Source organism: Paenibacillus sp. MMS20-IR301 (assembly GCF_032302195.1).
Taxonomy (GTDB): domain Bacteria; phylum Bacillota; class Bacilli; order Paenibacillales; family Paenibacillaceae; genus Paenibacillus_AQ.
The window spans coordinates 5732501-5847843 of sequence record NZ_CP135275.1; the positions used below are offsets into that span (position 1 = coordinate 5732501).

General features: G+C 51.6%; 107 protein-coding genes, 3 tRNA genes, 6 rRNA genes, 1 other RNA gene and 3 riboswitches (2 of these 120 running past the window's edge). Of the genes, 16 read left to right on the top strand and 101 right to left on the bottom strand.

Features of this window, described 5'->3' with window-relative positions; all coding sequences use genetic code 11:
- The 19 genes from LOS79_RS24425 to rpoE all read right to left on the bottom strand — a co-directional run.
- Nucleotides 1–317, bottom strand: a 23S ribosomal RNA gene (locus LOS79_RS24425); it reaches 2609 nt to the left of the window's first position.
- Nucleotides 318–558: 241 nt separating this feature from the next.
- A tRNA-Ala gene (locus LOS79_RS24430) sits at nt 559–634 on the bottom strand.
- A gap of 40 nt (nt 635–674) precedes the next feature.
- Nucleotides 675–751 (bottom strand) — tRNA-Ile (locus LOS79_RS24435).
- Between the two features lie 45 nt (nt 752–796).
- Nucleotides 797–913: ribosomal RNA gene (rrf, locus tag LOS79_RS24440) — 5S ribosomal RNA — on the bottom strand.
- A 122-nt stretch (nt 914–1035) separates the two neighbouring features.
- Nucleotides 1036–2583, bottom strand: a 16S ribosomal RNA gene (locus tag LOS79_RS24445).
- Together the 16S, 23S and 5S rRNA genes with 2 tRNA genes alongside form the textbook arrangement of a ribosomal RNA operon.
- A gap of 300 nt (nt 2584–2883) precedes the next feature.
- Entirely contained in the window at nt 2884–3132 is a 249-nt protein-coding gene (locus tag LOS79_RS24450; protein ID WP_315413028.1) for a pro-sigmaK processing inhibitor BofA family protein, read from the bottom strand.
- 47 nt (nt 3133–3179) lie between these two features.
- Nucleotides 3180–3446, bottom strand: coding sequence for a DUF2508 family protein (locus LOS79_RS24455; RefSeq protein ID WP_315413030.1), 267 nt, complete (start codon nt 3444–3446; stop codon nt 3180–3182).
- Between the two features lie 238 nt (nt 3447–3684).
- The gene (gene recR, locus LOS79_RS24460; RefSeq protein WP_315413032.1) at nt 3685–4284 is read right to left on the bottom strand and encodes a recombination mediator RecR; all 600 of its coding nucleotides are present in this window, start codon (nt 4282–4284) and stop codon (nt 3685–3687) included.
- A 36-nt stretch (nt 4285–4320) separates the two neighbouring features.
- Nucleotides 4321–4632, bottom strand: coding sequence for a YbaB/EbfC family nucleoid-associated protein (locus LOS79_RS24465; protein WP_036698884.1), 312 nt, complete (start codon nt 4630–4632; stop codon nt 4321–4323).
- 51 nt (nt 4633–4683) lie between these two features.
- Entirely contained in the window at nt 4684–6453 is a 1770-nt protein-coding gene (dnaX, locus tag LOS79_RS24470) for a DNA polymerase III subunit gamma/tau (RefSeq protein WP_315413034.1), read from the bottom strand.
- Nucleotides 6454–6638: 185 nt separating this feature from the next.
- An RNA gene (gene ffs / locus LOS79_RS24475) (signal recognition particle sRNA large type) lies at nt 6639–6907 on the bottom strand.
- Between the two features lie 162 nt (nt 6908–7069).
- A complete protein-coding gene (gene rpmE, locus LOS79_RS24480) occupies nt 7070–7267 on the bottom strand; it encodes a 50S ribosomal protein L31 (protein WP_315413035.1) in 198 nt (65 codons plus the stop codon).
- Between the two features lie 121 nt (nt 7268–7388).
- On the bottom strand, nt 7389–8666 hold the full coding sequence (locus LOS79_RS24485) for a radical SAM family protein (protein ID WP_315413036.1): 1278 nt from the start codon (nt 8664–8666) through the stop codon (nt 7389–7391).
- A gap of 111 nt (nt 8667–8777) precedes the next feature.
- Nucleotides 8778–10136, bottom strand: a complete 1359-nt coding sequence (gene rho, locus LOS79_RS24490) for a transcription termination factor Rho (protein ID WP_315413037.1) — start codon at nt 10134–10136, stop codon at nt 8778–8780.
- A 164-nt stretch (nt 10137–10300) separates the two neighbouring features.
- On the bottom strand, nt 10301–11554 hold the full coding sequence (locus LOS79_RS24495; RefSeq protein WP_315413039.1) for a UDP-N-acetylglucosamine 1-carboxyvinyltransferase: 1254 nt from the start codon (nt 11552–11554) through the stop codon (nt 10301–10303).
- A gap of 392 nt (nt 11555–11946) precedes the next feature.
- Nucleotides 11947–12801, bottom strand: a complete 855-nt coding sequence (fba, locus tag LOS79_RS24500) for a class II fructose-1,6-bisphosphate aldolase (protein ID WP_315413040.1) — start codon at nt 12799–12801, stop codon at nt 11947–11949.
- 206 nt (nt 12802–13007) lie between these two features.
- Nucleotides 13008–13394: a response regulator gene (locus LOS79_RS24505; RefSeq protein WP_315413041.1), complete on the bottom strand. Its 387-nt coding sequence runs from the start codon at nt 13392–13394 to the stop codon at nt 13008–13010.
- Nucleotides 13395–13682: 288 nt separating this feature from the next.
- Entirely contained in the window at nt 13683–15290 is a 1608-nt protein-coding gene (locus LOS79_RS24510; RefSeq protein ID WP_315413042.1) for a CTP synthase, read from the bottom strand.
- 310 nt (nt 15291–15600) lie between these two features.
- On the bottom strand, nt 15601–16164 hold the full coding sequence (gene rpoE, locus LOS79_RS24515) for a DNA-directed RNA polymerase subunit delta (RefSeq protein ID WP_315413043.1): 564 nt from the start codon (nt 16162–16164) through the stop codon (nt 15601–15603).
- 514 nt (nt 16165–16678) lie between these two features.
- Between rpoE and LOS79_RS24520 the strand changes: the two genes are divergently transcribed.
- Nucleotides 16679–17887: a S8 family peptidase gene (locus tag LOS79_RS24520; protein WP_315413046.1), complete on the top strand. Its 1209-nt coding sequence runs from the start codon at nt 16679–16681 to the stop codon at nt 17885–17887.
- 95 nt (nt 17888–17982) lie between these two features.
- Here LOS79_RS24520 and argS read toward each other — a convergent pair whose 3' ends face one another.
- The 8 genes from argS to LOS79_RS24560 all read right to left on the bottom strand — a co-directional run bounded on the left by argS (nt 17983) and on the right by LOS79_RS24560 (nt 26131).
- A complete protein-coding gene (gene argS / locus LOS79_RS24525; protein WP_315413047.1) occupies nt 17983–19668 on the bottom strand; it encodes an arginine--tRNA ligase in 1686 nt (561 codons plus the stop codon).
- Nucleotides 19665–20108 carry a YwiB family protein gene (locus LOS79_RS24530; RefSeq protein WP_315413049.1) on the bottom strand — a complete coding sequence of 148 codons (444 nt, stop codon included), beginning with the start codon at nt 20106–20108 and terminating at the stop codon, nt 19665–19667. Before LOS79_RS24530 ends, argS begins: the two co-directional genes overlap by 4 nt.
- A 116-nt stretch (nt 20109–20224) precedes the next feature.
- Nucleotides 20225–20893 carry a GNAT family N-acetyltransferase gene (locus LOS79_RS24535; RefSeq protein ID WP_315422430.1) on the bottom strand — a complete coding sequence of 223 codons (669 nt, stop codon included), beginning with the start codon at nt 20891–20893 and terminating at the stop codon, nt 20225–20227.
- A gap of 33 nt (nt 20894–20926) precedes the next feature.
- Nucleotides 20927–21598, bottom strand: a complete 672-nt coding sequence (locus tag LOS79_RS24540; RefSeq protein WP_315413050.1) for a GNAT family N-acetyltransferase — start codon at nt 21596–21598, stop codon at nt 20927–20929.
- 15 nt (nt 21599–21613) lie between these two features.
- A complete protein-coding gene (locus LOS79_RS24545; protein WP_315413051.1) occupies nt 21614–22471 on the bottom strand; it encodes a carbon-nitrogen hydrolase family protein in 858 nt (285 codons plus the stop codon).
- 123 nt (nt 22472–22594) lie between these two features.
- A complete protein-coding gene (locus LOS79_RS24550) occupies nt 22595–24169 on the bottom strand; it encodes a hypothetical protein (protein WP_315413052.1) in 1575 nt (524 codons plus the stop codon).
- A 50-nt stretch (nt 24170–24219) separates the two neighbouring features.
- Nucleotides 24220–24753: an RNA polymerase sigma factor gene (locus tag LOS79_RS24555; protein WP_315413054.1), complete on the bottom strand. Its 534-nt coding sequence runs from the start codon at nt 24751–24753 to the stop codon at nt 24220–24222.
- 205 nt (nt 24754–24958) lie between these two features.
- Nucleotides 24959–26131, bottom strand: coding sequence for a beta propeller repeat protein (locus tag LOS79_RS24560; protein WP_315413055.1), 1173 nt, complete (start codon nt 26129–26131; stop codon nt 24959–24961).
- A 260-nt stretch (nt 26132–26391) separates the two neighbouring features.
- Between LOS79_RS24560 and LOS79_RS24565 the strand changes: the two genes are divergently transcribed.
- The 3 genes from LOS79_RS24565 (at nt 26392) to LOS79_RS24575 (ending at nt 30000) form a co-directional block, all read left to right on the top strand.
- Nucleotides 26392–28467 carry a transglycosylase domain-containing protein gene (locus LOS79_RS24565; RefSeq protein ID WP_315413057.1) on the top strand — a complete coding sequence of 692 codons (2076 nt, stop codon included), beginning with the start codon at nt 26392–26394 and terminating at the stop codon, nt 28465–28467.
- Nucleotides 28468–28570: 103 nt separating this feature from the next.
- A complete protein-coding gene (locus LOS79_RS24570; RefSeq protein WP_315413058.1) occupies nt 28571–29248 on the top strand; it encodes a DNA-3-methyladenine glycosylase in 678 nt (225 codons plus the stop codon).
- Between the two features lie 269 nt (nt 29249–29517).
- Nucleotides 29518–30000 carry an AbrB/MazE/SpoVT family DNA-binding domain-containing protein gene (locus LOS79_RS24575; RefSeq protein ID WP_315413059.1) on the top strand — a complete coding sequence of 161 codons (483 nt, stop codon included), beginning with the start codon at nt 29518–29520 and terminating at the stop codon, nt 29998–30000.
- 98 nt (nt 30001–30098) lie between these two features.
- On the opposite strand, the gene LOS79_RS24580 is transcribed toward LOS79_RS24575, so the two are convergent.
- Nucleotides 30099–30611, bottom strand: a complete 513-nt coding sequence (locus LOS79_RS24580; protein ID WP_315413061.1) for a YwhD family protein — start codon at nt 30609–30611, stop codon at nt 30099–30101.
- 104 nt (nt 30612–30715) lie between these two features.
- Between LOS79_RS24580 and LOS79_RS24585 the strand changes: the two genes are divergently transcribed.
- The 6 genes from LOS79_RS24585 to LOS79_RS24610 all read left to right on the top strand — a co-directional run bounded on the left by LOS79_RS24585 (nt 30716) and on the right by LOS79_RS24610 (nt 36673).
- A complete protein-coding gene (locus LOS79_RS24585) occupies nt 30716–32728 on the top strand; it encodes a M1 family aminopeptidase (protein ID WP_315413063.1) in 2013 nt (670 codons plus the stop codon).
- Nucleotides 32729–32772: 44 nt separating this feature from the next.
- Nucleotides 32773–33570, top strand: coding sequence for a hypothetical protein (locus LOS79_RS24590; RefSeq protein ID WP_315413065.1), 798 nt, complete (start codon nt 32773–32775; stop codon nt 33568–33570).
- A 228-nt stretch (nt 33571–33798) separates the two neighbouring features.
- Nucleotides 33799–33937, top strand: a riboswitch (cyclic di-AMP (ydaO/yuaA leader).
- 57 nt (nt 33938–33994) lie between these two features.
- Nucleotides 33995–34423, top strand: a complete 429-nt coding sequence (locus LOS79_RS24595; RefSeq protein ID WP_315422432.1) for a C40 family peptidase — start codon at nt 33995–33997, stop codon at nt 34421–34423.
- A gap of 399 nt (nt 34424–34822) precedes the next feature.
- Nucleotides 34823–34966, top strand: a riboswitch (cyclic di-AMP (ydaO/yuaA leader).
- 5 nt (nt 34967–34971) lie between these two features.
- Entirely contained in the window at nt 34972–35463 is a 492-nt protein-coding gene (locus LOS79_RS24600) for a C40 family peptidase (RefSeq protein ID WP_315413066.1), read from the top strand.
- A gap of 241 nt (nt 35464–35704) precedes the next feature.
- On the top strand, nt 35705–36190 hold the full coding sequence (locus LOS79_RS24605; RefSeq protein ID WP_315413067.1) for a GNAT family N-acetyltransferase: 486 nt from the start codon (nt 35705–35707) through the stop codon (nt 36188–36190).
- A gap of 126 nt (nt 36191–36316) precedes the next feature.
- Nucleotides 36317–36673: a c-type cytochrome gene (locus LOS79_RS24610; RefSeq protein WP_315413069.1), complete on the top strand. Its 357-nt coding sequence runs from the start codon at nt 36317–36319 to the stop codon at nt 36671–36673.
- Nucleotides 36674–36796: 123 nt separating this feature from the next.
- Here the strand turns inward: LOS79_RS24610 and LOS79_RS24615 are convergent, their stop codons facing one another.
- Both LOS79_RS24615 and LOS79_RS24620 read right to left on the bottom strand, forming a co-directional pair.
- On the bottom strand, nt 36797–37072 hold the full coding sequence (locus LOS79_RS24615; protein WP_315413071.1) for a 4a-hydroxytetrahydrobiopterin dehydratase: 276 nt from the start codon (nt 37070–37072) through the stop codon (nt 36797–36799).
- Nucleotides 37073–37264: 192 nt separating this feature from the next.
- Entirely contained in the window at nt 37265–37558 is a 294-nt protein-coding gene (locus tag LOS79_RS24620) for a hypothetical protein (protein WP_315413073.1), read from the bottom strand.
- 204 nt (nt 37559–37762) lie between these two features.
- Here LOS79_RS24620 and motA point away from each other — a divergent pair, with 204 nt between their 5' ends.
- Together motA and motB are read left to right on the top strand one after the other, a co-directional pair.
- Nucleotides 37763–38563, top strand: a complete 801-nt coding sequence (gene motA / locus LOS79_RS24625) for a flagellar motor stator protein MotA (protein WP_315413075.1) — start codon at nt 37763–37765, stop codon at nt 38561–38563.
- A complete protein-coding gene (motB, locus tag LOS79_RS24630; RefSeq protein WP_315413076.1) occupies nt 38547–39377 on the top strand; it encodes a flagellar motor protein MotB in 831 nt (276 codons plus the stop codon). Before motA ends, motB begins: the two co-directional genes overlap by 17 nt.
- 101 nt (nt 39378–39478) lie before the next feature.
- On the opposite strand, the gene LOS79_RS24635 is transcribed toward motB, so the two are convergent.
- On the bottom strand, nt 39479–40180 hold the full coding sequence (locus LOS79_RS24635) for a pseudouridine synthase (protein ID WP_315422434.1): 702 nt from the start codon (nt 40178–40180) through the stop codon (nt 39479–39481).
- Nucleotides 40167–42497: an ATP-binding protein gene (locus LOS79_RS24640; protein WP_315413077.1), complete on the bottom strand. Its 2331-nt coding sequence runs from the start codon at nt 42495–42497 to the stop codon at nt 40167–40169. The genes LOS79_RS24635 and LOS79_RS24640 overlap by 14 nt, the downstream gene beginning before the upstream one ends.
- 302 nt (nt 42498–42799) lie before the next feature.
- Between LOS79_RS24640 and tadA the strand changes: the two genes are divergently transcribed.
- Nucleotides 42800–43309, top strand: coding sequence for a tRNA adenosine(34) deaminase TadA (gene tadA, locus LOS79_RS24645; RefSeq protein ID WP_315413079.1), 510 nt, complete (start codon nt 42800–42802; stop codon nt 43307–43309).
- Nucleotides 43310–43358: 49 nt separating this feature from the next.
- Nucleotides 43359–43925, top strand: a complete 567-nt coding sequence (locus LOS79_RS24650) for a GNAT family N-acetyltransferase (protein ID WP_315413081.1) — start codon at nt 43359–43361, stop codon at nt 43923–43925.
- Between the two features lie 81 nt (nt 43926–44006).
- On the opposite strand, the gene LOS79_RS24655 is transcribed toward LOS79_RS24650, so the two are convergent.
- From LOS79_RS24655 to pth, 48 genes are all read right to left on the bottom strand, one after another.
- Nucleotides 44007–45095, bottom strand: coding sequence for a DUF6612 family protein (locus LOS79_RS24655; protein ID WP_315413083.1), 1089 nt, complete (start codon nt 45093–45095; stop codon nt 44007–44009).
- A gap of 104 nt (nt 45096–45199) precedes the next feature.
- Nucleotides 45200–45352: a small acid-soluble spore protein P gene (locus LOS79_RS24660; RefSeq protein ID WP_315413085.1), complete on the bottom strand. Its 153-nt coding sequence runs from the start codon at nt 45350–45352 to the stop codon at nt 45200–45202.
- Nucleotides 45353–45364: 12 nt separating this feature from the next.
- Nucleotides 45365–45706 carry a hypothetical protein gene (locus tag LOS79_RS24665; RefSeq protein WP_315413086.1) on the bottom strand — a complete coding sequence of 114 codons (342 nt, stop codon included), beginning with the start codon at nt 45704–45706 and terminating at the stop codon, nt 45365–45367.
- 142 nt (nt 45707–45848) lie between these two features.
- A tRNA-Ser gene (locus tag LOS79_RS24670) sits at nt 45849–45937 on the bottom strand.
- A 68-nt stretch (nt 45938–46005) separates the two neighbouring features.
- Nucleotides 46006–47292 carry a serine--tRNA ligase gene (gene serS, locus LOS79_RS24675; protein ID WP_315413087.1) on the bottom strand — a complete coding sequence of 429 codons (1287 nt, stop codon included), beginning with the start codon at nt 47290–47292 and terminating at the stop codon, nt 46006–46008.
- Nucleotides 47293–47376: 84 nt separating this feature from the next.
- Nucleotides 47377–47961 (bottom strand): pyridoxal 5'-phosphate synthase glutaminase subunit PdxT, encoded by a 585-nt coding sequence (pdxT, locus tag LOS79_RS24680; RefSeq protein ID WP_315413088.1) that lies wholly within the window; start codon nt 47959–47961, stop codon nt 47377–47379.
- An 18-nt stretch (nt 47962–47979) separates the two neighbouring features.
- On the bottom strand, nt 47980–48861 hold the full coding sequence (pdxS, locus tag LOS79_RS24685; protein ID WP_315413090.1) for a pyridoxal 5'-phosphate synthase lyase subunit PdxS: 882 nt from the start codon (nt 48859–48861) through the stop codon (nt 47980–47982).
- A gap of 117 nt (nt 48862–48978) precedes the next feature.
- On the bottom strand, nt 48979–50340 hold the full coding sequence (locus LOS79_RS24690; RefSeq protein WP_315422436.1) for a D-alanyl-D-alanine carboxypeptidase family protein: 1362 nt from the start codon (nt 50338–50340) through the stop codon (nt 48979–48981).
- Between the two features lie 198 nt (nt 50341–50538).
- Nucleotides 50539–51996, bottom strand: a complete 1458-nt coding sequence (gene guaB / locus LOS79_RS24695; protein ID WP_315413092.1) for an IMP dehydrogenase — start codon at nt 51994–51996, stop codon at nt 50539–50541.
- A gap of 389 nt (nt 51997–52385) precedes the next feature.
- Nucleotides 52386–52502, bottom strand: a 5S ribosomal RNA gene (rrf, locus tag LOS79_RS24700).
- Between the two features lie 138 nt (nt 52503–52640).
- A 23S ribosomal RNA gene (locus tag LOS79_RS24705) occupies nt 52641–55566 on the bottom strand.
- Between the two features lie 323 nt (nt 55567–55889).
- Nucleotides 55890–57437, bottom strand: a 16S ribosomal RNA gene (locus LOS79_RS24710).
- A gap of 376 nt (nt 57438–57813) precedes the next feature.
- Complete coding sequence (gene lysS / locus LOS79_RS24715) at nt 57814–59328, bottom strand: lysine--tRNA ligase (RefSeq protein WP_315413093.1); 1515 nt, start codon at nt 59326–59328, stop codon at nt 57814–57816.
- Nucleotides 59329–59505: 177 nt separating this feature from the next.
- Nucleotides 59506–59985 carry a transcription elongation factor GreA gene (greA, locus tag LOS79_RS24720; RefSeq protein WP_315413095.1) on the bottom strand — a complete coding sequence of 160 codons (480 nt, stop codon included), beginning with the start codon at nt 59983–59985 and terminating at the stop codon, nt 59506–59508.
- Nucleotides 59986–60209: 224 nt separating this feature from the next.
- A complete protein-coding gene (gene dusB / locus LOS79_RS24725; protein ID WP_315413097.1) occupies nt 60210–61226 on the bottom strand; it encodes a tRNA dihydrouridine synthase DusB in 1017 nt (338 codons plus the stop codon).
- A gap of 44 nt (nt 61227–61270) precedes the next feature.
- Complete coding sequence (locus tag LOS79_RS24730; protein WP_315413099.1) at nt 61271–61480, bottom strand: helix-turn-helix domain-containing protein; 210 nt, start codon at nt 61478–61480, stop codon at nt 61271–61273.
- Nucleotides 61432–61983 (bottom strand): 2-amino-4-hydroxy-6-hydroxymethyldihydropteridine diphosphokinase, encoded by a 552-nt coding sequence (gene folK / locus LOS79_RS24735; RefSeq protein ID WP_315413101.1) that lies wholly within the window; start codon nt 61981–61983, stop codon nt 61432–61434. The genes LOS79_RS24730 and folK overlap by 49 nt, the downstream gene beginning before the upstream one ends.
- A 9-nt stretch (nt 61984–61992) precedes the next feature.
- Entirely contained in the window at nt 61993–62355 is a 363-nt protein-coding gene (gene folB, locus LOS79_RS24740) for a dihydroneopterin aldolase (protein WP_315413102.1), read from the bottom strand.
- A gap of 30 nt (nt 62356–62385) precedes the next feature.
- Nucleotides 62386–63243: a dihydropteroate synthase gene (gene folP / locus LOS79_RS24745; protein ID WP_315413103.1), complete on the bottom strand. Its 858-nt coding sequence runs from the start codon at nt 63241–63243 to the stop codon at nt 62386–62388.
- On the bottom strand, nt 63240–64121 hold the full coding sequence (locus LOS79_RS24750) for an aminotransferase class IV (protein ID WP_315413104.1): 882 nt from the start codon (nt 64119–64121) through the stop codon (nt 63240–63242). Before LOS79_RS24750 ends, folP begins: the two co-directional genes overlap by 4 nt.
- The gene (gene pabA / locus LOS79_RS24755; protein ID WP_315413105.1) at nt 64118–64699 is read right to left on the bottom strand and encodes an aminodeoxychorismate/anthranilate synthase component II; all 582 of its coding nucleotides are present in this window, start codon (nt 64697–64699) and stop codon (nt 64118–64120) included. The genes LOS79_RS24750 and pabA overlap by 4 nt, the downstream gene beginning before the upstream one ends.
- Nucleotides 64696–66309, bottom strand: a complete 1614-nt coding sequence (locus tag LOS79_RS24760) for an anthranilate synthase component I family protein (protein WP_397386687.1) — start codon at nt 66307–66309, stop codon at nt 64696–64698. Before LOS79_RS24760 ends, pabA begins: the two co-directional genes overlap by 4 nt.
- 259 nt (nt 66310–66568) lie before the next feature.
- Complete coding sequence (gene cysK, locus LOS79_RS24765) at nt 66569–67507, bottom strand: cysteine synthase A (protein WP_315413107.1); 939 nt, start codon at nt 67505–67507, stop codon at nt 66569–66571.
- Nucleotides 67508–67607: 100 nt separating this feature from the next.
- Nucleotides 67608–68552 carry a peptidylprolyl isomerase gene (locus tag LOS79_RS24770; RefSeq protein ID WP_315413108.1) on the bottom strand — a complete coding sequence of 315 codons (945 nt, stop codon included), beginning with the start codon at nt 68550–68552 and terminating at the stop codon, nt 67608–67610.
- Nucleotides 68553–68561: 9 nt separating this feature from the next.
- Complete coding sequence (gene hslO, locus LOS79_RS24775) at nt 68562–69446, bottom strand: Hsp33 family molecular chaperone HslO (RefSeq protein WP_315413110.1); 885 nt, start codon at nt 69444–69446, stop codon at nt 68562–68564.
- A gap of 41 nt (nt 69447–69487) precedes the next feature.
- Nucleotides 69488–70255 carry a type III pantothenate kinase gene (locus LOS79_RS24780; protein WP_315413112.1) on the bottom strand — a complete coding sequence of 256 codons (768 nt, stop codon included), beginning with the start codon at nt 70253–70255 and terminating at the stop codon, nt 69488–69490.
- Nucleotides 70255–71127 carry a carboxylating nicotinate-nucleotide diphosphorylase gene (gene nadC, locus LOS79_RS24785; protein ID WP_315422438.1) on the bottom strand — a complete coding sequence of 291 codons (873 nt, stop codon included), beginning with the start codon at nt 71125–71127 and terminating at the stop codon, nt 70255–70257. The genes LOS79_RS24780 and nadC overlap by 1 nt, the downstream gene beginning before the upstream one ends.
- Nucleotides 71117–72733 (bottom strand): L-aspartate oxidase, encoded by a 1617-nt coding sequence (gene nadB, locus LOS79_RS24790; protein WP_315413113.1) that lies wholly within the window; start codon nt 72731–72733, stop codon nt 71117–71119. The genes nadC and nadB overlap by 11 nt, the downstream gene beginning before the upstream one ends.
- Nucleotides 72734–72772: 39 nt before the next feature.
- The gene (gene nadA / locus LOS79_RS24795; RefSeq protein WP_315422440.1) at nt 72773–73711 is read right to left on the bottom strand and encodes a quinolinate synthase NadA; all 939 of its coding nucleotides are present in this window, start codon (nt 73709–73711) and stop codon (nt 72773–72775) included.
- A 304-nt stretch (nt 73712–74015) separates the two neighbouring features.
- A complete protein-coding gene (ftsH, locus tag LOS79_RS24800) occupies nt 74016–76073 on the bottom strand; it encodes an ATP-dependent zinc metalloprotease FtsH (protein ID WP_315413114.1) in 2058 nt (685 codons plus the stop codon).
- Between the two features lie 111 nt (nt 76074–76184).
- Nucleotides 76185–76724 (bottom strand): hypoxanthine phosphoribosyltransferase, encoded by a 540-nt coding sequence (hpt, locus tag LOS79_RS24805; RefSeq protein ID WP_315413116.1) that lies wholly within the window; start codon nt 76722–76724, stop codon nt 76185–76187.
- Nucleotides 76725–76769: 45 nt separating this feature from the next.
- On the bottom strand, nt 76770–78212 hold the full coding sequence (gene tilS / locus LOS79_RS24810; RefSeq protein WP_315413117.1) for a tRNA lysidine(34) synthetase TilS: 1443 nt from the start codon (nt 78210–78212) through the stop codon (nt 76770–76772).
- Between the two features lie 78 nt (nt 78213–78290).
- Nucleotides 78291–79229: a serine/threonine protein kinase gene (locus tag LOS79_RS24815; RefSeq protein ID WP_397386688.1), complete on the bottom strand. Its 939-nt coding sequence runs from the start codon at nt 79227–79229 to the stop codon at nt 78291–78293.
- Complete coding sequence (locus LOS79_RS24820; RefSeq protein WP_315413121.1) at nt 79219–79965, bottom strand: vWA domain-containing protein; 747 nt, start codon at nt 79963–79965, stop codon at nt 79219–79221. The genes LOS79_RS24815 and LOS79_RS24820 overlap by 11 nt, the downstream gene beginning before the upstream one ends.
- A 162-nt stretch (nt 79966–80127) precedes the next feature.
- Nucleotides 80128–82635, bottom strand: coding sequence for a stage II sporulation protein E (gene spoIIE / locus LOS79_RS24825; RefSeq protein WP_315413122.1), 2508 nt, complete (start codon nt 82633–82635; stop codon nt 80128–80130).
- Between the two features lie 442 nt (nt 82636–83077).
- Nucleotides 83078–83578 carry a S1 domain-containing RNA-binding protein gene (locus tag LOS79_RS24830; RefSeq protein ID WP_036696437.1) on the bottom strand — a complete coding sequence of 167 codons (501 nt, stop codon included), beginning with the start codon at nt 83576–83578 and terminating at the stop codon, nt 83078–83080.
- Nucleotides 83579–83703: 125 nt separating this feature from the next.
- Entirely contained in the window at nt 83704–84039 is a 336-nt protein-coding gene (locus LOS79_RS24835) for an FtsB family cell division protein (protein WP_315413124.1), read from the bottom strand.
- 23 nt (nt 84040–84062) lie between these two features.
- Nucleotides 84063–84626 (bottom strand): spore cortex biosynthesis protein YabQ, encoded by a 564-nt coding sequence (gene yabQ / locus LOS79_RS24840; RefSeq protein ID WP_315413126.1) that lies wholly within the window; start codon nt 84624–84626, stop codon nt 84063–84065.
- Nucleotides 84623–84907 carry a sporulation protein YabP gene (gene yabP / locus LOS79_RS24845; RefSeq protein ID WP_315413127.1) on the bottom strand — a complete coding sequence of 95 codons (285 nt, stop codon included), beginning with the start codon at nt 84905–84907 and terminating at the stop codon, nt 84623–84625. Before yabP ends, yabQ begins: the two co-directional genes overlap by 4 nt.
- 172 nt (nt 84908–85079) lie before the next feature.
- Nucleotides 85080–85358 (bottom strand): RNA-binding S4 domain-containing protein, encoded by a 279-nt coding sequence (locus LOS79_RS24850; RefSeq protein ID WP_315413128.1) that lies wholly within the window; start codon nt 85356–85358, stop codon nt 85080–85082.
- Nucleotides 85358–85630, bottom strand: coding sequence for an HU family DNA-binding protein (locus LOS79_RS24855; protein ID WP_315413129.1), 273 nt, complete (start codon nt 85628–85630; stop codon nt 85358–85360). Before LOS79_RS24855 ends, LOS79_RS24850 begins: the two co-directional genes overlap by 1 nt.
- Before the next feature lie 320 nt (nt 85631–85950).
- Nucleotides 85951–87447 (bottom strand): bifunctional methyltransferase/pyrophosphohydrolase YabN, encoded by a 1497-nt coding sequence (mazG, locus tag LOS79_RS24860; protein WP_315413131.1) that lies wholly within the window; start codon nt 87445–87447, stop codon nt 85951–85953.
- A gap of 79 nt (nt 87448–87526) precedes the next feature.
- On the bottom strand, nt 87527–89182 hold the full coding sequence (locus LOS79_RS24865; RefSeq protein ID WP_315413133.1) for a putative polysaccharide biosynthesis protein: 1656 nt from the start codon (nt 89180–89182) through the stop codon (nt 87527–87529).
- A 244-nt stretch (nt 89183–89426) separates the two neighbouring features.
- Nucleotides 89427–89969 carry a stage V sporulation protein T gene (gene spoVT, locus LOS79_RS24870; RefSeq protein WP_315413135.1) on the bottom strand — a complete coding sequence of 181 codons (543 nt, stop codon included), beginning with the start codon at nt 89967–89969 and terminating at the stop codon, nt 89427–89429.
- 318 nt (nt 89970–90287) lie between these two features.
- Nucleotides 90288–91319, bottom strand: coding sequence for a peptidylprolyl isomerase (locus tag LOS79_RS24875; protein WP_315413137.1), 1032 nt, complete (start codon nt 91317–91319; stop codon nt 90288–90290).
- Complete coding sequence (gene mfd, locus LOS79_RS24880; protein WP_315413138.1) at nt 91306–94830, bottom strand: transcription-repair coupling factor; 3525 nt, start codon at nt 94828–94830, stop codon at nt 91306–91308. Before mfd ends, LOS79_RS24875 begins: the two co-directional genes overlap by 14 nt.
- 131 nt (nt 94831–94961) lie before the next feature.
- Nucleotides 94962–95192, bottom strand: a complete 231-nt coding sequence (locus LOS79_RS24885; protein ID WP_315413140.1) for an anti-sigma-F factor Fin family protein — start codon at nt 95190–95192, stop codon at nt 94962–94964.
- 87 nt (nt 95193–95279) lie between these two features.
- Entirely contained in the window at nt 95280–95840 is a 561-nt protein-coding gene (pth, locus tag LOS79_RS24890; protein ID WP_315413142.1) for an aminoacyl-tRNA hydrolase, read from the bottom strand.
- A gap of 91 nt (nt 95841–95931) precedes the next feature.
- Between pth and LOS79_RS24895 the strand changes: the two genes are divergently transcribed.
- Nucleotides 95932–96132 (top strand): hypothetical protein, encoded by a 201-nt coding sequence (locus LOS79_RS24895; protein ID WP_315413144.1) that lies wholly within the window; start codon nt 95932–95934, stop codon nt 96130–96132.
- A gap of 92 nt (nt 96133–96224) precedes the next feature.
- Here LOS79_RS24895 and LOS79_RS24900 read toward each other — a convergent pair whose 3' ends face one another.
- The 13 genes from LOS79_RS24900 to LOS79_RS24960 all read right to left on the bottom strand — a co-directional run bounded on the left by LOS79_RS24900 (nt 96225) and on the right by LOS79_RS24960 (nt 109026).
- On the bottom strand, nt 96225–97178 hold the full coding sequence (locus LOS79_RS24900; RefSeq protein WP_315413146.1) for a ribose-phosphate diphosphokinase: 954 nt from the start codon (nt 97176–97178) through the stop codon (nt 96225–96227).
- A 90-nt stretch (nt 97179–97268) separates the two neighbouring features.
- Entirely contained in the window at nt 97269–98669 is a 1401-nt protein-coding gene (gene glmU / locus LOS79_RS24905) for a bifunctional UDP-N-acetylglucosamine diphosphorylase/glucosamine-1-phosphate N-acetyltransferase GlmU (RefSeq protein ID WP_315413147.1), read from the bottom strand.
- A gap of 262 nt (nt 98670–98931) precedes the next feature.
- Nucleotides 98932–99219 (bottom strand): septation regulator SpoVG, encoded by a 288-nt coding sequence (gene spoVG / locus LOS79_RS24910; protein WP_036696395.1) that lies wholly within the window; start codon nt 99217–99219, stop codon nt 98932–98934.
- A gap of 208 nt (nt 99220–99427) precedes the next feature.
- A complete protein-coding gene (purR, locus tag LOS79_RS24915) occupies nt 99428–100255 on the bottom strand; it encodes a pur operon repressor (RefSeq protein WP_315413149.1) in 828 nt (275 codons plus the stop codon).
- Nucleotides 100256–100464: 209 nt separating this feature from the next.
- Nucleotides 100465–101319 (bottom strand): 4-(cytidine 5'-diphospho)-2-C-methyl-D-erythritol kinase, encoded by an 855-nt coding sequence (ispE, locus tag LOS79_RS24920; RefSeq protein ID WP_315413151.1) that lies wholly within the window; start codon nt 101317–101319, stop codon nt 100465–100467.
- Between the two features lie 249 nt (nt 101320–101568).
- Nucleotides 101569–101745, bottom strand: a complete 177-nt coding sequence (locus LOS79_RS24925; RefSeq protein ID WP_315413153.1) for a small, acid-soluble spore protein, alpha/beta type — start codon at nt 101743–101745, stop codon at nt 101569–101571.
- A 188-nt stretch (nt 101746–101933) separates the two neighbouring features.
- Nucleotides 101934–102209 (bottom strand): biofilm formation stimulator Veg, encoded by a 276-nt coding sequence (gene veg / locus LOS79_RS24930; RefSeq protein WP_315422442.1) that lies wholly within the window; start codon nt 102207–102209, stop codon nt 101934–101936.
- 235 nt (nt 102210–102444) lie between these two features.
- The gene (yabG, locus tag LOS79_RS24935; RefSeq protein ID WP_315413155.1) at nt 102445–103353 is read right to left on the bottom strand and encodes a sporulation peptidase YabG; all 909 of its coding nucleotides are present in this window, start codon (nt 103351–103353) and stop codon (nt 102445–102447) included.
- A 72-nt stretch (nt 103354–103425) separates the two neighbouring features.
- Nucleotides 103426–104310, bottom strand: a complete 885-nt coding sequence (gene rsmA, locus LOS79_RS24940; RefSeq protein WP_315413156.1) for a 16S rRNA (adenine(1518)-N(6)/adenine(1519)-N(6))-dimethyltransferase RsmA — start codon at nt 104308–104310, stop codon at nt 103426–103428.
- Nucleotides 104307–104858 carry a ribonuclease M5 gene (gene rnmV / locus LOS79_RS24945; protein WP_315413158.1) on the bottom strand — a complete coding sequence of 184 codons (552 nt, stop codon included), beginning with the start codon at nt 104856–104858 and terminating at the stop codon, nt 104307–104309. Before rnmV ends, rsmA begins: the two co-directional genes overlap by 4 nt.
- 179 nt (nt 104859–105037) lie before the next feature.
- Entirely contained in the window at nt 105038–106201 is a 1164-nt protein-coding gene (locus tag LOS79_RS24950; RefSeq protein WP_315413160.1) for a resuscitation-promoting factor, read from the bottom strand.
- Between the two features lie 286 nt (nt 106202–106487).
- Nucleotides 106488–106717, bottom strand: a riboswitch (cyclic di-AMP (ydaO/yuaA leader).
- A 200-nt stretch (nt 106718–106917) separates the two neighbouring features.
- Nucleotides 106918–107688 carry a TatD family hydrolase gene (locus tag LOS79_RS24955; RefSeq protein WP_315413162.1) on the bottom strand — a complete coding sequence of 257 codons (771 nt, stop codon included), beginning with the start codon at nt 107686–107688 and terminating at the stop codon, nt 106918–106920.
- A 54-nt stretch (nt 107689–107742) separates the two neighbouring features.
- Nucleotides 107743–109026: an HD domain-containing protein gene (locus LOS79_RS24960; RefSeq protein ID WP_315413163.1), complete on the bottom strand. Its 1284-nt coding sequence runs from the start codon at nt 109024–109026 to the stop codon at nt 107743–107745.
- A gap of 306 nt (nt 109027–109332) precedes the next feature.
- Here LOS79_RS24960 and LOS79_RS24965 point away from each other — a divergent pair, with 306 nt between their 5' ends.
- Nucleotides 109333–109587, top strand: a complete 255-nt coding sequence (locus LOS79_RS24965) for an AbrB/MazE/SpoVT family DNA-binding domain-containing protein (protein ID WP_019914502.1) — start codon at nt 109333–109335, stop codon at nt 109585–109587.
- Nucleotides 109588–110100: 513 nt separating this feature from the next.
- Here the strand turns inward: LOS79_RS24965 and rsmI are convergent.
- The 8 genes from rsmI to tmk all read right to left on the bottom strand — a co-directional run.
- Nucleotides 110101–111006 (bottom strand): 16S rRNA (cytidine(1402)-2'-O)-methyltransferase, encoded by a 906-nt coding sequence (gene rsmI / locus LOS79_RS24970; RefSeq protein WP_397386689.1) that lies wholly within the window; start codon nt 111004–111006, stop codon nt 110101–110103.
- On the bottom strand, nt 111003–111779 hold the full coding sequence (locus LOS79_RS24975) for a tRNA1(Val) (adenine(37)-N6)-methyltransferase (protein WP_315413168.1): 777 nt from the start codon (nt 111777–111779) through the stop codon (nt 111003–111005). The genes rsmI and LOS79_RS24975 overlap by 4 nt, the downstream gene beginning before the upstream one ends.
- A gap of 78 nt (nt 111780–111857) precedes the next feature.
- On the bottom strand, nt 111858–112220 hold the full coding sequence (gene yabA / locus LOS79_RS24980) for a DNA replication initiation control protein YabA (protein ID WP_315413170.1): 363 nt from the start codon (nt 112218–112220) through the stop codon (nt 111858–111860).
- Between the two features lie 30 nt (nt 112221–112250).
- Nucleotides 112251–113051 carry a PSP1 domain-containing protein gene (locus tag LOS79_RS24985; protein ID WP_315413172.1) on the bottom strand — a complete coding sequence of 267 codons (801 nt, stop codon included), beginning with the start codon at nt 113049–113051 and terminating at the stop codon, nt 112251–112253.
- Nucleotides 113052–113201: 150 nt separating this feature from the next.
- Entirely contained in the window at nt 113202–114176 is a 975-nt protein-coding gene (holB, locus tag LOS79_RS24990) for a DNA polymerase III subunit delta' (RefSeq protein WP_315413174.1), read from the bottom strand.
- Between the two features lie 17 nt (nt 114177–114193).
- On the bottom strand, nt 114194–114637 hold the full coding sequence (locus LOS79_RS24995; RefSeq protein ID WP_315413176.1) for a YaaR family protein: 444 nt from the start codon (nt 114635–114637) through the stop codon (nt 114194–114196).
- A gap of 39 nt (nt 114638–114676) precedes the next feature.
- The gene (locus LOS79_RS25000) at nt 114677–115006 is read right to left on the bottom strand and encodes a cyclic di-AMP receptor DarA (protein ID WP_315413177.1); all 330 of its coding nucleotides are present in this window, start codon (nt 115004–115006) and stop codon (nt 114677–114679) included.
- A 116-nt stretch (nt 115007–115122) separates the two neighbouring features.
- A protein-coding gene (gene tmk, locus LOS79_RS25005; RefSeq protein ID WP_315413178.1) for a dTMP kinase crosses the window boundary here: on the bottom strand, nt 115123–115343 show its 3' end. It continues 421 nt past the right edge of the window; the window shows 221 of its 642 coding nt (coding positions 422–642); its start codon lies beyond the right edge, outside the window; the stop codon is at nt 115123–115125.

Here is a 115343-nt window from a genome sequence, read left to right on the forward strand (position 1 = left end):
CATGTGAGACGTCCCACAACCCCAAGAGGCAAGCCCCTTGGTTTAGGCTGTTCCGCGTTCGCTCGCCGCTACTGACGGAATCACTATTGTTTTCTCTTCCTCAGGGTACTTAGATGTTTCAGTTCCCCTGGTCTGCCTCTGCACACCCTATGTATTCAGGTATGAGTAACTGTGCATTACCACAGCTGGGTTTCCCCATTCGGACACCCCCGGATCAAAGCTTGCTTACAGCTCCCCGAGGCAGTTTCGTTGTTCGCCACGTCCTTCGTCGGCTCCTGGCGCCTAGGCATCCTCCGTGTGCTCTTATTAGCTTAACCAGCGCTACGATGTTTGGCTGATTCGCTCATCTTGTTTTGAAGGCCACTCGCAGATTGCTCTACTCGTTATTGCCTTCAAAGCCAAAGGTCGCTTCATCATCCAAAATCTTCGCTTAGCATTACTAAAATATTGAAACTTGTTTGCACAAGTTCAGCTTAAAGGAATGTTCTAAAACGCAAATTCGTTTCGGTATCCAGTTTTCAAGGATCAAGTTCTTGCATATACTCTTGTAAAGATAATTGGTGGAGCCAAGCGGGATCGAACCGCTGACCTCCTGCTTGCAAGGCAGGCGCTCTCCCAGCTGAGCTATGGCCCCATATTTACCCCAAACGGGTATTCAATTCTTAAAAGTTATATGGTGGGCCTTGGTGGACTCGAACCACCGACCTCACCCTTATCAGAGGTGCGCTCTAACCAACTGAGCTAAAAGCCCATATAACAGTTGTATTATGGAATGAACCAAGTAACTTGGTTATCCGCTTGGCGGCGTCCTACTCTCCCAGGACCCTTCGGTCCAAGTACCATCGGCGCTGGAGGGCTTAACGGTCGTGTTCGGGATGGGTACGTGTGGAACCCCTCCGCTATCGCCACCAAACGTATGTGAAAGAGGTTTGCTCTTTCAAAACTGAACACGAGTGAGTGTTCGAACCCGAAGGTTCTAATGGAAGCTGAGCTTCCGATTTGAATGTCTTCATTGCAGAAGACGATTCTCCATAGAAAGGAGGTGATCCAGCCGCACCTTCCGATACGGCTACCTTGTTACGACTTCACCCCAATCATCTACCCCACCTTCGGCGGCTGGCTCCCTTGCGGGTTACCCCACCGACTTCGGGTGTTGTAAACTCTCGTGGTGTGACGGGCGGTGTGTACAAGACCCGGGAACGTATTCACCGCGGCATGCTGATCCGCGATTACTAGCAATTCCGACTTCATGCAGGCGAGTTGCAGCCTGCAATCCGAACTGAGACCGGCTTTGCTGGGATTGGCTCCACCTCGCGGCTTCGCTTCCCGTTGTACCGGCCATTGTAGTACGTGTGTAGCCCAGGTCATAAGGGGCATGATGATTTGACGTCATCCCCACCTTCCTCCGGTTTGTCACCGGCAGTCACTCTAGAGTGCCCAGCTTTACCTGCTGGCAACTAAAGTCAAGGGTTGCGCTCGTTGCGGGACTTAACCCAACATCTCACGACACGAGCTGACGACAACCATGCACCACCTGTCTCCAATGCTCCGAAGAGGGGCACTATCTCTAATGCTTTCATTGGGATGTCAAGACCTGGTAAGGTTCTTCGCGTTGCTTCGAATTAAACCACATACTCCACTGCTTGTGCGGGTCCCCGTCAATTCCTTTGAGTTTCAGTCTTGCGACCGTACTCCCCAGGCGGAGTGCTTACTGTGTTAACTTCGGCACCAAGGGTATCGAAACCCCTAACACCTAGCACTCATCGTTTACGGCGTGGACTACCAGGGTATCTAATCCTGTTTGCTCCCCACGCTTTCGCGCCTCAGCGTCAGTTACAGCCCAGAAAGTCGCCTTCGCCACTGGTGTTCCTCCACATATCTACGCATTTCACCGCTACACGTGGAATTCCACTTTCCTCTTCTGTACTCAAGTCACCCAGTTTCCAGTGCGACCCCAGGTTGAGCCCAAGGTTTAAACACCAGACTTAAATGACCGCCTGCGCGCGCTTTACGCCCAATAATTCCGGACAACGCTTGCCCCCTACGTATTACCGCGGCTGCTGGCACGTAGTTAGCCGGGGCTTTCTTCTCAGGTACCGTCACTCCGGTAGCAGTTACTCTACCGGACGTTCTTCCCTGGCAACAGAGCTTTACGATCCGAAAACCTTCATCACTCACGCGGCGTTGCTCCGTCAGGCTTTCGCCCATTGCGGAAGATTCCCTACTGCTGCCTCCCGTAGGAGTCTGGGCCGTGTCTCAGTCCCAGTGTGGCCGTTCACCCTCTCAGGTCGGCTACGCATCGTCGCCTTGGTGAGCCGTTACCTCACCAACTAGCTAATGCGCCGCAGGCCCATCCTCAAGCGGCAGATTGCTCCGCCTTTCATTCTCCTCCCATGAGAAAAAAGAAATTATCCGGTATTAGCTACCGTTTCCGGTAGTTATCCCAGTCTTGAGGGCAGGTTGCCTACGTGTTACTCACCCGTCCGCCGCTAAGCATTTCCCGAAGGAAATACTCCGCTCGACTTGCATGTATTAGGCACGCCGCCAGCGTTCGTCCTGAGCCAGGATCAAACTCTCCAATTTGTATTGAAAAGAGCGATTGCTCATTTTGAAACATCTGACGAGAATTTGCATTCTCTGTTTTTCGAATCACCGAAGTGATTCTTCACTCACTCGTTGTTCAGTTTTCAAAGATCAAAGTCTCATCTTTTGTCGCTCATTTTGTCTCAGCAGCGACCTTTATAATATATCACAGCGGCCTTGTTTTAGTCAAGCGTTTTTTTAATTTCTTTTTTCGCTTTACTTTCTTTCAAGTTATCGTAAGATATCTTGTCGAAAGGGCCGAGACTTAATGTATCATGAATCCGCTTTGCATGTCAACCATTACAGCAGAGTTATTTTTAGTCCCAATAATAACAGTACCCCCGGCAACCCAAGAATCGTTACAGCACCTATGGTTGCCGGATTAAGCGGAATATGCACATCAGTAATAATCCCGGAAAAATTCACAACATATATTGCTATTGCAGCCAGGATCAGATGTGTGCCGAAGATGCTCAGCCATGCCCAGCCTAACCTTTTTCTAAATACAGTCATTATAAGCAGAAAACCCGATACAATCAGCACTCCCATAGCAACAGTTCTTAGCATTCTTCTCCTCCTTAATAATTATTCTCTTATTACAGCGGAATCTGGCTTCTGTTGAGCCCAAGGCTTTTGGCATGCTTAAGGTGAATCTGATATTTGCGCTCTGCTGCCTCCAGAATGTAAATGGCATAATCGATCTGGTCCTGTCCCCTCGCCTCATCAAACATCAGATAAGCCCGCTCCCACTCCGATTGCGCTTTGCGGACCTCCTGATATACAGTGCTCCACTCTTCTTCCGGTTTGCCTCCGCTCTCACCTTCTATATCTCTGCCCAGCCATCTGGTATTCCACCATCCCATTATAATCCCCCCTGTATCATTAACTGCGGAAGCATCCGCCATGTCACAACCGCTAATCTCATACATATCGGAAGAGGGACAAACTTAGAACCATAAAATGCAGGATCAACTTAGCCGGCTTTCATCAGCATCTTCAACAGGCAATAAGAGCACCGCCGCTTCATCTCCTGCAGGAGCGCAATGAAAAAAGGAGACCCTTCAGGGCCTCCTCTAAACTATAAATTCAATTACAGAACAATCAGAACAGCTCACGGCGGCCTTCCAGCGCTTTGGACAGGGTTACCTCGTCTGCATATTCGAGATCGCCGCCCACAGGCAAGCCATGGGCTATTCTCGTGATCCTAATCTCAAACGGACGGACAAGACGGGAAATATACATGGCTGTAGCCTCCCCCTCAATGTTAGGATTGGTCGCCATAATCAGCTCCTTCACGCGCTCATCACTGAGTCTTGTCAGCAGCTCCTTAAGGCGTATATCATCAGGCCCGATACCTTCCATTGGTGAAATAGCCCCCTGCAGCACATGGTAGTAGCCGTCAAACTCCTTGGTCCGTTCAATGGCCACCAGATCCTTGGATTCCTGGACGACACAGATGACCGAAGCATCACGGGTTTTGTCCTGGCAAATCCGGCAAGGATCGGTATCAGTAATGTTGCAGCAGACCGAGCAATAATGAAGATTACGCTTAACGCTGACCAGGGCTTTGGCGAAATCAATCACCTCATCCTCCTTCATATTCAGCACATGAAAGGCCAGACGGGCAGCTGTTTTTGGACCTACTCCCGGTAAACGCGTAAAGGCATCTATTAGCTTGGCTAGCGGTTCTGGATAGTACAAAGTAATGGGTCTCCTTTGGTCGGGAGTGGAGTACGCCTAGAATAAGCCAGGGATCTTCATTCCGCCGGTGAATTTACCCATATCGTTGTTAGCCAACTCTTCAGCCTGGGTAAGAGCATCATTAACAGCAGTGATTACCAGATCCTGCAGCATTTCGATATCCTCCGGATCAACAACCTCCGGTTTAATCTGAATGGACAGCAGTTTCTTATGACCATTTACTTGGACAGTAACCACGCCGCCGCCGGATGAACCTTCAATTGTCTTGCTGCCCAGCTCCTCTTGTGCTTTAAGCATTTGCTCCTGCATTTTCTTAACCTGCTTCATCATTTGGTTCATATTATTCATACAACGTCTCTCCTTTGGAATGCGCTTATCTGCGCTAATATGCTTGGGGCTTTATTCCTTTATGACAACAAGGTCTTCTCCAAAGAGCTGGATCGCCTCGTCAATCCATGGTTCGGGCTTTGCTTCTGCCGTTTCGTGCTCATGCTCCAGACGCAGCTCTTCCGTACCAGATTTGGTTACCGGCTTCGCTGCGGCCTCGTTCCAGTCACGCATCATCATAGTCACCAGCCGGTAAGGCTTACCCAGCTTGGCAGCCATTACATGCTCAATGACCTGCCTGTTAGCCGGCTTCTCCGTTGTATCACGGTGAATTGTATTCTTGAAGGCTACCAGAACCGCATCTTCCATCATGGCTACCGGCTCTCCATCTACAAACCAGGCATGGACGGTTACTTTCTCTTCCTTCACACCCTGAAGAACATGGCTCCACTGCTTATATACGGCACTGAAATCAGCGCTGTCCTTACCGGCGATGAATTTGTTCAGCTGCGGAGGAAGTTTAGAGGCCGATGATACCCGCGGCGCACTTGGCGCAGCAGCCTGCCGCGGCGCCGCCTGCTCGCGGCCGCCACCGGCAACCCCTCCCGCCTGAATTGCCTGCTCCAGCTTCTTCTCCAGCGCGGCAATTTGGCGCTTGAGCTGCTCCAGTTCACCGGAATCTGCCTGCGGGGCAACGCGCCCCGCTTCCGGCAGAGCAGCATGTATACCCGGAGAACCGGCCGCAGGGGCAATCTCTTCCTGGGTGCTGCACAGCTTCATCAGCGCCACTTCAAACAGCGTCTGCGGGTGAGTAGCGTATTTCATCTCACCAAGATAACGGCTAAGCGTCTCTACAATTTGAAACAGCCGGTCACGGGTGAAGCGCGCCGCCATGTCACGGAACTCAGCCGGGTTCAGAACACGGTCTGTTAACTGATCAGCTCCCGGCACCATCTTAATCATCAGCAAATCACGGAAATAATATAAAAGGTTCTCCAGACATTTATCTGCACTCTTGCCCTCATGCATCAGCTGCTCAACAAGCTCCAGCAGAAGTCCCATATCCCCTTCAAGGATCGCGGTAGCCAGGCGCGCAAACTGCTCTGAAGCAATTCCGCCCGTCATTCCCAGCACCTGCTGATACGTCACGTTCCCGTCAGTGAAAGACGAGATCTGGTCCAGAATGCTTAGCGCATCCCGCATCCCCCCGTCAGACAGACGGGCAATATACTGAAGTGCATCCGCATCCGCAGTAATGCCTTCCTTCCGGCAAATGTCTGTCAGCCAGCCCGTCTGCTCCTCCAGGGATACCCGGCGGAAGTCAAACCGCTGGCAGCGTGAAATGATGGTGGCCGGTAATTTATGCGGCTCCGTTGTCGCCAGAATAAACATTACATGCGGCGGCGGTTCTTCCAGCGTCTTAAGCAGTGCATTGAATGCTTCTGTTGTCAGCATATGCACTTCATCAATAATATACACTTTACGGCGTACTTCGGTAGGTGCATATTTCACCTTATCCCGCAAATCGCGAATCTCTTCAACGCCCCGGTTGGAGGCCGCGTCAATCTCCTGAACGTCCATCACATTGCCCGCAGTTATCCGCAGGCATGAAGGACATTCGTTACAGGGATCAGGACCTGAACTCCGCTCGCAGTTGACCGCTTTGGCGAGCACTTTGGCAGCACTCGTCTTCCCGGTTCCCCGCGGGCCGCTGAACAGATAGGCATGAGAGACCCGCTGTTCACGGATCGCATTCTGCAGTGTCTGGATAATATGCTGCTGCCCTACCATATCTTGAAACGACTGCGGCCGCCAGGCACGGTACAGCGCGATATGTTCCACTATGCATTACCCTCTCTCAGGCTGCCGCTTTCCGGCATTTGTCGCTAATTTATTATACTATATTCCCCAGTCTTTGACCAAGCAGAAGCGGCTTCGACATGCAATGAGGACAATATCACTTTCAGCAAAAAAACAAAAAGCATCTTCGCTTGTAGCAAAGACGCTATCATTAATCGTATGTTAAACCGTGCACCTGTTATTGATGGCTGCGATCCAAGCGGCAACCCTACAAAACTGCTCGGGCCAGGCTACCCTCCGGCACAAGAGTAAACTCGCTTATGGCTGCTTCCTTCCGGACCTGACCAGGTTCACAAGCACTCATTGCGGAGGACCAAGCCGTCAACACAGCCCATAGGAACCAAGGCCTCACATCGACAGCACCTCTAACAGGAATTCAACCTCGCTACAGCGGATTGCGAGTTACAGGGCACCGCTACCTCCCCGTCTAGCACGGCGAAGATAAGTATAGCCTACAGCCGGGCAAAAATCAACCTTGCTTATGAAAACGGTTGTCTCTCATGGTATTTCCGCAAATTATTATGGCAGGATATGAAAAGAAGACCCCTGCAGCATTAAAGCCGGGGTCTCAGCCTGATGCCGCTAAGCGGCAATATAATTAAATACCATATTTCTTCTTAAATTTGTCTACGCGGCCGCCGGCATCCAGGAACTTCTGCTTGCCAGTGAAGAACGGATGGCAGTTTGAGCAAATTTCAACGCGCAGCTCTTGCTTAACAGAGCCGGCTTCAAAAGTGTTGCCGCAAGCGCAGGTCACCTTAGTTACATTGTACTTGGGTTGGATTGTTGTGTTCATTATAATCTCACCTCTCACGCCCTAAGCCTCATGCGGGCCTAGAGTTATATGATTACGCAAGCTACATTCTAGCATGGAACCCCCAGGCACTGCAATAGGTTGAACGCACTCTGTCCGGTAGCTACAAGTGGACGCTGCGCTGCTTGGCGCGGGCTAATTCTGCAGGCGGAACATGGGTGAACGAGCCGATTACTACGTCAGGGAGTTCCTCGCGGAAGATCTCCAGCATTGTCTTCATTCCCAGAATCTCGCCCCGGGCCGGAGGAATCAGCTCCAGATAGCTCTCAGGGTCAATATTCAGATTACGCATCTGAATCAGCTTAACATCTGTACGCCTGATAAATTCGACCATCGCCTCAATCTCCTCTTCACGGTCGGTGACACCCGGAAAGATGAGATAGTTAATGGAAGTATATACGCCTTGCGATGCCGCATATTTCAGAGACTTCTCTACATTAGCCAGTGTATATCCGCGGGGCTTGTAGTACGCGTTGTAATGATCATCAAGCGCACTTATCGTGCTGACGCGCATAAGATCCAGGCCTGCATCGACGATGCCGCGGATATGATCACTTAATCCCGCGTTGGTATTGATATTAATATAGCCCGTATCCGTGACAGACCGCACTTCACGGATCGACTCGATGATCAGCTTCGCCTGGGTAGACGGCTCACCTTCACAGCCTTGCCCGAAGCTTACGATCGACTCCGGTGTCTGGAGATGCTCCAGCATCACCTGTGAGACCTCATTCACCGTAGGACGGAAGTTCATCCGCGTCTGCGGAGAGACAAATCCGCTGTCATCAGGCTGCTCGGAGATGCAGCCGAAGCAGCCTGCATTACAGGAGTAAGATACCGGGACTGCACCTTCCCAGCGGCCCAAAAAGGTATTGGATGAGGTAAGGCATTCATATTCCAGCGCACAATTGGACAAATGTTCATACAGACGGTTCTCCGGGTACTTGGCAGTCAGATCACCTACACCAATCTCCACATCGCCGCGGTCACAGTTGAGCGGATTCCATTTCTCCGTATCATCGGTAGGATCAGCAGCTACATAGAAGCCGCCATCCTTCCATACTACAGCTGAATATCCAAAGAGCGGGAGCTTATACGACTTGTCTGTCTTGATGTAACCCGGAAGACACAGACGTGTAAATCCCTGCGGCAATAAGGCACCCACAGCTTGCAAGCCCTCCGGAAGCGGCAGCATTTCACCAGTCTCAGGATTCATCCCTACCGCCCGGGTGCAGGGCAGCCCGACAAGGGTAGCTCCTTCAGGCAGCGGAATCAGTTCTTCCTCCAGTATCTCAACAATCATATCCCCGCTGCGGGCGAGTGCATACAGCTCGGGATGATCATATACTTTTCCTTGCTCATCGGCATATACCAAATACATGTTAGTCTCCTCTTGACCTTATAAAATTTATATATATCCGGGGCCCCGCAAAGTACCTGAGTAAGCTTCATGAAAAGACTGCACTTTGTGGGGTTATTTTGCTATCTATTCTCAGGTTGTAGGCATTGTAGGTGCTTTGGGACGTGTAGTACGGCGTGCAGCTGAACCACTGTTCGAGGTTCCGCCTTTGCTCGCTGTACTGCTGGCTGAAGAAGAATCCTTATTGCCGGCTGCATCAAAAGAAGCCAGGAACTCGGCATTCGTCTTGCTGTCACGCAGTTTTTTCAAGAAGCCTTCAACAAAGTCATAAGATTCGTTCATATTTTTACGGATAGACCAAATGGTATCCAATTCTTCCTTACTAAGCAGCACTTCTTCGCGGCGGGTACCGGAACGGCGGATATCGATCGCCGGGAAGATCCGGCGTTCTGCCAGCTTGCGATCCAGATGCAGCTCCATATTCCCGGTGCCTTTGAATTCCTCATATATAATATCATCCATACGCGATCCGGTATCCACCAGTGCCGTAGCCAGAATAGTCAGGCTACCGCCCTCTTCCACATTACGTGCCGAACCGAAGAAACGCTTAGGGCGGTGGAACGCAGCAGGGTCAATCCCTCCGCTAAGTGTCCGGCCGGACGGCGGAACCACCAGATTGTAGGCACGGGCCAGACGGGTAATACTGTCCAGCAGAATTACGACATCCTTCTTATGCTCTACCAGACGCAGCGCTCGCTGCAGCACAAGCTCTGCTACCTTGATATGGTTCTCCGGAAGCTCGTCGAACGTAGAAGCTACTACTTCACCCTTCACAGAGCGCTGCATATCCGTTACTTCTTCGGGACGTTCATCAATCAGCAGTACAAAGAGGGCAATCTCAGGATTATTAGTGGAGATGCTGTTGGCTATTTCTTTCAGGAGGAGCGTCTTTCCTGCTTTTGGAGGTGCTACAATCAAACCGCGCTGTCCCAGGCCTACAGGAGCCAGCAAATCCATGATACGGGTAGATAAATGGGCAGGGGATGTTTCAAGCGGCAGCTTATCTTGTGGATATAGAGGTGTAAGAGCCGGGAAATGCAGCCGTTCAGCAGCACTTGCAGGATTCTCACCATTAACGGCATTCACTTGAAGCAATCCGAAGTAACGTTCATTTTCTTTGGGTGTCCGGCATTTCCCGGATACCAGGTCTCCGCTTCTAAGATCAAACTTGCGGATCTGCGAAGCTGATATATAGATATCCTCCGCACTTGGCAGGTAGTTAATCGGCCTGAGGAAACCGTAGCCTTCCGGCAGGATCTCAAGGACACCTTCCATAAACATAAGACCGCTCTGCTCTGCCTGCGCCCGCAGGATAGCAAAGATGAGCTCCCGCTTCTTCAGCGTTCCGTAATAAGGGATCTGGTATTTCTTGGCCAGCTTATACAGCTCGGTCAGCTTCATTTCTTCCAGATCGGAAATTTGAAGATCCATGTGTGATAACCACCTATTCAATTTTTATAATAAGTTCATCCGGGTATATGTCCGGGCAAAATATGAGTCTAGCAAAACACCTATTAGGATAGGATTACCCGAAATGGAAGGAGATATGCAGTTTGTATGCAAATATTACCCCTTCCAGTCAGCGGGTAGATTAATTATTCGTGCTCGCGCCAGACTTCGGCACCTAAATTACGCAGATTGCTTACGAGGTTGTCATAACCGCGGTCGATATATTCTACGCCTGTTACTTCCGTAACGCCTTCTTCTACAGTAAGTCCGGCAATAACGAGTGCTGCGCCGGCACGTAAATCGGCAGCCTTGACCTTCGCTGCATTCAGCTTGCCGCCTTCAATAATAGCGGAACGTCCTTCCACCCGGATCTTGGCGCCCATGCGGACTAATTCAGGCACATGCTTGAACCGGTTGCTGTATACAAAATCACTGAGGACACTAACGCCTTCAGCCTGAGTAAGCATACTCGTCATAGGGGATTGCAAATCCGTGGCAAAGCCGGGGTAGATTAACGCTTTGACATCGGCATGCTGGTACTTCGCTCTGCCGATAACCCGGATGCTCTCATCGAGTTCTTCTATATCTACTCCCATTTCCAGCAGCTTGGCGGTTAATGCCTCCAGATGCTTGGGAATCACGTTATCAATCAGCACATTACCCCGCGTTGCTGCGGCGGCAATCATGTATGTTCCAGCCTGAATACGGTCAGGAATGATGGAATGGCGGCAGCCGTGCATTTCCGTTACCCCTTCAATCCGGATCGTTTCGGTACCGGCGCCTTTAATCACAGCGCCCATCGAATTTAACAAGGTAGCTACATCTATAATCTCAGGCTCTTTAGCCGCATTTTCAATAATTGTAGAGCCTTTGGCACGTGAGGCCGCCAGCATAATGTTAATTGTAGCTCCAACACTGGATACATCCAGATAAATCTTCGCACCGCGCAGTTCTTTGGCATACAGGTGAATAGAGCCGTGATCGTTGGTTACCGTTGCTCCCAGCGCCTCAAAGCCTTTGATATGCTGGTCAATCGGACGGGGCTCGAAATTACAGCCGCCGGGAAGGCCAATAGTAGCTTCTTTAAATCTGCCCAGCAGTGCACCCATCATATAATAAGAGGCACGAAGCTTCTTGACCGGTCCGTTGGGCATAGGAATAGATACAATGCGGGAAGGGTCAATTCTCATCTGACTGCCTGTCCACGAGACACTTGCGCCAAGCTCCTCCAGAATTTCGGAGTACACGGCCACATCGCTAAGCGCAGGCAGGTTATCCAGCACAACCTCAGATTCCGCCAAAATCGCTGCAGGAATAAGCGCAATTGCGCTATTCTTAGCTCCGCTGATGGTTACAACGCCCTCTAGCGGACGTCCGCCGCCAATCATTAATTTTTCCATAAATTTATCAGGTTCCCCCTACATGTATTGCAGTTAGTCCGGCAATACCAGCTGTGGCTTGTAGTACTGCTAATGAATAGAAGTGGAATTGACACACATCCTCCAAGGGACGGCATCCGGAGCAGCGAGAAGTATAGGATATTGGAAGATATCCCCGCAAAGTGAGGCTTGGGCTCAGATGATGATTCAGGTACTTTGCGGGGACCCCGAAATCATATAATTCTGATTGTGAAGAAGAAACGGCTGCGCCGCCCTAACTCGAGGACGGCACCCGTTTCTGAGGAAATACGATTTCTTGTGCGGACACGCGCTGCCATAAAGCAGGCTCTCCGGTCAAGATATTCACGGGAGCAGCAAAAAATAACCTGTCCCATTACGCGGCAGTAAAAAAATTAAGCTTTGTTATTGGAACCGAACTCGCGGATTTTGCCGATAACAGTCTGCTTGATAGCTTCGCGGCCTGGTGCGATGAATGTACGCGGGTCGTAAGCATCAGGTTTAGCAGCCAGAACTTCGCGGACAACCTTAGCGAACGCGATTTGGTTCTCGGTGTTAACGTTGATCTTGGAAGTACCCAGGGAGATGGATTTCTGAATATCGTGCAATGGAATACCAGTACCGCCGTGAAGAACGAGCGGAAGGTTAACCGCATCGCGGATTTCTTCCATTTCCTTGAATCCAAGGTTTGGTTCGCCCAGGTAAGGACCATGTACGGAACCCAGTGCAGGAGCCAGTGTGTCGATACCAGTTTCTTTTACGATGCGTACGCATTCGTTAAGGTCAGCGTATTGGATGCCGCCGATAACGTCATCTTCCTGTCCGCCTACAGTACCCACTTCAGCTTCTACAGAAACGCCTTTAGCGTGAGCATAGTCAACAACCTTCTTGGTCATTTCAATGTTCTCGTCGATCGGGTGGTGGGAGCCGTCGATCATTACGGATGTAAATCCGGCATCGATTGCTTCTTTACACTTGTCAAAGCTTGAACCGTGATCCAGGTGGATGGATACAGGAACAGTAATCTTCATGTCATGAATAAGACCTTCAACCATCTTAACAACAGTGTAGAATCCGCCCATGTGACGGGCTGCACCTTCGGATACACCAAGAATTACCGGGGACTTCTCTTCTTCTGCTGCAGCAAGAATCGCTTGAGTCCACTCCAGGTTATTGATATTGAACTGGCCAACTGCATATTTTCCTTCAAGTGCTTTGGTTAACATGTCTGTCATAGATACTAATGGCATGGTTTCAATCCTCCTAAAATGTTTGGGTTGCTTATATAAGCCGACATCACATACAGGCCTATTATAGCACATCCTGTGTCAAATACTAAATAGGGTACACAAAAAAATGTCCCGGTGGGACGATATTCAGCCAGCCTGCATATAAACCGGGCTTTTCTTCCTTAGCGTATCCATAACAGGACTTGCCCAAACCAGGGATTGTTAGGCTAGCTGCACTGATCTACCGACTTATTATGAAGATGCATATTGACAGCCACCCGCATTTCATCGATATCAAACGGCTTGGTAAAATGCATCAGGGCTCCCAGCTTGGTCGCTTCCTTTATCATATCCAGCTCTCCGTAGGCAGTCATCATTATTACTTTTATGGCCGGGTTGAGCTCCTTCAGATGCTTAAGAATCTCCAGCCCGTCCATTCCGGGGATTTTCATATCAAGCAGAACCATATCCGGCGATTCCTTACGGACGATATCCAGCGCTAATTTACCGTTAGCTGCCTGAAAGGTGGCATAACCTTCACTATTGAACACTTCCATGAGGAGAATCCGGATCCCATTCTGATCATCCACGATTAACACTTTCTTTTTTTCCATTCGATACCCTCCTACAATTTAAGGCAGATTGTCTATACCGCGCTCTCTCACAGCTAACGGCCCCGCTTCAACTTAGTCTATCGAAACCTATTATTCGTGCTTTGCAGCCAAAATCCTGCTAATTGGTTAAAATGCGTAAATCTATGCCATATAAAGGACTTCTCCATTAATTGGCAGCACTCCGGCCATACAGGGATAATTTTTGCTAAAGCATAATATCAAAAAAGAAAGCCTCCCGAAGGAGGCTTAAGCATTCGAGGCCCTGCAGGCCTGTACAATCAATTCAGTTTACAGCTGTTCGGAATGCGTGAGCGAAGCTTTCACAAATTCACGGAACAACGGCTGCGGACGGTTCGGACGGGAAGTAAATTCCGGATGGAACTGCACCGACAGGAACCAAGGATGTCCCGGCAGCTCGACAATTTCCACCAGACGGCCGTCCGGGGAGGTTCCGGAGAAGACCAGTCCTGCTTTTTCCATTTCATCACGGTAAGCGTTGTTGAACTCATACCGGTGACGGTGGCGCTCGTAGACCAGTTCATCATCGTAGCAGGACATAGCAAGGGACCCCGGCGCAAGCTTGCACGGATACAGGCCAAGACGCATCGTGCCGCCCATATCCTCAATATCCTTTTGCTCCGGCAGGAGGTCAATCAGCGCATGCGGAGTAGCCGCATCGATCTCGGAGCTGTTCGCACCTGCCAGTCCAAGCACAGAACGGCCGTACTCGATTACAGATACCTGCATACCGAGGCAGATTCCGAAGAATGGAATGGACTGCTCGCGTGCATAGCGGATAGCAGAGATTTTACCTTCGATTCCCCGGTCACCAAAGCCGCCCGGAACCAGAATTCCGCCAATGCCGCCCAGCAGCTCGTCCACATTCTCATCAGTAACCAGCTCTGCATCTACCCAGCGGATCTTCACTTCTGCATTAGCGGCAAAACCGGCATGCGAAAGGGATTCGACTACACTCAGATAGGCATCATGCAGTGCCACATATTTACCTACAATGGCAATCTCTACGGTACGCTCAAGCTGCTGAATCCGGCTCAGCATACTCTCCCATTCACGCATATCCGGTGCAGGTGTAGTCAGCTTCAGATGATTGACCACAATTTCGTCCAGGCCTTCATCGCGCAGATTCAGCGGAACTTCGTACAGCGTAGAAGCGTCACGGCATTCCACAACGGCATTCTTATCGATATCACAGAACAGGGCAAGCTTGGCCTTCATATCGTCAGTAAGCGGATATTCTGTACGGCAGACAATCACATTCGGCTGAATTCCGATGCTGCGCAGTTCCTTCACACTATGCTGTGTCGGCTTGGTCTTCACTTCTCCCGCAGCCTTGATGTATGGGATGAGGGTTACGTGAATGTACATCACATTCTCCCGGCCGATGTCGCTCTTGATCTGACGGATGGCTTCCATGAACGGCAGGCTCTCGATATCACCGACTGTACCGCCGATTTCCGTAATGACTACATCCGAACCGGTCTCACGGCCGGCGCGGAATACCCGTTCCTTGATTTCATTCGTGATATGCGGGATTACCTGAACAGTTCCGCCTAAGTATTCGCCGCGGCGTTCTTTGCTGATTACGGAGGAATAGATTTTGCCTGTCGTTACGTTGCTGTTCTTGGACAGGTTGATGTCAATAAACCGCTCATAGTGTCCGAGGTCCAGGTCAGTCTCTGCTCCGTCATCGGTTACAAATACTTCCCCGTGCTGATAAGGACTCATCGTTCCCGGGTCTACGTTAATGTAAGGATCAAACTTCTGGATCGTTACCTTCAGACCTCTGTTCTTGAGCAGTCTGCCCAGCGAAGCGGCAGTGATGCCTTTGCCCAGGGAAGACACAACGCCACCCGTTACAAAAATATACTTTGTCACTGTAAAACCCTCCTAAATAAAGTCCAGAAATTCAGGGGACGCTTGTTGCTTATCGTAACCCTTTTTTCCATCATCAAACCGGGGAACCCAAAAGTTGCTTCCATCCGCCAAACTTAAAGACCGGCATTTCCGGAATCCTGGAAAAATGCAGGTTTATGGCATCTAAAAAAACAAAAAAGTGACACCCGTAGAACCGGGGGCACTTTTTATTTTAGAAAAAATATTAACTTTCATTATAAGCCCATGCAATAGTTTACTCTGACGGTCCCGCCCGTGTCAAGGGACGATTTAACCCTCAGGTAACACTAATTTAATAATTGTCGTTGTCGTCCTCTTCATCCGCATCGCCTGATTCGTCTTCCTCGGAATCCTCATCGTCGACATCGTCTTCGTCAATGTCGTCTTCATCAATGACAACATCCTCGTCAACTTCCTCTTCGCTGTCGTCGTCAGAATAGAGGTCGTCACGATCTTCATCAATCGCATCGAAATCCTCTTCCTCGGCAGAGTAATTCTCTTCTTCTTCCGCAAAGTCGTCATCTTCCAAATCGTCGTCCTCATCGTTAATGATGCGCACGCGCTTGGTGTTGCCGACAGGGTCATCGGAGCGTTCCAGAGGGTACCAGCGCTTCAGGCCCCACAGATTAGTTCCAACACAGGCAAAACGCCCGTCAATGTTGATCTCGGTATATAACTGTGCAATCGTATCTTGGCTTTCTTGATCGGTCATACCGCGCAGCTTGGCTACCTCAACCATCAGGTCACGGTAATAGTAAGGCGTATTGGCTGCCTTAAGCACCAGGAAAGCCAGGTCTACCATCGGCATTTCTTTAACTTTCTCAGGGTCCAACTTTAAATTGAGTGGCGTACTCACTAAAGGACACTTCCTCTCACGCATTGTTCACATTCAGTCCATGCTTCATTCATGATTTCCATTAACAAACCTAAGTAAAACCTATTTGAGTACAAAATGCAAGTCTATTACAGCAAATCATGGAAGAGCCTGGGCTGAAGCGGTATGCCGGGTATAGCGGAAGCTCTGATTTCTTATTTATCAAGTGGAAACGGCTTGGCCGTCCTTTCTAAGGAGGGTACCGTTTCAGCGAGAGATAGAAGGATAAGTTATTATGTGAAACATATAAATGCTTATTTTTAAAAAAGGCGGAGGGGAATCCCTCCGCACATGACTGTATCCACGCCAAGGATCGGCTCCTTACGGGATGTTGCAAAGGGAGCCTCACAGTTCCCTCTGTTTATTTTATGTGATCCCCCGGTTTTTGACACGATGGGCAGCCCATTTACTTAAAAAAGGGCAAGTTCCCATTCGGCCCTCCGCCTCCCTTCATACTATATGGCAGCACGGCACCGAGGAGGGGACGGCGTAACCTATGGATTATTACGGATTTTGGCAGATGCTGCTTGAAGAAATATCGGCTGCCCCCAAAAATGCGCAGCGGCGCATTGTGACCTTCCATGACCCCCGCATGTATGCCGGAGCACTGTCACAGTGGAAGTCACTGAAGACCAAAACACCCGGCCTGCGGCAGGTTCAGGTATCTACACTGATCCGGGCCTTCTTTGTTCCTGTCTCCGGGGCAGAGAGGCTGATGGACCGCTATGCCGGCTCCCTATGTATAGAAGAAGATCACCGGATTCAGGTGCACTCGCTCTCCGCTGATAAGAGCAGCTCCGCCGCGATTCCCTGGGGGGTTAAAGCGATTCACGCCCCCCAGGCCTGGTCCAGATCCACCGGTGTTCATGTAAAAATCGGCGTAATTGACACCGGCGTGGACTTTCGCCATCCCGATCTGAAGCATACGCTTGCTTCCGGAGTTAACTTGCTGAACCGCGGCATGATGCCGCTCGATGACAATGGGCATGGCACCCATATTGCCGGGACACTGGCGGCAGCCGGAGGCACCCGCGGCATGATGGGCGTAGCCCCAAGGGCGCTGCTTTATCCGGTTAAGGCTTTTGACCACAGCGGCTCAGCCTATGTGTCGGATATTGTCCTCGGGATCGACTGGTGCGTCCAGAACAAGATCGATATCATTAATATGAGCTTCGGGATGAAGACCCGGAGCAAAGCACTGCACGATGTGGTAATCAAGGCCTACCGGGCCGGGATTGCCATCATCGCCTCCTCCGGCAACGACGGCAAGCGCGGCGGGGATTACCCCGCGCGCTATCCGGAGACAATTGCCGTAGGCGCCCTTGACAGAAGGCAGCGCGTCGCCGCCTTCAGCAACCGCGGCCCGTACATCGATGCGTACGGGCCTGGCGAGGGCATCCCCTCCTGCTGGCTGCGGGAGGGGTACAAAGAGATGAGCGGCACCTCCATGGCGACATCCCATGTCACCGGTGCCGCGGCCCTGCTGCTTGCGCTCCGCCCGGGGCTGACGCCCCGCGAGCTAAAGCAGCTGCTGCGCCGCACGGCCACGCCGGTGCGGCTGCGCAAGGGCCAGCGCCGCGCAGCCCTAGGCGGCGGCGCGGCCGATGCGCTGCGCCTGCTGCGCGCAGGCGCCCGGGCAAGGCGCGCCGGCAGCGGCAGCGGCAGCGGCGCGGTGGCCAAGACCGCCGCCGCTTCGCAGGCGTAGGCACGGCGCCGTTCGCGCCGCCCGGCAGGCGCGCCGGCCCACCAAAAAGCACCGCCCCCGGTTACAGGGGCGGTGCTTTGCATTATAATCCGGGCCTACATCCGGTCCGGTGCGGTAACGCCAACCAGGCGCAGGACGTTCGCAATCGTCGTGCGTGCAGCGCCCAGCAGGGCGAGGCGGGCTACGGTCTGGGCGGCATCCTCAGTGATTACGCGCTCAGCCTTGTAGTAGCTGTGGAACAGCGAAGCCAGATCATATACATAACGGATCAGGCGGTGCGGAGCATAGCTCTCGGCTGCAACGGTAATTTCCGCAGGCAGCTCACCGATCTTGCGGAGCAGATCATATTCATGCGCGGCTGTCAGCTTGCTGTAATCAATCTCGCTGTAATCAGGGATTACAATTCCCTGCTCTTCCGCCTGGCGGAAGATGCTGCAAATCCGTGCATGCGCGTACTGCACATAGAAGACCGGGTTCTCATTGGATGTCGAAATCGCCAGATCCATGTCAAAGTCCAGATGGGAATCCATGCTGCGCATTGTGAAGAAGTAACGGATCGCATCAATGCCTACTTCCTCCATCAGGTCTTCCATGGTCACGGCTTTACCGGTCCGTTTGGACATTTTAACCTTCTCGCCGTTCTGGAACAGGCTGACCATCTGCGCAATCAGGACAACCAGCTTCTCGGGATCATTGCCGAGCGCTGACATCGCAGCCTTCATCCGCGGGATATAACCATGGTGGTCCGCACCCCAGATGTTGATCATTTTATCGTAGCCGCGGCCGTACTTATCACTGTGATAAGCGATGTCCGGAGTCAGGTACGTATAGGTACCGTCATTCTTGATCAGCACGCGGTCCTTGTCGTCACCGTATTTGGTCGTCTGCAGCCAGGTTGCGCCTTCCTGTTCATAGACTTCGCCGCGCTCGCGCAGCTCATCCAGTGAACGCAGCACTTCACCGTTCTCGTAGAGTGAGGTTTCGCTGAACCAGATATCGAAGTTCACCCGGAAGGAGGTAAGATCGCGTTTGATCTTGTCCAGCTCCTTCGTGAGCCCGTAAGTACGGAAGAAGGCCGCCCGGTCGCCGGGAGTCATCTCAAGCAGGGAATCACCCTTCTCGGCTACAAGCTCCTTAGCGAAGCCTTTGATGTCTTCCCCGTGATAGCCGTCCTCCGGCATCTCGGCCTGCTGGCCCAGCTCCTGCAGGTAGCGGGTCTCAATCGATTTGCACAGATTGGCAACCTGATTGCCGGCATCATTAATGTAGTATTCCCGGGTCACATGATACCCGGCGTAATCCAGCACATTACAGAGCGCATCGCCGACAGCGGCACCGCGGGCATGTCCCAGATGCAGGCTGCCGGTCGGGTTCGCGCTGACAAACTCCATTTCAATGCGCTGCCCTAGGCCGATAGCCACACGTCCGTAATCCTCACCCTGCGCCGCTACTGCCGCAATGACGGGATACAGATAGCTTTTGGATAAAGTAAAGTTAATGAAGCCCGGTCCGGCAATTTCCGCCTTCTCAATAGAAGCGCGGCCCGTATCCAGATGCTCTATGATGGCTTCGGCAATCTGCCGCGGATTCCGCTTGGCAATCTTGGTCAGCTGCATAGCGGCATTGGTAGCCATATCTCCATGAGCCTTGTCCTTAGGTACTTCCAGCACAATGGCGGGCAGCTCTTCCCGGGAGACCAGGCCGGCTGCGACAATGGCCTCAGCAATGGCCTCCTTCACCCGTTCGTGGGCGAGCTGGAGCGGATTTAAACTTTGTGTCATGATTGTGGTTCCTCCTGTATATTCAAACTTATAGCGAACTGTCCTGATAACTCACCGTATACGTAGAGATCATATTCCCACGAGACGGCAAGCGATCGTCCATCGCGCTTGATATCGAGCTTCCGGGTGTCGGTTGTAAGATTAAACTGTGTATAAGGCGAGCGGTAAAATCCCGGCAGCTGCTGTCCCGGCTCGAAAGACTGCTCCGACTGGACTCCGCCGTGACGGATCAGCTTAAGGCCGCCCTCTGTGATCTTCAGGGTGTTGCGGACAGATACCTCGTTTCCCTCCGGGCCCGGCTGCATTTCTTCATAACGGATATACAGCGACTGCCCCTTGGCCGTAGCCTCTCCTGCTGCCTGCACTACATTCCGCCCGCCGCCCTGCACACTCACCAGCGTTACGGAAACGCCGTATTTGCCTTGCTGCACCTCAGTCATCACATGTTCCTCGCTTAATCGAACTTATTATTCAGTAAGGTCATATTCGCTTTCCCATTGTACACTATATCCAGATCATTAGAGCAATTCAATGGCTAATTCGTCAGCACCATTCATCACAGCGGGAGCAGCGCAAGCTTATCGCGGGTACGAAGCTGCTCTACCATGGACGTCCAGGCGTCCGGTTTATCTTTCAGCACAGCGTAATAACGGGTCAGGAAATCGGCAACGAGCCCGGCTCCGATCTCCTCCACATCCTCACTGCCCGGCATGAAGCACAGGTCAAGCCCGGATACCGCCTCGCCGTCACCCTGCCAGGAGGGATGCACATACGGGAAATCAATCCGTTTATAACCGAGATGGGACAGCACCTCACGGCGGACAAACGGGTCCATCGGCTTGATGCCTCCGAAATCGTAGGCTACCCGGTACGGATCATAGATCTCGGCGAACATGCCCAGCAGCTCTGCGTGATTATCAGCCGCCAGCTTCTGCAGGTCCTGAAGACGGTTCTGCGCCAGAAACCGCCCCACGCCAAGCCCTTCCCGGCCAATGATGGTGAAATCGGTCATCGCCACATTCCAGTCTGCATAATAGCGGTATTCCGTGGTGCCGACAACTGTCCCGTCCTGCACAGCTGCGAATACGCGGATACCCGGATCCTCCAGCGGTTCTTTCCAAAGGCTGTATTCCAGTACTTCCTCAGGAGGAAATACTTCTGCCAGCATATTATGTACTTGCCCGAACAAAGGGTCGGCCAGACTTGTGATTCTTCTGTATTCCAGCTTAGTGTGCATTCAAACTCCTCCAGTTTCTTTTTATAATAGAAAAGGATTCCGCCACTCCATCAGCGCCGCGTAATTCCCTGACTCTTCATCCTCCAGATAATCCGCTGCCACTCCCACAGGCGACCGCCCGCAGCGCAGCAGAAAAGTAATTACAGGATCCGTCCATTCCCCGGCCGTAACTCCAGCCAGGTATTCTTCCGCCGTCATCATAGACGCTTTCATATGGTAGCCGGGCATCCGCCCCGCTCCAAGCAGCCGCTCCAGCTTCTGCTGCACTACTACATGATACAGCGACTGAACCAGCACCTTGCCCAGTCCGAGCTTGCGGTATTTGGGCCGGACGCAGAGATCGGCAATATACAGTGTGTTCCCGTCCGGCTGATGCGTAGTCAGATACCCGTCCCCCGTAACCTCCGACCAGGTATGATGAAGCGCAGGGGTCTCCGGGCTGAAGTTTATTTTCAATCCGGTTACCGAGCCGGCCAGCTCCCCCTCTACCTCGACGCATAAAGCCCCTTCCGGGAAAAGCGTTACATGATTCAGCAGCTGCTCCCGGTTCCACCACAATTCAGCAGGATAAGGCGGCGGAAACGCTTCAGACTGGATCGTAATCAGCCCGGCAAAATCAGCTTCCGTGTAGCTGCGGATAACCGCCTGCACCGGAGTCTGGCCATTAAAGGCATAGAAGCTTGAATAGTACATTCGGATTGTTCCCCCTTACTTCCAGTCGGTATACAAATCGGTCCGGCGGTCACGCCAGGTCGTTACGGATCCGTGTTCCCGGACGCGGTACAGCAGATCCAGATCCAGATCAGCCGTGATGATCATGTCCCCGTTAATTTCCCCTTCAGCCAGCAGGCCCTGCGGAGGAAACGGGATATCATTAGGTGTGATTACTGCCGCCTGGCCAAAGTTCGCCCGCATCAGATCGACTGTAGGCAGGGAGCCGACCGTTCCGGTCAGCACGACATAAACCTGATTCTCGATTGCCCGTGCATGGCTCGTATACCGTACCCGGTGGAAGCCGTGCCGGTCATCTGTGCAGGAAGGGCAGAAGATTACATCCGCTCCCTTAGCCCGGGCCATGCGTACAATCTCGGGAAATTCAATATCGTAACAGGTCAGCATAGCGATGGTGCCTTTGTCTGTCTCGAACACTTCCAGCCCTTCGCCCGCCCCCATATTCCAGCCCTCTACCTCAGCCGGGGTAATATGCAGCTTGGCCTGCTCGACAATTCTCCCGTCCGGATAAAACAGATGGGCTACATTATAGAGCTTACCGTTTCTGCGCAGTACATGGGTCCCGCCGATAATATGCACAGCGTGCTTCACAGCAAAGCCGGAGAACAGCTCCCGGTAACGGTCTGTAAACTGCGGCAGGTCTTCTATCCCCAAGGCATTGCCTTGTTCATCGCCGATAGACATCAGCTGGGTGGTGAGAAATTCCGGGAACAGGATGAACTCAGCGCCGTACTCCCCGGCTGTTTTTATATAATGCTCGCACTGGGCAGCGAACTCCCCGAAGGAAGAAATTGTATGCAGGTGATACTGTACTGCGGATACGCGAAAAGCCATGGCGGCCATCCTCCTAAGCCTGATATAGACGTTCATTTGTTAAAGTATCTAAAATTTTACCATAACCGGTCTAAAAATCACACATGGAGGAAAGACCGCATGCCACTATACAGTGAAGCATAACTATTGGAGTCTGACAGCTGCATCTCCTGATGGATCGGAAATCCCGTAAGTTCCCGGATTGATTTCAATAGCTGCCTTAAGCGGTATCCCGGCAAAATAATCGGTTCGGCGATTGTAATCTGCAGAGAACCATGAACGATTTGGATCCGGGTGAACAAGCTTCCCGTCTACCCTTAATACCGTCCCATACATGATACTGATTGTCTTAGGGACTGTTGTTTGAACAATCAGCTCGGTGCCCTGTTGAATAACGGTATACTCTATCTTATCAAGGTTGCCTAATTTTAATAAAACCAGTTGTTTCTCTTCTCTTGCTGCAGGCAGCCTTGCCCAATTCCCGGACAAGTCCCGTTCCAGCCTTACCGCGCCGGAAAGCTCCAGCGTTATAGGCTGATTCCTCCAGTCTTTGTACTGCCGCAAAAACCAGAAGCTTCCCCCGGTACCGCCAGCATCTGCATCGTCTATCTGCTGTCCTGTTATTACTTCCCCTCCTACCTTCAGCTTCACCCCGCTGTACCGGAGAACTGTACCCAGGGGATGCTCAATGTCGAAGGGCCGCTTCCGGGCGTAAGAAATTTCAGTCTGCAATGGTGATAAGGACAGCTGTTCCAGGGCAATTCCGCTTTTTGTGAGCAAGCCCGGATCCGGTGCCAACGCATATAGTTCTGCCGGCTGGCTGGCTTCTGCGAAATCGATTTTAAAATCAATCACCCAATCCCCGGTGATGGTCCGGACCGTTTCGGTGTATGAATAGCACAGCTCCCCTTTTCGGATCTGATCCTCTGTAAGACCGTTTAAATAAAAAATATCTGTATGTCTCCCCTCATCGTCTGTTGAAGTATTTCCGGCCTTCACAACAGCATTGCCTACTCTTATTATCAATTTATTATTAGCTTGCTGATCTTTGGCTGCTGACGTATATTGAACGGTCAGCTGATCTCCTGTGCGCTTCATGGACAGGACGGATATAAGGCCGGTTCGCGGCAGGCTGCCCTCCTCTTGTACAATTCTGCCGAGCGAGGCTTCCTTTTGCCCCCGGAGCAGCAGATTTTTGGCGGATAAACGGAATTCACCTTCGGCTGCTGTCATGCTTAGCCCGTTGATATCGTATATTTTAGCTAACCCGCTCCCCTCTTCTGCCAGCTTGAATCCTCCTCGCGGCAATATCTTCTGTTCGCCGGTTGACAGCTCCGTCAGAGTCTCTTCAGCAAATACGACTTGGTCGTACTTCAAACCGCCCTTCAGCTTTAGCGAGGCGTATAACTGAACCAGGGAATCGCCGCCTGCAAAACCCGGTGCTGCCATCACCGTGCCCAGTGTTAGCGTGACCCCATTTAATGTTGTTTCTTGACCGATAGTCTGCCCTATCCCGGCCGGTGGATGGGCCGCTCTTTCCGTTCCGGTCCACATAAACAGTACCGGGCCCAACAAAAGACAAACAGCTGCTGCACCGGCCAGAATCAGCATACGCAGGTTTTTCCCTTGTTTGCTCCGCAGTAAAGAAGAGTCACTGACGTTGTCCCTGGTCCATCCAGCTTTGCGGCCGGCGGCCTCATCCTCGATCCGTTGCCACATTGCAGCATAATCAGGTGAGTGCTCTGGCAGCTGCTCCAAATACCGAGATACTACATTTTCATAATCTGCTCCCATGGCGGGCAGCCCTCCTTTTGTCCGGATGACTTGCGCATAATCCTTCTTAGTATCCGCAGCCCCCTGTTTCCTCTCGATTTGACGGTTCCTTCCGGAATGTCCAGTAAAGCCGCTGTCTCCTTTATGGATAATTCCCCGGAATAACGAAGAATCAGGACTTCCCGCACCTTCACAGGAAGCTGCTGAAACATCAGATAGAACTGTCCGGTTAATTCATGCTGCTCTGCAGCAGCCTCAACAGAGTTGTACGCTGCCCTGCGCTCGCTCAAAAAAAGGCTTCGTTCCTTATCCCGCCCTTTTGCCCTCCTTCTAAGCAGCGAATTACTCTCGTTGACAGCAATCCGTATAAGCCAGGCTTTCATATTCCTGACTTCCGACCTGTCAGCCAGAATAGCCTTAACAAATACCTCCTGGCAGACATCCTCCGCATCTGTAACATTGGACAGCAAATAACGGCATACCCGGTAGACAGGCTCTTTATACATCTCGAACAGCTCCTTGGCCTCCATCCCTTCACCCCTTAAAAACATGTCTAACCTGACTATGCATATAAGACCTTCTAGATGCGTTTCGGGTTCGCCTTTTATGTTCCAAAAATCTCAATATTTGTATTACTCACACAAAATAAGCGGCCCCGCTGTTCGGAGCCGCTTATTTCTAGATTGCGTTATGCCTTATCCGGCTGTCTTGATCACTTAATAGCAGCCGCAGCACTTACTGGCCTGTCGGCTTAAAAGCAAATTTCTGTTTCCAGGTTGCCCCTCCGTCTTCGGTAGCCAAGAGAGCAGATTGTCCGGGCCCCCTGACCGCCATCCATCCCCGCTTGGCATCCGGAAATGAAATAATACCGTCATAGCCTGCTACAGCCGGCTGATTCGTCCACTTTTTACCGCCGTTATAGGAACGCCCCACAGCTACCTTTTCTCCAGCCGGGGAATACCCGAGCAGGTACGCTGTGCTATTGCCGATGAGCTGCATGTTGCCCGGCTTGCCGCCAGCAGGTCCCGTCGTCAGCTGCGCTGCGCCGCTGCCCGGCGCCGGTCCGCCGCCTGCGGTATCCATCGCAATAATCCGTTTCCAGCTGCCTCCGCTGCTGGCATAGAGGGAATACGAGGTCTGTGACATCCCTGAGTCCCCGTACAGCAGCGCATAGACCTGGCTGCCCTGAGCATAGATCCGCCCGCCCACCGGATAGGCAGCTGCCGCTTTCAGTGAGGTCTTCCAGGTTAATCCGCCATCCGCTGTATTCATAACCTGATATCCGGTGCCCTCCTGCACGACCACCGCCCAGCCCTTTGTCCGGCTGGTAAACTCGGCACCCTGCGTGTTTACCGGGGTAGGAATCTGGCTCCAGCTTCGTCCGCCGTCCGCTGTATAATAAGCGGACTTCTGGCTGTAGCCGAATCCGTGTGTACTGTCCGTAAAGTGAATACGCTCAAAGTCCATTGGCTGCTCGCTTACTTTCTTCCAGGTAGAGCCCCCGTCTGCCGTACTGATCAGATACGTCCCGAATGTATCCTGCAGGCCAGCCAGTGCCCGTCCCTGCACATTATTAATGAAATCAATCTGCCGGAAGCTCCATTGCCCTTCATAGATCTTCTGGAAATGACAGCCCCCGTCCGAGGTGCCGATCAGGAAGCCGTCACCGGCAGCCCGTCCGGTGCTCGCGCTCAGAAACTGAATATCGGTGAAGCCGAGCGGCGCTGTATCAGCACCGGAATGCTTCGCCTGCAGCTCCCGCAGCAAGCCGTGATCTCCGGAGCCGCATGCCGGTGCAGCAGCAGCGGAACCGGTCTCCGTTCCCGGTATACCTGTGCCGGAGACCGCCAGTATTCCGGCTGACAGAATAATTAAGGCTGTCCGCTTTATTGCTATAGTCCATTTCATAATAATCCCTCCAGCTGTTGTTATTGCCCTGTATCCGTCACTACTCAGTTATACTGCCCCGGAGACTGTATACTCTACCCCGGCAAGGTCACAAAAAGAAGACAATTTGGTTACCGTTATCCAAGCCGCCTCTGCCTGCCCTCCCCCCGGTATGAATATCTGCCGGCTTCCTTTCCCATAATGAGGAGTACTAGCAGAAACTGCCTCCGGGTCTTACAGGACTGTACCGTTTCTGCGCGAAACCGAAGGAGCCTGATCTCATGCCGCGCGAATCTGCTGCACCCAAAGTTCCTAAACGCCGCCTCCGCCGGCTCTTCCGGCTGCTGGCGTTCGCTTCCCTGCTGACCCTGCTTGGAGCCGGAATCCTGCTCGGGCTCTTATATCAGAAACCGCTCCCCCCGATCGGGGATGATATCCGCTCCCGGCTGCTTGATGCCAGGGGCAATGTACTGACTACCTTCACTACAGACGGCCGCAGCCGCGACCCGGTAGAGCTTAATCAAATATCACCGCTGCTCATCCAGGCTACTCTCGCTGTGGAGGACCGCAAATTCTATAGCCATGCAGGCTTTGATCTGAAGGGAATGGGGAGAGCTGTGCTCGCCAACCTGCAGGCAGGCGGGCGTACCCAGGGAGCCAGTACACTTACCCAGCAGCTGGCACGGAATCTGTATCTGACCCATGAGAAGACCTGGACCCGCAAGAGCAAAGAAGCCCTGTACACGCTTCAGCTTGAAATGGAATACAGCAAAGACGAGATTCTGAATATGTATCTGAATGAAATCTATTACGGCCATGGTGCTTATGGGATTGAAGCCGCCTCACAGATGTATTTTGGCAAATCCGCTGCAGACCTGGATCTGGCGGAAAGTGCCATATTGGCCGGAATCCCCAAAGGCCCGACCTATTATTCTCCTTACACGCATCTGGACAGCGCGGTGAAACGCCAGGGTATCATCCTTGCTGCGATGGTTGAAGTAGGGGATATCAGCGAATCGCAGGCGGATGCGGCCAGAGAAGAGAAACTGGATTTCAAACCTCAGGGTGAAAAAAACACCGCTGCCGCAGCTCCCTACTTCCGTGATTATGTGCGCAGCATTGTAACCGGCACTCTTCATATCAGCAGCGAGGAGCTGGACCAGGGGGGACTGAATGTCTATACGACCCTTGACCCGGACATGCAGCAGGCTGCTGAGGAAGCGGTGGACAAGGGTATGGATCATAACAGCGAGCTGGAGACGGGGCTGGTATCCATTGACCCCCGCACCGGCTATATTAAGGCTATGGTCGGGGGCACCAATTACCGGGCGAGCGCATTTAATCATGTCCTCGCTACCACCCGCCAGCCCGGTTCTTCCTTTAAGCCGATCATGTATTTAACCGCGCTCTCCTCACGGATGATGACCGGATTGTCTGTCTTCAACAGCCAGCCGACGCTGTTCCATTACGACAATAACCGCAAAACCTATCAGCCCAGGAACTTCGGCGACAAATATCTCGGTGAAATCAACATGCAGCAGGCCATTGCCGCTTCCGACAATATCTATGCCGTAAATACAATTATGAAGATCGGCGCCGATAAAGTCGCAGCGATGGCAGAGGGCCTCGGGATTAACAGCCCGCTGCAGAGCGTCCCTTCCCTGGCGCTTGGCACTTCACCGGTCAGCCCGCTGGAAATGGCTTCTGCCTTCGCTGTTATTGCCGGGGGCGGAGTGAAGCAGCCGGTTACCGCAGTTCTGAAAATTACCGATGCCGGCGGGCGTCTTCTATATGAAGCTCCCCGGACTCAGGGTGAAGCTGTGGTGGAGCCGGCAGCAGCCTATGTGCTGACCCGGCTGATGGAGGGCGTCTTCGAAAGCGGAGGAACAGGAAACCGGGTAGCCTCGCTGATCAAGCGTCCTGTTGCCGGCAAAACCGGGACCACCGATACCGACGGCTGGATGGTCGGCTTCACACCGGAGCTGTCCACGGCAGTGTGGGTAGGCTATGATAAGGGCCGCGATATCGCAACTGCTGACGGAAGAAGGGCAGCGCCGATCTTTGCTGAATTCACTGAGAAAGCGCTGGCGAATGTCCCGCCCAAAATTTTCCCGATTCCTGATGGTGTAGTCAGCTTATATATCAATCCCCAGTCCGGCAAGCTGGCTACAGCGGCTTGTCCCGAGAAAGTGCTTACGGCCTTCATCAGCGGCACAGAGCCCACAGAATATTGTGATCAGCACAGCACCGGGACTGGTGAAGGCTACCCGGGAGCAGACAGCCCGGCGGATACGGAGGGTCCTGCCAAGGAGGAGCATTCCCTCTGGAGTAACATTAAGCGCTGGTGGATGAACTGACCGGCATTGCCGCCGCAGACTGCCTTGCGTTACGATAGGAGGAGCACGGCACTGGCGCTGCTGCCCTGCAGCGCTATTCCGCCGCAGAAAGGTGCTCCCATCCATGAAGCAGAATTACTCAGGCGGCCGGGATGCCGCCGCACAGCGGATGCTGCGGCCCGAGCTTTATGCGCTTGACGCAGTCAATGCTGCCCCGCATCTGCTCGGACAGCATCTGGTCCGCCGTACCGGGGCTGGCGAGATCCGTTGCCGTATTGTAGAAACGGAGAGCTATGGCGGTGCCGAGGACAAGGGAAGCCATGCTTACGGCGGCCGCCGGACTGCCCGCACAGAAGTCATGTTCAGCGCCGGCGGCTGCGCTTATGTATACCTGATCTACGGCATGTACCACTGCCTTAATGTAGTGACTGCCGCTGAGGACGATCCGCATGCGGTCCTCATCCGGGCGGTCGAGCCGCTTACCGCTAAGGATGCGGAGCTTATGGCTGCCTGCCGGGGAACCGCCGTCCGCAAGCCGTCCGATCTGTCCGGCGGACCGGGCAAGCTATGCCGTGCGCTTGCGGTCGATAAGACCTTGAATGCGGCAAGACTTGATCTGCGGGGCGGTCCGCTCTGGCTTGAGCAGGGAGAGGCACCTGAGTCGCTGGACATCGTCCAGTCACCGCGCATTAATATTCCTTATGCAGAGGAATACGCAGAACGCCCCTGGCGCTTCTACCTCCGGGGTAATCCCTATGTTTCCGTCGTAAGCCGGGAGGCTCAGCCTTTCGTTCTGTCCTGAATTTTCCTCCGGCTGTTTCGCCGCCCTGAATTTGGGTAAAAGTTAGAGAACCCTAATCAGCCTCTCCTCTGGGAAATCCCCCAAAGGAGAGGTTTTTCATGTACATATAACCAATAGTCTCTAATCCGCCGTATACCGGCTAATTCCTCTATAAAGCGACAAGATATGACCCCATTTGTATGCGCTTTCCCCGTTCTCTAAACTTACAATTACTGCTATAATCAGAAGGTATCCACAAAAAATATAAAGATGTAAATGAGGGACATGGAATGAAAGATACAGGCATGATCCGGAGTTTAGACAGTCTTGGTAGAATTGTGGTTCCCGTAGAAATCCGCATGACACGAAATATCGACATTGGGGATCCCATCGAGTTTTTTATTCTAAATGAGGAAATTATTGTACTGCGAAAGTACACCTCCACAGAATGCACGTTCTGCAGAAGCCTTGATCAGGTAACCTACTACAAGGACCAGTTCATCTGTAAGGCATGCCTGCAGGAGCTGGGCGATCCCGGGCGCGGGTCTGAGGAGACCGCCGCCGCTTCAATTGCAGCAGCTGAGAAGGATACCGAGCCTGTCCGCGGAGGGCGCAGGAGTAAGACTGAAGAAATGAGCCAGCGGCTGGTGAAGGCTATGGAGGAGCATCCCTACGCCAATCAGAAGGAGCTTGCCGAGGTCCTCGGAATCAGCCAGGCCCGAGTAAGCCAGCTAAAGCGCAAGCTAAGCTCACCAGGCAGAGTAACACAGTAATACGTAGACCGGAAATCTTATACAAATTACATATAAGGCTTGGTCCTCTGCTGACAGAGAGCCAAGCCTTGTTTGCAGTTGTATCCTTACCTACACTGTTATTCCAGCTCCGACAAGGGCGCCTTCAGCTCTTCCGGCGAAGCCGCCCACCACTCTGGGTTATGGGCCATCAGCAGTGCTTTCAGCGCTGCCCGCTCCGGTGCGCCAAGCCCCTCCAGAATCACCTTCCGCTTGAGCGCAGCATCCAGCTTATTGACATGATCCGCGAGAATCTTCCAGCCCCGCCGGGCTTCAGTATCAATCCACATCTCACAGGCAGTGATGCCTCCGTAGAACTGGCTGTCTGCGGTACGGTCGACCGCTACCCATACGACCCAGACCTGTCTGCCGGCCGGGACATCTTCCCGGTTCATGGAGAACTTAATGCCCTTCTCCACTTTGCTCTTGGCATGCATGGCACCGATATCGATAACCGCTTCACCCTGATCAATAATGACCGGCGATACATTATTCAGCTCTATGGAGCCTGCGCCGAAGCCCTTATGCTTGGCTCTGGCGTTGACAATATTAAGGGAAATCTGTTTTTTGCCCTCCGGCTGTATGTTATCCACATGTGCACATCCTTTCCATTCACTAATTATTTAATTTTAGCTAATAATGCGGCGAATGCAAACATATACATCCCGTAGATGCTTGTCACGGGAGGAATCACAGTATGAAGCCACATTCATTAAGGTACACCCTTATCTTCGCAGCTCTGGCCGTCCTCACCCTGCTCGGGGGCGGAATATGGATTCTGTCAGGGCATAGCCCTGCCGTTTGGACGGCCGCTGCCCCGAAAGAGGCCAAGTCCCCTGCCGCCCTGCCCGGGCCGCAGACGGTGCAGTCTGTTCTTCCGGAAATCACCCCTCCTCCGGCATCTGAGGCATTAAGCCAGCGGGTCACGGAATATCACATCGATGTTCAGCTGCTGGAGGATACGGAAACTTTAACCGCAACTGAAACGATGACCTGGACACATCCGGGCAAGAAGCCGGTGCAGGAGCTTTATTTTCACCTCTACCCTAACGCATTCGCTTCCGGCAATACCACCTTCATGAAGGAGTCCGGAGGCACGCTTCGCGGAGATTCTATGCCTGCAGGCGGATTCGGCAGCCTTACCCTGACAGATCTGCGCACCTCTGAGGGAGTTTCACTTATGCAGCGCACTCAGTATGTTCAGCCTGACGACGGCAATGTACAGGATACAACCCTGCTCAAGGTCCATCTGCCCCAGCCGGTAAACAGCGGTGAGAGCGTTACGCTAAAGCTTAAGTTTGAGGTCAAGCTGCCCAAAATATTCGCCCGCATGGGCACTGCAGGTAACTTCGTTATGGCCGGGCAATGGTTCCCCAAGATTAGCGTCTACGAGCCTGCCGGCACCCGGGGGCTGAGGGAGGAAGGCTGGAATCTGCATCAGTATCACGGCACCTCCGAATTCTACAGTGACTTCGGCATCTACAACGTAACCATCTCCGTTCCGTCCCGTTACACGGTTGCTGCAACCGGGTTCCCGGTGAAGAATGCGAAGCTGGCCGGCGACCGCAAGATCTATCAGTTCTACGCTGATGATGTTCATGATTTCGCCTGGGCGGCATCACCGGATTTCATTGTCGCCGAGAAGGCCTTCTCGGCGCCGCAGGTGCCCGGGGTACGGATTAAGCTCTATTTGGACCCGCTGCATAAGGATCTCCAGGAGCGCTACTTCCAGGCTGCTGAGGCTGCCCTCACGGCTTTCAGCAAATGGTACGGGCCTTATCCCTACTCCACCTTGTCCATTGTAGTCCCGCCTGAGTCAGGCAACGGGGCCGGAGGCATGGAGTACCCGACGCTGATTACGGCCTTCGGCGCAGCAGAGGCATCGCCGGGCACTACACTTGAGCGCACAGTAATCCATGAAATCGGCCATCAGTTCTTCTATGGCATGGTTGCCAGCAATGAATTCGAGGAAGCCTGGCTGGATGAGAGCTTCACCTCCTATGCCGAAGACCGGCTGATGGAACAGGAATACGGCGTAGCTTCAAGCCTTCCGCTGCAGTCGAGCCTGGTCACCTCCGCTCAGCCGCTCAAGCTTGCAACCTGGAAGTACAGCGGGGATGAAGCCTATACACGGAATGTATATATCCGGGGCAAGCTGGTGCTGAAGGATATTGAACGGCTTACCGGAACCAAAAATATGGATGCCATTCTTGCGGCTTATGCCCGTAAATACCGCTTCAAGCATCCTACCACCGCCGACTTCCAAAAGGTTGTGGAGAAAGTGACCAAGCAGTCTTGGCAGACTTACTTTGACCAGTATGTATATGGCGGAGGCGCTCCTGACTTTGCAGTAGATGACATCTCGCTCTCTGTCAAGCGCAGCAGCGAAGGAGATGGCCTGCAGTATGATGCTGTTGTGGATGTAAGCAACCAGGGCAGCCATTATGCAGATGTTCCTGTGAAATTCACCTTCTCGGACGGATATACCGTACAGCAATACTGGAACGGTGCGGGCAAGAGCACTACCTTCGAGCTATCCTACAAAGCGCCGCTGGTCTCCGCGGAGGTTGATCCGGAGCATTCCATCCTGCTGGAAAGTAAGCATCTTAACAATTTCAGGATGGCAGAGCTTGAATACAGCAAGCTTTCCCGCTGGACTGTCAGTATCACTACACTGCTTGAAACCCTGCTCGGAACTCTGGTCTGGTGAGGTGAAAGATTGTGAAAAGTTCAATAACCCGCGGTTGGCACAGCATGAAAGAGCAATTTTATATACTGATTCTGCTATTCATTTACCGGCTATTCTGGGGCTACTTTATGTACAAATTCATCAAAAGCGCGGTCGTTCCGGTACTGCTGCGTTATCCGGATGCCAGCGCCGGCGGCAGCGGAATGGGCAGGCTGCTGTATTACATTGAGGGGCGCACAGCCCTGTACAGTGACCCTGCTGTGCTGCGGTGGCTGTGGCTGCTGCTGGGACTGTCCCTTCTGCGGCTGCTGCTGTCCCCCTTTATCCGGGCAGGGCTGCTGCATGAGCTTCATCAGGAACGCGCGGGGGCGCGCGGGCTGTTCTTTTTTCCCGGAATGAAGCGTTATGGGCTCCCGGTGCTGCTGTTCAGTCTCGTAGAATGGGCGCTCATCCTTCTCCCGCTCTATTGGCTGCTTCCCGCTATGTACCCGCTGCTTGTCAGCGGCATTCTTAATTATCCGCAGCTGCTTCTGCTGGCGCCTTACGTCCTGGGCTGGCTCATCTACCTCTTCCTCATCCGCAAGCTGCTGCTCTATATGCAGTTTGGCTATACCGCCGGCAGCGGCATGTTCGCTTCTCTGCTGATCTGCCTGAAGGTACTGCTGAAGTCTATTCTCATCTCGGCAGTCATGGGAGCAGGCAGTCTGTTAACTCTGATCCTCTGCAGTGCCTCTGCCATCCTTTGTCCGGGCCTGCCGGCCCTTCTGCTGCGCCAGGGAGCCTTCCTGCCCTCTACCTTATTCAAAATGTGGGGAATCGCCGCACAGTATCATCTCTGGTCCAGTAAATCATTTCCACAATAATCTGCTGTTAAAATGGCATACTACAAGAGTCATTGCCTCCCTCAAAGGGCGCAAGACTCTTTTTTTGTACGGGCCCAGCCGCTGCATTTGCAAAACTGTAAATCCTTTGGTACAATGATGCCTGTACTACTAGTAACAAATTTGTAATCTTTAAGATGGATCTGAACATTACCTGTAACTTAACCTGTAACTTATGAAATTAACCTTTGCTGACAAGTCACTGTTCTGGTGCACAAAACGCCTAATTCCTTGCACCGGGAAGTGGGGGAACCATATTTTGGGTGAATTGATCTCGCTTTAGAGGGGTCATAGGGGAACCTTCTACCGAATCCTTAAGCTAACCTCGCAGGCCTTGGAAGGAGTACATCTTTTGAGAAGTCAGAATTTTAAGAAGAAATGCACCGCAGCAGCGCTGGGTCTTGTGATGGTATTCACACTGGGAGCAGGCAGCGCTTTCGCAGACTCCAAAATGGATACTGTGATCTCTAAAACAATTGGTACGGCCTATAAAACCGGAGGCACAAGCACCAGCGGTTTCGATTGCTCCGGGTTTACCAAATACGTATTCAAAAATATCGGCCTTACTTTGCCCCGCACTTCTAAAGCGCAGTACAACGTAGGAACAGCCGTCGCAAAAAGTAACTTGCGTGCCGGCGATCTGGTTTTCTTTAATACGCTGGGTAACGGAGTTTCCCATGTCGGTATTTATGTCGGAGAAGGTAAATTTGCACAATCGTCCACTTCACATGGTGTAACCATCAGTTCGCTGAGTCAGGCATACTGGGCCAACCGCTACGTTGGCGCCAAACGGGTAATGAGCACTACCGCCTATCAGGCTGTCGCTTACGATTGAACTCTTGATTATTTCCCCGGATTTTGAATCCTCTAACACTAAATGTAACTTATACAGGCCCGGAACTTGATTATTGCCGTAATCATTTCCGGGTTTTTCCTTTTCCTTATTCTACCTTTTACACATTTCTGCAAACCATGAAACAGCTTTTTCACCGGATTTTTAATAAATTATTCGAAATAACTTACCTGTAGCTTACCTTGTACGTAAATATGAGTCTTTCTAAGCACCTATAACTCTAAAATGTGCAAAAAAAATGCATTAATATGTTATAAGTGATTGCCAAGCGCCCTAGTCTTTGTTACAATTATCGCAGTGAGATTTTAGTAACATTTTTGTAATTATTGAATCTGTTTTTACAAAGGTTTTGTCATGTATTGAATAAACAGCTAATCCTAATCAACAGTCGTGCCGAGTTTCCTAACAAGTTAGGGAAACGGGGGAACCAACTTTGGGTGAATTGACCTCCTATTCTAAGAGGGGTCATAGGGGACCTTCAACCGAACCCTTAAGCTAACCTCGTAGGCATTTGGAAGGGGTATTTACTTTTGAAGAAGAAGTTAGCAGCCGCAGTACTAAGCTTTTCCATCATCTTCACCATCGGAGCAGGAAGCGCTTTCGCGGATTCCAAAATGGATAAAGTGATCGACAAAGCCATCGGGACCAAATACGTATCCGGCGGCACAACAACAAGCGGTTTTGACTGTTCCGGATTTACCATGTATGTTTTTGATAAGATCGGTATTGACCTGCCACACCAATCCGGTTCCCAATACCAGATGGGTACGGCTGTATCCCGTGACGAGATGAGACCGGGAGACCTTGTTTTCTTCAACACAAGCGGTAAAGGCATTTCCCATGTCGGCGTTTATGTTGGCGAAGGCAAGTTCGCACATGCTTCTTCCTCACGTGGTGTAACTATCAGTTCGCTGAGTGACAGCTACTACGTCAACCGCTACGTTGGCGCCAAACGGATTATGAGTACGGATGCTTACAAGAGCGTGGCTGCAGATTCCGAAGACAATGACGATGTGCAATAAGCAGTTCTAAGATAAGCGCTTTTCCAGGATTTTTGCCGAAATCTTGGGGAAGGGCTTATTTTTTTGTCTATAAAAGTACTTACCCCGCTCTATATCCGTCAAACACCCATAATGCCGTTTCATAAAATATTTTTTCGCGTTTGTCAAGTTTCTGCATTTCCGGCCGTTATTTGCGTCCAATCTGCTGGTTTTGTATATAATTATTACAAGAAGTATTCTCTCCTGAAAGGAGGTCCCCGTTATGATTAGTACTCCTGTTACATTTTATGTGGTTCCTATGGAGCCGCAGCATGCAGCTGCGATCTGTGAGTGGAATTACAGGCCCCCGTATAATATATACGGCTGGATGTCCTGGGAGCAGATGCAGGCGCTCGGTGTTGAATTCGGAGACCCGCAGCTGCGCAGCGAGCAGTATGTATCGGTCGTGAACGGCCAAGGTATTCTCTGCGGCTTCGCCCAGCTGTTTCCTATGGAAGGCGTAGTCCGTCTCGGCGTGGGCATGCGGCCTGATCTGTGCGGTCACGGCATGGGGCATCTGTTCATGAAAGCCATCGTCCAGGCTGCTCTGGCCCGTTATCCTGAGCGGGAGATCGATCTGGAGGTATTAACCTGGAACCAGCGCGCCATCCGCGCCTACCAGAAATGCGGATTTACCATTACCGATACCTATGAACGCAGAACACCAACGGGCAATAAGCCGTTTTATTGCATGGTTTATGAGAAATAACCTTCTTATTGTATGTGTCTAAAAATTTCGCAGAATACCCGTTCATTTTTTTGTCACAAATGCTATGATAACGCTTCACCTTCCAGTATAATAAAGGAAGCAGCTTACAGGGAGGGACGGATGCAGATGCAGAAATGGATTATGAGCGGTTTGTTTTTTGCCGCCTGCGCCTTTGCGGTAGTCTTAATGTTCACATTGCCCGGTAAATCCGAAGTAGCCGAAGAGAACAAGCCGACCATGCCTGAGGTGGTGCTGGATGCAGCCAGTGCAGAGGCTACAGTCAAAGTGAGCTGTATTTCCTGCCATGGCGACCAGCTTCAGGGCGGGGTAGGGCCGAGCCTCCAGCAGGAAGGCGGGCAGCATGATGCGGGTCAGATTTTCAGCATTGTGACCAAAGGCCGCGGACAGATGCCTTCCTTCAAGGATAAGCTGGCCCCGGAGGAAATTGCGAATGTTGCGCTTTGGCTGTCTGAGAAGAAATAACTCCGGTACAAGGATACCAGACTGATTTAATAAGTAAAATGCCCGTGCAGAGGATATCAGGTATCCGTGCGCGGGCATTTTTATAGAACAGACATAGCTGCTTTTGGCATAGTTCTATAATCTTTAACGGTTCTTCTCGAAAGCATCATTAATTTCATAAGCCTGACGGATATCAAGCTTCTCCACATCTGCAGCCAGGCGCAGAATAACGGTCTTGTAATCAATCGTGATATGCGGGTGATGATCAAATGCCTCTGATATTGCGGCAACCTCGTCTACAAAAGCAATGCCCTTCATATATTCGCCAAACATATATTTGCGCACCATCGTATTCTGCTCCAGCCTCCAGCCGTCCAGCTTGCCGATCTGCTCCAGCAGTTCTTCCTCTGTATATTGCATTTTGTTCCCTCCCTACCTTAGTTGGCCCTCAAAATAAACATCCCTCAGCTTCTGAAGTCCAAGGGATGTGCCAGGCTAAAGATTTTTTTCGATTTAATGTATTCTCAAATCCCGGCGAATAGTACTTCTCACCTCAAGTTTAACATGGGCCGAGGGCTGCGGACAAACCCGGCTCCCGGGGACGCCTCCGTGCTACACCAGAACAACCGATGCCAGATCCTCATCACCGAGCAGAATATTGATCCGGTGTGTATCCTTATCGTACATGACAACTCCGCTTCCGACCTTGATTACAGGCTCATTGCCCAAGGCATAGAACAGATCCTCCGCAAGTGCTTCCCAAACCTCCTGCTTCGACTCCTCAGGCAGATTTGCCCACTCATCCGGCTCCATCTCAAAGAAAATATACCCGTCGGAAATCCGCCCGACCGCACCGGTCAAATCTGTTAATATTTCACTGTAATCTCTGCCATGCTTTACTCCCACGTCAATCACTCCGTTTTCTTCACTGATGAATAATAACTTACCTTATCTATTATAGCCGAAAAAATCACTTCACAAAAAAGGGAATGCTGTCGATAAATAAGAATATACGTAATTCGGTTACGTGCAGTGTGTCCCTCCGCGGTTCAAGGATGATTAACGCGGAATATCCGGATCACTTTCAATTCTCATGGACGAGGTGCATAAATGGAAATTTCAACAATACTAGGCTTAGTCTTTGGTCTAATCGCAGTAGTCTGGGGGATGGTACTCAAGCACGCTCCACTGACAAGCTTGAATAACCCGGCGGCCTATGTCATTATCTTTCTCGGTACGGCAGCGTCGATCTTCATGGCCTTTCCTATGTCTGAAGTCAAAAACTTCCCTAAACTAATAAAAATCCTTATTGTAAAGAAAAAAATGGTCGGCAAGGGCGAACTGATTACTATGTTTATGGAATGGGCCTCCATCACCCGCCGCGAAGGGCTGCTGGCTCTGGAATCCAATGTTGATCAGATCGAGGATGCCTTTCTCCGCAACGGCATGCGGATGATTATTGATGGTAACGACCAGGAATTTGTCCGCGATGTTCTTATGGAAGACATTCACGCTACGGAAGACAGACATAAGGCCGGAGCCCTGATCTTCTCGCAAGCCGGAATGTACGCCCCTACACTCGGGGTACTCGGGGCCGTTATCGGGCTGATTGCCGCCCTGGGGGATATGAGTAACATGGATGTCCTGGCCCACGCGATTGCCGGAGCATTCATTGCCACTCTGCTCGGTATATTCACCGGTTATGTAATGTGGCACCCGATGTCCAATAAGCTTAAGCGGATCTCCAAACGTGAGATTGAAGTCCGCCTGATGATGGTGGAAGGCCTCTTATCCATTCAATCCGGGGTATCCACTATAGCAATTAACCAGAAACTGTCCGTCTTCCTGACCCCGTCCGAACGTGCTAAGTTGAGCGAGAAAGAGGGTTCCGCAAATGAGCAAAAAGACTAGGCATGAGGAGCACGAAGAGCATGCCGATGAATCCTGGCTGCTGCCCTATTCCGACCTGATGACCCTGCTCGTTGCCTTGTTCCTCGTTATGTATGCCATGAGTGCCACTGATGCCCAGAAGTTTGAACAGATGGCCCAGGCCTTCAATTCAGCGCTTAGCGGCGGCGGCGGCGTACTGGAGTTCCGCTCGGACTCGCCTACCAGTACTCAACTCGACCAAGGTAATAAGGATAAAATGAATAATGTTATAGATAAAAATACAGGTACCGCCGAGATCTCCAAACTTCGTGCCAAAGAGCAGGAGGATCTGGAGAAGCTCAAGCAGCAATTCGATTCCTATATTAAGAAGAATGGCATGTCTGATCTGCTCAGTACCAAACTGAACCAGTCCCAGCTGATGATCACCATCAGCGATAATGCCCTGTTTGCTTCAGGACAGGCAGTGGTTAAGGATGAATCACGCCAGCTGGCCAAGTCTATCTCAACCATGCTGCAGCAGTTTCCCGATTATGATGTACTGGTGCAGGGGCATACAGATAACATCCCGATTTCCAACAGCATCTATTCCTCCAACTGGGATCTCAGTGTAGCCCGTGCTCTTCAGTTCATGAAGATCCTGCTGCTTAATCCCAATCTGGACCCGGTCAAGTTCAGTCCGATCGGCTATGGTGAATACCATCCTATTTCTGAGAACACAACAGCTGCCGGGCGCGCCAAGAACCGCCGTGTAGAAGTCTCGATTCTCCGTAAATATAAAGATGCTACAACTGAGACCACCGATATTTCTGATGTTCCTGCTGCTGCGGATAAATAATACCGTTAAACTTAGCTTATCATACAGAAAGAGCTGTTCCCTTGGCCCCTTTAATCGGCCTCCGGAACAGCTCTTTGTTTCATCGCCCGTTCACTTCAACTCTATAGCAGCTGGTAGTCCAGCATCGCTCCTAGCTCCTGCTTCTCCTGCGGTGACAGCTCACGCCATTCCCCGGTCTTCAGTGCTCCCAGGTGAATATTCATCACGCGGATACGCTGCAGACGTCTTACCTCGTAACCGAATGCGCTGCACATCCGGCGGATCTGCCGGTTTTTGCCTTCCGTCAGAATAATGCGGAAGACCCGCTCGCTGATTCGCGTCACTCTACACGGAAGCGTCTTGCTGCCCAGAATCTTCACACCGGTAGACATGCCTGTAAGGAAGGAAGGGGTGACCGGCCGGTCCACTGTAACTACGTACTCCTTTTCATGCCTGCCTTCTGCACGTAATATTTTGTTAACAATATCCCCGTCATTCGTCAGCAGAATTAATCCTTCTGAATCCTTGTCCAGCCGTCCGATCGGGAAGATGCGCTCTTCATGGCCTATGAAATCAACAATATTACCTTGAATATGGCCCTCTGTAGTAGAAGTAATCCCTACCGGCTTGTTAAGCGCAATATAAACGACCCTGCTGCCCGTTTCAAGGCGTTTGCCGTCTATCAGCACTATATCTCCAGCTTCCGCCTGGCTGCCCAGCAGAGCGGGCTCCCCGTTGATGGTCACCCTGCCCCCTTCGACCAGCTTGTCTGCTTCACGGCGTGAACAGTATCCTGTCTCACTGATGAACTTATTGATTCTCATGTTTGTCTTCACTCCGTTCTATAATCATGCCTGAAGGAAGATTATCTTCCCCTGCTTCAGGCAGCTTGATCATTACCTGAGCCCCCCGCCCATACTCACTGCGGATCTCCAGACTGCCTCTATGCGCCTGAATGATACGGTGGCTGACCATCAGACCCAGCCCCGTTCCCGACTCTTTATTCGTGAAGAAGGGCTCTCCCAGCTTCGGCAGCATCTCTTCAGGAACTCCGCCGCCTTCATCAGAAACGACGATCACCACAGAATCATTATGCTGGTGCTGCTCCAGGGTAATCGTCCCGCCCTCAGGCATAGCCTCAATAGCGTTTTTGATTACATTGATAAAGACCTGCTTCAGCTGGTTCTCCTCACAATGCACCATGGCCGGCACCTCTGAGAAATAAGTCGCGAATTCTATACCGAACAGATGGGCCTGGCTGTCCAGCAGTGAGATCACGTCACCCACAATATGCCGCAGATCCTTTTGCTGAAAATGCACGGCCTGCGGTTTGGCTAAGATCAGGAATTCGCTCACAATCAGATTAATCCGGTCCAGCTCAGAGAGCATCAGATCATTATGAAGCGGTACCAGAACCTTCTTCTCCTGCTGAAGCTGCAGAAACCCTCTTAAGGTTGTTAACGGATTGCGGATTTCATGGGCAACCCCCGCAGCCAGCTGGCCCACTGTAGTCAGCTTCTCCGACCGCCGTAGCAGCTCTTCAATCCGGTTGCGCTCCGTCATATCCCGTGAGACGTGCACGAATGACTGCGGCTGCCCGTCCTCATCACGGATCACCGAAGTGCTTACGCTGACTTCAACAATAGAACCGTCGCGCTTCAGCCTCACTGTCTCCACCGGCGGCAGAGTCGCCCCTTCCCTCAGCTGCCGCAGACGCGCCTCTTCCTGCTCTCTTACGGTAGCCGGAACGAGATACGGGGTCTTGATTGCTGCATCTGCGGCATTCCAGCCGTACAGCTCCTGAAACGCTTTGTTGGTACTGGTAATCCGGCCGTTCATATCGACGGTATGAATCGCATCGGAGGTGCTGTTGATCACGGATTCCAGATGCTCCTTAACCGCCCGGTTCTCTTCCAGTGTCTGCCCCAGCCGGTTGGTATGCTGCAGCAGATGTGAAGTCATGGCATTAATCCGGTGGGCAAGCTGCCCAAGCTCATCGCGGCTCTCTACATTCAGCGGAGGCTCGAACTTGCCTTTGGCTACATCATTCACCTTAGCCAGTATATCCTGAATCGGCCGGGTAATCAGACCCGCCATAATATAACTGGCCAGGAAGAAGACAATCAGCAGCAGCACCGAAGTGGTGATATTATTGGACAGCTGCTGCTTGATCACCGCTGATATTGTCCCGTAATCCATTACTACACCAACCACATAATCGGGGACTCCCGGTTGAGAGACTGGAATGAAGCTCTTAAGCACTCTTTTGCCCAGCGCCTCTGTGTCTAGTGTTACCGGCTCACCCTTATTCAACGCTTCCCGGATGGCAGCCTTATCAGCGGCTACATTGCCATACGCATAAGTCCCGTACTGGATCGGACGGTTGTGCAGCTTCCGGTTACCGGGGTCGCTGCCGTCCGGCATCATACTCGGTGAACCGAACGTCTTCGGATTAATCCCCGTTATCTCCAGAATTCCGGGATTCACCGCTCTGGACTCCTGGATAATTTCATCCGGATTCATGATTTTGACGTAATCACTAACCGCCGTGCTCCGGACATACGGATCTATGAGATAGTTGCTGCTCCCATCATAGTAGTAGCCCCATTTATCAATGTAGACCGGATTTGAGGTTGAATATTCAAACGGACCTGACCAGAAGTTCTCCAGTGACTGCCCCTGATCTACCGATACATTATGGCCCGCAAGCAGCTCCAATAGTGCCACATACCAAAAGCCCATGCCTTTTGTGGAAAGGCCAATCTCCGAGGGATCTGACGACTTGGCCACGACAATATCATTATCAGTCTTGACCAGCAGCGAAATATTAGACACACCAAGCCTGACGGCCAGCTCCTTCAGCTGCCCGTTCTCAATCTTCTCGATATCTGGATCAAGCTCATAGGATGCCAGAATTGCCGCGAGTCTCAGGTTCTGGGCAATTTTCTGCTCCACATACTTCGAACTGTAGCTGCTCTGTTCCACTGAAACTGCGACCTGCTTGGCGGTTATCAGCATATTGCTTATACTTTCATTACGCAGATTATTCCGCACCTCATATAAATTAAGCGTAAGGTTCAGAGCCAGAATCAGGAGTACAGAGCCAAAAATAATCGCTGATAGTTTTGTTTTTATGGACAAACTTATTGTTCACCTCTTATCCGCTGGTAAATCCTAGCGGGGCATTCATAAATATCATACCTTTTGCCCAACTATTTGAAAAGACATTTCAATCAAGCAAACGCCGGGGATATATTGAATTCTCCGGACAGTTTCTCTACAATAAATAAGCAGCCATCCACAGGTTGTGCACATATAAACATTTTGCCAAATAGTGATGTGAATAATTATGTGCATAACTCGCCACTTATCCACAGAGTTACCCACAGTTTGTTAAGAACGAATATTTGTTCGTTGTACAAGGGGCTATACCAGAAGGGAAGATGAATTTGAATATAGACTTTGAAGAGCTGACGGCTGATGTACAGGCCATTCATGAATACTGGATGAAAGAAGCAATAGGCGAAGCCCGCAAAGCGGAGGCGCTGGGTGAAGTGCCGATTGGTGCTGTTGTCGTCCATGAGGGCAAAATCATTGGCCGGGGTTATAATCTGCGCGAGACCACCCTGGATTCCACTGCCCATGCTGAAATGGTGGCTATCCGGGAAGCAAGCCGCACCCTTAATTCATGGCGTCTGCTCGGCTGCCAGCTCTATGTCACCCTGGAACCCTGCCCTATGTGTGCAGGAGCCATGGTGCAGGCCAGAGTTCCGCTTACCGTCTATGGGACCCCTGATCCCAAAGCAGGCTGTGCAGGAACCTTGATGAATCTGCTGGAGGAGTCACGTTTTAACCACCGGACCGAGGTTATTCAAGGGGTGCTGCAGGAAGAATGTGCGGAGCTGCTGACCTCCTTCTTCCGCCGGCTGCGGCAGCGTCCGGCCAAGCTCTAGATCATGAGGGATTTGCACACTGATACTTTTGTCATGAGGAGGATTCTCTATGTCTTACAAGCTGTACGATACTGCACAGGGAATCTATCTCTCCCTGCTGCAGCTTACCGATGCCGAAGATCTGCTGAGCCTGCGCCTGCACAACCGCAAAGAGCATCAGCAGTTCGAGCCTTTGCGCGACAATGACTACTTCACCCTGGACAGCCAGCGGCAGCTGATTGCCCAGCGGATAGAGGATTCCCGGCAGGATAACGCTTATATGTTTGGCATCTATCTGCTTAGCGGTGAGCTGATTGGCCAGATTACGATTTCTAACGTTGTGCGGGGCGTCGGACAATTTGCCGACATCGGTTATCTCATTGACCACAGCCAGCAAGGAAAAGGCTATACTACTGCAGCTGTGCAGCTGATTCTGAAATATGCTTTCCGCTCCCTGGGGCTTCACAGGCTGCAGGCTGCAATCCTGCCGCATAATAACGGCTCCCGCAGAGTACTGGAGAAGAACGGTTTTCAGGCAGAAGGGCTGGCCCGCCGGTTCATTAAGATTAACGGAGAATGGCAGGATCACCGCACTTACGCTATTCTGGCCGAAGATGTCCTTACCCGTGAAGAGTAGCCAGCGGCTTCAGCGCTGCAGCAAAAAACCCGTATAAGCGAAGATTCGCTCATACGGGTTTTTGTACAGCTTCAGATGAAATTAATAAGTACCCGAAACCCCAAACTGCTGCTGCAGTTCTTCAAGAGTAATTACGTCATCCCCCTGCGGAATACCAATCTGGAAGGTCTGCTTTTCATTAATCTTGCTGTATTGGTTGCTTGCAGTCAGAGACATAGCGACATTCTCGCCTGACTCCGGATCATTCACCTTAATGTCCATCAGCATATCCTGATAGACAGGGAAGTTATCCTTATTAATGGCCGTATTGAGATGGAACTGGTTAATGGTCAGATAGTTGCCCAGATCAGCCAGACCCTTATCAAAATCTGCACGGGCCTCACCTGACTGCAGCTCTTCCTTCGCCTTAGTCAAATCAGCCGCATCAATCTGCAGCAGATCCTTATATTCTTCTTTGCCCAGTACGTCGATAATCTTAGGCAGCGCATTATTCACCAGAATGGTAAGCGCCTCTTTGATATTATCATTCGTTACCTGGAACTGAACGACCTGCTTCGCTTCCACGCCCTCAGGCAGTCCCGCTTCCTTAGGTTTGATCTCGTTGAAGTACTTCTCTTCGTCATACTCAGCCAGAAGTGTGCTCACCACTTCATTAGACAGCTGCTGTACCTTCTGTGTATCTAGGGCAGCAGGATTGAACTCGGCTCCTTCCTGCTCTGCCAGCTCCTTCAGATCTACTTCTACAAACTTGCCTACAACGGTCTCCGGAAGCGGCAGGAACGGAATGGATGGTACTTTAACATACAGCTTCTCGGCTGTCATGACCATCGGTATGGTGAAGGACATCGCCATATCACCCTTCAAATTCAATACCATCGTCAATTCAGTCTGCATCGGCTCTGCCTGGTACACTCCATCGACAGTGAGCTCTGCGTTCTTAAGCATACTGAGGATCTGTCCTGTCGTAGCATCCGCTTCTCCTGCGCTTGCATCGATAGTCAGATCATTTACAGTAAGCTTGCTTTTCATTTCATATGAAGTCATTGCTGTAACTTTGGCAGCAGCTGCGGTTAATGCTTCTTTCGGCGCATCCTGCTTGGCACATCCGGGCAACACGACTGCTGCAGCAAGCAGCAATGCGGCAGCGGATAACCCCCATCTTTTATTCATTATTGTTCTCCTCTCCCATGTGAAGAATTTCTTTCCCCTCCCTAATGATAAACCATTTGGCAAATTTGAGAAACATTTCTCTTCATTTTCATCCTGCAGCTTACTTAGCCTTGAGGGTTATTATGGTCCACATGGTTAGCCTGCTTCACCTTTTTCGATCCGGACAACGGTTCAGGCCCGGAAGAATGATGCTCTTTACGGGGCCCTTGATTATCCTGCGGCACCCCTGGTACAGCCATACTCTTTGGTTTACTCATTCTGTTCGCCTCCTATGGATTAGTTAAGCCTTGAAGCGCCTGAGCGCATTCATGGATCTGCCGGGTATACTGCTGTGCCAAAAGCTGTACAGCATCCGCACGTTCATCTGCAACACGCCCGTCCTGCTCTACATCAAGTAAATCTACTGCCACTTCACGGCTATCCACATAAGTGCAGCGGAAATCCAGTGAATATCCCTGATGCCCGGCTGCATTGAAGTGAATAAGCAGACTGTGCTGATCTGCCGCATCCCCCTGTACATTAAAGCTGTCTCCGCTCTCCATCATTTCAGGCAGACGCTCCTGCCAGGCGTTCACCAGACTTTGCTGATCTACTTGTAATTGTCGGTCCATCTTGATTATCAGCCTCCTTCTCTAATACATTGCGGAGAAAGAGCACTTTTTATTCCCGCTGGATCAGGTTCCAGATAAAACAAAAAAAGCCGCCTCCTTAAGGAGAACGGCTTCTATCATCTAAGCTTTAGTTGTAAAGGAATGGCGGAGAGGATGGGATTCGAACCCATGTGGGCTTGCACCCTAACGGTTTTCAAGACCGCCCCGTTATGACCGCTTCGGTACCTCTCCATTGCATCTAAATTTCACAAGCATTAGTAATTATATCATGCTGTGCGAGCTAAATGCAAGGGTAGCGATTAAACTTTTTGCGGGCTGATCGATTTCACATTACGCATGTACGGCTGCAGGCATTCCGGGATCAGAACACTGCCGTCCTCCTGCTGATAGTTCTCCAGAATAGCTGCCACCGTACGGCCTACGGCCAGTGCTGAACCGTTAAGGGTGTGCACGAACTCCGGCTTGGATTTAGCCTCTTTGCGGAAGCGGATATTCGCCCGGCGGGCCTGGAAGTCCTCTGTATTAGAGCAGGAGGAGATTTCACGGTACATTCCGCTCTCAGGCAGCCATACTTCTAAGTCATAGGTCTTGGCTGACGTGAAGCCCATATCTGCCGTACACAGCAGCAGTACACGGTATGGCAGTCCCAGAAGCTGCAGCACACGTTCAGCATCGGCTGTCATCTTCTCCAGCTCTTCATAAGAGGTCTCCGGACTGGCAAGCTTCACAAGCTCCACCTTATTGAATTGATGCTGGCGGATCAGGCCGCGCGTATCGCGTCCTGCAGAGCCGGCTTCTGAACGGAAGCAGGAGCTGTAGGCTACATGGTACTTCGGCAGGTCGCCAGCCGTCAGAATCTCTTCACGGTAATAGTTCGTCACAGGTACTTCCGCAGTCGGAATCAGATAATATTCTGTATCCCGCAGCTTGAACAGATCCTCTTCAAATTTCGGCAGCTGGCCCGTTCCATACAGGCTGTCCTTGTTAACGATATAAGGAGGCAGCATTTCTCCATAGCCATGCTCTTCACTATGCAGATCCATCATGAAATTGATCAGGGCACGCTCAAGTCTGGCTCCCAAGCCTTTATAGAAGACAAACCGCGAGCCCGTTACTTTGGCTGCCGCTTCAAAATCAATGATATCAAGCTGCTGTGCCAGCTCCCAGTGTGATTTCGGAGTGAAGCCGAATTCTCTTGGCTGTGCCCAGCGGCGGACTTCAACATTATCCTCCTCGGACTTGCCCACCGGTACTGATTCATGCGGAATATTCGGAATGCTCATGGTCAGTTCATCAATCTGAAGCTCCAGCTCACGCACTTCATCATCCAACTCTTTAATCCGGTCGGAAACCGTACGCATCTCTGCGATCAGATCATCAGCAGGCTCACCATTCTTCTTCTTTTTCGCTACATCACCGGACACGGTATTCCGGCGGTTCTTAAGCCCTTCTGTTTCCTGAAGCAGTTCGCGGCGGCGCAGATCCAGCGGCGGGAAGCCGGCGATCAAATCAAGTGATTTACCTCTTTTGTTAAGCGCCTCTTCAACTCTGGCGTAATCACTGCGCAATACTTTAACATCTAACACAAAGTTTCCCTCCTGAAAACAGCCCAAACTCTTTCAAAATGCCGTTACAGCTTTGAAAGAGTCAAGATGTCCTTATATGCAGTTCTATTGGTTGGCTGCGATACTGTCCTCTACCATGCCGGTAAAATATTGATGCAGCCTGTAATCATCAGTCAATTCCGGATGGAAAGAGGATACGAGCAGATTCCCTTGGCGTGCGGTGACAATCTCATCCTTATACACAGAAAGCACCTCAACGTCCGGACCTACCTCATTAATGAGCGGAGCACGAATAAATACCGCACGCACCAGCTCATTGATTCCTTTAACCTCCAGATCACATTCAAAGCTTTCCCGTTGACGGCCAAAGGCATTCCGGGCAACCGTAATATTCATCAGCTCCAGATGACCGGGTTCGCCTCCGGCAATTCTCTCCGCCAGAACTATCATTCCGGCGCAGGTCCCGAAGATCGGCTTCCCCTGGGCCGCGAATTCACGTATAGCTTCAATAAAGCCATATTTGCGCATTAATTTGCCAATCGTTGTACTCTCGCCGCCGGGTATAATCAGACCCTCGACCTCGGCGAGCTGCTCTATACGTTTAATGGGCAGACCCAGTGCACCTGTCTTCTCAATACTGACAATATGCTCTGTAACAGCGCCTTGCAGCGCTAACACACCTATTCTCATCGGGAAGCCTTCTCTCTATTAACGGCCGCGTTCCGACATCCGTTCAGCCGGTGACAACGTAGCGATATCAATGCCCTTCATTGGAGTGCCCAGATTCTTCGACACTTCAGCAATCAGCTTATAATCTGTAAAATGGGTTGTGGCTTCTACAATGGCCCGGGCAAACTTCTCCGGGTTATCCGATTTGAAGATACCGGAACCGACGAATACGCCATCAGCACCCAGGTGCATCATCAGCGCAGCATCCGCTGGTGTAGCCACGCCGCCGGCAGCAAAGTTAACTACAGGCAGCTTACCCAGCTGGTGTACCTCAAGCAGCAGCTCATAGGGCACTCCGAGCGTCTTAGCTTCATTATATAGCTCGTCCAGTGAAAGACCTGTTACCTTGCGGATCTGACCGTTAATGTAGCGCATATGACGGACAGCTTCAACGATGTTACCCGTTCCCGGCTCGCCTTTAGTACGGATCATGGAGGCTCCCTCATTGATCCGGCGCAATGCTTCACCAAGATCTTTCGCCCCGCATACAAAAGGAACTGTAAATTCGCGTTTATTGATATGGAATACTTCATCGGCAGGAGTAAGAACTTCACTCTCATCCAAATAGTCAACGCCCAGAGATTCGAGAACCTTGGCTTCCACATAATGACCAATCCGTGCCTTCGCCATTACAGGAATACTGACTACCTTAAGTACCTCTTCAACGATGGTAGGGTCAGCCATCCGGGCTACACCACCTGCAGCGCGGATATCTGAGGGTACACGTTCCAGAGCCATAACTGCCACTGCACCCGCTGCCTCAGCAATTTTTGCCTGCTCTGCATTCATGACGTCCATAATGACGCCGCCTTTTTGCATTTCTGCCATACCTCTTTTTACTCGCGATGTTCCTGTTTCCATATTTAGGCCTCCCGGTTGAACTATCCTAATCTAACTTGTAATTTTACCGTAAGGCGTCGAGATACACAACCCATTTACTGGGATTTGTCTGCATTACAGCAACAGAAATTTCTAAAGCTAGAACAAGTTCTTAATTCCTTTAAAAAGATCACCGAAAAACTCACCAATCGCCCGCATCAGCAGCTTAAACCAGCCTGCCTTCTCTGCTTCTTCAGCAGTAATCAGGTTAACGGTCTTCTCCTGAACCAGCGTCATCCCTTCGATCTGGTAAGAGTAACTAACCTTACCTACCTTGCTGGCTCCGGCGATTGGAGCGACTAAGGTTGCCGGGTCATTGGTTTCTACAGTTGTAGTAATCTGCGGGGATACAGTTCCTTTTGGTACAATGAAGGTTACACCCGCATCAGTCACCACAGATACTTCTTTATTCTTGCCTTTCAGAACAGGTACAGTTTCGGTTCCGGCAATTACAGCCTTCGGTGCTACCACCTGTTTGATTTCAAAATTGTTAAAACCGAAGTCAAGGACCTTCTTCGTTTCCGTGAAGCGGTGGGCTTCCGAGTCGGCTCCCATAACTACGCTAATCAAACGCATCCCGTCACGCACAGCGGTTCCTGTAAAGCAGTTGCCGGCATTGGTGGTATGCCCTGTCTTAAGTCCGTCCAGACCGGGATATGCATATGCTTTGAAGTTAGGGATATCCTTATTAGCTTCCAGCATCCAGTTGTAGTTAATCATCGGCTTGGTATCGCGCTCACGGAATTTGTAGGATTGGATCGTTGTAAATTCTGTGAAGTCTGGATGGTCAGTTACTATATATTTGGCAAGGGTAGCTGCATCCAGTGCAGACATAACCGTCTCGCGTTCCTCTTTAGGCTGATATTTAGCAGGCATATCCGCACGGTCAAGGCCGGTGGAGTTAATGAAATAAGCTGTCTTCATCCCCATCTTCTGGGCCGTCTCATTCATCAGTGTCACAAATTGCTGTTCAGAGCCGGACACAAGTTCGGCCAAAGCAACTGTAGCATCATTAGCCGAACCTACTGCCATAGCTATGTACAACTCTCTAACAGTATGTTCATCACCCTGTGCCAAATATATCCGTGAACCGGTCTGCTTTGCGGCATTCTCCTGAATAATGACCTTCTGATCCCAGGATATCTGTCCGCTATTCACAGCTTCCGTTACAAGATATTCGGTCATCATCTTGGTCATACTCGCCGGAGGCATAGGCTGATCAGCATTGAGTGACATCAGGACCTCACCTGTAGTAGGCTCAATCAACACTGCAGATTTCACATTCAGTCCCAGCGATTCCACGCTTGGAATCTTGGCGGCAGCCGTAGCCGCAGCAGGGGTGCTGGCGGCAGTAGTGCCTGCTTCTGTTGTAACCGGAGTCTTAACCTCATCGGCCCATACTACTGAACTTACAGGAGAAGCTAACATATTTAAAAGCAGACCTACCGTCGCTGTCTTCATCACAAGTTGCTTATTACTTAGTTTCCGCTTGTACTTCAATGATTACTACTCTCCTTTAATTCTCATATTATTGCTTGTTCTATTCTAACACAGGGGTATCTGCAAAAAAAGACAGGCCGGACGAATTTAGTCCTGCCTGCCTGTAATAACCGCAAATATATTCTTTCTGTTAGGTTGAAAAATGCGGATCTTCCCCGATTACAGGGAATAGTTCGGCGCTTCTTTGGTAATCTGTACATCATGCGGGTGGCTCTCGCGAAGACCAGCGCCGGTGATGCGGATAAATGCCGTATCATTACGCAGTTCTTCAAGCGTCTTCGTGCCGCAGTATCCCATACCGGAGCGAAGTCCGCCGATTAATTGATGAACAGTATCAGACAATGGTCCTTTAAAAGCAACACGGCCTTCAATCCCTTCAGGAACCAGCTTCTTGTCATCATCCTGGAAGTAACGGTCCTTACTTCCCTGCTTCATAGCACTCATACTGCCCATACCGCGGTATACCTTAAATTTACGTCCCTGGTACAGCTCTGATTCTCCCGGGCTTTCTTCGGTTCCGGCAAACAGGCTTCCCATCATTACGGCCGATGCACCAGCAGCAATCGCTTTGGTAATCTCACCTGAATACTTAATTCCGCCGTCAGCAATGATCGGCACCCCATACTCACGCGCAACTGTTGCACAGTCATAAATAGCTGTGATCTGCGGTACCCCGATACCTGCGATAACACGGGTAGTACAAATTGAGCCTGGTCCGATACCCACCTTCACAATAGAAGCTCCGGCTTCAATCAGATCGCGGGTAGCTTCGCCAGTAGCTACATTACCAGCAACAATTGTAAGATCAGGATACTGGGCGCGCAGCTTGCGTACGGCTTCAAGAATATTAATATGATGTCCGTGTGCTGAATCCACTACAAGCAGATCGGCACCTGCATCAACCAATGCCTTTGCACGTTCTTCTGCATCCTTGGAGATACCGATAGCTGCACCCACCAGCAAGCGGCCCTGTGCATCTTTAGCCCCGTTAGGGAACTGGATGGCCTTCTCGATATCCTTAATGGTAATAAGGCCTTTAAGAATATTATCCTCATCAACCAGTGGCAGCTTCTCAATCTTATGACGCTGCAGCATTACTTCTGCTTCCTGGAGTGTTGTACCAACCGAAGCGGTTACCAGGTTATCACGGGTCATATATTCACTGATCGGAGCACTATAATCATGGATAAAGCGCATATCACGGTTTGTAATAATGCCGACCAGCTTGTTATTATCATCAACTACAGGAACGCCGGAAATACGGTATTTCCCCATAAGACGTTCTGCATCGGATACCAGATGATCCGGAGTGAGGGAGAAAGGATTGGTGATTACGCCACTTTCGGAACGCTTAACTCGGTCCACTTCCCCGGCCTGCTGCTCCACAGACATATTCTTGTGAATAATGCCGACCCCGCCTTCACGGGCGATAGCTATGGCCATAGCAGCTTCTGTAACAGTATCCATACCGGCACTGATCAGCGGAATATTGAGCTTCACGTTGTTACTCAGTACTGTGGAAAGGTCCACTTCCTTCGGCAGCACCTCAGATTTACGCGGCACCAGCAGTACATCATCAAAAGTCAATCCTTCTTTACCAAACTTATCTTCCCACACCTGGGTCATTCCTCCTCGAATATCTGTTTTCTAACCGCCCGCAAACTTTATAAATGAAGAAACCCCGGTTCGAGTCCATATCGGATAGACACTGGAATAAACGGCGAAGTTATGCATAATTCATATCTTCAGTTAAGGTTTGAGATGCATGTCCAAAAATATATTAGAGCTATCTTAGCAAAGCGTTTTTGGCCTGTCAAGAATATTACATCACCCTGGGAAGGGTTTATGTAATCAACCTTCCGGTAAGCGAATTCTTGGACTACAGTCCGTCTAGAGCGGACACTTCATACTTCAGACTGGTGTGTAAGGATCAAACTTCCAGTTTCATTCACTGCATAAAAATACACAAAAAAGCCATTGTCGATTGCTCAACAATGGCTTCGTGTGCTTGGCGGCGTCCTACTCTCCCAGGACCCTTCGGTCCAAGTACCATCGGCGCTGGAGGGCTTAACGGTCGTGTTCGGGATGGGTACGCGTGGAACCCCTCCGCTATCGCCACCAAACATGATTTTTGCGCTGCGTTGACTCCTGCGAAATCACTCCCGCAAAATATCAATCCTCAGAAAGGACATGCAGCTTAAAATCGTTCAGGTCTTAATCGCCTGAAAACTGAATCCGAAACGAATCTGCGAATTAATTCTTTGGATAAGCCCTCGACCGATTAGTATTGGTCAGCTCCATGCATTGCTGCACTTCCACCTCCAACCTATCTACCTCGTCGTCTTCAAGGGGTCTTACGTATTGGGAAATCTCATCTTGAGGGGGGCTTCACGCTTAGATGCTTTCAGCGCTTATCCCGTCCGTACGTAGCTACTCAGCCATGCTCCTGGCGGAACAACTGATGCACCAGCGGTACGTCCATCCCGGTCCTCTCGTACTAAGGACAGCTCCTCTCAAATTTCCTGCGCCCACGACAGATAGGGACCGAACTGTCTCACGACGTTCTGAACCCAGCTCGCGTACCGCTTTAATGGGCGAACAGCCCAACCCTTGGGACCTACTTCAGCCCCAGGATGCGATGAGCCGACATCGAGGTGCCAAACCTCCCCGTCGATGTGGACTCTTGGGGGAGATAAGCCTGTTATCCCCAGGGTAGCTTTTATCCGTTGAGCGATGGCCCTTCCATGCGGTACCACCGGATCACTAAGTCCGACTTTCGTCCCTGCTCGACTTGTAGGTCTCGCAGTCAAGCTCCCTTATGCCTTTGCACTCTGCGAATGATTTCCAACCATTCTGAGGGAACCTTTGAACGCCTCCGTTACTCTTTAGGAGGCGACCGCCCCAGTCAAACTGCCCGCCTGACACGGTCCCCGTACCCGTTTAGGGTACCAGGTTAGAACCTAGATACGATCAGGGTGGTATCCCAACGGCGCCTCCGCAGAAGCTTGCGCTCCTGCCTCACCGGCTCCCACCTATCCTGTACAGATCGTACCCAAATTCAATATCAAGCTGCAGTAAAGCTCCATGGGGTCTTTCCGTCTTGTCGCGGGTAACCTGCATCTTCACAGGTATTAAAATTTCACCGGATCTCTCGTTGAGACAGCGCCCAAGTCGTTACGCCATTCGTGCGGGTCAGAATTTACCTGACAAGGAATTTCGCTACCTTAGGACCGTTATAGTTACGGCCGCCGTTTACTGGGGCTTCGGTTCATAGCTTCGGGTTACCCCTAACCACTCCCCTTAACCTTCCAGCACCGGGCAGGCGTCAGCCCGTATACTTCGCCTTACGGCTTCGCACAGACCTGTGTTTTTGCTAAACAGTCGCTTGGGCCTTTTCACTGCGGCCCCCTCGGGCTATTCACCCTACCGAGGCACCCCTTCTCCCGAAGTTACGGGGTCATTTTGCCGAGTTCCTTAACGAGAGTTCTTCCGCGCGCCTTAGAATTCTCTTCTCGCCTACCTGTGTCGGTTTGCGGTACGGGCACCTTCTCCTGGCTAGAGGCTTTTCTTGGCAGTGTGAGATCATGACCTTCGCTACTGTAATTTTCGCTCCCCATCACAGCCCAGCCTTACGGTGTGCGGATTTGCCTACACACCAGCCTCACTGCTTAGACGGACATCCATCAGTCCGCGTCACTACCCTCCTGCGTCACCCCATCGCTCATAGCGGATTACGGTGGTACAGTAATTTCAAACTGTTGTCCTTCGACTACGCCTGTCGGCCTCGCCTTAGGTCCCGACTTACCCTGAGCGGACGAGCCTTCCTCAGGAAACCTTGGGCTTTCGGCGGATCAGATTCTCACTGATCTTTTCGTTACTCATACCGGCATTCTCACTTGTGTAGTGTCCAGCGCTCCTTACGGTACACCTTCAACCCCTACACAACGCTCCCCTACCCCTGATGCAAAGCATCAAGCCATAGCTTCGGTGGTGTGTTTAGCCCCGTTACATTTTCGGCGCAGAGTCACTCGACCAGTGAGCTATTACGCACTCTTTAAATGGTGGCTGCTTCTAAGCCAACATCCTGGTTGTCTGTGCAACTCCACATCCTTTCCCACTTAACACACACTTGGGGACCTTAGCTGATGGTCTGGGCTGTTTCCCTTTTGACAATGGATCTTAGCACTCACTGTCTGACTCCCGGCAAGAAGGTAATGGCATTCGGAGTTTGACTGAGCTTGGTAACCCTTGCGGGCCCCGCACCCAATCAGTGCTCTACCTCCATCACTCCATTCACCGAGGCTAGCCCTAAAGCTATTTCGGGGAGAACCAGCTATCTCCGAGTTCGATTGGAATTTCTCCGCTACCCCCACCTCATCCCCGTATTTTTCAACATACGTGGGTTCGGGCCTCCAGTGCGTGTTACCGCACCTTCACCCTGGACAGGGGTAGATCACACGGTTTCGGGTCTACGTCCACATACTCAGTCGCCCTATTCAGACTCGCTTTCGCTGCGGCTCCGGCTTCTCACCTTAACCTTGCATGTTAAACGTAACTCGCCGGTTCATTCTACAAAAGGCACGCCATCACCCATAGATCGGGCTCTGACTTTTTGTAAGCACACGGTTTCAGGTTCTATTTCACTCCCCTTCCGGGGTGCTTTTCACCTTTCCCTCACGGTACTGTTTCACTATCGGTCGCCAGGTAGTATTTAGCCTTAGCAGATGGTCCTGCTGGATTCATACGGGGTTTCACGTGCCCCGCACTACTCGGGATCCGTCTCGGAGAGAACACAGTTTAGGCTACAGGGCTTTTACCTCTATCGCGGGCCTTTCCAGACCTCTTCACCTACCATATTCCTTTGTAACTCCATGTGAGACGTCCCACAACCCCAAGAGGCAAGCCCCTTGGTTTAGGCTGTTCCGCGTTCGCTCGCCGCTACTGACGGAATCACTATTGTTTTCTCTTCCTCAGGGTACTTAGATGTTTCAGTTCCCCTGGTCTGCCTCTGCACACCCTATGTATTCAGGTATGAGTAACTGTGCATTACCACAGCTGGGTTTCCCCATTCGGACACCCCCGGATCAAAGCTTGCTTACAGCTCCCCGAGGCAGTTTCGTTGTTCGCCACGTCCTTCGTCGGCTCCTGGCGCCTAGGCATCCTCCGTGTGCTCTTATTAGCTTAACCAACGCTCCGGTGTTTCGCTTGTTTGCTCATCTTGTTTTGAATGACGCCTCCGGATCACTCCGTATGCTAGATCATTCAAAGCCAAAGGTCGCTGCACAATCGAAAACCTTCGCTATTCATCAACTAATAACTATTTCAACTTGCTTACACAAGTTTCAGCTAAAAGATGTTCTAAAACGCAAATTCGTTTCGGTATCCAGTTTTCAAGGATCAAGTCTTACTTGAGAGCTTAAACTCTCAAAACTGACCAACGAGTGAGTAACTAACCGACCGGTTAGATTTAAGATTTGAATGTCTTCGTTGCAGAAGACGATTCTCCATAGAAAGGAGGTGATCCAGCCGCACCTTCCGATACGGCTACCTTGTTACGACTTCACCCCAATCATCTACCCCACCTTCGGCGGCTGGCTCCCTTGCGGGTTACCCCACCGACTTCGGGTGTTGTAAACTCTCGTGGTGTGACGGGCGGTGTGTACAAGACCCGGGAACGTATTCACCGCGGCATGCTGATCCGCGATTACTAGCAATTCCGACTTCATGCAGGCGAGTTGCAGCCTGCAATCCGAACTGAGACCGGCTTTGCTGGGATTGGCTCCACCTCGCGGCTTCGCTTCCCGTTGTACCGGCCATTGTAGTACGTGTGTAGCCCAGGTCATAAGGGGCATGATGATTTGACGTCATCCCCACCTTCCTCCGGTTTGTCACCGGCAGTCACTCTAGAGTGCCCAGCCTTACCTGCTGGCAACTAAAGTCAAGGGTTGCGCTCGTTGCGGGACTTAACCCAACATCTCACGACACGAGCTGACGACAACCATGCACCACCTGTCTCCAATGCTCCGAAGAGGGGCACTATCTCTAATGCTTTCATTGGGATGTCAAGACCTGGTAAGGTTCTTCGCGTTGCTTCGAATTAAACCACATACTCCACTGCTTGTGCGGGTCCCCGTCAATTCCTTTGAGTTTCAGTCTTGCGACCGTACTCCCCAGGCGGAGTGCTTACTGTGTTAACTTCGGCACCAAGGGTATCGAAACCCCTAACACCTAGCACTCATCGTTTACGGCGTGGACTACCAGGGTATCTAATCCTGTTTGCTCCCCACGCTTTCGCGCCTCAGCGTCAGTTACAGCCCAGAAAGTCGCCTTCGCCACTGGTGTTCCTCCACATATCTACGCATTTCACCGCTACACGTGGAATTCCACTTTCCTCTTCTGTACTCAAGTCACCCAGTTTCCAGTGCGACCCCAGGTTGAGCCCAAGGTTTAAACACCAGACTTAAATGACCGCCTGCGCGCGCTTTACGCCCAATAATTCCGGACAACGCTTGCCCCCTACGTATTACCGCGGCTGCTGGCACGTAGTTAGCCGGGGCTTTCTTCTCAGGTACCGTCACTCCGGTAGCAGTTACTCTACCGGACGTTCTTCCCTGGCAACAGAGCTTTACGATCCGAAAACCTTCATCACTCACGCGGCGTTGCTCCGTCAGGCTTTCGCCCATTGCGGAAGATTCCCTACTGCTGCCTCCCGTAGGAGTCTGGGCCGTGTCTCAGTCCCAGTGTGGCCGTTCACCCTCTCAGGTCGGCTACGCATCGTCGCCTTGGTGAGCCGTTACCTCACCAACTAGCTAATGCGCCGCAGGCCCATCCTCAAGCGGCAGATTGCTCCGCCTTTCATTCTCCTCCCATGAGAAAAAAGAAATTATCCGGTATTAGCTACCGTTTCCGGTAGTTATCCCAGTCTTGAGGGCAGGTTGCCTACGTGTTACTCACCCGTCCGCCGCTAAGCATTCCCCGAAGGAAATACTCCGCTCGACTTGCATGTATTAGGCACGCCGCCAGCGTTCGTCCTGAGCCAGGATCAAACTCTCCAATTTGTATTGAAAAGAGCGATTGCTCATTTTGAAACATCTGACGAGAATTTGTATTCTCTGTTTTTGGAATCACCGAAGTGAATTCCGATACTCACTCGTTGTTCAGTTTTCAAAGATCAAGCTCGTTGTCAGCGACGATTATCTCGTCACCAGCAACTCTTATAATATATCACATCCAGCCGATCAATGCAAGCTCTTTTTTAACTTCTTTTTTCGAGCCAGGCGTTGATGTTTCGCGGCCAGAAATAGAATATACCATGTACAGTTATTAATTGCAAGCACTTTTTTAGAAAACTTAATTACTCACTCTAGAACCAGCAACCAAGGAAACTGCCGGAGCAGCTCCCTTGGATATTATGGTCTGGAACCAAACAATTATTCAGTCTTTATTGCGCATATGAGGGAACAGCAATACGTCACGGATCGACGCTGCATTGGTAAGCAGCATAATCAGACGGTCTACACCGATTCCAAGGCCACCGGTAGGCGGCATGCCGTATTCCAGTGCACGGATGAAATCATCATCCATTTCATGTGCTTCGTCGTTGCCTTGCTCTTTCTCGTGGATCTGTGCTTCGAAACGCTGACGCTGGTCGATTGGATCATTCAGCTCACTGAACGCATTGGCGTGCTCGCGGGCCACAATAAACAGTTCGAACCGGTCGGTGAAACGCGGATCTTCATCATTCTTTTTGGCAAGTGGTGAGATTTCTACCGGATGCCCCATTACAAATGTAGGCTGAATCAAGGTTTCCTCTACAAACTGCTCGAAGAACGCATTAAGGATATGTCCAAAGGTCATATGCTTCTCAACCGGTACACGATGCTCCTTAGCCAGGGCCTGAGCTTCTTCATTTGTCATGTTCACACCGAAGTCCACTCCGGTTACTTCTTTAACTGCATCCACCATTGTCACGCGGCGCCAGCCCGGAGACAGGTCTACCTCCTGGCCCTGATAATTAATCACCTGGTTGCCAAGAACCTCCTCTGCGATATGGGCAATCATGTTCTCTGTCAACTGCATGATATCCTTGTAGTCGGCATAAGCTTCATACAGCTCGATCATTGTGAATTCCGGGTTATGGCGCGTGGAGATACCTTCATTACGGTAAACGCGGCCGATTTCATATACTTTTTCCAAACCGCCTACGATCAGACGTTTCAAATGAAGCTCGATGGCAATACGCATGTAGAGCTGCATGTCCAGCGTGTTATGATGCGTGATGAATGGACGGGCTGCTGCCCCGCCGGCAATGGAATGCAAGGTCGGAGTCTCAACCTCAAGATAACCCAGTGAATCCAGGTAACGGCGCATCGACTGGATAATCCGGGAACGGGCAATAAACGTTTGCTGTACCTCAGGGTTAATGATCAGGTCAACATAACGCTGGCGGTAGCGCAGTTCAACATCCTTCAGCCCATGATATTTCTCCGGCAGCGGAAGCAGCGATTTGGACAGAACCTCAAGGTTGTCCACTTTAATGGAGGTTTCTCCGGTTCTGGTTTTGAACAGGGTACCGCGGATACCGATAATATCTCCAAGATCCAGAATGCCAAAGGCTTCATATTGCTCTGCTGGTACACTATCCTGGCGGACATAGATCTGGATTTTGCCGCTAAGGTCCTGGATATGCGAGAAGCTCGCTTTACCCATTACACGTTTAGCCATAATACGGCCAGCCACACTAACCTTAAGCGAAAGCTCGTCCAGTTCTTCACCCGTGAGTCCGTCATACTTAGCCAAAAGATCTCCGGCAGCCGCTGTACGCTCATATTTCTTGCCGAACGGGTCAATTCCCAGCGCACGAAGCTCGTCCAGCTTGCCCCGGCGGATCTGCAGCAATTCACTAAGCTCGTTCTCTGTGTTCTCCACGGTGTTCATTTCTTCCGTCATGTTCTTCATCCTCTCTCTACTTGCTGTCTACAAAACAAGAAACGGCTCCGCCCCCGCTTGCGGAGGACAGTCCGTTCCAGTACAAAATATAAGCTGTATGTGTTCACCCATATTTTTCGGCTATATAATGCCTTATCTTTGGAAAAAAGCTTCCCTAAGGAAGCTTTCGGATCCATCTTACTTCATGCGGATATCAAGAATTTTATATTGAATGACGCCTGCAGGGACACTTACATCCACAATAGTACCAACAGTTTTACCGATTATGGCTCTGCCTACCGGGCTTTCGTTAGAGATCTTATTGTTCAGCGGATCAGATTCGGCTGTGCCGACAATTGTGTACTCCATTACGTCACCATATTCCAGGTCTTCAACACTGACGGTAACGCCGATGCTTACCACATCAGTAACGATCTCATCACTGTTAATGATCCGGGCATTACGAAGCATCTTCTCCAGGGTGATAATGCGGCCCTCAATGAAAGCCTGCTCGTTCTTAGCATCTTCATATTCCGAGTTCTCACTGATATCCCCGTAGCCGATGGCTACCTTGATACGTTCCGCTACCTCGCGGCGTTTTACGGATTTGAGGGTCTCCAGTTCTTCTTCCAGACGCTTAAGTCCGTCCGGTGTAAGGATGACTTCTTTATCGCTCATCTCAACCGATTCTCCTGTCGTATACATTTATTGAAAACACCATACTATATGCGAATCCGGAAGGTTCAGAACCCTCCTTCTCCATTGCTCCTGCTGTAACGGCGATTTTATACTGTGAAATTATATTGGAACCGCTACAAAATGTCAATGACGCCCCATATAATGTTTGACGTTAATCAATATTGCACACGGGAGCAGGACTGCGGCTCTGGAGAAGGGACAGGTTATACAGCAGAAAGAGCGTTCCCCGCTTCGCTCTGCTCTTCTTCATTCTTAAGCTGTGCGACAAAATCATTCAAGATCCGCACCATTCCGTCACGTTTCGTTTCTTCCATAATAATATCCTTCACACGGGCAGCTGCCTTAAGCCCCTTCAAATACCAGGCCATATGCTTGCGCATTTCGCGGACAGCTACCGCTTCGCCCCTAAGGGCAATCAGACGGTCCATATGAAGAATGGCTACCTTGATCTTCTCCCCGGTGTCCGGCTCCGGCATCAGCTTGCCGGTACTCAGATATTGAACAGTCCGGTAGAGCATCCATGGATTGCCCAGTGCTCCCCGGCCGATCATTACCCCGTCGCAGCCGGTCTGATCGAGCATCGCCCTTGCATCCTCCGGAGTATTTACATCACCGTTCCCGATGACCGGGATTGATACGGCCTGCTTAGCCATCCGGATATAATTCCAGTCGGCACGGCCCGTGTATTGCTGCTCGCGGGTCCGTCCATGTACACTGACCGCCTTGCCTCCGGCACGCTCTACCGCACGCGCATTTTCTTCAACAAAGATATGCTCATTGTCCCAGCCGATCCGCATTTTCACAGTTACCGGTTTATCCACGGCGTCTACTACGGCAGAGACCATTTCGTATATTTTGTCAGGATTCAGCAGCCAGCGTGCTCCGGCATCACATTTCGTCACTTTCGGCACCGGGCAGCCCATATTAATATCGATGATATCGGCATTGGTTTCCTTATCTACAATTATGGCTGCATCAACCAGCGACTCCCGGTCTCCGCCAAAAATCTGCAGACTCAGCGGCTTCTCACGCTCATCCACAAACAGCATCTCGCGGGTACGCGAATTGCCGTGTACAATAGCTTTACCGCTGACCATTTCGGCACAGACCAAACCGGTCCCGAATTCCTTGGCAATCAAACGGAATGCCGGATTACAGACGCCGGCCATCGGGGCGAGCACTACCTGGTTTTTCAGCTCAATATCGCCAATCTTCAGCATATCCATTCACTTCCTTAATCTTTGTTCAGACAATTTCACTGCACTCATGTTGCCGGATTAGCCAGCTCTTCCACCGTAACTCCGAGAACACCTGCAATTTTATTTAAAATTTGATCTTCTAAACGTCGGTTTCCCCGCTCTACTGCACCCAGCACAGCCAGAGATATTCCGACAGAATCCGCCAGTTCCTGCTGAGTATAGCCCTTCAGCTTCCGGAACGCTCTGACCCGCATTCCCATACGTTTGTTGTCCACAAGCGAATTCCTTCCTTTCCGTCTATGTCTTGCAGCGCTGTTGTAATTAATCCGCGGAATCCGGAAGACTCTTCATTACTCGAAACAATATCGCTTAGCGGTAAGAGCACAAATGCCCGTTCCAGCATCCGGGGATGAGGCAGCGTCAGGTCTGGTGTATCCAGGCTGAGCCCTTCCACCCATAGCAGGTCAAGATCAACTGTTCTCGGTCCATTGAGGATATCACGGACACGGCCAAGCTTATTCTCAGTCTCCAGCATAATATGCAGCAAGGCCTCCGGCGTAAGTGTCGTGCGCAGGGCGGCTGCCATGTTCAGAAACTGCGGCTGGTCCAGATAACCGACCGGTTCAGTCTCATATACCTTGGAGGTACGCAGTACTTCAATCTCATCGTGCCGATCCAGCCGGCTCAAGGCCTCTCTCAAGGCGCCCTGACGGTCGCCCAGATTAGCCCCTAAAGCAATATAAGCCTCTGATGACTCAGAGGTGGAATGTTCATTCATGACTCTGTCTCACTTTCTACTCCGGCGCAATTCTACAGTAACTCCCTGGAAATGAACATCAAACGGCGGATGCGGCTTAGTTACTTTGACCGTTACTGCGTTGATAACAGTATAAGTGTCCAGTACAGCCGATGCAATATGTTCAGCCAAAGCTTCAATCAGCTTGAAGGATTTTTTTTCGACAATATTCTTAACCAGGACATGTGCCTCGGCATAATTTACGGTCTGCTCCAGATCATCGGTGAGACCGGCCTTCTGCAAATCAAGCTCCAGCTGCAGATCTACATAATAACGCTGGCCCAGCTTGCGTTCCTCTTCAAATACACCATGATATCCGTAGTATTCCATGCGGTGCAGCGTCATTGTATCCATTAAAGTTCCCGCCTTCTCTTGTAAAATAGTCTAATTATGCAGCACAGGTGAGGCGGCATAGAGCATGGCATCACACATATCCACAGTCCGCTTAATCCGGGCAACATCATGCACCCGCACGATCTGGCAGCCTTGGGCAATGCCGAAAGCTACCGTAGCCGCAGTTCCCTCGACAACATCATCCGCCGGCAAATCGAGAGCGGTCCGGATAAATTTCTTGCGTGAAGTGGCCAGCAGCAGCGGATAACCCAGCTCAGCCAAGCTGTCCAGCCCCATCATCGCCTGCAAATTCTCGTTATAATCCTTGGCAAAACCGATTCCCGGATCAAGAATGATATTCTGTGGTCTGACTCCGGCTGCCAGTGCAAGATTAATACTTTCAGTCAAATCATCTGCCATATCGCTCAGCAGCTCCCGGTATTCGCGGTCATGGCGGTTATGCATCAGTATAACCGGACAATCCGCCTGCGCCGCAACGGCCATCATCTGCGGATCGGCTTTGCCGCCCCAGACATCATTGATGATATGGGCTCCGGCCTGCAGTGCCTGGCGTGCGACCTCTGCCTTATAGGTATCTATGGATAAAATAAGCTGCGGGGCGGCACGGTGAATGCTCTCAATGACCGGCAGCACACGGGCCAGCTCCTCTTCGGCTCCAACCGGCTGGTGACCCGGACGGGTCGACTCTCCGCCTATGTCAATAATATCGGCGCCCTCTGCCGCCATTTGCAGTGCGTGCCGGACCGCACTTTCCGGGTCTGTCCAAAGTCCGCCGTCAGAAAAAGAATCCGGAGTAACATTAAGAATTCCCATTATTAAAGTCCGTCTGCCCAGAACCAGCTCATTAGCTCCCCAGCGGTAGCTTCGTTTATATAATACAGGCTTCATTCCGGCCTTCCCGTCCTTTCTCTATACAACTTCAGAATTGCGGCGGTCCATTGTCCGCAGCGTCCGTTGCCTACTGTTATCTGCCGTTCATCCTTGCAAATCATTGTCACAGGTACGATCTCCTGCACCGAATTGGTAAGGAAGATTTCGTCAGCAGACTCCAGCTGGTCCCAGCGGTAGAAGCCCTGTTCGAATTGAAGGCCCGCCGCTGCTGCCAGCTCCAGCACCATTTCCCGGGTAATTCCCGGCAAGATACCTGTGGCAATATCAGGAGTGCAGAGCCGTTCATTTGTGATGAAAAAAATATTGCTCACGATTCCCTCGGAAATATCGCCTGCTGCCGTCAGCATCAGCCCTTCTGCTCCTCTTGAAGCAGAGGGATACCCGGAGAGTTCCCGCTTGGCTAAAATGTTATTCATATAGTGCAGTGACTTCAGCCGCACGGAGCCTTCCGGCGTATTACGGCGGTGCTTCAGCAGCTGGAGCTCTTTGCCTTCAGTATAGAGGCTGTCCGGCATAACCGGCAGCGCTTTGATATAGAGCAGCTGATTCGGCTGCTTGTAGTCTCCGGATGGAAGTCCCAGAATATCCTCTCCGGCTGTAACTGTATAGCGGACATAGGCATCACTAAGCTCATTTTTGTCCATGACCAGCTTAATCCAATCCCGCAGCCCCTGTACATCCGGCTCAAAGGGAATTCCCAGCTCCCTGCAGCCCTCTGTCAGCCGGTCCAGATGCCGCTGCAGCAGGAATGGCTGGCCCCCATAAGTCCGGAAGGTCTCAAACAGGCCCATTCCGTACAAAAAGCCGTGATCCAGTGCGGAGACCACGGCGTCTTTGGTGTCGACTGCTTTGTTGTTAAGTCCTATATATTTCATGCCGGTTCTCCGGCTCTCCGTTTCAGGAAATTGCGCAGCATCGTATGCCCGTGATCCGTAATGATCGACTCCGGATGGAACTGCACGCCTTCAATCGGGTATTCCTTATGACGCAGCGCCATAATCTCCCCTTCCGCTGTCTCTGCAGTGATCTCCAGGCAATCCGGCAGGCTCTCGCGCTCAACAATCAGCGAATGATACCGGGTTGCAGTAAACGGCGATTCCAGTCCTTCAAAGACGGAGGTGCCGTTATGGTGAATCGGCGAGGTTTTGCCATGCATCAGACGCTCCGCCCGGATGACGTTCCCCCCGAAGGCTTGTCCGATCGCCTGATGTCCCAGGCATACGCCAAAGATCGGAATCACTCCCTTGAAATGCTGCAGCAGCTCAAGGCTGATCCCCGCCTCATTCGGTGTACAAGGTCCCGGAGAGATCAGAATATGATCCGGTGCGAGTGCCTCAATCTCCTGAATGCTGATCTCATCGTTGCGGGCTACCTTAACCTCTTCCCCCAGCTCACCCAGATACTGCACCAGGTTATACGTAAAGGAATCATAATTATCGATGACCAAGATCATGAAAAGCTTCCCCCTTCGGTGCCGCCGCCCGTCTGCAACTCCTGCTCCAGCTCACTGCAGAGAATCGCTTTGACTACCGCTTTGGCTTTATTATGGCATTCCCGGTACTCGCGGTAAGGATCCGAATCAATTACGATCCCTGCGCCTGTCTGAATATAGCCTACTCCGTCCTTCACGGCCAGCGTGCGTATAATTATATTTAATTCCATATTGCCGTTATAGTCAATCCAGCCCATGGATCCGGTATATGGCCCCCGGCGGACCGGCTCCAGCTCTTCGATAATTTCCATCGCGCGCACCTTGGGCGCGCCGGTAATGGTGCCGCCGGGGAACAAGGCGGCAATGACATCGTACGCATCCTTACCAGGCGCGGCGATTCCCTCCACTTGCGAGACGAGATGCATCACATGCGAGTATCGCTCAACGGTCAGCAGCTCCGGCACGCTGACCGTCCCGTACGCGGCGACACGGCCGATGTCGCTGCGCTCCAGATCGACAAGCATAATATGCTCGGCGATCTCCTTCTCGCTCCCGCGCAGCTCCGCCTCCATGGCGGCGTCCTCAGCGGGAGTGTGGCCCCGGCGCCGGGTACCGGCAATGGGGCGGGCGCTGACCTTGTCGCCGTGCAGCTTCACAAGCAGCTCCGGCGAAGCGCTGGAGAGAGCGAAGCCGGGCGTGCGCAGCAGCCCCATGTACGGGGACGGGTTCAGTCTGCGAAGCCATTCGTAGACGGCCTCGGGTGCCGCCTTCAGCTGTGCCTGCTGGCGCAGCGAGAGATTGACCTGGAATACATCGCCGGCACGGATGTATTCCCGGACCTGCTGCACTGCCTGCTGAAACTGCTCCGGCGAGAAGTCCGAAGTCATGCCGGGCCAGCGCCCCGTGATATCAGCCCCGGCTTCAAGCCTGCGGGTGATATCAGTATACCGGTCCGCAGCAGCTGTCCCGGAATCCTGATCCGCAGAGATCAGGCTCCATTGCTCCAGCATCCGTTCTGCACGGTTCGCAGCCTCCAGATAAAGCTTATGCAGCTCTGCTGAATTGCCGGATGCCGATTCCGGCAGAGGAATATGGACTGTGCAATACAGCATCTCCTCAAGATGATCATAGATCCACAGCTCTTCCAGCCTCATGAACAGATAATCCGGAAATTCCGGCTCATTCTTGGCCAGGGAAGGCAATTTCTCCAGCGAGCGGGCTACATCATAGCCAAGAAACCCGATGCAGCCCCCGGTGAACGGCGGCAGACCGGTAACCGGCAGCCGTGGTGAGGTATACTTCTTCATCCACTGCTGCAGCAATGCAAGCGGCGGGCCCTGAAGCCGGCCGGCTTCTTCAGCATGCTCTGCGCCTTGGCCGGACAGGCTCCTGATTTCCGCACCGCCTGCGCGGCCTTCTATAACTGAGACAGGCTGCAGGCCAAGATATGTATACCGTCCGCCCTTGCCGCTCTCCAGCACAACCGAATAGGGTGAAGCCAGCTCCCAGGCTTTCTTCCAGCTGCCGGGCAGCCCCTTTTGTTTCTGTGCAGACCCCAGCACCAGGGGAAGAACCGTCCAAGCCTCATCTGCCCACTGCTGCCATTCCTGCCAAGCTGTTAAGATCTTCACATCCATCCCTCTGCTTCATCATTAGTTTATTGCCTGTCAGTATACTGTACTTAAGGCTGCTTTGAAAAGCCCATAAAAATCCCACTAAGCGGAGCCTGAGCCCAAGGGATGAAATTCTGCCCTGAAATCACGCAGCTGCAGCTTTATTTCTCACTCGTTCCGCCAGGTAGCATGGCCGTCTTAATTAAACAAAAGAGCCTGCCATATCCCTGTGAAAGCAGATAATGCAGGCTCTTTCCGGGTTGCCGGAATTCAGCAATTATACTTCAAAATTGTACAGCGGCGTGCTCAGATAACGTTCGCCGTTACTTGGGATAATGACAACGATCTTCTTGCCTGCGCCTAGTTCCTTCGCAACCTTGAGTGCAGCGAATACAGCAGCGCCGGAAGAAATCCCGGACAGAACGCCTTCTTCCTTGGCTACACGGCGGGCTGTTTCGAAGGCTTCATCATTCTCTACATGAATGATCTCATCATAGATATTCTGATTCAGAATTTCAGGAACAAAGTTAGCACCAATTCCCTGGATCTTGTGAGGACCTGGTTTGCCTCCGGCCAGAATCGGGGATGCCGCCGGTTCTACAGCGTAGATCTTCACATCCGGATACTTGGCCTTCAGCACTTCACCTGCGCCGCTGATTGTTCCGCCTGTACCTACGCCTGCGATGAACGCATCCAGCGGGCCGCCAACGGATTCGATCGCTTCAACGATCTCTGGTCCAGTCGTTTCACGGTGAATTTTCACATTCGCCTTGTTCTTGAACTGCTCGGCAAGGAAGTAATCCGGATTCTCGCTCAGGATCTGCTCAGCCTTCTTAACCGCACCGTTCATTCCTTCCGATCCTGGAGTCAGCACCAGCTCAGCACCGTAAGCACGAAGCAGGTTGCGGCGTTCAAGGCTCATGGTTTCCGGCATAACGATAATCGCCTTGTAACCCTTGGCTGCAGCCACAAGTGCCAGACCAATACCAGTGTTACCGCTGGTTGCTTCTACAATCGTACCACCCGGTTTCAGCAGTCCTTCTTTCTCTGCTTCTTCCACAATGCTGATTGCGATGCGGTCCTTCACGCTGGAGCCGGGATTCTGATATTCCAGCTTCAGATAAATTTCTGCAGAACCTTCCGGAACGATCCGGTTAAGACGGACGAGCGGTGTGCCACCGATCAAATCTGTTACACTGTTGACGACTTTAGCCATGAGCAAAAACCTCCTTGGAATGATAAATGAATTAGGGTGCAAGTTGTGCTGCTTATTATTTCCGACTAAATCAGTAGGTTTTACATTTAATCTCATATTATCAATGTTGCAGACCGTTGTCAACATTTATCGCTGTATCATACTTGGCACGCAAATCCCTTTCCACCTGCTGCAAGGGAGCAGCCTGTTCCAGTGCCAGCTCCCGGCGGATCAGCCCCCGGAGCTCCGTCTGATCCGGTATCTCCGGAGCAATCAGCTTCTCCAGACGGATAACCGCATAACCGTCTTCAACCTGCAGCGGCCCGGCGATATCACCAGCCTCCAGCTCCGCTGCTGTCTTCAGCAGCTCTTCCGGCCAGAAGGGATCATTCTCCTCCACCATTCCAATATTACCGCCATGCTGGCGGCTCTCTTCGTCAGTGGACAAGTCCCTGGCCAGCTCCGCGAAATCTTCTCCCTGTTCGAGACGCTCCATCACCTGATTCCCTTCGCTGTAGGTTGCCAGCTTAATCATAGATAGCTGCATCTGCTTCCCGGGGATAAACCGCTCCGCATTCTGCTCCAGGTACTCATCAATTTCTGCTTCACTAACCGTAATGCCGGAAGTAGCTACCGCCTGAAGTGTCAGACGGTACGCTGTCTCCTCACGCAATTCTTCACGCGACAGACCCAGCTCCGATTGCATCTGATCATAATACTGCTCCTCAGAGCCATACCCTGTTATCCCGCGCTTCAGCTCCTGCTCAACTTCTTCATCCGTCACTGTAATCCCCAGTTCCTCGGCTTCCTTGCCAACAACAATGTGATTAAGCATACTCAGCAGCACTTCATCACCATGCTTCTTCTTAAGCTCCCCGATCCATTCCTGATCCGTGACCGGCTGGCCTCCGGCGGCAGCTATGTCTGATGCTTCCCCTTCAGCGGTCTCACCTTTGAGAATAGCCATAGCACGCAAGCTCCAGAATAATAGCCCTCCAAGCATTAAGGTTGCAGCAGCGAGTAAAATAACGGTGTTGCGCAGTGCGCGTTCCTGTCTCGTCATCATCTCATGGCCCTACGATTTCGCCTGATCCAGGATGACCTGCAGTTCGTCCTTGTTGAATACATAGGCCTCATTACAGTAATGGCAGATTACTTCAGCCTGGTCATCTTCTTCAATCAGCCGTTCAAGCTCATACTGGCCCAGACTGACCAGTGTCTGCTCAATCCGCTCCCGCGAGCATTGACAGACAAATGAGACCTCCAGCCCGTCAAGAATTACAGTATCCGGCAGCAGCATACGGAGCATCTCCTCCGGCTCCAGCCCCTGATCAAGCAGCGACGTTACCGAAGGCATTCCCCCCAGCGCCCGCTCGATCTCAGTAATTTCCTGATCTGTCAGGCCGGGCAGGAGCTGTATAATGAACCCTCCAGCCACCCGCACCGAGTTATCCGTCTCTACCAGAACACCAAGCCCTACTGCAGCAGGAGTCTGTTCCGAGACAGCAAAATAATAAGTGAAATCCTCTCCAAGCTCTCCTGAAACAATTGGCACACTTCCGCGGTACGGCTCCTTCATCCCCAGATCTTTGATAATATCTATGAACCCTTCAGTCCCTACAGCACCTGCAACATCAAGCTTGCCGAGGCTGTTGCTGGGCAGATGAACATGCGGATTATGCACATAGCCGCGAACCTCACCGCGGGCATTGGATTCCGCTGTAATCTGCCCGATCGGGCCATCTCCTTTGACAATAATTGAAAGCTTCTCTTGTCCTTTGAGCATGGCGCCCATGATAGCTGCGGCTGTAACGGTACGGCCAAGGGCAGCTGTTGCTGTCGGATACGTATCATGTCTGCGCCGCAATTCATCGACGAGTTCTGTGGTCCGGACCGCGAACGCTCTGACCTTTCCGTTCAGTGCAGTTCCGCGGACAAGCCTATCCTTCTTAGTTTCCATGGGGTGCATACTCCTCCTATCTATACAATTAGTCTTTAGTATTATTTGTTCCGGTTGTAGATAATGCGCAAGCCTTCCAGCGTCAGCATCGGATTTACTTCATCAATGCAATCCGTCTCTCCGGCAATCAGCGGAGCCAGCCCTCCAGTAGCAATCACCTTGAGGACAGGCACATTCATCTCCTGCTTAATCCGTCTTACAATGCCCTCAACCTGGCCGGCATAGCCAAAGATAATACCGGCCTGCATCGCATGAACGGTATTGCGCCCGATCACCTTTTTGGGCTTCTCAAGCTCAATCCGCGGCAGCTTGGAAGCCCGCTGATATAAAGCCTCAGTTGAAATTCCAAGCCCCGGAACAATGGCCCCGCCGAGATAGTTGGCTCCAGAGTCAATACAGTCAAATGTGGTTGCCGTACCGAAATCCACGACAACAAGCGGGCACTTGTATTGCTCAATCGCGGCTACTGCATTCACGATCCGGTCTGCACCCACTTCACGCGGATTCTCGTAACGCAGATTAAGCCCGGTTTTGATCCCAGGGCCGACGAGCAGCGGTTCCTTACCGATATATTTCACACACATCTCCACAATAACCTGAACCAGCGGCGGAACGACGGAGGAGATAATTACCCCCTCCACATCTTTAAATGATATATTCGCCATATGGAACAAATTATGAATAAGCACCCCATATTCATCGACGGTCGATTGCCGGGCAGTGCTCAGCCGGAAATGATGCAGCAGCTCCTGTCCCCGGTAAACCCCAAGCACAATATTCGTATTGCCGATGTCGACGACAAGAACCATCAGAGGTTCCCCTCCTTCTTGCCGTTCAGATCGAGGCTGATGTCGAGACTCGCGAAGGAATAGGTTAATCTTCCGACAGAGATCACATCGATTCCGGTTTCTGCCATACCGCGGACGGTTTCAAGTGACACATTGCCGGAAGCTTCAATTTTAACATGGCGTGCTTTGGTGCGGATTCTTCTTACCGCTTCGGTCATAAGCTCAGGGGACATATTGTCGAGCATAATAATATCCGCCCCGGCGGCAAGCGCTTCCTCTACCTGCTCCAGGCTTTCCGTCTCCACTTCGATGGTCATGGTATGCGGAATATTGGCCCGGGCACGGCTAACCGCCTGACGGATGCCTCCGGCTCCCTTGATATGATTATCCTTAATCATTACTGCATCATACAGGCCAAAGCGGTGATTCGCTCCGCCGCCTATGCGTACAGCATATTTCTCCAGCATCCGGTGGCCCGGTGTAGTCTTTCGGGTATCGACCAGCCGGACCGGCAGTCCTTCAAGCTTCTGCACAAACGATGCCGTCCGCGAAGCCACTCCCGATAACCGCTGCATTAAATTAAGCGCAAGTCTTTCCCCTGTCAAAATAGCATGGGTGCTGCCTTCGACCTCGGCAATTATTGTCCCTTTGGTCACGGGCTGCCCCTCTTGCACCATAGCTGTAAATATTAGCGCAGGATCTACCACTTCAAATACCAGCTCCGCCACAGGGATGCCGCAGATCACTCCATCCTCTTTGGCATGGATAATTCCTTTGGACTCATGTCCCTGGGGAATAGTGGTGCGGGTCGTAATATCTCCGGATCCGACATCCTCCTGCAGCCAGTCCTTAATCGACTGAAGCAGCTCTTCATTATAGCCATTAAACATCATCACTTAATTCCTCCACTATTCCCAGTTCGCGGATCTGGAGCAGATGCTTCTGCCACCGGGCATCATCACGCAGCGGATAGTCCTCACGGTAATGGGCGCCGCGGCTCTCCTCCCGTGCCAGTGCCGACTCTGTAATCATCAGGCAGCACGTAAGCATATTCGCGAACTCGTATTCTTCACGTTTGGTCAGCTGGGCGTTAAAAATCGGCAGCTGGCGCTTTAATTCATCGAGGCCCTTCGCCAGCATCTCCTGGTTGCGCCGCAGTCCGGCATAACGGACCATTACCTTCTGCAGCTTCAGACGGCGCTCCACAATGGCTTGCGTTGGTGACTCCAGCCGGCCCTGGTTGCAGCCAGCCGTTATGGCGTCACGTTCGAGCCGCGGAAGCTCACGAATCCGTTCAATGATCCGCCGGCCAAACACAATGGCTTCCGACAACGAATTGCTCGCCAGCCGGTTCGCACCCTGCACTCCGGTAGAAGAAACTTCACCGCAGGCAAACAGGCGGGCTATATTACTCTCCCCGTTCAGATCAGTCTTCACGCCTCCCATCATATAATGCGCAGCCGGAGCAACCGGAATCCAGTCACTTGTAATATCCAGCCCATAACTCATACAAGTCTCATAAATGGTGGGGAAGCGGTGTTTAACCATATCCGGAGATTCATGCGTAATATCCAGGTATACAAAAGTGGATTTGGTCAGCTCCATCTCGCTCACAATAGCCCTGGCCACTATATCCCGCGGCGCCAGCTCCATAAGCTCATGGTAACGCTCCATGAACCGGTCACCATTAATATTGCGCAGTACAGCCCCTTCACCGCGTACAGCTTCCGAGATCAGGAACCGCGGAGCGCCGGGGTAACTAAGGGCGGTAGGATGAAACTGAATAAATTCCATATCCCGGATATGGGCTCCTGCGCGGTAGGCAATAGCCACCCCATCTCCGGTGGCTACTTCAGGATTAGTAGTGTACCGGTACAGCTGGCCCGCTCCGCCGGAACAGAGGATCGTAGCATCCGCCTGCAGGAACAGCCTTCCGCCACCCGGCCGCTGAACCAGTGCGCCCAGACATTCCCCGTTTTCCGTAATCAGATCAATAACATAATGGTCATCCCAGATTTCAATATTCTTATGCTCTGCTACCTGCTCAGCCAAGGCCCGGACAATTTCATACCCGGTAGCATCACCGTTGGCATGCAGAATGCGGCGGTGGCTATGCGCCCCCTCCTGGGTCAGTGCAAGCTCCCCGTTCTCCTTGTCGAATATCGTTCCAAGCCGGATCAGCTCACGTACACCTTCCGGACCTTCATGGACCAGCACATCAACCGCAGCCGACGAGTTCAGTCCTGCACCGGCCATCAGTGTATCCTGGCGGTGGTATACCGGAGAGTCTTCATCAGAGAATACAGCAGCAATTCCCCCTTGGGCATACCGGGTATTACTCTCCATTACGGTTTTCTTCGTAATCATAATGACCTTCCGGTCCTCACTTGCTTTAATCGCTGTGAATAGCCCGGCAATGCCTGAACCTATAACAATGCAGTCTGTCTTGACGACAGGGAGCTCCCGAAGATCGAAATCAACCAAATATTGTGGAATCATGACCGCTTTTCACCTGTTTCAACGAAAGAGTAGCGCATGCTACCGGACTTGTAGCATGCGCTCTAGGGAAGTTCTGGCTTTGTCGGCGACAGCAGGCGGTACATAAATCTGCGGTTTCATCGTCTCCAGGCATTTGACCAGCTTTTTTAAATTGTTAACCTTCATGTTGGGACATACCAGGAATTTGGTCGCAAAGTGAAATTCCTTATCCGGGCTGTCCAGCCGCAGCTGATATCCGGTACCGTCCTCGGTTCCTACAATGAACTGCCGGCGGTCCGATTTCCGGCAATAGTCAATAATCGAGGTTGTGCTGCCTACATAGTCGCCCATTGCCACCACTTCAGGACGGCATTCCGGGTGAACAACGAACTCCGCTTCCGGATACTTGGCTCTCATCTCCACTACATCCTTAACGGTGAGCATATCATGGGTGTTGCAGTAACCTTCCCAGATAATCAGCTTCTTGCCTGTCTTATCCTGGACATACTGGCCCAGGTTCTTATCCGGTACCCAGATAATTTCTTCGGCATCAAGAGACTCGATCACTTTAACCGCATTGGCCGAGGTACAGCAAATGTCGGTTTCTGCCTTAATCTCCGCTGACGAATTGATATAGGTTACCACCTTGGCATTCGGATACTGGGCCTTCAGCTTCCGGAGGCCGTCGACATTGACCATATCTGCCATCGGGCAGCCGGCACGTTCATCAGGAATCAGAACCGTTTTATTCGGTGCAAGAATTTTGGCGCTTTCCCCCATAAAGTGGACACCACAGAATACGATTACATCTGCATCTGTCTCCGCAGCCTTTTGAGCCAGTAAAAAGGAATCGCCACGGAAATCCGCTACTTCCTGAATTTCATCACGCTGGTAATAATGAGCCAGAATTATTGCATTCCGTTCTTTCTTAAGCTGTTCGAGGCGCACACGAAGTTCACGATTCTGTTCCTGCTTGCGCTCAAGCGCCAGAGCTTCCACGGTCATTTTCCCCCTTATGTCTTCATGGCAAATAGCCAGTACATTCTATCAAGTATATTACTTAATATTTAATCACTAATGTACACAACGTTCCACCCCCTGTCAATGTAACAAAGACGGGTGAATGTTCCTGTCCGGAAAGCCTGCTGAAATCAAAATAACCCCACAAAGTGGGGATTAGGCTTCGAGGCTGACTCAGGTACTTTGTGGGGGACCCAAAAACATATACATTCATAGCTTGCAAAAAATCCGGAGAACCTCAGGTTCTCCGGATTTCGTTACGAAGCTTCGGGGCCATACTTGCTTAAACCAGGCCTCCGCCGCCTTTATTGCTATCATCCGGTCCATTTCCTTCTTCAGGATCCGGTTTGTTCGGAATATCCTTGGACAGATCGCCAAGGAATGGCGGTTCTTCGTCGGATTTGCCTTGAATGCGAACACGTACATCACCGATAGAATCAATCACTGGTTCGCCCGCTTCATGCGTAACTGCCTCTACTTCTTCCGGTTTGCCGTCTTCTGTCAGGTAGCCTTGCTCAATCAATTCTGTGATCTGATCAAGTTCCAACGTTTCCTTCTCAAGTAAGGTATTCGCAATCAGGTGCATTTCTTTGGAATGCTTGGTCAACAGCTCTCTGCAGCGCTCATAACTGCTGCGGATGAGGTTCTGCATTTCCTGGTCAATCTCGTAAGCAATGGAGTCACTGTAGTTCTGCTCATGTCCGATATCACGGCCAAGGAAGACTTGGCCTTGGGATGTGCCGAACTGCAAAGGCCCAAGCTTATCGCTCATTCCATATTCCATAATCATTGCACGCACAATGCGCGTAGCCTGCTGGAAGTCACTATAAGCGCCTGTGCCGATTTCGCCAATGAAAATTTCTTCGGCAACCCGGCCGCCGAGGAGTCCGGTTACCTTATCCAGGAGCTCCTGCTTGGTAACAATCATCCGGTCTTCCTTAGGAAGCATAATGACATATCCGCCTGCGCGGCCGCGCGGGATAATGGTAACCTTATGCACCACATCGGCATGCTCAAGGAAGTAGCCGGCAATGGTATGGCCTGCTTCGTGATAAGCGACAATCCGCTTCTCGCGGTCACTGATAATGCGGCTGCGCTTCTCTGTACCGACGATTACGCGGTCGATCGCTTCATCCACTTCACGCATTGTAATATCCTTACGGTTACGGCGGGCTGCAAGCAGCGCTGCTTCATTCAGCAGGTTCTCGAGATCCGCTCCGGTGAACCCGGTTGTACGCTTCGCAATTACATCAAGCTTAACATCCTTCGTCAGCGGCTTGTTACGGGAATGAACCTTAAGTACAGCTTCACGGCCTTTGACATCCGGACGGTCAACCGTAATCTGACGGTCGAAACGGCCTGGACGGAGGAGTGCCGGATCCAGTATGTCTGCGCGGTTGGTTGCCGCGACGATAATAATACCTTCGTTGCCGCCAAAGCCGTCCATTTCAACGAGCAATTGGTTAAGGGTTTGTTCACGTTCGTCATGTCCGCCGCCAAGTCCTGCGCCGCGCTGACGTCCCACAGCATCGATTTCGTCGATAAAGATGATACAAGGAGCATTTTTCTTCGCATTCTCAAACAAATCACGTACCCGGGATGCGCCGACACCGACGAACATTTCCACAAAGTCCGAACCGGAGATACTGAAGAATGGGACACCGGCTTCGCCTGCTACCGCACGGGCCAGCAAGGTTTTACCTGTTCCCGGAGGACCTACGAGAAGTACGCCTTTAGGAATACGTGCACCTACAGCGGCAAATTTACGCGGATCCTTAAGGAATTCCACGACCTCTACCAGCTCTTGCTTCTCCTCGTCAGCTCCGGCAACATCTTCGAAGCTGATCTTCTTCTTCTCTTCATTATATAACCGGGCCTTGCTCTTGCCGAAATTCATTACCTTGCCGCCGCCGCCCTGTGCATTGTTAAACAGGAAGAAGAACAGGATGAACATGATAACCAGTGGAATGATGGAAGACAGGAATGTCAGCCAGATGCTGTCGCCTTCCATTTTCTTCTGGCTCAGCTCGACGCCATTAACTTCACTGGCAGCTATAAGTTCATTAAGGGCCTGATCTGTCGGAGGAACAAAAGTAGAGAAATTTTTCGTTTTGGAATCACTACCGGACGGGATTTCTCTATATTCCCCGGTAACCAGGAATGCATTACCCTCAAACTGAACCGTCATGCTCTTCACATTATTGGTCTTGATTTCCTGACGCAACTCATCATATCTAGGGAAATCGGCGGAATCATTTCCATTGCTTACGAACTGGACAATGCCCACCACGACTAAAAATAAAATCAAATAAAAACCAGAATTCCGGATGAACCGATTCATCCCCAACCTCCTCTCACAACGCTCAAGTTATTGTACCATAGCCTGACCGGACTCCTCAAATTGTCAGGAAATCCAGAAAAGTGATCCGTGGATCTAAGGCTGTCGATTAGTTCAATTGGAATAAATCTCAGGCTTCAGTACACCTACGTAAGGGAGGTTCCGATATAATTCTGCATAGTCCAGTCCATAGCCCACCAGGAATGCATCAGGAATTACAAAGCCGGTATATTCAGCTTCAAGATTCACAGCACGGCCTGACGGCTTATCGAACAGGGTAACTACCGAGACGGACTTCGCATTACGGCCCTGCAGCATGTCAATCAGATAGCTAAGGGTAAGACCGCTGTCGATAATGTCCTCTACAATCAGAACATCACGGCCTTCAACCGAGGTATCCAGGTCCTTGATGATTTTGACTACACCGGATGATTTGGTCGTACCGCCGTAGCTGGATACCGCCATAAAGTCCATCTCAACAGGTACTGTAATCACTTTAACCAGATCCGCCATAAAAATAAACGCACCTTTGAGTACACAAATGACTAAAGGTGTGCGGCCTGCATATTCCTTGCTCAGCTGGGCGCCAAGCTCCCTGATTCTTTGTTGGATTTCTTCTTCGCTGATCAAGATTTCTTGAATATCGTTCTGCAACTTGCGAACCTCCTAAGTTATACTATGAAAGACTTACTTCGACCATTACGCTTCTTCGCCCTGTGCCATGTCTTCCATGGACAAGTACAGAACCGAGGCCGTCTGCCGCCCTACTGCGGCATGCATCGAGCGTCTTACGCCCGGAATCCAGATGATATTGCCCAAACCATCACAAACGAGGGGAATCACGGAGCGTTCGGAAGAAGGTATTTTGTCATCAATGTAAATATCTTTTACCTTTTTGCTTCCGTTTAATCCCATAACCCTTATGGTATCTCCAGGCAATCGGGAACGGATGGTCAGTGGTAAGACAAGCTCATCGCTGTCAAACCAGGCCGACATCTTCCCGGAGTCCTCCTCCTGTGCATTTAATTCTTCTCTCTCCAGCACCTTCATCGTCATAACCTTTCCTATCTCCGTAAGCTTAATCCGGGGATGAGACAAAGACAGCGGGTATGTATAGCTTACCTGCCGGAGCAAGGGCCTAAGCGAGAAAAGAATGGTATCATATTGCCGGGTGCAGACATAGCCGCCGCCAAGGTCTAAAGTCCATACGGTGGGGTGTTCCTGTAGTGTTCCCCGGCGTATAGCCTCAATCTTGGAAAAATCCATGGCCGGTGAGTCCGCCGACAGATAATTTAATATTAGTTTAATCAAACGCCGTTGTAAAGCGGACGGTATAGCCGCAAATGAAGCTCTATTCAAGGTGTATTTTCCATGCCCTGTGAAAACAAGCTCATCAAAGCATTTTGCCGCATTCGCCTCCATATATTCATCTTCCGCACCAGCTATTTCAGACAGCTGCAGGAGGGATTGCTTCACCCGCGGGTTATGCTGTTCCAGCATTGGCAGCACTTCAAGCCTGACGGCATTACGCTTGTAGTGGGTCAACAGATTCGTCGCATCCTCTGCGTAAGCAAACCCCTCGCTTTGGCATAAGCCGACAAGAGCTGTTTTGTTAATACGCAGGAAGGGACGGATCAGTTCCACCTTTTTTTCAGTCCGTTTCCAGCGCATTCCCGCAAGTCCCGAAGGCCCGCTTCCGCGCAGCAGCCGCATCAGCACCGTCTCCGCCTGATCATCGGCATGATGAGCCAGTGCAACTGAACGCGCATTGTAGCGGTGTGCCGTTTCAATCAGAAACTCATAACGCTTCTCCCGCGCAGCCCCCTCCGGGCCAAGCCCCCGCTCCTTCACAATGGAAGGGATGTCGAACTCGGCAAGCGCGAAAGGGATATCCAGCTCAGCAGCCAGGCTCCGGACAAACTCTGCCTCAGCAGCCGATTCCGCTCTGAAGCCATGATTCACATGAGCACAAATCAAACTTAACGGCATCCGGGTCAAAGCGATCTCGCGCAGAATACGCAAAAGAGCCACAGAGTCCGGCCCCCCGGAAACTGCGACTACAATGGTGTCGTGGGGTGACCACAGCTCATGCTCGGCCGCGGCCTCCATTACGGATTCAACCAGTTCTTTCATACGCTCCATAGTACGGCGTCCTTTCTTGCAATCAACCGCATGCATCCCCTGCTCCGGCATTCAATTGTCCAGTGATTATGTATATGATCAAAAACGGAATACCCAGTAAATTGTAAAAGCAAGCAAAAAGAGCGATACCGCAAATGCATTTTTCAGCCAGCGCGGTGTTGCCATTGTCTCTTGTCCCTTGTTGCGGGTCCTGTAAATATGAACGCTCCAGGCCTCCGCTGCCTGTGCGGAACCGGGAAAGCCGCCTTTAAGCGCCAGACACAGCCAGGAGGACAGTTTCTTGTCGGGCAGATTCCTGGCCAGCCGGATCAGCTCTTCTACACTTCTGGTCTGGGGCAGCTGCTGTGCAGCGGATTTCAGCCCTTCTTCATTCAAGAGACGCAGGCATAATACGGCAAAAGCAAACAGATCATAGCTCTCGTCCCCCATCCGGCTGCCTGCATTCCAGAATCCGCGGTCATGCCATTCGGTGAACTGCTTAACGCTGCGTCCCTTGGGACTTGCACCGCCGTAATCAATCAGTTCAGCTTCCCCGTAGGCCGATACCATAACATTCTCCGGCTTCAAATCGCCAAAAACAAAACCGCACTCATGCAGGGTCTGCAGCTTCTCCAGAATTCTCATGCCCACTAACCCCAGCCAGGATGCGCCATTCTGCGAGAGGAAATGATGCAGCGGCTTCCCCTCCACATAGCGCATCACATAGAATGGCGTATGTTCACCGTCCTTGAAATCATCCGATTCCAGCAGGTATGAGGATAGCGGAGACTCTTTGCGGGCCCGGTATTCACTGCGCTTGCGGCAGGATTGCAGGGAGGTCAGCACGTTGATCTCCGATTGCAGCTCCAGCGTATCGTATCCGATCTTGAGCGCATAGCGCTCCCGCCGTCCTTCCCGCTCCACCAGATATACGGTTCCGTTTGCCCCTTTTCCCAGCATCCGCTCTACGACATAACGGTTCCCCCGCCATTTGCCGGTAATTACGGTGCCTGCCGGATAGGGTGGATTAGACGACATACCCACCAATCATCCCTTCTCTTGCCTCTTCATCCCCAGCTCTAGCATATTCACGATGTTCATCCAGTTTATCATAACGATAATGTTCCAGCACCTTGAAAATAGCCGGTCCGGTCGGCGTAGCCCCGCGCATCTTCAATTTGGAAAAGAGCGAGCGGACCTCCGACACATTCCGGGTCCAGTCCATATCAAGCATCGCATCCTCGCTACTTGAACGTCCGGGAAAATGGAATACGGCAAGCTCACTCTTCCCTTCCCGCGCCTCCAGGCTGAGCGCCAGATCACGGATGGCATCCTCCACCGCACCCAGCTTAGGCTTCATGCTTGCACTTGCATCAATTAAGAGTGCAATGCGCAGCGGCGATGTCTCCGTGAGTTCATCAACAACGGTAACGATCTGCGAGCGCTGCGCAGGCGGCAGCTCAGCAAGCGACCCATCGCCGAGAATTTTGTGTACCTCTTTATTAACCGCCTGCTGAATCGTCTGAACCACCGTCTTGCGCGTCATCATCTGAATCGTCTGCGCCAGCTGCGGCGTGCCGACAATCCGGCTGAGTCCGCCTCCCGCCTTGGCAATATCAGCGATCTCCCGGCTGCCCAGCTCCCCGATGGTTCCATAATCCACTACGCCGACGACATTCACCGTGATGCCCTCCTGCCGGGCATGCGCCGCGGCCAGCACCGGACTTTCCCCCACATTCGAACAGCCGTCAGTAATGAGCAGAATCTGTTTCATATCCGTTCACTCCCCCCTTGTCTTATCTAGTACTAGCATATCCAAGGTAGAGAGATTTCAAACAGTCACTGCGGGAACTTTTGGGCTTGCGGCCGCTGTCGTTCATTACTCTCTTATATAGAAGATAAAGAAAAGACCAGTGTCAGGTAAATGATAGGTTACCTAACTAACTGTACGCGGCCGCTCCATCCGACCCACTCCGGACATATGCAGACTCGACCATTCAGGATGATAGTGATCGACTCGGCTGACAACAATAGTCATATCATCATGAATCTCATTACCCTGATAGCGGATTACCTTATCCAGCAGGCTGTCGGCCATATCCTGCGGATCGTCGCCTTCCAGCTCCTGGATCAGACGCTTCATCCATATCTCCTTATTAACGGCATATCCGGGCGCATCGTAAATACCATCGGTCATCATTATTAGAATATCTCCCGGGCGGAGCTGCATCGTAACCAGATCCACCTCGATATCTTTAATGATGCCAATCGGCAGATTGCTGGCAGTGACCGGTATCACCTCGCTGCCCCGCCGGATGAAGCTGGGGGCGGAGGCGATTTTCATAAAGATGGTCTGGGCAGAATACTGGTCAATCAGCGCCATATCCACGGTGGCATAGAATTCATCCGGCGAACGCAGAAGCAGAATCGAATTGACGGATTTAACCGCCAGCTTCTCATCCATTCCTGACTGCAGCAGCTTCTCGAGCATGGACAGCGCAGCACTGCTCTCCATCCGGGCCCGCTCGCCGTTGCCCATTCCATCACTGATAGATACGGCAAAGGTGCCGTTCCCGAGCTCCACTGTGCTATGGCTGTCACCGGACAGCAGGTCGCCGCCTTTGGCAGCGCCAGCTACACCGGTGTTGATCTCGTAGGCTTTAGCCGAACCGAAGGTCACCATCGACAAGCCCTCACGCGGGTGCACCGCAGTCTCGCTTACCACGGCAATATTCTCCTCCAGAATATCCGAGAGCAGCGGGGCAATCATTTTGCGGCACTCGTCGAAGCCCCGTGTATAGGCATGCACCACTTCAATTTCCACCCGTCCGGGGTCAAGGCTCAGAATCTCAATGCTGTGTATGGACAGGCCCAGCTTCTCCAGCGCCTCGCGGATCTGGGCCTCCTGACGGTACATCGCCTGGCCTTCCCGTTTAATTTCCTTCGCCAGATCCTCCATGACCTGTGAGACACCGGACAGCTGCTCGGCAACAAATTGCCGGCTGTCGTATATTTGCCGTTTCCAGCGCATATCATGCTGATAGAGTTCGTACTGCCCCTTTACAACCTCCAGCATTTCGCTCGTCCTGCCGCAGATCCGGTTCCATTCCGGGGGCAGCTGGGCAGCGGTAATCTCCGGGCATTCCTCCACCGTAGTCATCATATCGGTCATATACCGGTAGGTCTGATAGAACTTGGCATCCCAGCAGTGGGTACGCCGGATGCACCCGGCACAAGCCCCTTCAGTTACCGTATTCATGAAATCCTGCATCTCACGGTCGCTTTTACCTGCTTCCCCGGCACGGGGGATTTGTCCAAAGCTGCTCGAGAGCTGCTGGAATACCTGGGAGAACTGGGTTACCCGGTCAGCTGTAATATCCCGCACTCTGCGGGCATATTCATGTTGAGAGCGGCTGTGGTCGGGCGTACCCGGCACATATTTGGCAATGGCAGAGATAATGCCCTTAGGTGTTAGAAGAAACAACACTACCGCTGCACAGGTCTCCCAGGTTGAGTTCATCACATCACCCGGACCCATGAAATATACAGAAAGTATAGTTGAACCCAGCAGCATCCCGATTGATACCGCCCCCTTGCGCCCGGACTGCATCATGCCCGCCAGCATGCCGGAGAAGGCCAGCAGGCTCATCTGATAGATGGCGCCGATATCCGCCAGACTGAGAATCAGGCCGGTGACCACACCTACAGCAGCCCCGAGCGGAGCGCCCCCCGCCAGCGCAAAGAGCAGAATCAGGAACCTGGACAGGATATGCTCAAGGGAGAGCCCGCCTGCCGTCCAGCCGACCAGACCGGTCATGACCGAGGCCAGCAAAATAATGAGGCAAAGGATCTCCTCATTGCGGAGCGCCCTGCTTTTCTGCTTAAAGGTGAATAAAGGAAGCGCCTGCAGAAATACAAGCGTCAGCACAAATCCTAGCATTGCATCAATCGTCGCCATCATCAGGGGGTACCAGGCCAGGGAAGGCCCAATCACGATCTGGAACAATCCGACCATAAAAGAAGAAACAAAGACCATTAACGGCGCATAGGAGAGATCCACCCGCTGGAAGCTCTCCAGCCCTTTATAAATCAGGTAAAAGATAATTAATTCGGCTGCAACTACAATCGCCCCGGGAAACGGTGTGAAGAGACTGCCCAGCAGAATTGCTGCCGCTACAGGCAAAACAGAGTCACGGCGCATAAATACAATGACGGCAAAGTATGCGGCTGCAAAAGGAGTCAGCTCGTCCAATATCATGGCACGGCCCAGTAAAAAGCCCATAAGACTCAGCAGGAGCATCCATTTCTTAACAGCTATGAACTGAACTGCCGGCTGCTTCATGCCCCACGCCTTCAAGCGTGCCCCTACAGCTTCCCTCTGGCTCTTGTCATTGCTTCCTGCTCTTGTCCACTCCGGCAAATTGACCACATTGCTTTTACTCATTCCTCTGCACCACCCGTTTAAGAATTTATGGTTCTCATTATATAGCGGGGATCTTATGAAAGTTTGTCAGAAACAGAGAGCGGGCTGTAAAAATATTCCGACAAAAAAGCCTGTCCCGACATTTTGCGGAAAAGCGGCAGAAATCCTTGCGGGGCAAAAGATTGCTCCCTTACAGGGCTTATAAAGCTGCGGAGCGCTGCCGCAGGCCGTGCGTGCATTCGTCAGCGATTGCCCTAAAGTTATGTGAGAATGCCTTGGATGCTGTCGGCAATTTATTACGGGCCGACAAAAAATAGCGGCGCCAGTTCAAGTCCGCCGGTAATACTGCATGGAAAAACAAAAAAGCCCCGCATAATGGGGCTTTAGCTCAAGTCTTATATTTACAAAAAAACCGCGAAGGGCGTAACGCCCCTGGCGGTTATTTATGATGTGCAAACTCAGATTATACGCGCTTGGCTCCACGGCCGCCGCGCTTTCCTTCTGTGTTCTTCTTGATCGAAGATATCCGTTCTTCGCTATCTTTCAGGAAGCGTGACATTTTATCCTCGAATGAAGGTTTACCGGCTGCAGGCTTGAATGGACGCCCACCCCGTTCACGATTGAATCCACCGCCGCCTCCGCCACTGCCGCCACCACCGCCGAAACGGTCTCCACCGCTTGGACGTTCAGGTCTTGGAGCTCTGGGGGGACGTACTTCCGATGCCGGCTTATCAACGGCCTGCTTAATGGAAAGTCCGATCTTGCCGTCCTTGTCAACATTGATCACCTTGACGGTTACTACATCCGCAATCTTCAAATGATCGTTAACATCCTTGACGTAGTTATCGGCGATCTCCGAGATGTGAACGAGACCTGTGACACCTCCTGACAGATCCACAAATGCTCCGAAATGCGTGATGCCTGTCACCTTGCCCTCTAACTTGGTGCCCACTTCAATTGCCATAGAATAAAATGATCCTCCCTTAAAAATATACAGACGAATATTAAGTCCATCCTGTCTGCGGTGATTTGATTATACAGTAAAGAACAAAGCAAGGCAACAGAGTGAAAGCCTCTTTTAACCTGCTTTTATTGCTCTGTTTGCTCCGTCCGGATAGGCAGTTCGCCCTCCGGATACATATTATACCATTTACGCGCCAATTGTCCGATATACTCATCGTCATTCAGCCGCGAGACTTCATATTTCAGCTGATTAAGCGAGGCAGTGACGCTCTCGTTGCTCTCCTTCTTCTTGGCAAGCTGTTCGCTCTTCTCAGCGATTGCCGCGCTCTGGGCAAAGAAAGTATATCCGGCCCAGCCGAAGAATAAGCCTACTACAAGAAACCAGATCAATCTTCTCCGCTTCGCGCCAGCGGCTACAGCTTTGTTGTTAGTACTCTTCTCTTCCGCAGAGAATCTGTTCATCGAAGCCTACCCCCAGTTCAAGATCAGCGTTTCCGCCGCCCTGATATCCATCCGGTGATTCTCACGATCCAGGCGCTTTGACAGAGCCGGTAATAATACGGTGAGATCCACTTTACAGGAAGTACCCAGATTGGCTTGGTTAGACGCAGAAGCAGCTTCAGAATAAAGAGCAGGACCCGGCCGAGCAGCAGCAGCGTCCCCTTAAAGAGGCGCCAGAGCCAGCGGAGCGGCCAGCCGATCACGATCTCCATGAATCTCCACAGCAGCCTGCACGTATACTGAACCGACTGAATTAACATTACCACAAATCGCCGGACCGTAACACTGAAGATCAAAAAATAGATCCATACGCCTAGAAAGAGTCCCAGAAAGACATAAAACCTCAATTGTCCCTGATTTCCGGCATAAAGCATGCGAAAGACAAACAGGGCAGATCCGATCCAATACAGCAGATCCAGCAGCGCATTCAGCCATTTGGGAAAGCTCAGCTTCAGCGACAGCACCCGGTAGCTGTCATAGGCCAGTCCCATGGCCACGCCGGCCAGTATCATATAGAACAGGGTGGTCCACTGGACTGCAGGATTCATTTAAACAGCTTGCGGAGAATTCCTTTATTTTTGCCCTGCGTACCGGGATCAAGATAAATCAGGGAATGCACATTGCCCTCAAGTGACAGCAAACCATTCTCCAGGCTTAAGTTTTTGATATGTAAATGATTGCCGCGGATGGTGAGATGGCCGAGTTCCGTACGGAGCAGAAACTCTTCGCTGTCAAAGCTCTCCACATTCTGCACGCCGGTCAGTTCAAGCTGCTTGCGGCTGTGCATATGCAGATCATGCTGTTTATTGACTTTGGCTGGTTCGATCATAGCATGTACCCCTCCTTCATGCTTCTACTCTATGATCGAAGGACAGGCGATAGAACAGGTTGCTCTTGTCAGAGCTTTCTTAATTTTTATTAATTCCTGTATGTAAAAAGCGCAGCCCCACCGGAGTGAGACTGCGCTTTCTGTTACTGTCTGATGCCAAAAGATCTGCTGCCTACCAGTCGAGTCCGGTGCTCTTCACAACAGGCTCTTCACGGAGCAGCGAATACATTCCGGCTGCTTCATCCTTACGGGTGGTTTCCACCAGCTTTTCAATTCTGACGGTCACAAGCTTTTGCCCGAATTGAACGGTAATCTCGTCACCGATCTTTACCGTGCTGCTCGGTTTGGCTTCCCGTCCGTTGATCAGTACCCGGCCTTGCTCGGACACATCCTTGGCCACTGTGCGGCGTTTGATCAGACGGGAGACCTTCAGGAATTTATCCAGACGCATTAGTTAACGGCTTCTTTAAGCTTGTTACCTGCCTTGAAGGCCGGTACAGTGGACTCAGGAATTTCAATAGGTGTGCCCGATTGCGGGTTACGGCCGGTGCGGCCGGAACGTTTGCGGGTTTCAAAAGTACCGAAGCCGATCAGCTGTACTTTATCTCCGCTTGCCAGAGCTTCTGTAATTTCGCCCAGAACCCCGTTCAGTACAGTTTCTACATCTTTTTTGGATAGTCCGCTTTTCTCGGAAATGTTGTTTACCAGATCTGTCTTGTTCATAATTTAAAGTTCCTCCCAGGATACAAAAAATAAATGAAAATCGGCTTTGCTGGCAAATCATGCCACAAATCGTCATTTCGTCTTTATCATATTCTTGATGCTGCCCCCAAATCCTGCCGGTATCCGCCGATTTTTTTGAAAAAGTAACATCTGACGGAATATCAGGGGCTTATAGCACTATAACATTATAAACCTCTCTTTGCACTTCAAATCAGAGAGCTTATGGCTATATTGTCAGCATTGCCGTTTCTGCGGTGCTATATACGGTGCGGATACGGAAGAGTTACACTACGCATTCAGCCGCTATATGAATCTTTCTATTACTTCCGCTCCTCTGCCTTGGCTTCCTGCCAGAGGCCCTCCATCTCTTCCAGACTGCTGTCCTGAACGCTGGTACCCCGCTCGAGCAGGCGCTGCTCAATATACTGGAACCGGCTGACAAATTTGCGGTTGGTGCGGGTCAGTGCTTCCTCCGGATCTGCGCCGATGAAACGGGCTATATTGGTTGCCGCGAACAACAGGTCCCCAAGCTCCAGCATCTGCTCCTCCGGGGACAGCCCGCTGTCAATGGCTTCCTGCAGCTCGTCAACCTCCTCACGGATTTTGGCCAGCACATCCTTGGTATTGTCCCAGTCGAATCCGACCTTGGAGGCTTTTTTCTGCAGCTTGTAGGCCTTCATCAGCGCCGGCAGATCGCGGGGAACCCCGCTGAGCGCGGACAGGCTTTCAGGCTTCACGCCCTTGCGCCGCTTCTCTTCAGCCTTCATTCCGTCCCAGTTCTGCAGCGCCTCCTCGGCATTTCCGGCAGACCGGTCACCGAATACATGCGGGTGGCGGAAGATCAGCTTCTCGTTCAGCCCCTCAATCACATCATACACGCTGAAGGTGCCGAGCTCCTCTTCCATCTGGGCATGCAGCATAATCTGCAGCAGCAGATCACCCAGCTCCTCCTTCATATGATCGGGATCATCCTCATCAATCGTTTCCAGCACCTCATAAGTCTCTTCGATCAGGTTCTTGCGCAGCGACTCATGCGTCTGCTCCCTATCCCACGGACAGCCCCCCGGGCTCCGCAGAATATCGACAATCTCATGCAGCCGGGCAAAGGTGCGCTTGCGCGCATCCTCCGCCCGGTTGAGCGGGACGTATACCAGTGACAGGTTCCCGTAGCCGTCCTGGCGGTCCAGCTCATACAGCGGTATACGGAGAATCTGCTCCTCCCCCTCTACCCCAAGCGCGTGGCCGACAACGACTTCATACTCCGGCGGATACAGCTCCATCAGACAAAGCTTGGTCTCCGAGGCGGTGAAGGTGTCGTAGACCTGTCCAATCAGCGTATGCAGCTCCGGCTGCAGCTGGGAAGCACGGATGCCGGAAGCATCCAGCAGCTGGAAGCCCTCAATCGGATCGAAGCCAAGGCGGACGAAGGCCTCATCGAGGAAGCTTTCACCGCCGAGAATATTCAGCTCAATCCCCTCCTCCGGGCAGCGCTGCCGCAGCAGAGAGACCGCGGACTCCGCCACCATCGGATGCCCCGGTACCGCATATACAATCTCCGTGCCTGACGAGGCGGCCTTAGCCTCCGCAATCAGGCCCGCTGTAATCGCTTCGTAGACCTCAGGGAAAGAATCCTTGGATTCGTACAGGCTGTCGAAAGACCTGGAGGAAATCGCAAGCTCCGCCAGTGCAGCCATGACAGGATGCTCTGCAGTCCGTATATATACGGCAGAGGCCGCCTGCAGTTTCTTGATGATACCCAGCGTCAGCCGGTCCGGATTACCGGAGCCCAGACCGACTACCGTTAATGTTGCACTCATGCCTGTCCACTCCTTCGGGGCGGCCGCTCACTGCTGGTACAGGCGGCCGCTCTATGTACTTGGTTCACGTATTAATAGCTTAAGGGAACAGGCCCAGCTTCTTCAGCTTGTCTGCCAGCCGCGGGCCGAAGCCCGGAAGCTGGCGCAGCTCTTCCTCGCTGAGCAGCCGCAGCGCCACTGCGCCGAGTGCGAAGACGGCGCAGCCTGCGAGCACGCCGAGCAGGCTCTGCGCCAGGGCAGCGGTCCGCCCGCCGCCGAAGCCGGCCGCGTCCGCCGCTTTGGCCGCCGCGAGGCTCACCGCCGCGGCGGCCAGCCCGAGGCCCGCGAGCAGCGCCGCGGGCTTCAGCAGGGCATCTGCGAAGCGCAGCCGCAGATAGCCCTGCCGGTACAGCAGCAGCACGTTCAGCGCTGCTGCGAAGAGATGTGCGGCCACGCCGGCGATGGCCGCACCGGTAATGCCCTGCTGCGGGACCAGCAGCAGGTTCAGGGCCGCCTTAAGCGCAGCGGCGGCCAGGAGGCTCAGCGCCGGCGCGCGCACGGCGCCAAGGCCCTGCAGCAGCGCAGCCGAGATGATGCTGACCGTGCCGCCGGCGGCGGTGAAGGCCAGCCAGGTCATCGCGCCGCTGCCGGCGGCGTCCCCGTACAGAGCCGTGTTGACCGGCTCTGCCAGCACAGCCAGGCCTACGGACGCGGCCAGTCCGAGCAGCCAGAACCAGCGCAGCGACAGCGTGATGCGTGTGCGGATCAAGGCGTCGTCCCGCTGGTACTTCGCCTCGGCCAGCGCCGGAATGAATACAACAGAAAGCGAGGTCGCCAGCATCGTTACGATCTGCACCAGCGGCAGCCCGCGGTTGTAGATGCCGAACTGGGCCATTGCCGCTGTCCCGCTGCTGCCGCTTCCCGCCAGCAGGCGGGGAACCGTGAACACATCCACAAGGCCGATCAGCGGCACTGCCAGCGCGCCCAGCATGACCGGAAGCCCGTAAGCCAGCAGCCGGCGGGCATTCACGCCGCGCTCCGTGCCTGCCCCCGGAGAGGCAGCTAGTCCCCTGGCTGAATCCATAATTCCGGGATCCGGCAGCCCGCTCCGCCGGTGGCTGCGCCAGTACAGCAGCATGACCAGCAGCCCGGCCAAACCGCCTCCGGCCGGACCAAGCAGCGCGCCTGCAGCAATGCCGGCGGGATCTGCACCGCCGGCGGTCAAATACAGCAGCAGCGCAATCATCACGGCTACGCGTACTGACTGCTCCACCACCTGGGACACCGCCGTCGGCATCATATTATGCAGCCCCTGGAAGTACCCGCGCAGTGCTGCCATCAGCGGCACGACTGCCAGCCCCCAGGCGCTGCTGCGCAGCGCGGGAGTGACATGGGAGCTGCCGACCCATACCGCTATGAATGGAGCACCGGTGTAGACCAGAACACCGAGCAGCAGGCCGCTGAGCGCTGTAATGCCCGCAGACAGCCGCAGCACCTGCTGTCCCTTCTGTACATCCCGGGCTGCCGCAGCTTCTGCCACGAACCGCGAGATCGCCGCAGGCAGTCCCAGCATCGCCACCGTCACCAGTATCGTATACAGCGGGTAGACTGTATTGTAGATGCCGAATGCCGCATCGCCGCCGAGATTCTGCAGCGGAATCTTTTGCAGCGTGCCAATCAGCTTGGAGAATATCGCTGCTGCACTAAGGATAAATGCCCCCTGCAGCAGCTTAGAGCCTTCAGTGTTTAACTTCATGATATACCTGCTTCTACAGCGTGACTGCCATAATATAGAACGTGAGCTTAAGAATGTTACATGCAACACTTCATTCCTAAGCTCATCTTAATATAATCAATTTCTTTATTATAGCGCAAAGACGCAGGGAAGGGGAAATAGCCGCGCCGCTGTCACCGTTAAACCGTCCCATTACATAACAAAGCCCCGCTTTCTCTGGCGGTATCCTCCAAAGAAAAAGCGGGGCTTCTTGCAGCAACTGCTGCTATTGCTCCATTTGTTTGCCCAGGAAAGCAGCGGCCGTTTCGGCCATCTTGACTTCCATCTGACCCATTTTTACCGAATCATCCTTATTCAGCAGGACTACGCAGCCGATAGGATCTCCTCCGGAGATGATCGGTGCGGCTACATAACTGGATAACAGCTCAGTGTGCTCTTTGCCGATATCATAGCTGCCGCCACTCGTCTCAAGTGCTGTTTTCCGGTTCTCCATTACCTTCTCCAGCAGCATCCCTACCGGCTTTTCCAGATAATCCTTCTTCGATCCGCCGGCAAGGGCAATGAAGGTGTCCCTGTCTGTAATCATGGTAATATGCCCAGTTCCTTCAAACAGCGATTCGGCGTATTCTTTAGCGAAATCGCCGAGTTCACCAATCGGGGAATACTTTTTCAGTATAACTTCACCGTCACGGTCGACAAAGATTTCCAAAGGGTCGCCCTCACGGATTCGCAAGGTGCGTCTGATCTCTTTAGGGATAACAACTCGTCCAAGGTCATCAATACGGCGTACAATTCCAGTAGCTTTCATTTCACATGTTGCCCCGCTTTCTTAAGAAGTATGGTCCAACTACTGTCCATTATGGGAATGGTTAATCCCAGTGATTTATCGTAATATCTGACCATAGTATTCATCTCTTCCCAGTTCCTTATACATCCGCCAGCCTGCTTAAAATAGTTCAGGCAAAATCAGAATAGTTCAGCCGGCATCAATCCAGTTATGTTCTTAATTTGGCATTTCTATACCTTACACGGTCTGCAAGGATTACCGTAACCCGCCCCTAGTCCCGAGCGGCAGCAAAAAGCCGCCATGATGCTTACGCATCAGGCGGCTTGTCCCAACCGTTATTTACTTGCCAGCATCTGTAGCAGCCGGCGCTTCAGCACTTGCCGCAGGTGTAGCTTCAGGTGCTGTTGTAGCTTCAGGTGCAGTGGTGCTCTTAGGCAGATTGATTACAATATTCAGACTGTCCAATTCCTTATCAAGGAAGTTCTCCAGGCTCCGGGAAGCCGCAGAGCTCTTAACGGATTGCAGCTGTTCAGCCGTCAGCGTGTCGAAGGTAGTCTCTTTGCGCGACTCCACCTTCATTACGTGGTACCCGTAGCTGCTTTTAATCGGATCACTGATTGTGTTCAGCGGCAGCGTCTGGGCTGCGTTCTTGAACTCTTCTACATAGGTGGACAGGGCTTTATCTTTGTATTCGCCGCCGGTTTCCTTGGATGCTGTATCATCGGAATATTCCTTAACGATGGCGGCAAAGTCCGCACCGCCGTCCAGCTTGGCCTTCACTTCATTGGCAAGCTTCAGGGCATCCTCATCCGTACGCTCCTTGCCTTCGCTGTCTGTCAGGCCAATCAGCACATGACGCAGGGAGGCCACGGTAAAGTCAGCCTTAATGGTCTCATACTCTGATTTTACCTGATCATCGGTTACCTTGAGCAGCATGTCCTGATATACGGTAAGCACGCGAAGCATATAAGAACGGAGATCCTTCTCAGACAGATCCTGTTCCTTCAGTGAGCTTTTATAGGAATCACCAAGCGTGGACTTGATGGATTCAATTTGCGTATCGGTTTCTTTCTCCGCTTCCTTCTTTGCTTCATCTGTTGCCTGGCCGGCCAGATATTCGAAGGCCACTTCCTGCTTCAGAATCGACTCCTTGAAGGCATCAATCTCCAGATATGCGGCTTGCTGCGGGGAGAGGAATTTCATCACCCGTGTATCCAGATCAAATTCCTTCTCCGTAATTGTTCCGCCCTTATACGTGGCTACATCCGCAGAGCTGCTGTTGTTGCTGCTGCAGGCAGACAGCATAGAGAAGGAAACGGCTGCAGCCAGCGAGACCAGCAGCAGTTTCCAGGATTTTTTATTTAACGACATTGTGTAATTCTCCCTTCGATTTTAAAGACTCTTTGGCTGCAGCCAGAAATTGTTCCAGCAGATCAAGCAGCGCTTTGTCATCCAGATCCTTAGATTTGATACGGATGGCCCCTTTGGCATCTTTATCAAATTGTACACGTCTTTCGAAGCTAATTCCAACCTTGGCCAGCTTAGCGGTATCAAAGGCACTGATGCTTCCCTCATGGAAATTCAGCGAGACCTCATCACCGCGCCGGACCATGGACTCCATACCGTATAGCTTACCATATACCTTCAGCCGGGCTACAGAGAGCAGGTTGATGACCGACTCCGGCAGCTCGCCGAACCGGTCAAGCAGCTCATCCTCAAGCTCGGACGCATCCTCTAATGCAGCGACCGCAGCCACTTTTTTATAGATTTCAATTTTCTGGATGCTGTCGTAAATATACTCGGACGGGAGATACGCGTCAATCGACAAATCAATGACCGTATTCCCCTGCTTCAGCGAAGTGTCTTCCTCGCCAAGCACGGTGACCTTACGCTTACGGATTTCCTCCGCCAGCATCTGCGAGTACAGATCGAAGCCGACCGAGGCAATGAAGCCGTGCTGCTCCGCACCGAGCAGGTTACCCGCTCCGCGGATGGAGAGATCGCGCATGGCGATTTTGAAGCCTGAGCCAAGCTCGGTGAATTCTTTAATCGACTGGAGGCGCTTCTCGGCGACCTCAGTCAGGACTTTATCCCGCTGGTAGGTGAAATAGGCATAAGCAATCCGGTTGGAACGGCCTACACGCCCGCGCAGCTGGTAGAGCTGTGACAGCCCCATTTTATCAGCATCATGCACAATAAGTGTGTTGACGTTCGGAATATCGACCCCTGTCTCGATGATACTCGTGCTGACCAGCACATCATACTCCCCGTCCAGGAAGTCGAGAATGGTCTTCTCCAGCTCCGACTCAGACATCTGCCCATGGCCGATCCCTACCCGTGCCTCCGGCACCAGCATAGAGATTTGCGCCGCCATTTCCTGAATGCCCTGAACGCGGTTGTAGAGATAATACACCTGGCCTCCGCGGGCAAGCTCACGTTCTACAGCCTCCCGGGTAAGGGTCTGGCTATGCTCTACGACATACGTCTGCACGGGAAAGCGGTTCTCCGGCGGTGTCTCAATAACTGACAAATCCCGCACCCCGAGCATTGACATATGCAGCGTACGGGGAATAGGCGTTGCGGTCAGGGTCAGCACATCGACATTGGTCTTCAGCTTCTTCAGCTTCTCCTTGTGGGTCACGCCGAACCGCTGTTCTTCATCAACAATTAACAGGCCAAGATCCTTGAACACCATATCCTGGGACAATAGGCGATGGGTGCCGATAACTACATCTACCGTGCCCTGACGGACTCCCTTAATCGTCTCATTCTGCTCCTTGCGGCTGCGGAAACGGCTGAGCACCTGAATATTCAGCGGATAATTAGCAAACCGCTCACGGAAGGTTTCATAGTGCTGCTGCGCCAGGATCGTCGTTGGCACCAGCACCGCTACCTGTTTGCCTTCTATGGCTGATTTGAAGGCGGCGCGGATGGCCACCTCTGTCTTGCCGTAGCCCACATCTCCGCACAGCAGCCGGTCCATCGGCCGGTTCTGCTCCATATCCTTCTTAATCTCTTCGATTGCCCGCAGCTGGTCACGGGTCTCCTCATACGGGAACATCTCTTCAAATTCCCGCTGCTCCTGCGTATCCTTCTCGAAGCCGTAACCCAGCGCACTCTGGCGTTCTGCATAGAGCTTAATCAGATCGTCGGCGATATCCTGGACCGAGCTCCGGACCTTGCTGGTCACCCTTGTCCATTCATTGCCGCCGAGCTTATATACCTTCGGCTCCTTGTCTTCCGAACCGACATATTTCTGTATCAGGTCAATCTGGTCAATCGGAACCGACAGCTTATCGCCTCCGGCATAAAGGATATGCATATAATCACGGTGAATGCCGCTGACCTCAAGCGTGCCGATACCCATGTACTTGCCGATACCATGATTCTGGTGGACGACATAATCGCCAATCTTCAGTTCCGTATAGCTTTTGATCCGCTCCGCATTGTCGATGCCCTTGGACACCTTCCGTGCCTTGCGCTGCTTCTGCGAGAACATTTCACCTTCAGTAATAACCGCCAAATGAATTGAGGGCAGTTCGAATCCGGAGCCCAGGTTCCCTTGAAGAATAGTCGGCTCCTCGATGCCGTAATCGTACAGCACCCGGCGGACACGTTCCATCCGTTCCTCGCCGTTAGCCAGCATAATGACCTGGACGCCCGATTTATGCCAGCGCTCCATCTCCGACTTAAGCACATTCATCTGTCCATGGAAATCCTGCATCCCCCGGCTGATGAATCCTAGAATATTCTGCGGCTGGATATGCGGAACCTGGCGCAGGAAAATTGACATGAACAGGCTCTGGAATGGACGGTGATACATAATGACATCGCTCTCGACCGAGAGGTGCAGATCCGGCAGCGTTTTGCCGTTCTGCAGCAAATGCAGATTCCACTCGGATTCATCCCGTTCCAGCTGCTTCGCGGTTTCCAGCAGTCTGGCCGGTTCGTCCAGCACAAGCAGGGTATCCGGCGACATGTAATCGTACAGATGAGAGCGTTCAGGATATAAGAGGCTGATATATTTATAGATTTCCGGAAAATAAGTGCCCTGGCGCAGCATTTCCAGCTCCCGGCCCATCTCTTCACGCAGACGCTGCTTGGCCTGACGGTCGCTCATCTTCTCCAGCTGCCGTTCAAGCATGGCTGATGCTGCGGTAGAAGCCGCATCCTGGCGCAGCTGGTCGGCAATAATCTCCTTGGCCGGGGTGATCTTCACACTGCGGACCTTATCGATAGAACGCTGGTCGGCCGGATCAAAGGTACGGATGGAGTCTATCTCATCATCAAACAGCTCCACCCGGTAAGCCAGTGGAGAGGTCATAGGATAGAAATCGATAATCCCTCCGCGCACGCTTAGTTCACCGCGGTTCTCTACCCGCTCCACCCGTTCATAGCCCATTTCAATCATGGACAGCAGGAACTCATCCAGCGAGAGAGTGCTCTCCTGCGTAACCGTAAGCTGTGCTTCGGCCATCACATGAGGCGCAGGAAGCAGCCGCCGGACACCGGAGTACGGCACAACTACAACCCCGCGGAAGCCCTGGGCACAGCGTGTCAGCACATCAATCCGCTGGGCCAGCGTCTCAGGGCTGGAGACAGCAGCCTCTGCAGCTACCAGCTCATTAGCCGGATACAGCAGCACACGGTCAGGAGAAAGCGCTTCCTGCAAATCTTCAGCCATTTTCTGGGCCGAGAACATATTATGGGTGACAATCAGGAGCGGCCGCTCTGTCTCCTCATGCAGCGCAGCCAGCATAATCTGTCTGGCCGAGCCGGATAAGCCTGATACGAGCTGCTCCTTCATACCTGCGGCAATGCCGCGGGTAACCGATTGAAAATCAGAATCCTTGGAAAAAGCTTCTATAAGACCTTGTAACAACAGGCGCACCTCTCTTACTAAACAGGCTGACAGCGGCCGGGCCGCTGTCACCCATTATAATTGGAATCGAAAACAAGCCTCAGCGGATAAGGCCAAGGCTTGCGGATGACGATAGAGACAGGCGCTTCCACCTACTGAAGCGGACTGGCCAGCAGGCTGAGCTCGGGATTGTTATCCAGGGCCTGCTTGCAGTAACCGCAGGTGACCTTCACCGTAATCTCGCCTTCTGAATCATACGCTATTATATCTCTGCGCTCCGCAGGGGTCAAGGAATTCAGGCCAAGCTGCATCTCAGTAATGTCGCTTCTGCCAACGCTTCCCAGGAATGTCCGGCAGTGCCTGCATACATAGTTTATTGCCATCTATATGCCTCCTGAAGGTAGTATATACCTCCAGTATGCCCCGCCGGGAATGGCTTTAGCCTAAAGTCTTGAACACCCGTCCTGACATCAGCCGTTAAATTTGGCCATAGTCTGCTCAAACGTATGCTGCAGGCTAAACTCCACAGCATCGCAGGTATCTGTAATCATGCTGTCCAGCTTGGGCCCGTCCTTCTTGGCGAAAGTAGATAATACATAATCCACTATGGCATATCCCGGCTCCGGGCGGGATATGCCCATCCGCACACGGTTAAAAATCTGGGTGCCGGTGTGCTGGATAATTGATTTGATCCCGTTATGACCGCCTGCACTGCCCTGATAGCGCAGTCTGATCTTGCCCAGCTCTGTATCCAGGTCATCATATACAACAATCATATCTTCCAGCTGAACCTTGTAATAATCCATATAAGCGCGGACTGCCTCACCTGACAGGTTCATGAACGTCATCGGTTTGATCAATACCGTCTTGACTCCGCCAATGTTCCCCTCACCAATAACTGATTTGCACTTGTTCTGGTTGAAGCTGATTCCGTGTCTGGAAGCCAGCTCATCCAGTGCCATGAAGCCAACGTTGTGTTTGGTCTTTGCGTATTGCGGTCCGGGATTCCCGAGTCCAACAATCCATTTCATAATGGGTCTATCCTTTCCGCCCGGTCCTCCCAGCAGAGGAGGTCCGTTTTTGGTACAATAAGTTTATACTCCGAGGACAGGTGATGAAACTATGCCGCATCAGGGCGATATCTTAACGCTGCAGCGCCATTTCCAGTACCATATTCAATATGCTGTACCTGTTGAAGTATATAGGGGAAGCGTGCATATAGACATCGGCATCATTACAGCGGTAGATGAGGGGTTCGTAGAGCTGCAAGGAACATTGTACAACCGCAGCCTGTTCACCTTCATTTCCCGCCCGGGTTACTGAAGCTGATGCCTTTCCCTCTCCCGCATCACGCCGACAAGGGTTACATCTTCCGCTCCGCGGAGGTGTAACCCTTTTTCTATATGGCCCGCAGCTTATTCGATTTCGAACAGCTTGCTGATTGACAGCTCTTCATGCACACGAATAATAGCCTCGCCCATCAGCGGAGCTACAGACAGCACTTTGAGCTTGGATGTCGGATTGCTGCTGCGGATTGGAATCGTATCCGTCACGATAATTTCCTTAATTGGAGAGTTTTCCAGACGTTCATGCGCCGGACCGGACAACACGGGATGTGTACAGCAGGCGTAGACTTCCTTCACGCCGCCTTCCATCAGAGCGTTGGCTCCCAGTACAATGGTTCCTGCCGTATCGATGATATCATCGATCAGAATCGCTGTCTTGCCTTCAATGTTACCGATAATGTTCATAACCCCACTGACATTCGGCTCAGGACGGCGCTTGTCGATGATAGCCAGCGGCGCATTAAGGAAGTCAGCAAGCTTTCTAGCCCGCACAACACCGCCATGGTCCGGAGATACGACAACCGGGTTCTGAATTTGCTTCGAACGGAAGTATTGGGCCAGAATCGGTACACCCAGCAGATGATCCACAGGAATATCGAAGAAGCCTTGAATCTGCATCGCATGAAGGTCCATGGTAATAACGCGATGTGCACCTGCTTTTTCAATCAGGTTGGCTACCAGCTTGGCCGTAATCGGATCACGGGAACGGGCTTTACGGTCCTGGCGTGCATAACCGTAGTACGGAATCACGACATTGATGCTCTTCGCAGACGCACGCTTAAGGGCATCCACCATAACCAGAAGTTCCATCAGGTTGTCGTTAACCGGTCCGCAGGTGGACTGTACAATATAGACATGACAGCCCCGGACGCTCTCCGACAGCTTAACCTGAATCTCTCCGTCACTGAAGCTGGTCGTATGGGACTCGCCCATCGGAATCCCGATATAATCGGCAATCTGGCTGGCCAGCTTAGGATTGGAGTTGCAGGTGAAAATCTTTAGTTTGGAATCGCAATAAGTCATAAAATATAAACCCTCCGTGACGGAATTTAACTTCCAAATTGCGCCGGCGCGGATGTGCAGAGTCCGTCCGGCGCTTTGGCGTAAGGCGCTTTACGATGGACTCGATTGGTCTTTCTTTGCTTTGGCGCGGGAGCGGATCTTCTCCGCATAACCCGGCTTATTCTCCTGCCTTGCTCTGGCAATCGCCAGGTCATTCTCTGAAACCGGACGCGTAATGGTGGAGCCGGCGACAACGAATGCGCCTTTGCCTACAGTGACTGGAGCCACAAGATTCACGTTGCTGCCGATAAAAGCATCATCGCCGATCTCTGTTCTTGACTTGTTATAGCCATCATAGTTAACGGTGATGGCGCCGCAGCCGATATTCACATTCCTGCCGACCTCAGCATCACCGACATAGCTTAAATGGGAGACCTTGGAGCCGTCACCGATGGTGGCATTCTTGATTTCCACGAAATCGCCGACTTTAACTTCTTCCCCAAGTACAGCACCGGGACGCAAATACGCAAAAGGCCCAACGGAAGCCCGTGCGCCGACCTCAGCCTGATTCAGAACGGACTGCTTCACTACAGCGCCATCCTTAATCACGCAGTCTTCAATTTCGCTCGCGGGTCCGATTACACAATCTTCACCGATAACTGTCTTGCCCTTGAGCACAGTGCCGGGATACAGGACAGTATCTGCTCCAATGACAACATCTGCTCCGATATAGGTTGAAGCCGGGTCGATTATAGTTACCCCGCCCAGCATATGCCCCCGGTTAATGCGCTCACGCATATAGCCTTCCGCTTCCGACAATGCCAGCCGGTCGTTAACACCAATAGACTCTGCAGCATCCCGGGTCTGGTATCCCAGAACCGTATCTCCTTGTGCCCGGAGTATACCGATAACATCAGTCAAATAATATTCCTGCTGATTATTGGTATTCGTAACCTTCTCCAGTGCGGCAAAGAGCTTAGCATTATCAAAGCAATAAGTGCCTGTATTGATTTCGCTGACCGCCGCTTCACTTTCAGTGCAGTCCTTCTGCTCCACAATCTTAAGCACTCCGCCATCCTCACCGCGTATAATGCGGCCGTAGCCGGCAGGCTGCTCCATAACGGCTGTCAGGACAGTTGCAGCAGCGTTCTGTGATTCATGCAGTGCCATAAGCCCTTCCAGTGTTTCGGCCGTTACCAGCGGCGTGTCTCCGCAGATCACAATGGTTGTTCCTTCTTCGCTGCCGAGCAGATCCTTCGCCTGCTTCACGGCATGACCTGTACCGAGCTGAGTTTCCTGCAGCACATATTCCGCATCCAGGCCGACATAGGCCTTGACCTTGTCAGCACCGTGGCCGACAACAATTACTGTGCGCTGGCATCCGGTCGCCTTGACTGTATCGACCACATGTCCTACCATCGGTTTCCCGCAGACGGGATGCAGCACTTTGTATAATTTAGATTTCATGCGCTTGCCTTGACCTGCAGCAAGTACAACAGCCATTCTTTTCAAGAATGCCAACCTCCTACTTCTTGAACTCACTACTGAATATATCTCATTCCGGGCAAAAAGAAAAGAGAACCATGAAGGCATGGTTCCCTTTTCTTCGAACCCCAATAAAATCCCCCCACAAAGTGGGGCTTTCGGCTTCGAGGCTGACCCTGGTGCTTTGCGGGGACCCCGAAACATATAAAGACTTATCTTCTAAAAAAAACGGCATGACCTTACGCCGCCCGGGAGGGCAGCAATCCTTGAGAGACAGCGGCTTTCGTGCCTATGCTCCCTCTTCAATGACTTCTTCTTCTTCCGTAGCGGCACGTTCGTACTCGGCCAGAACCGCAGATTGAATCTTTTCGCGTGTTCCCGAAGAAATCGGGTGTGCGATATCGCGGAATTCACCGTCAGGTGTACGCTTGCTGGGCATTGCAACAAACATCCCGTTATTACCGTCGATGACCCGAATGTCATGAACAACAAACTCGTTATCGATTGTAATGGATGCGATTGCTTTCATTCTCCCCTCAGAGTTGACGCGGCGGAGTCTGACATCCGTAATTTGCATGTGTGTGTTCACCACCTTTTTCCATCAGAGACTTGGTGTATAATTCCACACGGCAAAGCGAATTCCTTCTTTTTCATTCCATAAAATGCCTGCTAAAGAAGAATATTTTTGCAGAACCATCGATTTCGACACGTTTCGTGCAGTTATCTCATGATTCCTCACGGTTTCGACATCATGCCCGGCTTTTTAAACCCTGGGACTGATTTCTTCAGGAAGAGAAATAATTGCCCGGATGCGCCGATATGCGCCTTACCTTCGAATCTACTTCCGTCAGCTTTACAAGAGATACATAATCGTGCAACAGCCGCTCTTCCTTCTCTACGGCTCCCGATTCCACAAGCACGCCTACACCTGCCACTTCCGCATTGAACTCACCCAGCAGATCGACCATCCCGCGCACGGTACCGCCTGCCTTCATGAAGTCATCCACAATCAGCACGCGCGACTTCTCCCGCAGCGCCCGTCTGGACAGCGACATCGTATGGATGCTCTTGTGTGAGCCTGACACATAGTTAATGCTCACCGCCGAGCCCTCTGTCACCTGATGGTCACGGCGCACCAGCACCACCGGCAGGCCAAGCTGTGCAGCTGTTGCATAGGCCAGAGGAATCCCCTTGGTCTCTACCGTCATCACGGCGTCAATCTCCACCCCGTAGAAGGCGGTGGCAATGATCTTGCCCGCCTGCTCCATCAGAGACGGCAGCCCCAGCAGATCAGACATGTACAAATAACCGCCCGGCAGAATACGGTCGCTCTGCTCGAGCTGCCCGCACAGACGATTCACGAAGGCAAGCGCCATGTCCGTAGGCATCCGCGGAATATAACGTACCCCGCCTGCCGCCCCGGCCAGTGTCTGCAGCTCACCCATGCCTTCACCTTCAAATACCTCTTTTATAATAGCCAGATCTTCACTGACCGATGATTTCGCTGCGCCGTAACGTTCAGCAAAAGTGGACAGAGGCAGCAGATCATGCGGCTTCTCCAGTAAAAATTGGGTCATGTCAACCAACCGTTGGCTTCGTTTTAATTTCTTCACGGAATGCTCCTCGCCAAAACCGAATATTATTAAGAATAATATCATTTTTGTACGGATTTATACAAGTGGGAACGGTTATATGCCGGCAGAGTGCACTCTGCCGGCCCCGCAATTCACTTGGCAAAAAGAACCGGCTCGCCTTTGCCCGGCAAAGGCGAAGCCGGTTCTGTAAGCTGCCTGTTCCTGTAACAGCTCAGCTATAGCCAAACTTAGCTCAACGATCGCACCGCATAGACTTCCTTGCAAAACCCGCGGAGCCCGTTATAAATTCTGGCCACCTTGGACTGCTTGGATACCAGGCCGAATACAGTCGGGCCGCTTCCTGACATCAGCACACCGTCTGCACCCAGCTTCAGCATCGCTTCCTTGAGCTGCTGCACCTCCGGGTGCAGCTTCAGGGTCACATCCTCGAGCACGTTGCCGAGGCCCGCACAGACGGCTGCGAAATCGCCGGCTTCGATCGCCTGCTGCATGCGGAGCGCCGACGGATGGACAGCAATGCTGCCCGCGCGTACGCGTCCGTACACCTCAGCCGTCGATACATTGATCGGCGGCTTGGCCAGGACGACCCAGCACTGCGGCGGATTCGGAATCTGCATCAGCCGCTCCCCCCTGCCCGTAGCGAGGGCAGTGCCTCCAGTAACGCAGAACGGGACATCCGAGCCCAGCTCGGCGCCCAGTTCCTGCAGCTCCTGCGCCGGGATTCCGAGGCGCCAGAGCCGGTTCAGGCCGCGCAGCGTAGCCGCGGCGTCACTGCTGCCGCCGGCAAGGCCGGCAGCGACCGGGATTCTTTTGTCGAGGTGGATATGTACACCGCTTCTAACATTATAGCGGTCCTTAATCAGTCTAGCCGCCTGAAAGGCCAGATTCTTCTCATCCAGCGGAATATACCCGGCCTGGCTTGAGATAATAATGGAATCCCGCTTCAGCTCCGACAGCTCCAGCCGGTCAGCCAGATCGACCATCGTCATAATCATTTCTACTTCATGAAACCCGTCAGCGCGCTTACGCAGCACATCCAGCATTAAATTAATTTTTGCCGGCGCTTTCTCATACATCTTCAAGGCGTTCACCCACCCTCAGCTTTTCCCGTAAAAAACAACTTAACATATTATATGAGAAACCGGCAGTGAAGTCCACAAAATACCCCGAAACCCATACATCTGCTCCTGTTGAATTAACCCCACAGAGTGCGGATATTACATGGATGCTGACTCAGGTACTTGCGGGGGCCCAAAATATATAAATTCTTATATTATGAAAAAGGTACCGCCAGCAGGCGATACCCGGTACATCAGCAGTACTATAAGCAATTACGATTTCCGTGCTGCCTGTTCCGCCAGCTGAATCGCCCGCTTCACCATATTACCGGCATCAACTGCCCGGATTCCGCCCCAGCCGTCCTTCTCTACCGTGTCATAAAAGCCAAGCTCCTTAGCAAGCTCCGTCTTCAGCTCCTCCGACATCATACTCCGTCTTCTGCGGCTCATTACGGATTCCTCCCTTTACGCTAGTGGATGATGAACGTACTGCCTCTGTAGTATGCGGAAAGGGAAGCAGGACCATGCATGATACATTCAAGGATCCGGGCAACACAAAATAACCCCACAAAGTGGGGTTTTGGCTTCGAGGTTTTTTATAAAAAAACAGCCCCCTGACCGGAGACTGTCCTGTAACACTAAGCTTTAATATACACAATCCGCATCTGCCCATCATCTTCACATACTGTGATTTCCACAGATTCGGTAAGTATATCGGCATAGCTATAGGAGACACGCTTGAAGGTCTGCTGCTCCTGATCCAGTTTGACAATAAAAACAGAAGGGTACGTTTCTTCCAGGACACCGGTGCGTTCAACGGTCTTACGGCGACCACCGTTAGCCCGCAACGTGATCTTATGACCGACATGAGCTTCGAGACTGCGTTTAATTTCCAACAGCGCGTTATTAGCCATTGCCTGACGACCACCTCTTTCCTTGTCCATTATACAACTTTTCACAATCATTGTCAAATCAAATAAATAATTATAGTGTATGCTAAAATAGTTGTCAACGGAATTTTTTTGCGAGAAAAAGGTTCCGGCTAAAGCCCCTTGTTATAAGTATTATTTTACACGGACCCGGAAATATATATGTTCAAAAAAAGAAGGATGAAAGCCTCAGCGGCCCATCCTTCCTTGTGTATTACCGTTATAGTACCGAAGGTGCCACCTTCAGTGTAGCCAGATTCTGCAGCCTCGGCATTCCGATACGGAAGCTGCCGCGGGTCTCGATTCCGCCCATTCCCTGATTGCCGCTGATGGTGTGATTCAGCACTTCCCCCAGATTAACCGTATCCCGGATTGATGTGAACGCGGCCTTGGCTGCAATATAGACGGGATCCAGCGCATGGATAAGGATTCTGCCCGGTGAGCTGGCAAAATTGGCCCCTGTCCCCAGCAGTGCCTCGAAATGCGATTGACAGGCTCCTGCCACTATCGTCAGAGCATCAAAGTTCCGTTCATACTCCCGGGCGACCCGAATAGCTGCGACAAAATTCTGTGAATTTTTGTAGCTGCTCAAACTGTACAGATCGTAGCTCTGCTGCTGTTTAAGCACGCCGTCATGGCCGGTAATGACCACGATATCAGGACGTACACGGGGCAGCAGCCGGTACAGCGTCTCCGCCATTTTTGATTCATGGACATGATGCCCCTCAGCAGGGATGCGCAGCTGCTCATAGAGGCTCAGGCTTTTCTTCAGATAAAGGGCATCACCATCCAGATGCAGCACCTTGCCGGGGACTTCGAAATAAGCAGGCTCTTTCGGGGACTGGGCCCAGGTTCCGGAAGAGCCTGCCGCACTCTCTCCGCTGCGCTGGCTCTGCTCCTGACGGTCTTTGCGCAGCCAGCTTAACGATTCTGTAGCTTTGATCTGTGCCTGCTGTCCGCGCTCAGTAACCCGCGTAGGCGGCACCTGCACCAGATCCTCCAGCGGCGAATCAGCCAGCAGACGGAATTCTGTCCCTTTGATTACTGCCCGGTTCTGCAATATATTGTCTACCCGGAAGGTCACATCGCCGCCATAAGATTTACGAACGACCAAGTCTCCTAAATTCATTACAACACCACCTCTACCCCATGTTATGGGCAAAGGTCCCGGTTGGTTCATCTCCCGGAATGTTTTCTGATCTTAGGCGATTCCGGCAGCCAGTAGAACCGCACTTAACCGGGCGTACTCCTCAATGCTAAGGGTCTCCCCGCGGCGGGAAGGTTCTATCCCCGCCGCTGCCAGCAGCTCCTCCAGCCGCTCACGGCCTTCCTCCGGGAAGAACCGGGCTTTGAGGTTATTGGCAATCGTCTTGCGCCGCTGGGTGAATGATGCCTGAACCACCTCGAAGAAATGCTTCTCATCTGCCACTTCCACCGGCGGGCGCTCCCTGACCTTCAGCCGGATAACAGCCGATTCTACATTCGGCTGCGGAATAAACACCGTACGGGGCACTATGCAGACCAGCTCAGGCTCACTGTAATACTGGACTGCTATGCTTAGGCTGCCGTATTCTTTCCCCCCTGGAGAGGCTGCCATACGCTCAGCAACCTCCTTCTGGATCATAACGACGATATTATCAAGCGGCAGCTTCTCTTCCAGCAGCTTCATGAGAATAGGAGTCGTTACATAATACGGCAGGTTAGCCACTACGCTGACCCGGTCCCTGCCAGCGAAATCCTCGCTGAACAGCTCTTGCAGATTCACCTTCAGCACATCATCATTACGGATCTTTACATGGGGATAAGGTGCCAGTACATCCCGGAGGATCGGAATCAGTCTGCGGTCAATCTCCACCGCAGTGACTGCTCCGGCAGTCATGGCCAGCCTTTCAGTCAGAGCTCCGATACCAGGTCCGATTTCCAGCGCTCCGGCCGTACTGTCAAGACCAGCGGCATCCACAATTTTATCCAGAATGTTCTGGTCAATCAGAAAGTTCTGGCCCAGACTTTTTTTGAAGGAGAATCCGTAACGCTGAATAATGGCTTTGGTTCTTGTTGGGGATGAGATATTCTCATTACCACTCATGAAGTACTGCCTCCCTGGTCAATTTGGGCGAGAGCCTGTGCAAACTCCTCGCGGGTGATGCCGAACATCGCTAGACGCTTATATAGCTGCTTGCCGTTACAATAACCGAGCCCAAGCAGATTGCCGAGCTGCATCCTTCTCTCGGCGGCCTGGGCATGCACCATCATACCGGCAGCCATAAGATCATCCAGCCCGATCAGCGCCGGCGCGCCTTCAAATGAGGTATGAACATGCTCCAGTGCATGACGGATAGCCTCAGGCGAGGCATTCTCCACACCAATATCACCTTTGCGTGTGGCATCCTTCTCAGGAATGAACGCATGTTTGCATCCGGGTACCTTAGAAGAGACAATTTTGCGGATCCGCTCCCCGGCATGATCGGGGTCTGTAAGGATGATTACTCCCCTGCGCTCCATGGCTAATGCAATCTTGGCAATAACCTTGCGGTCTACTGCAGAACCGCCCGTCTCAATCGTATCCGCTTCTACAGCCCGCTTAACGGCGACGGTATCGCTTTTTCCTTCAACCACAATTAATTCCTTGATCATCAATCATTACTCCTTACTCTGAACTCTAAAAACTTAATCCCGGAACACAAAAAGAAGAGGATTCGCTCCTCTTCTTTTTGGCTAAAGAATGTATAAGTGATGAGCGGCAGCTCTCCTAAGTTTCGTAAGTGCTACCAACACTATATCTTATAAACCGCTAATTTGCAAAAGGCTTCCGGTTAATTAAGCTCCGGCTTCACAGGTCCGATGACATAGACCGTCCGTGATTTGCGCCCGAAATTACGGGCGTGGCTCAGTGAATCGTAGTAGACATCCACCTTGTTGCCTTTGATGGCACCGCCGGTATCCTCTGCTCGGCGAAACCCTAATCCTTCAATGTACACCCACCAGCCAATTGGTATTACATTCGGGTCAACAGCTATAGTGCGGCCTTCCGTTACGCGTGTGCCGGAGGCAGTTTTTGTTCCAATTCCAGGCTCTTCCGAGGAATATGCCGTCATGGATACGTTTTTGATCATTTTTTTGTATTCGAAATCTACGCCCGCCTTGCTGATGACGTTGTTCGCGCTGACTTTAGTTGATTTGGAGGTAGTTGTAGATTTGGAAGTTTTCGTTGCGACAGTCGCAGCTACCACTGGCTTCGGAACCGCCTTGGTACCAACCGCAATAACCTTGTCTTTGGTCACCGTCTGGACTTCTTTGCCGACCATAGTCATGGAGGCCAGTTCACCATCCTGGTATATCTTCTCGATATGCTGGATGATTGCGCCCGGTTTGCCTGCCTGTGCAACTCTTACATCCCCCACGTACAGGGAGGGATCTGCGGTTTTAATGACCTTGAAAGGCAAGCTTACCGTCCGCTGTACCGTTTGCTTGGTAATACGGACAATCTTAACTTCCATGTCTGATGTAACTGCGGTATCAAGCGAAGGGAAAATCTTGTCGTTGCCCTCCAGGCTGTAGCCCAGCTTGGTGATGGCATCTCCGAGGGAATCTTCGGTGGTGTAAAGCGTCTTGGTTGCACCATCTGCAATAAGCGTAAGCTTCTGCGCACGGGTAATTACGACACGGTCGCCGTCTTGTATTTCATCACTAAGGCCAATAGATAATTCATCATGCGGCTGAAGCGAGATTTGTTCTTTGGCCAGCACATCACTGAGCAGCGCTTCGCGTGTCTCCAGTGTCTGCACTTTTCCGTCGATAACTAATACTATTTCTTTTTTGCTCGCACCGTGTACGTACAGCAGAATTAACAGTGCGATAACAATTGAGGCTGCACCTGCAAGTGAAAGTACGCGAGGATTCACTTGCTTCCACCGTAATGCGAAAGACCTGCTGGATGATTGCGAATCATGGGATACCTCTGGTTGGAATACGCCCACTCTTTCCATCCTCCTTACATAGCCCCGTCGTCCAAGTTATATCAAAGGTGACTGAATCATTTCTGACGAAACTAAGTTTGAGTTGCAACAGGATACGCCCGCATTGCTTCAGCGTTTCCTGCTCATGGATCGCCTGCCCGGCATAGCTTCTCCAGATACCTGTTATATAACAGTATGCTGGAATTTACACATTATTCAAAAACAAAAAAGCCTAAAAAGAGTTCTCAGAGGACTCTTTCGTGGCTTCTCCGGTGTCAAATAACGCGAGAATGTCTATGCACGAGGTTTCCTCTCTTACTTGCGCTTACGGGGTTAGCTGTCGGGTTCGGGCATAAGAGAGACGCCCTATCTCAGGTCACCCGCTCACGGCGGTTGCCCTCAAATTCACCCCAAAGACCACGTGAAGAAATCGAATAAAGTCTGCGGCACTTCTGTGTTGTACTCTATGTACGGGCATGCGGCAGGGCATTTATTGGTTCCCCCGTTCTCCATACGGAGACTCAGCGAGACGATCTATGAAAAAAAGTGACTGTCACAGTAACAACAGCTCACTGCACTGAAAAGATGATATCCTGTTTTGATGCATGTTGTAAAGGACGATTCAACCACGTTTACGCAAAAAAATGATTAAAATATTGTAATAATCAGCCGTTTGCCGATTAAAAAAGTTTAATATATCGTCTATACTTCATTTTTCACTGCTTTTTCTCCCGTTTTCAAACAATCCCAAATCGTTCCAGTGCGTTCGCATACGTTATTTCCGCTAATTCCTGTAAATCAATCCCTTTTATTTCCGCGGCAGCCTCAGCCACCAGCCTTACATGCGCAGACTCATTTCGCTTGCCCCGGAAGGGATGCGGAGTCAGATAAGGCGAGTCCGTTTCGATGAGCAGCCGGTCCAGTGGAGTCTGTGCCAGCACCTCCTTGGGAACCCTTGCATTTTTGAAAGTGATCGGTCCTCCGAAAGACAAGTGGAAGCCCAGGTCAAGGCACATTTTGGCACTTTCCCAGCTGCCCGAGAACGAGTGCATCACACCTCCGACCTCACCCGCTTTTTCCTCCCGCAGAATCCGGATTACATCCTCATGGGCATCACGGTTATGAATAGAGATCGGCATCTTCAGCTCGCGGGCCAGTCCGATCTGCTTGCGGAACACTTCATGCTGCACATCCTTCGGGGAGGTGTCCCAATAATAGTCAAGCCCAATCTCTCCAATTGCTACCACCTTGGGATGGCTGCACAGGGAAGCAATCCATTCGAGATCGCCGTCCTTCATCGTGATAGCATCCTGGGGGTGCCATCCAACTGCTGCATAAATATAATCATATTTCTCGGCGAGCTGCATCGTGGTTGGAATCGTTTCCCGGTTGAAGCCGATATTAATCATTTTGCTGACTCCGGAGGCCAGGGCTCTCTCAATCACCTCTTCGCGGTCCTCGTCGAACTGCGGAGCATCGAGGTGAGTATGCGTGTCGAATAACTGCATTACTGGTCATCCTTTCATGCTTGATTTCTATGATGAATTCCAAGCTTTTTCAGATTATTTGGCAAAAATATCAGCGATAGACGGCGGGAGCTGCGGAAGGGCTTTCTGCAGCTTATCCTGCGGAAAATAGAGGTGATATCTGCCACGGTGAATCCCGCTGATGGAGCGCACAATATCCGATACTTCAGAAATTTCCCGCAGCTTATCCTTCCGGTCAAGCAGCAGAATTTGTTTGCTGTCGAAACCGTCTCCCGGACGGAATACGTCATAAGGAAGATCTGTCGGAAAATCAATTTCCAGGTCGTAATCCGCGCATAGTCCTGCGCTGGTAAAGCTGCTGCGGATTTCATCAATGGTCTCCGAATCCAGATGCTCCATCTCCACATATTTATACAGTTTACGATGAATAAAACGGCTGCACAAGTCGCTTAAGATTTCATCGGCCTCCAGCGTCCATTGCATAAACGCAGTTTGCATGAGTGCCTCGTCCAGCAGCAGATACTGTTCTACCGTAACTTCACCCCGGAACAAATCATTTAACGGCTCAATCATGAACCGGAACGTGTAATTCTGCTGGATAAGCTCCTTCGCTCTGCGCAGAATCTGCCGCAATATAATTTCCGAGCTGCGGGTTACGGGATGGAAATAGACCTGCCAGTACATCTGATAACGGGACATCAGATAATCCTCGATTGCATGCATCCCTGACTCTTTCACAACAACCCGGCCGTCGTAGGGGCGCAGCATCCGCAGAATCCGGTCAATATCAATGGTTCCGTAGTTTACCCCTGTATAGTAAGCATCCCGCAGCAGGTAATCCATCCGGTCTGCATCCAGCGGCCCCGACACCAGATTGACAACAATTTCATGCTCATAAGTTTTGGAAATAACTGAGGCCACCTTCTGGGGAAAATCCTCAGATACATCACGCAGAATAGCGGTAATCTCAGTATTCTCCATAATAATCCGGCAGGTCCAATCCTCATGGTCCATTTCAAAGGCTTCTTCTATAGAATGAGAAAACGGGCCATGCCCCAAATCATGCAGCAGCGCCGCACACAGCGTAAGCAGACTCTCTTCAGGCATCCAATCCTTATAACCGCTTCGTTCAAACTGGGAAATAATCCGGCGGGTAATCTCGTACACCCCGAGTGAGTGAGAGAAGCGGCTGTGCTCCGCTCCATGAAAAGTAAGATATGAGGTGCCAAGCTGACGGATGCGCCGCAGGCGCTGAAATTCCCTGGTGTTGATTAGTCTCCAGATAATGGTATCCTGCACGTGGATATAATTATGCACCGGGTCCTTAAATACCTTTTCTTCGCTCAGCAGCTGCTTCATAAGGTTCAACTCCTTTTATTAATTTCAATAGAAATAGGATTGATTTAAAGCTATAATAATAAACAATGTCGCACTTTGTCGAATTATGACATTTTATACTTTTACAAATCGACAAATAATTTTCAGGCTTAATTATTGGATATTCGCTGCTCCAATAGCAGTATGATGGTATCCTTAAAAGTTTCCTTAAAATTCGCCTCAAAAAAGGTTGACTGTTTTGGGAATGGTTGGTATTATAAATATCATAAAACAGTGAACAATGTCGAATATTGACGCTTTTGATAATTGAGAGGAGCAACGATTGTAATGATGAAATCAACAGGAATTGTACGTAAGGTAGACGAGCTAGGACGGGTTGTTATTCCAATTGAATTGCGCCGCACACTGGGCATTGGAGAAAAAGATGCGCTCGAAATTTACGTGGACGGTGAGCGGATCATGCTTAAGAAATATGAGCCAGCTTGTATTTTCTGCGGCAATGCTGAGAATGTAACCTATTTCAAAGGTAAAATTGTTTGTCACGAATGCATTTCTGCTATCCCTACCCCTGTGACAAACTAAATCAAATAGGTTATAATAGGAACTAATCAAATTGTTAATTCTAACCTTTTTATATCTCCTTGGCCTCCCGTCTCCGCGGGAGGTATTTTTTATGGTTTTTTTGGGAGACTTTCCCCGGATTCCCCTTTACAGCTTCCCCTCCCAAACCCTTCCCAATGGGTAGGGCCCCAAGGGCCCCGGCCCTCTGGACACCCGGAAGCATTCAGTGTTGTGTAAGATCAGATAATTGCTTTTGGAAATATTGGATAACTGTATTCTATACAGTTATTTAATACCAAATTACTCGTCTGATAATTTTAGATGTATTTAATACAATTATATACAGATAAATCCTCTAAATTATCCTTTTTCCATTAATATAAATGTAAAAAATACATTTATATCTAATATAAGGAATAATTATATCCTTAAAAGTGTATAAAATACAACTATTTCATTAGCTGCTTCGATCATCAAAATATTTTTTAAAGCTTAAATAGTTATAAATTTGCTCAATAACGTTGCTCTATTTCCTTACTCCTTCTCCAGCAATGCATTATAAATATCACGCTTAGCCAGTCCGCGGTCACCCGCAGCCTTCTTCATTGCTTCCTTACGGGGGCTACCTGAGCTTGCATAATGAGCAACATGCTCTGCGATGCTTAGCTCACGCCACCAGGATGATTCCGCCAGCTGAGCCTCTTCCTTGCTCTCCCCCTCCAGCACAATTACGTACTCGCCTAGCGGAGGATGCTCCGCAAGCCATGCACAGCATTCCTCAATAGTTCCGCGCAGAAATTCCTCATAACGTTTGGTCAGCTCCCGGGCCAGGACAACTCTGCGGTTACCGAACGCCTCCTGCAGATGAACCAGTGTTTTGGCAACACGGTGCGGTGACTCATAAAAAAGCAGGGTCCCTTGGGCAGCACGGAGGGGGGCCAGGACAGCACGGATATCCTTACGTTCTCTTGGCAGAAATCCGATAAAGGTAAAACCGGCGGTAGGCAGCCCGGAGGCGATTAAAGCTGACAGCGCCGCGTTAGCTCCGGGGATCGGAATCACAGGAATTTGCTGACTTACAGCGAGGGCTACCAAATCAGCTCCGGGGTCGGAAATCGCCGGCAGGCCGGCGTCGCTGACCAGCGCCAAATTTTTTCCTTCTATTATATAGCGTATCAGTTCCGGTCCGCTCGCTGCCTTATTATGCTCATGATAGCTGAACAGCATAGCAGGTGTAATTTCGAAATGGCTTAGCAATTTGCGCGTCTGCCGTGTATCCTCTGCGGCAATAATATCACACTCCTTCAGAGTGCGTACTGCACGGTAGGTCATATCCTCCAAATTACCGATAGGCGTCCCCACCAGATACAGAGAACCGCATCCCTCCGGCCTCATTGCGTCGTTATTATTTTGAAAGCTGCTTTGGCATTGTATAGTCATTGGCTGGCATCCTCTTTATTCCCATAATAAATATCCATAATTTCCGGGCAGTACTGATTGTCCTCATTATATACGATTAAAGGAGGCTGTAAACGTACCTCCGGTTTGCCGTCCCGGGCAGCTTCAATTAGCACCATATTGGCCTCCAGGTGAGCACGCGGGTGTACAAAACGAATCAGCTTCGGCTCGAGACGGTGCTTGCGCATCAAACTGATGATATCCGCGAGCCGCTGCGGCTTATGCACCATACTGACCTTACCGCCGGTACGGACCAGCCGGACACAGGCCTGGATCACTTCCTCCAGCGTACAGCCAATCTCATGCCGGGCCATCGCCTGATGGGAGTTCAGCTTCAGATCGCTTCCGTTAAGCGGCATATAGGGCGGGTTAACCGTTATAGCATCATATACGCCATAACCGGAAGTAGTATGCAGCTCCCGCAAATCGCCTTCATGAATCAGAACCCGCTCCGTAAGCCCGTTCAAAGCTACACTGCGCCGGGCCATGTCGGCAAGACGGGGCTGAATTTCTATTCCTTCAATAGAAGCTTTCGTACGGGTGGTCAGCAGCAGCGGAATTACTCCGTTGCCGGTACACAGATCAAGCACTCTTCCGCGCGGCGGCACCCCGGCGAACCTGGCCAGCAGCACAGCATCCATCGAGAAGCTGAATACTTCGTCACTCTGGATAATCCGCAGATCATGGGTCAGCAAATCATCTATCCGTTCCGTTTCATGCAGAGTTACGGCGCTATCATTAAATGAATTTGTCATTATACACTCCTAAGGTATTGTAGCTTTCGCCAAATTCAAAAAAAACCGTAGGCGAAAATCTCCCACGGCTGGATATCCTCATTTATTAAGAAAAGAAAGGCAGAACAGGCAATCGCCTTCCGTCCGCAAATGCCCGAAATAGACATTACAGATGTGAAACCCTTCATGATACAGGCGGGCCAGATTATCGTAGCCTTCTCCGACAACCTCTTCTTTTCCTTCAGCTGTAAGCAAAGCTTCAGCCTCGGCAGAAAGCGCAGCCTTATCCAGAGGTGCTTCCCTTTTCAATATTAAGCGTAATTGCTCATTCTCCAGACTGAGCTTCTGATTCTCTTCCATCAGCTCTTTTACCGTCTGCTTCCAATCTCCGAGAGTGGTGCGCATCTCATCCATCTGCGCTTCCATCTCCTGCATGTGTGCAAATATATTTTTCTTCTCCAAGTTTCCACCCCGAAAGTAACCTTATATGGTTTACTTGACGACAACATCATCCATTGGAAGTTCTTTAACTTTGCCCACTTCAAACAACTGCACATGAACCGTGCGGCTTCCGGCATTCAAACCTACTACTTTGCCGTCACCCAGTGAGGTTACGACGATTTTGCCTACTGCCGGCATTTCTTCCTTCGTGCTCTCATAATTATCATGCTCAAACTTCAGGCAGCACATCAGCCGTCCGCATAGGCCCGAAATCTTCGTCGGGTTGAGCGAGAGATTCTGATCCTTCGCCATTTTAATGGATACGGGTTCAAAATCGCCCAGCCAGGAGGAGCAGCATAGCACCCGTCCGCAAGGACCAAGCCCGCCCAGCATCTTGGCTTCATCACGTACACCAATCTGCCGCAATTCAATCCGGGTCCGGAAAATACTCGCCAGATCCTTAACCAGCTCACGGAAATCCACGCGGCCCTCAGCCGTGAAATAAAAAATAATCTTATTGCGGTCAAACGTAAACTCCACATCCACAAGCTTCATTTTGAGACCATGATCGCGGATTTTATTTAAACAGGTGGTAAAAGCATCCTTTGCAGCACCCTTATTCTCTTCAACCACGCGTGCGTCGGTTTCACCGGCAATGCGCATGACCTTCTTGAGCGGCAATACAACGTCAGCTTCCTGCACCTCTTTTTTGCCAACGACAACTCTACCGTATTCGACCCCTCTTGCTGTTTCAACAATTACGCATTGATCGCGTTCAATCGGAAAATCAAGTGGATCAAAATAATATATTTTACCCGCTTTTTTGAAGCGGACCCCTACTACGCTGTACAAAAATTAACCCCCTTGTTTGCCGGTAAAAGGAACCCTTAAGCAAGCCTGCTTTCCTGATGATCCATGCTTGTCCTTCCTCATCCGTTAAACCCGTACTTCCAGGTGCTAAAGATTCTAGCCGGAGGATCTATCATAAATAATCCGGACCCGTTAGCTTTCCAGCCGGATTAAAAATTGCTCCAGACACAACTGGGCATTGGCATTGGAACGGAGCTTACGCTTGCTCTCCGCCGCGAATTCCATGTAACCCACCCATTGTTCCGTACTCCTCTGACGGGCATGTCTGGAAATAAAGTCTAACTGATCTATGAAAACGATACTTTCGTGCTTTCGGTACAGGAAGTAAAGCATATCTTTGAACCATAAGTGGAACATGCTGAAAAGAATATCCAAATGTTCACCCAGCCCGGTCTTGAACAATTTGGCCCCTGCAGTTGCTACTGCGGAGCTGCTTTTGCCCATAGACTCCTTCGCTAATTGTAACACTAGATTTCTCATTTCTGCAAACCAATTCTGTGCCAAAAGTTCCCTGCATCCGTCAAGTCCTGCCGTAAGTGAAACAGCACACCGGGCCAGAGGCACCGGAACCCCTTCACCGGACAGTGCCTGAAGCATAATATCCGGATGAAGCGGGCTGAACGGGATGCGCTGGGTTCGCGACTGGATTGTCGGAAGCAGGGAACTGCTATTATCAGAGATCAGTATCCCCACTGCAGGAGCCGGAGGCTCCTCCAGAAATTTCAGCAGACTGTTGGCGGCCTGCACCGTCATTTTGTCCGCTCCTTCTATAATATAAACCTTCGGATTGGTTCCTTCCGAACGGTACGAGAACACACGCTGAAGCTCACGGATCTGGTCGATCTTAATACTAGCGCCGTCAGGCCGCAGCATTGTCAAATCAGGATGATTGCCGTGCATGACCTTGCGGCATTCCAGACACTCACCGCAGGCATCATCCTTGCGCTCAGTGCAGAATATGGCCTGGGCAAAGGTTACTGCCATCTTAACCTGGCCGCTTCCTGCCGGGCCTGTAAACAGATAAGCGTGACTTACAGCATCCTTGCGCAAGGCATTTTGCAGCAGGCGTTTGGCATCCTCCTGGCCTAATAGTTCATGAAAAGACATAGGTTCCTCCAAGTTTATCAGAAAGAAAGGTTGATGAGCAGCCCGCGGATTTCCCCGACCCTGCCCAGAAGATCAATACGGCCCTGTTCGCTGTCCAGCAGATCATCTGCCATATTGAGCAGCGCCGCATCAATCTCATCCAGCAGCTTATAGCGTTTACCGCGGCCCCGGCGGTCCCAGCCCTTGGTATCCTTCAGAATGACACCGCGCCGTGCGGTTTCCTCCAGAAACCGCTTGATCATGTTCCGGTAAATCGCCAGCTCCCGTACAGTCATCGATTTAGCCAGCCGGTTGCCCTGCTGCTGAATATCTTTAATCTGACGGTTCAGCTCATCTATCGTTTTTTGCTCGCTTTGCTGCTGAAAGACATCCGTGAAGTTTTTTTGCTGCACAGGCCGCCGTTCAGCATCTGTCGTTGACATTTCACTTTTTAAGGGCCTGTAGCCCGGATTAATCTTCAAAGGTATCTACATCCCTTATGGTTTATTACCGTAGTATGCTCAGTAATGCTCGAAACGATCGACCGGAAGAACGAATACTGTAGCCCCGCCTACCTGAACCTCCACAGGAAGAGGCAGATAAGAGTCTGTTGTTCCACTCATTGGTGTTACAGGAGTAACCAATTGCTCGCGTACTTTGCAGCTGTTGCGAATTACATTCAGTACAGCCTCAACCTGGATATCATCTACCCCTATCAGGAAAGTAGTGTTGCCCGCCCGCAGAAATCCGCCTGTACTTGCCAGCTTCGTTGCCCGGAAATTGGCCTTCACCAGTTCACTGGATAGCCGGTTGCTGTCTTTATCCTGAATAATTGCAATGATCAAATTCATCTTCGGTTCGCCTCCTGCAAGTTATGATTACAGTGCTCCGGTAGCAGCTGAAGCTGCAGTTAACCGGGAACCTCTGTTTATTAATTATACCTCTATTGTTTATTTGACAAAACCTCTTAGAAATCCTTTAATATTCTGTCCTTCAGCACACGTACAATATCCTGCTCAACCATATGGACCGGACGGCCCGCGTCGATAACAACAATCCGCTGCGGATCAGTATCATTTACAAGCTGATAACCTGCTCTGACCTTCTGATGGAAATCCAGGCTCTCCAGATCCAGGCGGTCCATATCCCCGTTTCGGTTAGCCGCAATCCGTGACAAGCCTACTTCCG

Bases quoted from the DNA above. Each gene is read 5' to 3' on its own strand.
- veg (WP_315422442.1), bottom strand. From the start codon at position 102,209: ATGGCTAATAACGCGCTGTTGGAAATTAAACGCAGTCTCGAAGCTCAT.
- LOS79_RS24560 (WP_315413055.1), bottom strand. From the start codon at position 26,131: ATGAAATGGACTATAGCAATAAAGCGGACAGCCTTAATTATTCTGTCA.
- LOS79_RS24520 (WP_315413046.1), top strand. From the start codon at position 16,679: ATGGATTATTACGGATTTTGGCAGATGCTGCTTGAAGAAATATCGGCT.
- LOS79_RS24575 (WP_315413059.1), top strand. From the start codon at position 29,518: ATGAAAGATACAGGCATGATCCGGAGTTTAGACAGTCTTGGTAGAATT.
- LOS79_RS24540 (WP_315413050.1), bottom strand. From the start codon at position 21,598: ATGTACTATTCAAGCTTCTATGCCTTTAATGGCCAGACTCCGGTGCAG.
- LOS79_RS24455 (WP_315413030.1), bottom strand. From the start codon at position 3,446: ATGGGATGGTGGAATACCAGATGGCTGGGCAGAGATATAGAAGGTGAG.
- argS (WP_315413047.1), bottom strand. From the start codon at position 19,668: ATGACACAAAGTTTAAATCCGCTCCAGCTCGCCCACGAACGGGTGAAG.
- LOS79_RS24465 (WP_036698884.1), bottom strand. From the start codon at position 4,632: ATGAATAATATGAACCAAATGATGAAGCAGGTTAAGAAAATGCAGGAG.
- LOS79_RS24875 (WP_315413137.1), bottom strand. From the start codon at position 91,319: ATGTCGTTAAATAAAAAATCCTGGAAACTGCTGCTGGTCTCGCTGGCT.
- LOS79_RS24900 (WP_315413146.1), bottom strand. From the start codon at position 97,178: ATGACTTATTGCGATTCCAAACTAAAGATTTTCACCTGCAACTCCAAT.
- LOS79_RS24565 (WP_315413057.1), top strand. From the start codon at position 26,392: ATGCCGCGCGAATCTGCTGCACCCAAAGTTCCTAAACGCCGCCTCCGC.
- tilS (WP_315413117.1), bottom strand. From the start codon at position 78,212: ATGGAGCGTATGAAAGAACTGGTTGAATCCGTAATGGAGGCCGCGGCC.
- LOS79_RS24955 (WP_315413162.1), bottom strand. From the start codon at position 107,688: ATGCAGTTATTCGACACGCATACTCACCTCGATGCTCCGCAGTTCGAC.
- spoVT (WP_315413135.1), bottom strand. From the start codon at position 89,969: ATGAAAGCTACTGGAATTGTACGCCGTATTGATGACCTTGGACGAGTT.
- hslO (WP_315413110.1), bottom strand. From the start codon at position 69,446: ATGGAAACTAAGAAGGATAGGCTTGTCCGCGGAACTGCACTGAACGGA.
- folK (WP_315413101.1), bottom strand. From the start codon at position 61,983: ATGAATGAACATTCCACCTCTGAGTCATCAGAGGCTTATATTGCTTTA.
- LOS79_RS24485 (WP_315413036.1), bottom strand. From the start codon at position 8,666: ATGTATTTGGTATATGCCGATGAGCAAGGAAAAGTATATGATCATCCC.
- greA (WP_315413095.1), bottom strand. From the start codon at position 59,985: ATGAGCGATAAAGAAGTCATCCTTACACCGGACGGACTTAAGCGTCTG.
- lysS (WP_315413093.1), bottom strand. From the start codon at position 59,328: ATGACGGAAGAAATGAACACCGTGGAGAACACAGAGAACGAGCTTAGT.
- LOS79_RS24530 (WP_315413049.1), bottom strand. From the start codon at position 20,108: ATGACTGAGGTGCAGCAAGGCAAATACGGCGTTTCCGTAACGCTGGTG.
- yabQ (WP_315413126.1), bottom strand. From the start codon at position 84,626: ATGAATCCTGCAGTCCAGTGGACCACCCTGTTCTATATGATACTGGCC.
- LOS79_RS24815 (WP_397386688.1), bottom strand. From the start codon at position 79,229: ATGTCGTCTAATCCACCCTATCCGGCAGGCACCGTAATTACCGGCAAA.
- LOS79_RS24605 (WP_315413067.1), top strand. From the start codon at position 35,705: ATGATTAGTACTCCTGTTACATTTTATGTGGTTCCTATGGAGCCGCAG.
- LOS79_RS24610 (WP_315413069.1), top strand. From the start codon at position 36,317: ATGCAGAAATGGATTATGAGCGGTTTGTTTTTTGCCGCCTGCGCCTTT.
- pdxS (WP_315413090.1), bottom strand. From the start codon at position 48,861: ATGGAAACAGGAACATCGCGAGTAAAAAGAGGTATGGCAGAAATGCAA.
- LOS79_RS24635 (WP_315422434.1), bottom strand. From the start codon at position 40,180: ATGAGAATCAATAAGTTCATCAGTGAGACAGGATACTGTTCACGCCGT.
- rsmI (WP_397386689.1), bottom strand. From the start codon at position 111,006: ATGACTATACAATGCCAAAGCAGCTTTCAAAATAATAACGACGCAATG.
- motB (WP_315413076.1), top strand. From the start codon at position 38,547: ATGAGCAAAAAGACTAGGCATGAGGAGCACGAAGAGCATGCCGATGAA.
- rho (WP_315413037.1), bottom strand. From the start codon at position 10,136: ATGGATCTTCAAATTTCCGATCTGGAAGAAATGAAGCTGACCGAGCTG.
- dusB (WP_315413097.1), bottom strand. From the start codon at position 61,226: ATGCTGAAGATTGGCGATATTGAGCTGAAAAACCAGGTAGTGCTCGCC.
- rpmE (WP_315413035.1), bottom strand. From the start codon at position 7,267: ATGAACACAACAATCCAACCCAAGTACAATGTAACTAAGGTGACCTGC.
- LOS79_RS24650 (WP_315413081.1), top strand. From the start codon at position 43,359: ATGTCTTACAAGCTGTACGATACTGCACAGGGAATCTATCTCTCCCTG.
- LOS79_RS24780 (WP_315413112.1), bottom strand. From the start codon at position 70,255: ATGGTTCTTGTCGTCGACATCGGCAATACGAATATTGTGCTTGGGGTT.
- yabG (WP_315413155.1), bottom strand. From the start codon at position 103,353: ATGAATTTAGGAGACTTGGTCGTTCGTAAATCTTATGGCGGCGATGTG.
- holB (WP_315413174.1), bottom strand. From the start codon at position 114,176: ATGTCTTTTCATGAACTATTAGGCCAGGAGGATGCCAAACGCCTGCTG.
- rsmA (WP_315413156.1), bottom strand. From the start codon at position 104,310: ATGAGTGGTAATGAGAATATCTCATCCCCAACAAGAACCAAAGCCATT.
- folB (WP_315413102.1), bottom strand. From the start codon at position 62,355: ATGGATACAATGACGCTGCACCGCATGGAATACTACGGATATCATGGT.
- LOS79_RS24545 (WP_315413051.1), bottom strand. From the start codon at position 22,471: ATGGCTTTTCGCGTATCCGCAGTACAGTATCACCTGCATACAATTTCT.
- pth (WP_315413142.1), bottom strand. From the start codon at position 95,840: ATGAAATGGATTGTTGGACTCGGGAATCCCGGACCGCAATACGCAAAG.
- LOS79_RS24855 (WP_315413129.1), bottom strand. From the start codon at position 85,630: ATGAACAAGACAGATCTGGTAAACAACATTTCCGAGAAAAGCGGACTA.
- tadA (WP_315413079.1), top strand. From the start codon at position 42,800: ATGAATTTGAATATAGACTTTGAAGAGCTGACGGCTGATGTACAGGCC.
- yabP (WP_315413127.1), bottom strand. From the start codon at position 84,907: ATGATCGAACCAGCCAAAGTCAATAAACAGCATGATCTGCATATGCAC.
- LOS79_RS24975 (WP_315413168.1), bottom strand. From the start codon at position 111,779: ATGACAAATTCATTTAATGATAGCGCCGTAACTCTGCATGAAACGGAA.
- LOS79_RS24850 (WP_315413128.1), bottom strand. From the start codon at position 85,358: ATGCGTCTGGATAAATTCCTGAAGGTCTCCCGTCTGATCAAACGCCGC.
- nadC (WP_315422438.1), bottom strand. From the start codon at position 71,127: ATGATGTTTAATGGCTATAATGAAGAGCTGCTTCAGTCGATTAAGGAC.
- LOS79_RS24830 (WP_036696437.1), bottom strand. From the start codon at position 83,578: ATGGCAATTGAAGTGGGCACCAAGTTAGAGGGCAAGGTGACAGGCATC.
- LOS79_RS24865 (WP_315413133.1), bottom strand. From the start codon at position 89,182: ATGAAGTTAAACACTGAAGGCTCTAAGCTGCTGCAGGGGGCATTTATC.
- LOS79_RS24585 (WP_315413063.1), top strand. From the start codon at position 30,716: ATGAAGCCACATTCATTAAGGTACACCCTTATCTTCGCAGCTCTGGCC.
- LOS79_RS24655 (WP_315413083.1), bottom strand. From the start codon at position 45,095: ATGAATAAAAGATGGGGGTTATCCGCTGCCGCATTGCTGCTTGCTGCA.
- fba (WP_315413040.1), bottom strand. From the start codon at position 12,801: ATGCCATTAGTATCTATGACAGACATGTTAACCAAAGCACTTGAAGGA.
- spoVG (WP_036696395.1), bottom strand. From the start codon at position 99,219: ATGCAAATTACGGATGTCAGACTCCGCCGCGTCAACTCTGAGGGGAGA.
- LOS79_RS24925 (WP_315413153.1), bottom strand. From the start codon at position 101,745: ATGAGCCGCAGAAGACGGAGTATGATGTCGGAGGAGCTGAAGACGGAG.
- pdxT (WP_315413088.1), bottom strand. From the start codon at position 47,961: ATGAGAATAGGTGTGTTAGCGCTGCAAGGCGCTGTTACAGAGCATATT.
- LOS79_RS24960 (WP_315413163.1), bottom strand. From the start codon at position 109,026: ATGAAGCAGCTGCTGAGCGAAGAAAAGGTATTTAAGGACCCGGTGCAT.
- LOS79_RS24505 (WP_315413041.1), bottom strand. From the start codon at position 13,394: ATGGAAAAAAAGAAAGTGTTAATCGTGGATGATCAGAATGGGATCCGG.
- folP (WP_315413103.1), bottom strand. From the start codon at position 63,243: ATGAAGCCTGTATTATATAAACGAAGCTACCGCTGGGGAGCTAATGAG.
- LOS79_RS24885 (WP_315413140.1), bottom strand. From the start codon at position 95,192: ATGGCAATAAACTATGTATGCAGGCACTGCCGGACATTCCTGGGAAGC.
- LOS79_RS25000 (WP_315413177.1), bottom strand. From the start codon at position 115,006: ATGAATTTGATCATTGCAATTATTCAGGATAAAGACAGCAACCGGCTA.
- cysK (WP_315413107.1), bottom strand. From the start codon at position 67,507: ATGGCTAAAGTCGTCAACAGTGTAACAGATTTGATCGGTGGCACACCG.
- LOS79_RS24965 (WP_019914502.1), top strand. From the start codon at position 109,333: ATGATGAAATCAACAGGAATTGTACGTAAGGTAGACGAGCTAGGACGG.
- LOS79_RS24590 (WP_315413065.1), top strand. From the start codon at position 32,773: ATGAAAGAGCAATTTTATATACTGATTCTGCTATTCATTTACCGGCTA.
- LOS79_RS24450 (WP_315413028.1), bottom strand. From the start codon at position 3,132: ATGGGAGTGCTGATTGTATCGGGTTTTCTGCTTATAATGACTGTATTT.
- pabA (WP_315413105.1), bottom strand. From the start codon at position 64,699: ATGATCTTGGTCATCGATAATTATGATTCCTTTACGTATAACCTGGTG.
- LOS79_RS24895 (WP_315413144.1), top strand. From the start codon at position 95,932: ATGCCGCATCAGGGCGATATCTTAACGCTGCAGCGCCATTTCCAGTAC.
- LOS79_RS24595 (WP_315422432.1), top strand. From the start codon at position 33,995: ATGGTATTCACACTGGGAGCAGGCAGCGCTTTCGCAGACTCCAAAATG.
- LOS79_RS24615 (WP_315413071.1), bottom strand. From the start codon at position 37,072: ATGCAATATACAGAGGAAGAACTGCTGGAGCAGATCGGCAAGCTGGAC.
- LOS79_RS24820 (WP_315413121.1), bottom strand. From the start codon at position 79,965: ATGAAACAGATTCTGCTCATTACTGACGGCTGTTCGAATGTGGGGGAA.
- mazG (WP_315413131.1), bottom strand. From the start codon at position 87,447: ATGAGTGCAACATTAACGGTAGTCGGTCTGGGCTCCGGTAATCCGGAC.
- LOS79_RS24495 (WP_315413039.1), bottom strand. From the start codon at position 11,554: ATGGAAAAATTAATGATTGGCGGCGGACGTCCGCTAGAGGGCGTTGTA.
- spoIIE (WP_315413122.1), bottom strand. From the start codon at position 82,635: ATGAGTAAAAGCAATGTGGTCAATTTGCCGGAGTGGACAAGAGCAGGA.
- rnmV (WP_315413158.1), bottom strand. From the start codon at position 104,858: ATGATCAAGGAATTAATTGTGGTTGAAGGAAAAAGCGATACCGTCGCC.
- LOS79_RS24570 (WP_315413058.1), top strand. From the start codon at position 28,571: ATGAAGCAGAATTACTCAGGCGGCCGGGATGCCGCCGCACAGCGGATG.
- motA (WP_315413075.1), top strand. From the start codon at position 37,763: ATGGAAATTTCAACAATACTAGGCTTAGTCTTTGGTCTAATCGCAGTA.
- LOS79_RS24550 (WP_315413052.1), bottom strand. From the start codon at position 24,169: ATGTGGCAACGGATCGAGGATGAGGCCGCCGGCCGCAAAGCTGGATGG.
- LOS79_RS24690 (WP_315422436.1), bottom strand. From the start codon at position 50,340: ATGAAGACAGCGACGGTAGGTCTGCTTTTAAATATGTTAGCTTCTCCT.
- LOS79_RS24665 (WP_315413086.1), bottom strand. From the start codon at position 45,706: ATGGACCGACAATTACAAGTAGATCAGCAAAGTCTGGTGAACGCCTGG.
- LOS79_RS24770 (WP_315413108.1), bottom strand. From the start codon at position 68,552: ATGATGACGAGACAGGAACGCGCACTGCGCAACACCGTTATTTTACTC.
- nadB (WP_315413113.1), bottom strand. From the start codon at position 72,733: ATGATTCCACAATATTTGGTTGATTTCGATCTTCGGGAGCTCCCTGTC.
- LOS79_RS24660 (WP_315413085.1), bottom strand. From the start codon at position 45,352: ATGAGTAAACCAAAGAGTATGGCTGTACCAGGGGTGCCGCAGGATAAT.
- LOS79_RS24750 (WP_315413104.1), bottom strand. From the start codon at position 64,121: ATGAAATATATAGGACTTAACAACAAAGCAGTCGACACCAAAGACGCC.
- ftsH (WP_315413114.1), bottom strand. From the start codon at position 76,073: ATGAATCGGTTCATCCGGAATTCTGGTTTTTATTTGATTTTATTTTTA.
- LOS79_RS24835 (WP_315413124.1), bottom strand. From the start codon at position 84,039: ATGAACAGATTCTCTGCGGAAGAGAAGAGTACTAACAACAAAGCTGTA.
- LOS79_RS24555 (WP_315413054.1), bottom strand. From the start codon at position 24,753: ATGGAGGCCAAGGAGCTGTTCGAGATGTATAAAGAGCCTGTCTACCGG.